This is a genomic window from Pseudomonas sp. RC4D1 (assembly GCF_018390395.1).
Classification (GTDB): domain Bacteria; phylum Pseudomonadota; class Gammaproteobacteria; order Pseudomonadales; family Pseudomonadaceae; genus Aquipseudomonas; species Aquipseudomonas danubii.
This window is the reverse complement of sequence record NZ_JAHBAW010000001.1, coordinates 1,901,869-2,017,211: the sequence shown is the minus strand read 5'-3', so window position 1 is coordinate 2,017,211 and position 115,343 is coordinate 1,901,869. Positions and strand designations below refer to the sequence as shown.

At 61.8% G+C, this 115,343-nt stretch carries 95 protein-coding genes and 1 pseudogene (2 of these 96 only partly in view); 44 read left to right on the top strand and 52 right to left on the bottom strand.

Annotated elements, in window-relative coordinates:
* The 11 genes from KHO49_RS09195 to KHO49_RS09145 form a co-directional block, all read right to left on the bottom strand.
* Positions 1-129 carry the beginning of a dTDP-4-dehydrorhamnose 3,5-epimerase family protein gene (locus KHO49_RS09195; RefSeq protein ID WP_102864045.1) on the bottom strand. The gene continues 432 nt to the left of window position 1, outside the view, so the window shows 129 of its 561 coding nt (coding positions 1-129); its start codon is at positions 127-129; the stop codon falls past the left edge of the window.
* Positions 126-1,208: a CDP-glucose 4,6-dehydratase gene (rfbG, locus tag KHO49_RS09190; RefSeq protein WP_102864046.1), complete on the bottom strand. Its 1,083-nt coding sequence runs from the start codon at positions 1,206-1,208 to the stop codon at positions 126-128. The genes KHO49_RS09195 and rfbG overlap by 4 nt, the downstream gene beginning before the upstream one ends.
* Positions 1,190-1,963: a glucose-1-phosphate cytidylyltransferase gene (rfbF, locus tag KHO49_RS09185; RefSeq protein ID WP_102864047.1), complete on the bottom strand. Its 774-nt coding sequence runs from the start codon at positions 1,961-1,963 to the stop codon at positions 1,190-1,192. The genes rfbG and rfbF overlap by 19 nt, the downstream gene beginning before the upstream one ends.
* A 270-nt stretch (positions 1,964-2,233) precedes the next feature.
* A complete protein-coding gene (locus KHO49_RS09180) occupies positions 2,234-5,806 on the bottom strand; it encodes a glycosyltransferase (protein WP_213664924.1) in 3,573 nt (1,190 codons plus the stop codon).
* Between the two features lie 121 nt (positions 5,807-5,927).
* A complete protein-coding gene (locus KHO49_RS09175) occupies positions 5,928-7,496 on the bottom strand; it encodes a flagellar hook-associated protein 3 (protein WP_102878842.1) in 1,569 nt (522 codons plus the stop codon).
* 13 nt (positions 7,497-7,509) lie between these two features.
* Positions 7,510-9,561: a flagellar hook-associated protein FlgK gene (gene flgK / locus KHO49_RS09170; protein ID WP_110595145.1), complete on the bottom strand. Its 2,052-nt coding sequence runs from the start codon at positions 9,559-9,561 to the stop codon at positions 7,510-7,512.
* Positions 9,562-9,571: 10 nt separating this feature from the next.
* The gene (flgJ, locus tag KHO49_RS09165) at positions 9,572-10,837 is read right to left on the bottom strand and encodes a flagellar assembly peptidoglycan hydrolase FlgJ (protein WP_102878840.1); all 1,266 of its coding nucleotides are present in this window, start codon (positions 10,835-10,837) and stop codon (positions 9,572-9,574) included.
* A 10-nt stretch (positions 10,838-10,847) separates the two neighbouring features.
* Complete coding sequence (locus KHO49_RS09160) at positions 10,848-11,957, bottom strand: flagellar basal body P-ring protein FlgI (RefSeq protein WP_016963126.1); 1,110 nt, start codon at positions 11,955-11,957, stop codon at positions 10,848-10,850.
* Between the two features lie 15 nt (positions 11,958-11,972).
* Positions 11,973-12,668 (bottom strand): flagellar basal body L-ring protein FlgH, encoded by a 696-nt coding sequence (flgH, locus tag KHO49_RS09155; RefSeq protein WP_102864052.1) that lies wholly within the window; start codon positions 12,666-12,668, stop codon positions 11,973-11,975.
* A gap of 61 nt (positions 12,669-12,729) precedes the next feature.
* Entirely contained in the window at positions 12,730-13,515 is a 786-nt protein-coding gene (gene flgG, locus KHO49_RS09150; RefSeq protein WP_102864053.1) for a flagellar basal-body rod protein FlgG, read from the bottom strand.
* Between the two features lie 45 nt (positions 13,516-13,560).
* Positions 13,561-14,301 (bottom strand): flagellar basal body rod protein FlgF, encoded by a 741-nt coding sequence (locus KHO49_RS09145; protein WP_102864054.1) that lies wholly within the window; start codon positions 14,299-14,301, stop codon positions 13,561-13,563.
* 332 nt (positions 14,302-14,633) lie between these two features.
* Here KHO49_RS09145 and KHO49_RS09140 point away from each other — a divergent pair, with 332 nt between their 5' ends.
* Both KHO49_RS09140 and KHO49_RS09135 read left to right on the top strand, forming a co-directional pair.
* Entirely contained in the window at positions 14,634-15,500 is an 867-nt protein-coding gene (locus KHO49_RS09140; RefSeq protein ID WP_102878839.1) for a phytanoyl-CoA dioxygenase family protein, read from the top strand.
* On the top strand, positions 15,497-16,219 hold the full coding sequence (locus tag KHO49_RS09135; protein WP_047302638.1) for a TylF/MycF/NovP-related O-methyltransferase: 723 nt from the start codon (positions 15,497-15,499) through the stop codon (positions 16,217-16,219). The genes KHO49_RS09140 and KHO49_RS09135 overlap by 4 nt, the downstream gene beginning before the upstream one ends.
* A gap of 54 nt (positions 16,220-16,273) precedes the next feature.
* On the opposite strand, the gene KHO49_RS09130 is transcribed toward KHO49_RS09135, so the two are convergent.
* Complete coding sequence (locus KHO49_RS09130; RefSeq protein ID WP_060838115.1) at positions 16,274-17,836, bottom strand: sigma-54-dependent transcriptional regulator; 1,563 nt, start codon at positions 17,834-17,836, stop codon at positions 16,274-16,276.
* On the opposite strand from KHO49_RS09130, the gene KHO49_RS09125 reads away from it, so the two are divergent.
* The 7 genes from KHO49_RS09125 (at position 17,819) to KHO49_RS09100 (ending at position 22,470) form a co-directional block, all read left to right on the top strand.
* Positions 17,819-18,145 (top strand): hypothetical protein, encoded by a 327-nt coding sequence (locus KHO49_RS09125; RefSeq protein WP_170001284.1) that lies wholly within the window; start codon positions 17,819-17,821, stop codon positions 18,143-18,145. The two genes, KHO49_RS09130 and KHO49_RS09125, sit on opposite strands and share 18 nt — an antisense overlap.
* Positions 18,142-18,933 carry a phenylalanine 4-monooxygenase gene (gene phhA, locus KHO49_RS09120; protein WP_102864057.1) on the top strand — a complete coding sequence of 264 codons (792 nt, stop codon included), beginning with the start codon at positions 18,142-18,144 and terminating at the stop codon, positions 18,931-18,933. The genes KHO49_RS09125 and phhA overlap by 4 nt, the downstream gene beginning before the upstream one ends.
* Positions 18,934-19,002: 69 nt before the next feature.
* Positions 19,003-19,359 carry a 4a-hydroxytetrahydrobiopterin dehydratase gene (locus KHO49_RS09115; protein ID WP_007930096.1) on the top strand — a complete coding sequence of 119 codons (357 nt, stop codon included), beginning with the start codon at positions 19,003-19,005 and terminating at the stop codon, positions 19,357-19,359.
* The gene (locus KHO49_RS09110) at positions 19,359-20,549 is read left to right on the top strand and encodes an amino acid aminotransferase (protein ID WP_102878837.1); all 1,191 of its coding nucleotides are present in this window, start codon (positions 19,359-19,361) and stop codon (positions 20,547-20,549) included. The genes KHO49_RS09115 and KHO49_RS09110 overlap by 1 nt, the downstream gene beginning before the upstream one ends.
* A gap of 202 nt (positions 20,550-20,751) precedes the next feature.
* A complete protein-coding gene (locus KHO49_RS31285; RefSeq protein WP_258009278.1) occupies positions 20,752-20,883 on the top strand; it encodes a hypothetical protein in 132 nt (43 codons plus the stop codon).
* Between the two features lie 87 nt (positions 20,884-20,970).
* Complete coding sequence (locus KHO49_RS09105; RefSeq protein WP_102878836.1) at positions 20,971-21,153, top strand: hypothetical protein; 183 nt, start codon at positions 20,971-20,973, stop codon at positions 21,151-21,153.
* Between the two features lie 117 nt (positions 21,154-21,270).
* Positions 21,271-22,470 carry an MFS transporter gene (locus KHO49_RS09100; RefSeq protein WP_102878835.1) on the top strand — a complete coding sequence of 400 codons (1,200 nt, stop codon included), beginning with the start codon at positions 21,271-21,273 and terminating at the stop codon, positions 22,468-22,470.
* Here KHO49_RS09100 and arfB read toward each other — a convergent pair.
* Both arfB and KHO49_RS09090 read right to left on the bottom strand, forming a co-directional pair.
* On the bottom strand, positions 22,467-22,880 hold the full coding sequence (gene arfB, locus KHO49_RS09095) for an alternative ribosome rescue aminoacyl-tRNA hydrolase ArfB (RefSeq protein WP_170001285.1): 414 nt from the start codon (positions 22,878-22,880) through the stop codon (positions 22,467-22,469). The two genes, KHO49_RS09100 and arfB, sit on opposite strands and share 4 nt — an antisense overlap.
* A gap of 201 nt (positions 22,881-23,081) precedes the next feature.
* The gene (locus KHO49_RS09090) at positions 23,082-24,503 is read right to left on the bottom strand and encodes an amino acid permease (RefSeq protein WP_110595144.1); all 1,422 of its coding nucleotides are present in this window, start codon (positions 24,501-24,503) and stop codon (positions 23,082-23,084) included.
* 1,027 nt (positions 24,504-25,530) lie between these two features.
* On the opposite strand from KHO49_RS09090, the gene KHO49_RS09085 reads away from it, so the two are divergent.
* Together KHO49_RS09085 and KHO49_RS09080 are read left to right on the top strand one after the other, a co-directional pair.
* On the top strand, positions 25,531-25,668 hold the full coding sequence (locus KHO49_RS09085; RefSeq protein WP_162884115.1) for a hypothetical protein: 138 nt from the start codon (positions 25,531-25,533) through the stop codon (positions 25,666-25,668).
* Between the two features lie 63 nt (positions 25,669-25,731).
* The gene (locus tag KHO49_RS09080) at positions 25,732-26,697 is read left to right on the top strand and encodes a CgnE/CgnB domain-containing protein (RefSeq protein ID WP_102878834.1); all 966 of its coding nucleotides are present in this window, start codon (positions 25,732-25,734) and stop codon (positions 26,695-26,697) included.
* A 156-nt stretch (positions 26,698-26,853) separates the two neighbouring features.
* On the opposite strand, the gene rluB is transcribed toward KHO49_RS09080, so the two are convergent.
* The 5 genes from rluB to KHO49_RS09055 all read right to left on the bottom strand — a co-directional run bounded on the left by rluB (position 26,854) and on the right by KHO49_RS09055 (position 31,646).
* Positions 26,854-28,044, bottom strand: coding sequence for a 23S rRNA pseudouridine(2605) synthase RluB (gene rluB, locus KHO49_RS09075; protein WP_102878833.1), 1,191 nt, complete (start codon positions 28,042-28,044; stop codon positions 26,854-26,856).
* A gap of 259 nt (positions 28,045-28,303) precedes the next feature.
* Positions 28,304-29,311, bottom strand: a complete 1,008-nt coding sequence (scpB, locus tag KHO49_RS09070; RefSeq protein WP_102878832.1) for an SMC-Scp complex subunit ScpB — start codon at positions 29,309-29,311, stop codon at positions 28,304-28,306.
* A 12-nt stretch (positions 29,312-29,323) separates the two neighbouring features.
* Entirely contained in the window at positions 29,324-30,142 is an 819-nt protein-coding gene (locus KHO49_RS09065) for a segregation and condensation protein A (protein ID WP_102864066.1), read from the bottom strand.
* Entirely contained in the window at positions 30,143-30,772 is a 630-nt protein-coding gene (locus tag KHO49_RS09060; protein WP_102864113.1) for an L-threonylcarbamoyladenylate synthase, read from the bottom strand. It lies immediately after the preceding gene.
* Between the two features lie 13 nt (positions 30,773-30,785).
* Positions 30,786-31,646 (bottom strand): PHP domain-containing protein, encoded by an 861-nt coding sequence (locus tag KHO49_RS09055; RefSeq protein ID WP_102864067.1) that lies wholly within the window; start codon positions 31,644-31,646, stop codon positions 30,786-30,788.
* A gap of 87 nt (positions 31,647-31,733) precedes the next feature.
* Here KHO49_RS09055 and KHO49_RS09050 point away from each other — a divergent pair, with 87 nt between their 5' ends.
* From KHO49_RS09050 to KHO49_RS09025, 6 genes are all read left to right on the top strand, one after another.
* Positions 31,734-32,330 (top strand): septation protein A, encoded by a 597-nt coding sequence (locus KHO49_RS09050; RefSeq protein ID WP_102864068.1) that lies wholly within the window; start codon positions 31,734-31,736, stop codon positions 32,328-32,330.
* Between the two features lies 1 nt (position 32,331).
* On the top strand, positions 32,332-32,631 hold the full coding sequence (locus tag KHO49_RS09045) for a YciI family protein (RefSeq protein ID WP_102864069.1): 300 nt from the start codon (positions 32,332-32,334) through the stop codon (positions 32,629-32,631).
* Positions 32,632-32,741: 110 nt separating this feature from the next.
* Positions 32,742-33,152, top strand: coding sequence for an SH3 domain-containing protein (locus KHO49_RS09040; protein WP_213664923.1), 411 nt, complete (start codon positions 32,742-32,744; stop codon positions 33,150-33,152).
* Between the two features lie 7 nt (positions 33,153-33,159).
* Complete coding sequence (locus KHO49_RS09035; protein ID WP_213664922.1) at positions 33,160-33,837, top strand: response regulator transcription factor; 678 nt, start codon at positions 33,160-33,162, stop codon at positions 33,835-33,837.
* Positions 33,838-33,980: 143 nt separating this feature from the next.
* Entirely contained in the window at positions 33,981-34,418 is a 438-nt protein-coding gene (locus tag KHO49_RS09030; protein WP_102864072.1) for a Spy/CpxP family protein refolding chaperone, read from the top strand.
* Between the two features lie 67 nt (positions 34,419-34,485).
* Positions 34,486-35,826 (top strand): sensor histidine kinase, encoded by a 1,341-nt coding sequence (locus KHO49_RS09025; protein ID WP_213664921.1) that lies wholly within the window; start codon positions 34,486-34,488, stop codon positions 35,824-35,826.
* Positions 35,827-35,907: 81 nt separating this feature from the next.
* Here the strand turns inward: KHO49_RS09025 and KHO49_RS09020 are convergent, their stop codons facing one another.
* Positions 35,908-36,474, bottom strand: a complete 567-nt coding sequence (locus KHO49_RS09020) for a nitroreductase family protein (protein ID WP_102864074.1) — start codon at positions 36,472-36,474, stop codon at positions 35,908-35,910.
* A 122-nt stretch (positions 36,475-36,596) separates the two neighbouring features.
* Here KHO49_RS09020 and KHO49_RS09015 point away from each other — a divergent pair, with 122 nt between their 5' ends.
* Positions 36,597-38,051 (top strand): TrkH family potassium uptake protein, encoded by a 1,455-nt coding sequence (locus tag KHO49_RS09015; protein WP_102864075.1) that lies wholly within the window; start codon positions 36,597-36,599, stop codon positions 38,049-38,051.
* On the opposite strand, the gene KHO49_RS09010 is transcribed toward KHO49_RS09015, so the two are convergent.
* The gene (locus KHO49_RS09010) at positions 38,008-39,069 is read right to left on the bottom strand and encodes an AraC family transcriptional regulator (RefSeq protein ID WP_102864076.1); all 1,062 of its coding nucleotides are present in this window, start codon (positions 39,067-39,069) and stop codon (positions 38,008-38,010) included. The two genes, KHO49_RS09015 and KHO49_RS09010, sit on opposite strands and share 44 nt — an antisense overlap.
* 158 nt (positions 39,070-39,227) lie before the next feature.
* Here KHO49_RS09010 and KHO49_RS09005 point away from each other — a divergent pair, with 158 nt between their 5' ends.
* Positions 39,228-39,539 (top strand): Mpo1-like protein, encoded by a 312-nt coding sequence (locus KHO49_RS09005; protein ID WP_110595140.1) that lies wholly within the window; start codon positions 39,228-39,230, stop codon positions 39,537-39,539.
* A gap of 140 nt (positions 39,540-39,679) precedes the next feature.
* Here the strand turns inward: KHO49_RS09005 and KHO49_RS09000 are convergent, their stop codons facing one another.
* On the bottom strand, positions 39,680-40,501 hold the full coding sequence (locus KHO49_RS09000) for a UDP-2,3-diacylglucosamine diphosphatase (protein ID WP_102878827.1): 822 nt from the start codon (positions 40,499-40,501) through the stop codon (positions 39,680-39,682).
* A gap of 132 nt (positions 40,502-40,633) precedes the next feature.
* On the opposite strand from KHO49_RS09000, the gene KHO49_RS08995 reads away from it, so the two are divergent.
* Positions 40,634-41,443 (top strand): helix-turn-helix transcriptional regulator, encoded by an 810-nt coding sequence (locus KHO49_RS08995; RefSeq protein WP_213664920.1) that lies wholly within the window; start codon positions 40,634-40,636, stop codon positions 41,441-41,443.
* A gap of 229 nt (positions 41,444-41,672) precedes the next feature.
* On the top strand, positions 41,673-42,566 hold the full coding sequence (locus tag KHO49_RS08990; protein WP_213664919.1) for a DMT family transporter: 894 nt from the start codon (positions 41,673-41,675) through the stop codon (positions 42,564-42,566).
* Here the strand turns inward: KHO49_RS08990 and KHO49_RS08985 are convergent.
* Positions 42,560-42,847 (bottom strand): Rdx family protein, encoded by a 288-nt coding sequence (locus tag KHO49_RS08985; protein ID WP_102864080.1) that lies wholly within the window; start codon positions 42,845-42,847, stop codon positions 42,560-42,562. The two genes, KHO49_RS08990 and KHO49_RS08985, sit on opposite strands and share 7 nt — an antisense overlap.
* A 72-nt stretch (positions 42,848-42,919) precedes the next feature.
* On the opposite strand from KHO49_RS08985, the gene KHO49_RS08980 reads away from it, so the two are divergent.
* Positions 42,920-45,109 (top strand): patatin-like phospholipase family protein, encoded by a 2,190-nt coding sequence (locus KHO49_RS08980; RefSeq protein WP_102864081.1) that lies wholly within the window; start codon positions 42,920-42,922, stop codon positions 45,107-45,109.
* A gap of 96 nt (positions 45,110-45,205) precedes the next feature.
* On the opposite strand, the gene KHO49_RS08975 is transcribed toward KHO49_RS08980, so the two are convergent.
* Together KHO49_RS08975 and recQ are read right to left on the bottom strand one after the other, a co-directional pair.
* Positions 45,206-45,640, bottom strand: coding sequence for a MarR family transcriptional regulator (locus tag KHO49_RS08975; protein ID WP_102864082.1), 435 nt, complete (start codon positions 45,638-45,640; stop codon positions 45,206-45,208).
* A gap of 119 nt (positions 45,641-45,759) precedes the next feature.
* Positions 45,760-47,886: a DNA helicase RecQ gene (gene recQ / locus KHO49_RS08970; RefSeq protein ID WP_102878823.1), complete on the bottom strand. Its 2,127-nt coding sequence runs from the start codon at positions 47,884-47,886 to the stop codon at positions 45,760-45,762.
* A 274-nt stretch (positions 47,887-48,160) separates the two neighbouring features.
* Here recQ and KHO49_RS08965 point away from each other — a divergent pair, with 274 nt between their 5' ends.
* Both KHO49_RS08965 and KHO49_RS08960 read left to right on the top strand, forming a co-directional pair.
* Positions 48,161-48,748, top strand: a complete 588-nt coding sequence (locus tag KHO49_RS08965) for a UPF0149 family protein (protein WP_102864084.1) — start codon at positions 48,161-48,163, stop codon at positions 48,746-48,748.
* Positions 48,749-48,758: 10 nt separating this feature from the next.
* Positions 48,759-49,154: a YbaN family protein gene (locus tag KHO49_RS08960; protein WP_102864085.1), complete on the top strand. Its 396-nt coding sequence runs from the start codon at positions 48,759-48,761 to the stop codon at positions 49,152-49,154.
* Between the two features lie 52 nt (positions 49,155-49,206).
* Here the strand turns inward: KHO49_RS08960 and KHO49_RS08955 are convergent, their stop codons facing one another.
* Positions 49,207-60,012 (bottom strand): retention module-containing protein, encoded by a 10,806-nt coding sequence (locus KHO49_RS08955; RefSeq protein ID WP_213664918.1) that lies wholly within the window; start codon positions 60,010-60,012, stop codon positions 49,207-49,209.
* A 578-nt stretch (positions 60,013-60,590) separates the two neighbouring features.
* Here KHO49_RS08955 and KHO49_RS08950 point away from each other — a divergent pair.
* The 3 genes from KHO49_RS08950 to KHO49_RS08940 are packed head-to-tail and all read left to right on the top strand — an operon-like array spanning position 60,591 to position 65,512.
* The gene (locus KHO49_RS08950; protein WP_102861704.1) at positions 60,591-61,967 is read left to right on the top strand and encodes a TolC family outer membrane protein; all 1,377 of its coding nucleotides are present in this window, start codon (positions 60,591-60,593) and stop codon (positions 61,965-61,967) included.
* Positions 61,968-61,985: 18 nt separating this feature from the next.
* Positions 61,986-64,145 carry a type I secretion system permease/ATPase gene (locus tag KHO49_RS08945; protein ID WP_102878820.1) on the top strand — a complete coding sequence of 720 codons (2,160 nt, stop codon included), beginning with the start codon at positions 61,986-61,988 and terminating at the stop codon, positions 64,143-64,145.
* 11 nt (positions 64,146-64,156) lie between these two features.
* Positions 64,157-65,512, top strand: a complete 1,356-nt coding sequence (locus KHO49_RS08940) for an HlyD family type I secretion periplasmic adaptor subunit (protein WP_213664917.1) — start codon at positions 64,157-64,159, stop codon at positions 65,510-65,512.
* Between the two features lie 103 nt (positions 65,513-65,615).
* Here the strand turns inward: KHO49_RS08940 and KHO49_RS08935 are convergent, their stop codons facing one another.
* Entirely contained in the window at positions 65,616-66,215 is a 600-nt protein-coding gene (locus KHO49_RS08935) for a tRNA-uridine aminocarboxypropyltransferase (RefSeq protein ID WP_102861701.1), read from the bottom strand.
* Positions 66,216-66,224: 9 nt separating this feature from the next.
* Positions 66,225-67,118, bottom strand: a complete 894-nt coding sequence (locus tag KHO49_RS08930; protein WP_102878817.1) for a LysR family transcriptional regulator — start codon at positions 67,116-67,118, stop codon at positions 66,225-66,227.
* A gap of 358 nt (positions 67,119-67,476) precedes the next feature.
* On the opposite strand from KHO49_RS08930, the gene speB reads away from it, so the two are divergent.
* From speB to KHO49_RS08910, 4 genes are all read left to right on the top strand, one after another.
* Positions 67,477-68,427 carry an agmatinase gene (gene speB / locus KHO49_RS08925; RefSeq protein WP_011059912.1) on the top strand — a complete coding sequence of 317 codons (951 nt, stop codon included), beginning with the start codon at positions 67,477-67,479 and terminating at the stop codon, positions 68,425-68,427.
* A 335-nt stretch (positions 68,428-68,762) separates the two neighbouring features.
* Positions 68,763-70,151 carry a sodium:solute symporter family protein gene (locus tag KHO49_RS08920; protein WP_213664916.1) on the top strand — a complete coding sequence of 463 codons (1,389 nt, stop codon included), beginning with the start codon at positions 68,763-68,765 and terminating at the stop codon, positions 70,149-70,151.
* Between the two features lie 298 nt (positions 70,152-70,449).
* The gene (locus tag KHO49_RS31280; protein WP_283776951.1) at positions 70,450-70,581 is read left to right on the top strand and encodes a hypothetical protein; all 132 of its coding nucleotides are present in this window, start codon (positions 70,450-70,452) and stop codon (positions 70,579-70,581) included.
* Between the two features lie 26 nt (positions 70,582-70,607).
* Positions 70,608-70,868, top strand: coding sequence for an acyl carrier protein (locus tag KHO49_RS08910; protein ID WP_213664915.1), 261 nt, complete (start codon positions 70,608-70,610; stop codon positions 70,866-70,868).
* 88 nt (positions 70,869-70,956) lie between these two features.
* Here KHO49_RS08910 and KHO49_RS31275 read toward each other — a convergent pair whose 3' ends face one another.
* From KHO49_RS31275 to KHO49_RS08900, 3 genes are all read right to left on the bottom strand, one after another.
* Positions 70,957-71,085 (bottom strand): PA1414 family protein, encoded by a 129-nt coding sequence (locus KHO49_RS31275; RefSeq protein WP_011059908.1) that lies wholly within the window; start codon positions 71,083-71,085, stop codon positions 70,957-70,959.
* 190 nt (positions 71,086-71,275) lie between these two features.
* Positions 71,276-72,199 (bottom strand): DMT family transporter, encoded by a 924-nt coding sequence (locus KHO49_RS08905; RefSeq protein WP_102878814.1) that lies wholly within the window; start codon positions 72,197-72,199, stop codon positions 71,276-71,278.
* A gap of 176 nt (positions 72,200-72,375) precedes the next feature.
* On the bottom strand, positions 72,376-73,212 hold the full coding sequence (locus KHO49_RS08900; protein ID WP_060838083.1) for a CvfB family protein: 837 nt from the start codon (positions 73,210-73,212) through the stop codon (positions 72,376-72,378).
* A gap of 353 nt (positions 73,213-73,565) precedes the next feature.
* On the opposite strand from KHO49_RS08900, the gene KHO49_RS08895 reads away from it, so the two are divergent.
* The gene (locus KHO49_RS08895; RefSeq protein ID WP_016962619.1) at positions 73,566-73,754 is read left to right on the top strand and encodes a PFL_1563 family small protein; all 189 of its coding nucleotides are present in this window, start codon (positions 73,566-73,568) and stop codon (positions 73,752-73,754) included.
* A gap of 256 nt (positions 73,755-74,010) precedes the next feature.
* Positions 74,011-74,880, top strand: a complete 870-nt coding sequence (locus KHO49_RS08890) for a DUF6279 family lipoprotein (RefSeq protein WP_213664914.1) — start codon at positions 74,011-74,013, stop codon at positions 74,878-74,880.
* 10 nt (positions 74,881-74,890) lie between these two features.
* On the opposite strand, the gene KHO49_RS08885 is transcribed toward KHO49_RS08890, so the two are convergent.
* The gene (locus tag KHO49_RS08885; RefSeq protein ID WP_102861695.1) at positions 74,891-75,283 is read right to left on the bottom strand and encodes a transcriptional regulator; all 393 of its coding nucleotides are present in this window, start codon (positions 75,281-75,283) and stop codon (positions 74,891-74,893) included.
* A 195-nt stretch (positions 75,284-75,478) separates the two neighbouring features.
* Between KHO49_RS08885 and KHO49_RS08880 the strand changes: the two genes are divergently transcribed.
* Together KHO49_RS08880 and KHO49_RS08875 are read left to right on the top strand one after the other, a co-directional pair.
* Positions 75,479-76,225, top strand: coding sequence for a DUF899 domain-containing protein (locus KHO49_RS08880; RefSeq protein WP_110651992.1), 747 nt, complete (start codon positions 75,479-75,481; stop codon positions 76,223-76,225).
* Between the two features lie 145 nt (positions 76,226-76,370).
* Positions 76,371-77,318 (top strand): AraC family transcriptional regulator, encoded by a 948-nt coding sequence (locus KHO49_RS08875; RefSeq protein ID WP_213664913.1) that lies wholly within the window; start codon positions 76,371-76,373, stop codon positions 77,316-77,318.
* Positions 77,319-77,453: 135 nt separating this feature from the next.
* Here the strand turns inward: KHO49_RS08875 and KHO49_RS08870 are convergent, their stop codons facing one another.
* On the bottom strand, positions 77,454-78,035 hold the full coding sequence (locus tag KHO49_RS08870; RefSeq protein ID WP_102861692.1) for a hypothetical protein: 582 nt from the start codon (positions 78,033-78,035) through the stop codon (positions 77,454-77,456).
* Positions 78,036-78,323: 288 nt separating this feature from the next.
* On the opposite strand from KHO49_RS08870, the gene KHO49_RS08865 reads away from it, so the two are divergent.
* Positions 78,324-78,596 (top strand): hypothetical protein, encoded by a 273-nt coding sequence (locus KHO49_RS08865; protein WP_115581839.1) that lies wholly within the window; start codon positions 78,324-78,326, stop codon positions 78,594-78,596.
* A gap of 30 nt (positions 78,597-78,626) precedes the next feature.
* Here KHO49_RS08865 and KHO49_RS08860 read toward each other — a convergent pair whose 3' ends face one another.
* From KHO49_RS08860 to KHO49_RS08835, 6 genes and pseudogenes are all read right to left on the bottom strand, one after another.
* Positions 78,627-79,232 carry a hypothetical protein gene (locus tag KHO49_RS08860; RefSeq protein ID WP_210482492.1) on the bottom strand — a complete coding sequence of 202 codons (606 nt, stop codon included), beginning with the start codon at positions 79,230-79,232 and terminating at the stop codon, positions 78,627-78,629.
* Positions 79,233-79,503: 271 nt separating this feature from the next.
* Positions 79,504-79,773: pseudogene (locus tag KHO49_RS31015) on the bottom strand (transposase); the annotation flags it as partial.
* A 120-nt stretch (positions 79,774-79,893) separates the two neighbouring features.
* Complete coding sequence (locus KHO49_RS08850) at positions 79,894-80,328, bottom strand: hypothetical protein (RefSeq protein WP_213664911.1); 435 nt, start codon at positions 80,326-80,328, stop codon at positions 79,894-79,896.
* Positions 80,328-90,266 (bottom strand): hemagglutinin repeat-containing protein, encoded by a 9,939-nt coding sequence (locus tag KHO49_RS08845; protein WP_213664910.1) that lies wholly within the window; start codon positions 90,264-90,266, stop codon positions 80,328-80,330. Before KHO49_RS08845 ends, KHO49_RS08850 begins: the two co-directional genes overlap by 1 nt.
* Before the next feature lie 27 nt (positions 90,267-90,293).
* Complete coding sequence (locus tag KHO49_RS08840) at positions 90,294-92,036, bottom strand: ShlB/FhaC/HecB family hemolysin secretion/activation protein (RefSeq protein WP_213664909.1); 1,743 nt, start codon at positions 92,034-92,036, stop codon at positions 90,294-90,296.
* A 411-nt stretch (positions 92,037-92,447) separates the two neighbouring features.
* Positions 92,448-93,788, bottom strand: a complete 1,341-nt coding sequence (locus KHO49_RS08835) for a DEAD/DEAH box helicase (protein WP_042941946.1) — start codon at positions 93,786-93,788, stop codon at positions 92,448-92,450.
* Between the two features lie 193 nt (positions 93,789-93,981).
* On the opposite strand from KHO49_RS08835, the gene KHO49_RS08830 reads away from it, so the two are divergent.
* On the top strand, positions 93,982-95,280 hold the full coding sequence (locus tag KHO49_RS08830; protein ID WP_115581831.1) for a mechanosensitive ion channel family protein: 1,299 nt from the start codon (positions 93,982-93,984) through the stop codon (positions 95,278-95,280).
* A 193-nt stretch (positions 95,281-95,473) separates the two neighbouring features.
* Here KHO49_RS08830 and KHO49_RS08825 read toward each other — a convergent pair whose 3' ends face one another.
* The 3 genes from KHO49_RS08825 to KHO49_RS08815 form a co-directional block, all read right to left on the bottom strand.
* Positions 95,474-96,337, bottom strand: coding sequence for a carboxylate/amino acid/amine transporter (locus tag KHO49_RS08825; RefSeq protein ID WP_102878801.1), 864 nt, complete (start codon positions 96,335-96,337; stop codon positions 95,474-95,476).
* Between the two features lie 245 nt (positions 96,338-96,582).
* Positions 96,583-97,182, bottom strand: coding sequence for an FMN-dependent NADH-azoreductase (locus tag KHO49_RS08820; protein WP_102861686.1), 600 nt, complete (start codon positions 97,180-97,182; stop codon positions 96,583-96,585).
* A 158-nt stretch (positions 97,183-97,340) separates the two neighbouring features.
* Positions 97,341-97,655: a 3-phosphoglycerate kinase gene (locus KHO49_RS08815; protein ID WP_213664908.1), complete on the bottom strand. Its 315-nt coding sequence runs from the start codon at positions 97,653-97,655 to the stop codon at positions 97,341-97,343.
* A 49-nt stretch (positions 97,656-97,704) separates the two neighbouring features.
* Here KHO49_RS08815 and KHO49_RS08810 point away from each other — a divergent pair, with 49 nt between their 5' ends.
* From KHO49_RS08810 to aqpZ, 5 genes are all read left to right on the top strand, one after another.
* Positions 97,705-98,628 carry a PA3225 family LysR-type transcriptional regulator gene (locus tag KHO49_RS08810; RefSeq protein ID WP_102878799.1) on the top strand — a complete coding sequence of 308 codons (924 nt, stop codon included), beginning with the start codon at positions 97,705-97,707 and terminating at the stop codon, positions 98,626-98,628.
* A gap of 30 nt (positions 98,629-98,658) precedes the next feature.
* Positions 98,659-99,462 carry an alpha/beta fold hydrolase gene (locus KHO49_RS08805; protein ID WP_102878798.1) on the top strand — a complete coding sequence of 268 codons (804 nt, stop codon included), beginning with the start codon at positions 98,659-98,661 and terminating at the stop codon, positions 99,460-99,462.
* Between the two features lie 3 nt (positions 99,463-99,465).
* On the top strand, positions 99,466-100,029 hold the full coding sequence (locus tag KHO49_RS08800; RefSeq protein ID WP_102861682.1) for a peptidylprolyl isomerase: 564 nt from the start codon (positions 99,466-99,468) through the stop codon (positions 100,027-100,029).
* A gap of 91 nt (positions 100,030-100,120) precedes the next feature.
* Positions 100,121-101,953, top strand: a complete 1,833-nt coding sequence (locus KHO49_RS08795; RefSeq protein ID WP_213664907.1) for an ABC transporter ATP-binding protein — start codon at positions 100,121-100,123, stop codon at positions 101,951-101,953.
* Positions 101,954-102,299: 346 nt separating this feature from the next.
* The gene (gene aqpZ / locus KHO49_RS08790) at positions 102,300-102,998 is read left to right on the top strand and encodes an aquaporin Z (RefSeq protein ID WP_102861680.1); all 699 of its coding nucleotides are present in this window, start codon (positions 102,300-102,302) and stop codon (positions 102,996-102,998) included.
* 16 nt (positions 102,999-103,014) lie between these two features.
* Here the strand turns inward: aqpZ and KHO49_RS08785 are convergent, their stop codons facing one another.
* Both KHO49_RS08785 and KHO49_RS08780 read right to left on the bottom strand, forming a co-directional pair.
* Positions 103,015-104,139, bottom strand: coding sequence for a GNAT family N-acetyltransferase (locus KHO49_RS08785; protein ID WP_110595123.1), 1,125 nt, complete (start codon positions 104,137-104,139; stop codon positions 103,015-103,017).
* Positions 104,140-104,225: 86 nt separating this feature from the next.
* Positions 104,226-105,131 (bottom strand): LysR family transcriptional regulator, encoded by a 906-nt coding sequence (locus KHO49_RS08780; protein WP_102878796.1) that lies wholly within the window; start codon positions 105,129-105,131, stop codon positions 104,226-104,228.
* An 83-nt stretch (positions 105,132-105,214) separates the two neighbouring features.
* Here KHO49_RS08780 and KHO49_RS08775 point away from each other — a divergent pair, with 83 nt between their 5' ends.
* A complete protein-coding gene (locus KHO49_RS08775; protein WP_213664906.1) occupies positions 105,215-106,582 on the top strand; it encodes an MFS transporter in 1,368 nt (455 codons plus the stop codon).
* Positions 106,563-106,964, top strand: coding sequence for a hypothetical protein (locus KHO49_RS08770; RefSeq protein WP_115581824.1), 402 nt, complete (start codon positions 106,563-106,565; stop codon positions 106,962-106,964). Before KHO49_RS08775 ends, KHO49_RS08770 begins: the two co-directional genes overlap by 20 nt.
* 49 nt (positions 106,965-107,013) lie before the next feature.
* On the opposite strand, the gene argS is transcribed toward KHO49_RS08770, so the two are convergent.
* The 8 genes in view from argS to KHO49_RS08730 are tightly spaced (at most 54 nt apart) and all read right to left on the bottom strand, a layout consistent with a single transcriptional unit that may run on beyond the window.
* On the bottom strand, positions 107,014-108,726 hold the full coding sequence (gene argS, locus KHO49_RS08765) for an arginine--tRNA ligase (protein WP_102878793.1): 1,713 nt from the start codon (positions 108,724-108,726) through the stop codon (positions 107,014-107,016).
* A 54-nt stretch (positions 108,727-108,780) separates the two neighbouring features.
* Complete coding sequence (locus KHO49_RS08760) at positions 108,781-109,983, bottom strand: MDR family MFS transporter (RefSeq protein WP_110595120.1); 1,203 nt, start codon at positions 109,981-109,983, stop codon at positions 108,781-108,783.
* Positions 109,984-110,034: 51 nt separating this feature from the next.
* On the bottom strand, positions 110,035-111,348 hold the full coding sequence (locus tag KHO49_RS08755) for a hypothetical protein (protein ID WP_213664905.1): 1,314 nt from the start codon (positions 111,346-111,348) through the stop codon (positions 110,035-110,037).
* Positions 111,349-111,399: 51 nt separating this feature from the next.
* A complete protein-coding gene (locus tag KHO49_RS08750; RefSeq protein WP_102878790.1) occupies positions 111,400-112,167 on the bottom strand; it encodes an SDR family NAD(P)-dependent oxidoreductase in 768 nt (255 codons plus the stop codon).
* A 41-nt stretch (positions 112,168-112,208) separates the two neighbouring features.
* Positions 112,209-113,198, bottom strand: a complete 990-nt coding sequence (locus KHO49_RS08745; protein ID WP_123393367.1) for an ornithine cyclodeaminase family protein — start codon at positions 113,196-113,198, stop codon at positions 112,209-112,211.
* Positions 113,195-113,722 (bottom strand): MaoC family dehydratase, encoded by a 528-nt coding sequence (locus tag KHO49_RS08740; protein WP_213664904.1) that lies wholly within the window; start codon positions 113,720-113,722, stop codon positions 113,195-113,197. The genes KHO49_RS08745 and KHO49_RS08740 overlap by 4 nt, the downstream gene beginning before the upstream one ends.
* Positions 113,719-114,582, bottom strand: a complete 864-nt coding sequence (locus KHO49_RS08735; RefSeq protein ID WP_123393369.1) for an HpcH/HpaI aldolase/citrate lyase family protein — start codon at positions 114,580-114,582, stop codon at positions 113,719-113,721. The genes KHO49_RS08740 and KHO49_RS08735 overlap by 4 nt, the downstream gene beginning before the upstream one ends.
* Positions 114,583-114,610: 28 nt before the next feature.
* On the bottom strand, positions 114,611-115,343 hold the 3' portion of the coding sequence (locus KHO49_RS08730; protein ID WP_102878786.1) for an 8-amino-7-oxononanoate synthase family protein. Its footprint extends 491 nt past the window's final position; the window shows 733 of its 1,224 coding nt (coding positions 492-1,224); the start codon falls outside the window, past its right edge; its stop codon occupies positions 114,611-114,613.

Genomic DNA, 115,343 nt, shown 5'->3' with positions numbered 1-115,343 from the left:
CTGGCCAAAGGCGCTCAGACTGCCTTCGCAGAACAGCCGGGAGAAATGCCCGCGCTGATCTTCGAAGCGTTTGTGGCGCACCTCGAACAACCCGGCCATTGGCAGAGCCAGGACCTGGAACTCGCTCACAGCGCCCCCCGGTACAGGTTCAACTGCCCAAGGGTCACGGCACGCATGTCCGCGCCGCTCTTCCAGGCCAGGTGCCAGTCCAGGGTCTGCGCCAGGCACTGTTGCAGCGTCCAGCGAGGTTTCCAGCCCAACAGCTGGCGCGCACGACTGCTGTCCAGACGCAGCAGGCCGGCTTCGTGCAGCTCACTGGGTTCGATTCGCAGGCCCGGGGCCTCGGGCCATTGCCGGGCCAGCAACTCCACCACTTCACCGACGCTGCACATGTCCTGTTCACCGGGCCCGAAGTTCCAGGCACCGGCGTATTGCGGGCCGTTCACGTACAGGCCGGCTGCCAGTTGCAGGTAACCGGCCAGGGGCTCCAGGGCGTGCTGCCAGGGGCGTACCGCCTGGGGATAACGCAAGGTCACCGGCTCGTCGGCCGACCAGGCCTTGAGCACGTCGGGAATCAACCGCTCGGGGGCGAAATCGCCACCGCCCAGCACGTTGCCGGCCCGGGCCGTGGCCAGGGCCAGGCCGTGCTCGGCATAACGCTCGGCAGCAAAGAAGGATGAGGCATAGGACTGGGCCAGCAACTCGCAACAAGCCTTGCTGCTGCTGTAGGGATCATGGCCGCCCAGGGCTTCGTTTTCCCGATAGGGCCACAGCCATTCCTGATTGGCGTAGACCTTGTCAGTGGTCACCAGGACGCAGGCACGGACCCCACCGACCTGACGGATCGCTTCCAACAGGTTGAGGGTGCCCATGACGTTGCTTGAGTAGGTCCCCAGCGGATCACGGTAAGCCTCGCGCACCAGGGGCTGGGCCGCCAGGTGCAGGACGATTTCCGGCTGCACCTGGGCGATCAGCTCCAGCAGGCTGCCCAGGTCTCGCAGGTCGCCACGATGATCGTCGACACCTTCGGCCACCCGGGCCAGTTCGAACAGGCTCGGCTCGGTCCCCGGGTCCAGGGCGAATCCGCTGACCTGGGCCCCCAGGCTTTGCAGCCACAGGCTCAGCCAACTGCCCTTGAAGCCGGTATGGCCGGTCAGCAGGACCCGCTTGCCACGCCAGAACTCCTGGCTCAGTCCCATTGCTTCCACGGGGCCTCCCCGCTTTGCCAGAGCTGCTCCAGATGATTCTTGTCCCGCAGGGTATCCATGGACTGCCAGAATCCCGAATGCTCGTAGGCGCTCAGTTGCTGATCCTTGGCCAACTGGATCAGCGGCTCGGCCTCCCAGGTGGTGCTGTCGCCATCGATGTAGGACAGCACCTTGGGCGACAACACGAAGAACCCGCCGTTGATCCAGCCACCGTCGCCACGAGGTTTCTCGGTGAAGCCCAGGACCTGGTCGCCATCGCGATCCAGGGCGCCATAGCGGCCCGGAGGCTGCACGGCCGTGACCGTGGCCAGCTTGCCGTGGGACCTGTGGAAATCCACCAATGCACCGATATCCAGATCGGATACGCCATCGCCATAGGTGAAGCAGAAAGCCTCGTCTTCCTGCAGATAACGTCCGGCCCGGCGCAAGCGTCCGCCGGTCATGGTTTCCTCTCCAGTGTCGATCAGCGTCACGCTCCACGGCTCGCTGTAATTCTGATGCACGTCCATGCGGTTGTTGCGCATGTCGAAGGTCACATCCGAAGTGTGCAGGAAGTAGTTGGCGAAGAAGTCCTTGATCGCGTAGCCCTTGTAGCCCAGGCAAATCACGAAGTCATGAATCCCGTGGGCGGAATACTGCTTCATGATGTGCCAAAGAATTGGCTTGCCACCGATCTCGATCATGGGCTTGGGCTTGAGGTGGGACTCTTCGCTGATTCGCGTACCCAGTCCACCTGCCAGAATTACTGCCTTCATCGCTGTCCTCTTGCTCTTCGTGGGCCAGCCCAGCCCTTTCAGGACTGGCACGGCGCCAGATGCAGATCATTCATCGCAACCAAAGGGGGCCTTGCACTGCGCCGCAGTGAAGGATTTATGGCGATTTGCCGAGGACTTGCAGGAAGTGCGCCAATTGCGTGCGCGGCGCCCGCAGGCGCCGCAGAAGACAGCGAGAGCAACCACCCGAACGGAGGATTGCCCCACATCCCGGCTAACGACGATGGCAATCGCCGGCCCGGGGGAGGACGATCAGTCCGCCAACCATCCCCACAGCCAGTGCCGCAGGTTGTCGTCGCGCAGCATGAAGTCGCGATGCACCGCTTCTCGCAGCTCATCCCCCATGCGGTAACTGGCTGCCGGGTCGGACAGGTGCATGCGGATCGCCTGCAACCATTCCTCGGTACTGTTGCTGCGGACCTTGGTGCAAGGCAGGAAACCGCGATAGGCCTCGGTGTCGGTGCAGATCACCGGGTAACCGCAGGCACCGTATTCCAGGAGCCGCAGGTTGCTCTTGCAGTCGTTGAAGATATGAAACTCCAGCGGCGCCAGCGCCAGATCCAGGTTCAGGCTGGCCAGCTTGAACGGATAGCTCTGCAGGCTGGTGAGCGAGTGAAATTCGTGTACGTAAGGACGCAGGTCGTCAGGGCACATGCCAAAGAATACCCACTCGACCTCGTTCGCCAGCTCGCGCACCACCTCGGCGATGATCTCCAGGTCGCCGGTATGGCTGGTGCCACCGCCCCAACCCACCCGCGGCTTGCTGGAGGTACCACGACGACTGGTCAAACTGGCCCAGGGGTCCAGCGCCAGCATGTTGGGCACCACGCGAATGTCGCTGTGCATGCTCGACAGGGCATCGGCCAGGGGCTGGGTGGTCACCACCACGCGATCACACAAGCCGATGCCTTCGCGCAGCATCTGCTCGGTGTTCACCGGCTTGTTCCGAGCGTGGGTGTTCTTCTTCGGCGCACTGACGATGTAGTCGTCGAGCTCGAAGACCCGCAGGGCGCTGGAGTATTTTTTCATCCGCAGAATGTCACTGGCCGCCCCTTCGCTGTAGCGGCACTGCAGGATGATGGTATCCGGCGACAGGCGCTCGATGTCCGCCGTGGACGGCGACTCGTAGGCCACCCGGGCAATCACCCGCCCCGCTTCTTCCAACGCCGTCAGGGGACCGGTCACCCGGTAATGCCCGACCGCGGAACTGTTGACCGGCAAGCCGAGGATCAAGGGCAAGGCGCGACTGCAGAACGGATTCCAGTTGTTGCGCAAGGAAGGCTCCAGACTGAAGCTGGAGTAGCCCAGGCTCAGGGCCGGGTTATAGGCCGGATCGCGAGCGATCTTCGCCATCCACTGCTGGTAGAAGCGCTCCTGCTCGGCCTCGCGGGCCAGCTGCCGCTCGCTGTCATCACCGGCAGGCGACGCTGGCCGCAGCATCAGGGTAGCGTGAGGCGTCCAGACCACCAGATAGCCGTTGCGGTCGACCCGCAGGCACAGGTCGGTCGCACCCAATTCGTCGGCGAACGCCTGCGCATCCAAGCCGCCCAGGCTGTCGAAGACCTCCTTGCGTACCATCAGGCAATCGCCACTGACCGCACTCCAGTTCTGTACCACTTGCAGCCGTTGCATGTAGCCCCGGGCGTCCATGGCTTCGCCGACAAAGGGCGAACTCGCAGGCCCGGCCATGCCCAGCACCTGGCCGGCATGGAGAATGGAGCCATCGGTGGCCAGAATCCGCGCCCCCACCACGCCCACCTCCGGACGCTGGGCCTGATTGAGCAACTCATCCAGCCAGTCGCCGCTGCAGATCAGCGCCCCCGGATTGAGCAGCAACAGGTAGTCGCCACGCGCCAGGCTCGCCGCACTGTTGATCAGCGCAGCCTGGCTGTGCGGACCGACATAAGGCAGAACCCGCAGCATCGCACCACCCAGCTGGGCCATGGCCGCCAGCCAGTCGGCCATGGCCGGGTCGCGACTGCCGGCATCCACCAGCACAATTTCGTAGTGGTTGTAGGCCGTCTGCTCGATCAGGCTTTCAACGCAGCGCTGCAGGGTCGCCAGGGAGTCACCGCACGGCAGGATGATCGACACCAGCGGCCGGCTGCCATGCAGGTAATCGATGCGATTGAGCAGGGGCAGGTCATCGTGAACAATCCGGTGTTCCACACCGATCCGCTGCAGATGCGCGGCCACCAGCCCTTCACTGGCCTCGATCACCTGGGGGCGGGACAACCACTGGGCGAAGCTGAACTCGGACTCCAGCTGGATATCGGCAATGTGCTCGATGGTCCGGGGCCCCGCCGCCTCCACCATCCGCCATAGAAGATCATGGGGCGCCAGTTCGCCATGGCGCGGATCGAACCCGCCTTCGGCCATGAAGCGCTCGCGGGAAAAAGCCAGGGCACGACCGACATAGGGATAGGAGCGCATCAGGTCGAGGTTGAAGTCAGGCTTGAACACCGGCTCCGACGACTCACCCTCTACCAGCGCGCCTTCATCACTGTAGGCGCAGAGCATGGCCGGGGTATTGGCGATGCGCTCGGCAAGGATCAACAGTGCCGACTCCTGCAGGCGATCACCGGCCTGCAGCAGATAGAACCAGTCGCAACCTTCCAACTGCGGCACCAGCTCATTGAGCTGCTGCACCCAGTCGCCTCGCAGAGGCTGGTGCAGAACCCGGTCACGCACCTGCTCCTCGCCCACCGACAACACCAGCACCGCGGCAGGCGCGAACAGCTGGCCGTCAATGCTGTCCAGAGTCCGGGCAAGCGCTTCGCCATCGCCCTCGAAGTCAAGGACCACCGGCACCAACTGCACCCGCCGCGGCCAGCTGTCGATGCGCTGAGGCATCAGCCGCTGCTCCACCGCCGAGAACTTGCGTACCGACAGCCACTCTCGATAGAAATCCTCGTAACTGATGCTCTCGCCACCCACCCGGCCATCGACCACGGTACTGCGGTTGCCCAGCACCCGGGTCACGCACAGCTCCTGCCAGTTGCGCGGCTGCTCGGCCTCCTGAGCCATATCGACATACCGCACCCAGCCTGCCGCCGGCGCCAACTCGCCACTGCGGGCGGCCAGCATCTGCACCAGCCACTCCCACTCACTGCGTGCCTGCTTGAGCATTTCCGGGGTAGCGCTCAGGCGCCCCGGGTACAGGCGTTCGCAACTGAGCACCGTCACCAGCGCCGCGAGATTGCCACGGCGCATCAGGCAGATGAACAGGGCGAAATCCAGCAGCGCGACAAAACCCGCGCCCTCCTGGATCAATGCCGGCAGCAGCTCCAGCACATCGGCACGACGCATCAGCGCCGAGCTGAAGTTGCCGAGAAAATTGCGCGGCGTGCTCTCGAAGATCGCCAGCATATCCTCGCCCTTGAGCACGGCATCGTTGTAGGTAAAGCGGCAGTTGTCGACTCGCGGCGGCAGGATGAAATTCCCAGCGTCACTGAATACCCGTAGCGCACACACCAGATTGACATCCGGATTGTCGATCAGCACCGGCGCCTGCAGTGCGATGCTGGGTGCAAACAGCCGATCGTCGTCACACAACACCTTGATCAGCTCGCCACGCGCCTCTTCAACACAGCGCAGAACGTTCTTCTGCAGCCCAAGGCGTTGCGGGTTGCGCAGGTACCGCACAGGGTGCGCAGGCTCGGCCACGGCTTCAACGATACGCTGGATCTGATCGTCGGCACTGTCGTCGCAAATGACGATTTCCAGGGGCTGGTAGGTTTGGGCCAAGGCACTGTCGAGGGCCTGGCTGAAGAAGCGCGGGTTGAAGGCGGGGATAACGATACTGACTAGAGGGGCTTGGTTCACGGTTGCAAACTCTCGAGCGGCGAGCCCTGGCCAGAAAGACCAAGGCTGCAGAACCGCTTAAAAAAGACGGCTGACGACTCGACGGTCATGGCGTTCGAGCCGCAGCTCGAACGCCATGTTCTCAGACCTTGTTGAACAGGCCGAGCTGAGTGATCTTGCTGAAGGCCAACTGCGAGGCCTGCAACATGGTCTGCTGCAGGGTCAGGCGGGTCATGACTTCGGCCGGATCGGAATCACTGATGGCAGAACGGGTGGTGACGTTGGCTGCCGCCAGACTTTCGTTGATTTCGTTCTGGGTGGCCAAAGCCGAACCACGACCACCGATGGAGCTGATGCCGATGGACAGCTGATCGACACCACTGGCCAGGTTGGCCATGCCCGACGCGAGGTCGGCCAACTGCTTCTGGGTTGCCAGGACGTCACCGTCAGTGGGTGTGCTCAACGCGTTTTTCAACTGACTCACGGTGTCCAGGATGTTCTGGGTTTCGTGGGTGTTAACCGCCACGCTGAACTGATCGTTGGCGGCCGGCGAAGGAGCGCCAGTCAGGGTGAAGCTCACGCCTGCCGCAGTGGCGATATTGCCCGGCCCTACCACACCCGAAGACACCGGTTTGCTGTCTGCCGTCAGCGGCGCGGCATACAGATCGAAGTTGGTGGCGCTGGTGAACTTGAGCACGGCAGAGCCACTCGGGAACGTCGAGTTGTAGGCCACCGGATCAGTCACGCTGGCGGCCGAGACCTGAGTCATGCTCGGGTTGCCCGGAGAACGTGCAACGTTGAAGGTGTCCGGCTTCGACGCCAATGTAAAACTGTGCCCCGGCAACACCGCGCCAGCGACATCGCCGGACTTGAGATTGATGTTCAGGTTCAGATCGACACCACGGAAACTCACGGTCTGATTCGGCGAAGTACCGATCACGCCACCCTTGCTGGCCTCGGCCGTCACATCGTTGCCGCTGCCATCGAGGATCTGCAACTGGGTACCGCTGACGAACGACACGGTATAAGGCTCGCCACCGCGGAACTGGCTGTTGTAGGTGCCGCTGTTGGTCATCTGGCCATTGGACAGGGAAACCCGCCCATCATCCACCACCGGCGAGGTCATGGTGACCTGGCTACGACTGGTGTTGAGCGCCTGCTGGAACACATCCCAACCGGTGCTGTTGGCAGCCATCATCATGGTGTCGCCCACCGGCAGCTTCAGGCTGCTCTGGTCACCGTTGTAGCTGTAGGTGCCATCGGAGTTGCGGCTGAACGGCGGAACGTCGTCCTTGGAGCCGCCAAAGAGATACTTGCCGTTTTCGTCCTGAGAGTTCATCAGGCTCAGCAGCTGCTCTTCGATCTGCCCCAGCTCGGCAGCATTGGCCTGCCGGTCGGCATTGGTGTAACCGGCGCTGCCGGCGCCGACGGCCAGTTGCTTGGCCCGGTCCAGAACGTTGTTGATGCTGGTCATCACCGACTCGGCCTGGCCCAGGGAAGCCTTGATCGAGTTGCTGTTGGCCTTGTACTGATCAAGCAGGGAAGCCTGCTGACCCAGCTGCAGCAAACGGGCAGCGCCCACCGGATCGTCGGCGGCGGTCTTGACCCGGACCAGGCTGCTGGCCTCTTCGCCGCTCTTGATCGCGTTGGAGAAGTTCTTCTGATAGTTGGCAGCCGAAGTCTCGTAATACTGGGCGGTGGAAATGCGCATGGGCTACGACTCCTTAAAGGCTGTTGATCAGCGTGCTGAAGGTTTCCTGCGCAGCCTTGATGATCTGCGAAGACGCGGTGTAGTACTGCTGGAACTTGACCAGGTTGCCGGTCTCATCGTCCAGGTTGACCCCGGACAGCGAGTCACGGGCACCCTTGGCGTTGGCCAGGATGGAACCGTTGGCAGCACTGTCGAGCTTGGCCTGGCTGGCCTTGGCGCCGACGTTCTCGATCAGCTTGCCGTAGGCATCCACCAGGGTGATGCCCTTGCTCGCCGAACCGGTGTCCACGGTCTGCTTGGTCTGCAGACCCGACAGCGCCAGGCCGTTGCGGTTATCCGAAGAACCGGCGCCATTCACCGAAATGTTCATGTTGTCGCCAGCATTGGGCGAACCGGCAACGGTCATCTGCACCGTGAAGGTCTTGGTCACAGGTGGCGCGCCGCCGTCAGTGATCGGGTTGCCGCTGGCATCGAGCATCTTGATCTGCAGGTTCAGGACATTGCTCTGCCCTGGCACGATGGAGCCGCTGCCCATCTTGACGCCCTTGGCGTCAAAGTAATCGTAGGTCTGGCTGCCGCCGGACGCCGCATTGAACACCACCTTGACCGGGCCGGAGTTCTTCAGGGCGGTCTGCATTTCCAGCTTGCTGGCTGCATCGTAGTTGTTGATCGGCACCGCCAGGGACGGCTGCGCAGAGATGCTCAGGGAGCTCTTGACCCCGGCACCGATCTCGGCCTTCAGCGGCGCAGCCAGAGCCAGGCGCTTGGCGTCGGTCATTTCCGTCTGGATGGTGGCTGCGGCATTGCGGGTCGGGGTGATCTTGAAGCTGTCACCGGCGGCCACCGTACCATTGAGGTTCAGCGAAAAGCCGTCGATCACGGGTGCCGGGCTGGTCGTGGTGCTGAAGGTGCCCATGTCCTTGCCGTCGGAACGCTTGACGCTGTAATTCGTGGCGCTGCTGAAGGTCACGGTGTAGTCGCCGGTGCTCAGCTTGCCGGTGTCCTTGATGGTCACATCGAAGTTGCCCGAGCCCGCGCTGTTGGCGGCGCTGGCCATACTGCGCTGACTGATCATCCGCAGGCTGTTGATGTCGTTGAACAGGTTGCCGCCGAACTCACCGTTCTTGTCGATACCCTGGGCCATCTGGCTGTTCATCTGGTCGGCAACCACCAGGGCCACGCGCCCCAGTTCATTCATTGCTGGGTCCAGCACTTCACTGCGATAGCGCAACAGGCCACCAATCTCGCCACCGGTGGTGACGTTGGTGATGTCCACGGTGCTGGTGCCGCGATTGAGCTGCAGCATGGAGCGCGTCGGGTCGTTCTTGCCCTGCACCACTTCCAGAGTGTTGGCGGAGTTGCCCATCACCAGCGGCTGGCCACTGCCCAGGTACAAGTCGAGGCTGGAACCACGCTCCGACACCTGGACGCCGATAAAGGTCGAAAGCTGGCGCACGGTTTCGTTACGGGCATCCAACAGGTCGTTGGGCATGCCGTTGCCGTTGGTCGACAGTTCGGAAATCTTCTGGTTGAGCTGGGCGACGGTATTGGCCAGCTTGTTGACCTGGTCGGCCATGCTCGCCATGTTGCCGTTGATGTTGCTGTTCTGTTCGTTGAGCTGGCTGGACACCGAGTTGAAACGGTTGCTCAAGGCCTGGGTGTCGCTGAGCAGCAACTGCCGGGAAGCCTCATCGGTAGGCTTGGCGTTGAGGTTCTGCAGCGAGGCGAAGAATTTGGTCAGCGCGCCATTCATGCCAGTGCCGTTGTCCGACAGCAACTGGTCGACCGGGCTGATCTGGCCCTGGTAGGCCGCGACGTCACTGTTCAAGGACGTGGCGGTGCGCAACTGGGCATCGAGGAAGCTGTTGTACACCCGGCGTACGTCCGCCAGGGTGGTACCGGTGCCGATGAAGACATTGCCGAATTGAGCGGAGGCCTTGGTGCCCTGCACGGTCTGCTGGCGCGAGTACCCGGCGGTGTCGGCGTTGGCAATGTTGTTACCTGTAGTCACCAACGACGTTTGGCTGGCGGCCAGCCCCGACATCCCAATATTGAGCAAACTCATGATTCAGACCTTATAAATTCGTGGAAACGCCCGCCGCAGCGTAGCTCTCGTAGTTCTTCATCTGCTTGGCTATCTGCGAAATCTTGCTAGCGTAATCCGGGTCCGTTGCATACCCGGCTTTTTGCAACTCGCGAACAAACTGTTCTGGTTTATCGGCAACCTTCAGCACTTCTTGATAGCGATTATTGCTCTGCAACAAGGTCACCAGATCGTGGAAGCTGTCCTGGTAGGAATCATAGGAACGGAACGCCGCCGTCTCCTTGACCATCTGCCCATCGCGGAACTCGCTGGTGATCGCTCGGGCCTGAGCGCCCTGCCAACTTTTGTTGGCCTTGATGCCGAACAGGTTGTGACTGCTGCTGCCATCCTGCTGACGCATGACCGATTTACCCCAGCCGGTTTCCAGCGCGGCCTGGGCTACCAGATAACGCGGATCGATACCGATGCGCTGGGCCGCCTGCTGCGCCATCGGCAACATGGTGGCGACAAAATCATCTGCGGAACTGAAGGCGCGCTTGGCCGGCGCCAGCGGCGGCTGAGCCATGGCCCGGCCATACACGCGCATCTTGCCCTGGGACTCGGCGTAGCCCTGGTTGACCCGCCACTCGCCACGCAGCACCGCATCGGCGGCTGCGCTATTGCGGGTAGGCGCAACGTTCTGGGTAGAGGCGTCAGCAGTCGCACCGGCCGAAGGCACGATACCGGTCAACAGGCGATCGGTAAGCTTGCTCGGCAACGACAGGCGCCGTTGATTGAGCAACGCCATATCGTTATGCGACACCGTGCTGCGCAACGGGTCCTGGGCACGCGAGGCCCACATTGGACGCTGACCATTGACCCGGCTCAACGGACCATCCTGGGCGGTGGTACCGGCGGCAATCGGGGTCGGAGTCGCCACCGGCGCCGCGGCTGTCAAGGCCGTATGGGTCGCGCCCGGGTTGGCCGGTTTGTTCTTCATCATCTGGCGCATCAGCACATTGGCCAGGCCGATACCGCCACCCTCACGAGACAGGGATACCGCCAGCTGCTGGTCGTACATGTCCTGGTACTGCTTGGCGGCCGGGGTGTTGAGCGGGTTGTCCTGGGCAATGACATCGGTGGCCTTGCGCATGGACTTGAGCATTTCATTGAGGAACAGCGACTCGAACTCCTGCGCCACCTTGCGCACGTTGGCTTCGCCGTTCTTGTCGCCGACCTTGAGTTGCTGCAGGCGATTGAGGTCGGAGTAAGACCCGGAATCGCCGCTGCCAATCAGTCCGCTCTTACGAATATCCATGGCGCTCACCTCAAATCACGATCAGGTCGGCCTGCAAGGCGCCGGCCTGTTTCAAGGCTTCGAGGATCGCCATCAAGTCACCTGGCGCAGCCCCGACCTGATTCACCGCACGGACGATCTCATCCAGGGTGGTGCCCGGGCCGAACTTGAACATCGGCTTGGCTTCCTGCTGGGCGTTGACCCGCGAACGCGGCACCACAGCGGTCTGGCCATTGGACAGAGGGCCAGGCTGGCTGACGATCGGGTCTTCGGTAATGGTCACGGTCAGGCTGCCGTGGGTCACCGCCGCCGGCGACACCTTGACGTTCTGGCCAATGACGATGGTGCCGGTACGGGAGTTGATGATGACCTTCGCCACCGCCTGCCCCGGATCGACTTCCAGATTCTCCAGGATCGACAGGTAGTCCACGCGCTGGCTTGGGTCCAGAGGCGCGGTGACCCGGATCGAACCGCCATCAATGGCCTGGGCCACGCCCGGGCCGAGCATGTCGTTGATCTTGTCGACAATGCGCTTGGCGGTGGTGAAGTCCGAACGATTGAGGTTCAGGGTCAGGCTGTTGCCCTGATTGAAACCGCTGGGCACGGCGCGCTCCACCGAGGCACCACCAGGAATCCGTCCGGCAGATGGCACGTTGACGGTGATCTTCGAACCGTCACGCCCCTCGGCATCGAAACCGCCCACCACCAGGTTGCCCTGGGCAATGGCGTAGACGTTGCCGTCGATCCCCTTGAGCGGGGTCAGCAGCAAGGTGCCGCCACGCAGGCTCTTGGAGTTACCGATGGAGGACACGGTGATATCCACCTGCTGACCCGGCTTGGCGAATGCCGGCAGATCGGCGCTGACCGACACCGCCGCGACGTTCTTCAACTGCACGTTGCCGGAGCCGGCCGGCACCTTGATGCCAAACTGCGACAGCATGTTGTTGAACGTCTGCAGAGTGAACGGGGTCTGGGTCGTCTGGTCGCCGGTGCCGTTAAGCCCGACCACCAGGCCGTAACCGATCAATTGGTTGGAACGCACGCCGGAAATACTGGCAATGTCCTTCAACCGCTCGGCCTGGACACCAAGGGAAGTGGACAGCAACAACGCCGCCGCCATCAGGTGCTTGAAGTTGAACATGAGGCTTCTCATCACCTAGAAAGGGAACAGCGGACTGAGGAAGAAACGATCGAACCAGCCAGGCTGGTTAGCATCGGCAAACGAGCCGGTACCCGAATAGGTAATGCGGGCATCTGCCACCCGGGTCGAAGACACCGTGTTATCCGTGGCGATATCGTCCGCACGCACCAGGCCGGCAATGCGCACCAGCTCATCACCGGTATTGAGGGTCATCCACTTCTCGCCGCGCACCGCGATGATGCCGTTGGGCAGCACATCGGCCACGGTGACCGTGATCGAACCGGTCAGGCTGTTGCTCTGCGCGGCCTTGCTGTCGCCCTTGGTGGCGCGATTACCGCTGTAGCCGGCATTCAACGTCAGGTCGCCATCGCTCAACGGGTTGTTGACATTGGGCACAGCGCCAAACAGCGAGGTCAGGCCGATGCTGTTGGAGCTGGTCTTGTTCAGGGCCGAGTTGGCGCCCTTGCTGGCGCTGGTCCGCTCGTTCAGGGTGATGGTAATGATGTCACCCACCCGGAACGCCTTGCGGTCGCTGTACAGGTTCTGCTCAAAACCAGCCTGGTAGATCGAGCCATTGTTGGACGCCGAAGGCAGTGGCGTGCGCGGCAACACCGGGGCGTAATAAGGGTCATTGGGCTTGGGCGGCGGAGCAACACAGCCCGCGAGCACGGCACTCCCACTCAGCGCTAGAACACACATAAACCGATTCATGACCCTTCCTCACGATGTTGCCGGCGCGCCACTTCAGACCCGTGGCGACCTCAAGACTTGATTACAGCTTCTGCGTAATGAACGAGAGCATCTGGTCCGCAGTGGAGATCACCTTGGAGTTCATCTCGTAGGCCCGCTGGGTGGTGATCATGTTGACCATTTCCTCAACGGTGCTGACGTTGGACGCTTCCAGGGTGTTCTGCAGCGTGGTGCCGAAGCCGTTGAGGCCCGGAGTACCGATTTGCGGCGCGCCGCTGGCGGCGGTTTCCAGGAACAGGTTGTTGCCCTGGGACTGCAGGCCAGCCGGGTTGATGAAGTCGGCGGTTTGCAGGTTGCCAATCACCTGGGAAGCCGGGTTGCCGGCGATGGTGATGGATACGGTACCGTCCTGACCCACGGTGAAGGTCTGTGCGTCGTTGGGCACAACCACCGCAGGCTCCAGGGCAAAACCGCTGGCAGTGACGATCTGGCCATCGGAATTGAGGTGGAACGTACCGTCACGGGTATAGGCCGTAGTGCCGTCGGGCTGCAGGATCTGGAAGAAACCACGGCCATTGATGGCCAGGTCCAGAGGCTGCTCGGTGGTCTGCAGGCTGCCGGCAGTGAAGTTCTTCTGAGTCCCGACAATGCGCACACCGGTACCGACCTGCAGGCCGGTTGGCAGTTCGCTGTCCTGGGTCGACTGGGCACCGGGCTGGCGCTTGATCTGATACAGCAGGTCCTGGAACTCGGCGCGATCACGCTTGAAACCCGTGGTCGAGACGTTCGCCAGGTTGTTGGAAATAACACTCAGGTTGGTGTCCTGGGCGGACAGACCGGTTTTGGCAACCCATAGAGCCGGAAGCATTCGATTCTCCTCTCGCGCCTGTTTTACGGCGCTAGATACTGGTAATTAGCTGATCTGCAAGACCCGAGCCATGGCCTGGTCGTCTTCTTTGGCGCTGTTCATCATCTTGACGTGCAATTCGAACTGGCGGGACAAGGCCAGCACCGCGGTCATTTCTTCCACGGCATTGACGTTGCTCGACTCCAGGAAACCCGAGACCAACTGCACATTGGCATCGGCAGGCGCCGGCTGGCCGTCCTTGGTCTTGATCGACCCATCCAGGCCCTTGGTCAGGTTCTTGATATCCGGATTGACCAGCTTGATGCGATCGACCTCGGCCATGACCCGCGGACCTTCACCCATGGCACGAATGCTGATGGTGCCGTCCTGGCCGACTTCGATCTTCTGCTCTGGCGGCACGGCGATAGGACCGCCATTGCCCATGACCGGCATGCCATTGCCTGCACGCAGCACGCCCAGAGCGTCGACATTCAAACTGCCGGTGCGCACATAGCTTTCGCTGCCATCGGGGCTCTGCACGGCGATCCAGCCCTTGCCGCTGACGGCTACGTCCAGGTCACGACCGGTTTCCACCATGGAGCCGGGAGTAAAATCCGTTGCCGGCCGCTCCCCCATGGCAAAGGCCCGCGCCGGAAAACTGTCACCAAACACCGGCATCGCGCGCGCCTGCTCCAGGTCGCGCTGAAAACCGTTGGTGGAGATGTTCGCCAGATTGTTGGCATGAGCCTTTTGCGCCAGAGCATTCTGGCTGGCGCCGGTCATTGCCACATAAAGGTACTTGTCCACAATCGTTCCTCATCTGCCGGACGTTTGCCGCCCCACACTGTACTGAGCATGGCGTAAGCAATTTCTACACCAACTTTAACTTCCAACAGCGCCCCCCATGCAGGCCGGGGCTTTGCCGCGAGCAACGAGTTTTTCAGGGCGGAATGAGAGACGAAAAAACGGCGGACTTATGCCGCTAACGGCAAGTCTCGGTCGCACGCCCTGGGTTCGTTCCGCACTCGAGCTGGACACTTTGTGAACGGATCTTGCTAGGCACAGTGACTGGCTATCGCAACTTCAGTTTGCGCAGGGGTGGCCGACACCTAAGCCAGTGACTGCCAAGGAGAACCACTTTGAACCTGTACCTCAATCAGCTGCGCAAGACAGCTGACTTCAAGGAAGCCATCTATTCCGGGGATATCTTCCTGGACACTGACCTGGCCACCGCAAAAGAACTCTGCGGGTACGCCAAGGAAAGCATCACCGCGGCATTCGATGGCGAAACCAACCACCAGGCTCTGCACACGATGATGCCGGTAGAAGAGTTCGTCAGCCGGGTTACCCGACTCAAGGGCCAGTTCACCAACAGCCAGCGCGTCAAGGATCTGATCCTTGGCTTCATTCACGAGATCGGCATCGATCCTCGGGACTACATTTTCGACGTACCGCGCCTGCGGGTCGTGCCCAACTACGACTACCTGCACGCTGGCGTCAGCTACGCCTACAAGCCTCATCGCGACAGCTGGTACGGCAGCGTGGATTGCCAGATCAACACCTGGATGCCGGTCTACACCATCACCCCGGACCAGACCATGATGATCAACCCCAGCTACTTCGAGAAGCCGGTGGCCAACACCTCGAAGGACTGGAGCCTGAAGGACTGGATCAGCAACCAGCGACACAAGGCCAAGGACAACCTGACCGAAGAAGTACGGGTCCACCCGGTGCCCCTGGGGGAGATCGACGACAGCTCTGAACTGCGCATCGCCGGCAACTCAGGCGAGATGCTGGTGTTCTCCGGCTCGCACCTGCACGGCACTGTCCCCAACCGTACCGACCGCACCCGCTTCAGCGTGGACTTCCGCCTGATGCACCTCGAAGACCTGAAACACAACCGCGGAGCCCCCAACGTAGACAGCGCCTGCCCCGACGTCGGCTCCGGCTTCAAAGACTACTTCCACGCCCACGACTTCTCGAATTTCCAAGGATTCAAGCCATGACCAAACGTCGCCTTACCCCCGCCGAAGCCCAATACAACGAAACCCGCGCCGGCGTACTCAAGCGGGTCGACGCCGAGTACGTAGCCGACGCGCCCTTCGTCTTCGCCAACCGCATCAACGTCACCGCCGCGCTGTCGCGCATGGAGCTGTTCAAGAAGGTCATGGATGTGCCCGGGGCGATCATCGAGTGCGGCGTGTACAAGGGCAACTCGCTGATGCTCTACATGCACCTGTCGATGATCCTCGAGCCTTATGCCATCAACCGCTCCATCGTCGGCTTCGACACCTTCGAAGGCTTCACCAGCATCAACAAGGACGAGGACCCGGCCGACATCAACGAAAGCATGTTCTCCGACACCGACCAGTCGCTGATCCAGGACATGATCGATGCCAACGACCTGCTGCGTCCGGTGAACCGCATCCCGCGCTGCGAGCTGGTCAAGGGCGACATCTGCAAGACCGTGCCGGAATTCGTCAAGTCGCGTCCGGACCTGGTAGTGGCCATGCTGATCCTCGACACCGACCTGTACGAGCCCACCAAGGTCGCCCTGGAAACCTTCCTGCCGTACATGCCCAAGGGCGCTATCGTGGTTCTCGACGAAGTCGCCTACCGCAACTTCCCGGGCGAAACCAAGGCCCTGCGCGAAGTGTTCGACATGAACAAGATCGAACTCAAGCGCCTGCCTTTTGACTCCTGTGTCGGCTACTTCCATATCTGAAGACAGCCAGCCCCGAGCCAAACGAAAAGCCCCGCTTCATAAGCGGGGCTTTTTTCATTCCGGCGACTCCTTGCCGACCTCGTACTGGCGCAACTTGTTGGCGATGGTGGTATGGGAAACCCCCAGGCGCTTGCCCAGTTGCCGACTGCTGGGATGCTCGGCATAGAGACTTTCCAGCACCGCCTTTTCAAAGCGACCGACAATCTGCTCAAGGCCGCCTTCCAGGGAAAAGTCCCCCAGGGGCTGGCGCGCGCCATAGTCCGGCAGACGGATATGCTCGGCCTTGACCATGCCGCCATCACACAGCGAGACCGCCTGGAACAGCACGTTCTCCAACTGCCGGACATTGCCCGGCCAGTGATAGTGACTGAGGCGCTCCATGGCCGCCGGAGCCAACCGTGGCAGCGGACAGCCGATCTGGCGACTGGCCTGATCGAGGAAGTGCTCCACCAGGGGCGTCAAACCATCGAGGCATTCGCGCAGCGGCGGAATATGCAGGGACAGCACGTTGAGTCGGTGGTACAGGTCCTGGCGAAACTCGCCCCGGGCACAGAGTTCGGACAGATCCACCTGAGTCGCACAGATCACCCGCACATCCAGGTACACCTCCTCGTCACTGCCGACACGACGGAAGCAGCCATCCTGGAGGAAACGCAGCAACTTGACCTGCAGGCGCGGGCTCATTTCCCCCACACCATCGAGAAACAGCGTGCCGCCGGCCGTCAGCTCCAGCAGCCCGAGCTTGCCCTCGGCCCGAGCCCCTTCGAAGGCCCCGGGGCCATAGCCGAACAGCTCGGTCTCGGCCATGGATTCCGGCAGCCCGGCGCAGTTCAGAGCCATCAGCGGCGACTGGCCCCGAGGGCTGGCCAGGTGGCAGGCGCGGGCCAGCAACTCCTTGCCGGTGCCGGTCTCGCCTTCAATCAACAGAGGCGCATCCAGGGGCGCCATGCGCCGGGCTTCCCGCACCACCGCTGCCATGACTTTCGAGCTCTGGAAAATACTGTCAAAGCCCCGCAGCTCCTGCTTGCGCACATTGTAGATACGCTCACCAACCCGATCCGCCCGATGCAGGGTCAATACCGCACCGGCCATAGCCTCGCTGTCATCGTGCTCGGATTGCAGCGGGGCGATGTCCGCCAGAAACACGTCGCCCTTGACCTTGACCCGCAGCCCGTTGATCCGCGACTGGTTGGCCCGCACCAACTCCGGCAAATCGAAGTCCTCGGCGTAGCGTGACAGCGGAATCCCCGGCACTTCATCCACCCGCACGCCCAGCAACTGCGCTGCCGCTCGGTTGGCGGCCACGATGGAGCCGCCCATGTCGATGGACAGCACCGGGAACTCCAGGGCACCCAGCAGCGCATTGAGCTCCATATGCCGACGCTCGCTGGGCATCAGCCCGACCCTTTTGACGCCAAACACTCCGGCGATGGATTCGAACTTGGGGCGCAATGCCTGGAACTGCAGGTTGATCAGGTTCGGACAGTGCAGATAGATGGCGTTGCCATGCTCGCCCCCCACCTCGCCCCGGGCCACGTTGATCCCGTATTCCACCAGCAGATTGAGGATGTCCCGCAGGATGCCGATGCGGTTCTGGCAGTGAACTTTGATACGCATGAAGAAAGGCCCGAAGCGGATAATGGAGGGCATAAACGCCGAAAACCGACGCTTTTGACGTCGGCATTTGCAAACTTTCTGCTGGATGGCGCAGATAATCGTCAAGATTATGTGACAGCAAAGGGCTTTTTCAAACCTGAAAACCCACAATACTTGGGAGCCCTGGGCAAAACCGTAACGATTAGTTTACAAATTGACGTCCTAACCCCCTCCGTCAGCGCCAGTCAGCTGCTGCAAAGCGTCGCACCCTGGGGTATCACTGGGGTCACACATAACAAGAACGCATCCCCTGGCAGGAGAGCAGCATGAAGCAGACGCAGTACGTGGCCCGCGAGCCCGACGCGCAAGGTTTTATCGACTATCCACCCGAAGAACACGCGGTGTGGAACACCCTGATCACGCGCCAGTTGAAAGTGATCGAGGGGCGCGCGTGCCAGGAGTACCTGGACGGCATCGACAAACTCGGACTGCCCCACGACCGCATCCCGCAGCTGAGTGAAATCAACAAGGTCCTCGGCGAAACCACGGGCTGGCAAGTGGCCCGGGTGCCGGCACTGATTCCTTTCCAGACCTTTTTCGAACTGCTGGCCAGCAAGCGCTTTCCGGTGGCGACCTTCATTCGTACTCCTGAAGAGTTGGACTACCTGCAGGAACCGGACATCTTCCACGAGATTTTCGGCCACTGCCCGCTGCTGACCAACCCCTGGTTCGCCGAATTCACCCACACCTACGGCAAGCTCGGCCTGCAAGCCACCAAGGAAGAGCGCGTTTACCTGGCGCGTCTGTACTGGATGACTATCGAGTTCGGCCTGGTGGACACCCCCGACGGACGACGCATCTACGGCGGCGGCATCCTCTCCTCGCCCAAGGAAACCGTCTACAGCCTGTCCGAAGAGCCGGAGCACCAGGCCTTCGATCCGCTGGAAGCCATGCGCACGCCTTATCGCATCGACATCCTGCAACCCATCTACTTTGCCCTGCCCAACCTCAAGCGCCTGTTCGACCTGGCCCATGAAGACATCATGGCCCTGGTCCACCAAGGCATGCAGCTGGGCCTGCACGCCCCCAAGTTCCCGCCAAAACCCAAGGCGGCCTGAGCAGCCCGCCCTCGCGGGCGGCTGCGAAAGATAGTAACTTACAACAAGAATCGAACTCAGGAATACACCATGACCGCTCTGAACCAAGCCCATTGCGAAGCCTGCCGCGCCGATGCCCCTCAGGTCAGCGACGAAGAACTGCCGGTACTGATCAAGCAGATCCCCGACTGGAACATCGAAGTGCGTGACGGCGTGATGCAGCTGGAAAAAGTCTTCCTGTTCAAGAATTTCAAATTCGCCCTGGCCTTCACCAATGCCATGGGCGAGATCTCCGAGGCCGAAGGCCACCACCCGGGCCTGCTCACCGAATGGGGCAAAGTCACCGTGACCTGGTGGAGCCACTCGATCAAGGGCCTGCACCGCAACGACTTCATCATGGCCGCCCGCACCGACGAAGTGGCCAAGACCGCAGAAGGACGCAAGTAATGCATTTCGATGCCATCGGTCGCGTACCCGGCGATCCGATTCTCGGCCTGATGGAGGCCTACGCCAACGATCCCAATCCGCGCAAATTCGACCTCGGCGTGGGGGTCTACAAGGATGCTCAGGGCCTGACGCCGATCCCGCAATCGGTGAAGCTGGCGGAGCAGCGCCTGGTGGATCGCCAGACCACCAAGACCTACATCGGAGGCCACGGTGACGCGGCCTTCGGCAAGGTAATCAATGAACTGGTACTGGGCAGTGATTCGCCACTCATCGCCGCGCAGCGCGCCGGTGCTACCCAGACCCCGGGCGGCACCGGCGCCCTGCGCCTGAGCGCCGACTTCATCGCCCAGTGCCTGCCGGGCCGCGGCGTTTGGTTGAGCAACCCGACCTGGCCGATCCACGAAACCATCTTCGCCGCAGCCGGGGTCAAGGTCAGTCACTACCCCTACGTGGGCAGCGACAACCGCCTGGACGTCGAGGCCATGCTGGACACCCTGAACCGGGTGCCCGAAGGCGACGTGGTGCTGGTGCACGCCTGCTGCCACAACCCCACCGGCTTCGACCTGAGCCAGGCCGACTGGCAACGGGTGCTGGAGGTGGTGCGCAAGCGCAACCTGCTGCCGCTGATCGACTTCGCCTACCAGGGCTTTGGCGACGGCCTGGAACAGGATGCCTGGGCGGTGCGGTTGTTCGCCGCCGAAGTGCCGGAAGTACTGATCACCAGTTCCTGCTCGAAGAACTTCGGCCTGTACCGCGATCGCACCGGGGCCCTGATCGTCTGCACCCGGGACGCCGAAAAGCTCCTCGACGTGCGCAGTCAACTGGCCCATATCGCCCGTAACCTGTGGTCCACACCACCGGATCATGGGGCCGCAGTAGTCGCCACCATCCTCGGCGACCCGGAGCTGAAAAGCCTCTGGGCCGACGAAGTGGAAGCCATGCGCCAGCGCATCGCCCAATTGCGCGCCGGCCTGCTGGAAGCCTTGCAGCCCTATGGACTGGCCGAGCGCTTCGCCCACATCGGCGTGCAACGCGGCATGTTCTCCTACACCGGCCTGAGCCCGTCTCAGGTCAAGGAACTGCGTGAACACCACAGCGTGTACATGGTCAGTTCCGGCCGGGCCAATGTGGCCGGAATCGACGCTTCGCGCCTGAACCTGCTGGCTGAGGCGATCGCTCGGGTCGTCTAAAAGCAGAGCGCGTGCTTGCCGGCGCGGGAGGCCCTGAGGGTGCCTTCGCTGGCAAGCCGGTTCCTGCCGCCGCTTTGTCCTTTCATCCCGAAATCGCGATAAAAATCTTTTTGTCATTTCCAGTGCTGTATCCTGCCCAGGCTTTTTAAAAGCGCGGACCTACCCAGCGATTTAAAAAACAGACTTTGCGAGGAGCAACGACATGCATGAGATCCCGAATCTCCCCTTCCCAAGCCTGCACGAAACTGAGCAGACAACCACGCCACAAGCCAGTGCCGAAAAGCCTGTAGTGCAAGAAGCCGCCGACAGCCGCAAGGCCGACAGCGAAGACTGAAAAGAGCTGTAACCAGACCGTGTGGAAAGCGCTACTCAAGCGCTTTCCACACCGCCTGAATCTTTCCCCCCGAGCCCCTGCCGAACCATGACCGACTCCTTCAGCGAAACCCAAGCCAGCGTACTGCTGGGTACTGCGGAAAAAATGATCGAGATCTGGAATCGCCTCAGCCCGGAAAAACAGGCCGCCCTGCTGGCCCGTTTCGGCACCCAGGAAAATGCCCTGGCCGCTCTGGTCACCACTCAGCTGCTGAGCGCCAAAAACGCCTGACTCAATCCCTCAACCAGGGACGTTCTGAACAACGCGTCGATTTCTGCCCCTGCATCCCCGTCCACATCGGTATCATAAGCAGCCTATCTATTGAGCTGTCGCAGTGGACCCATTCCCATGCCAGATACCCAGCGCCCCTTGACGGTCACGCTGCAAGTCGTCTCCATCGTCCTGTTCACCTTTATTGGCTACCTGAATATCGGCATTCCCCTGGCGGTACTGCCAGGCTACGTCCATAGCGACCTGGGGTTTGGCGCGGTGATCGCCGGCCTGGTGATCAGCGTGCAATACCTGGCCACCCTCCTCAGCCGTCCCTACGCCGGACGCATCATCGACAACCTGGGCTGCAAGCGCGCTGTCATGTACGGCCTGGCCGGCTGCGGCCTGAGCGGCGTGTTCATGCTGCTTTCCGCCTGGCTGCAGGGTCAGCCGACCCTGAGTTTGATCAGCCTGCTGATCGGCCGCCTGGTACTGGGCAGCGCGGAAAGCCTGGTGGGCTCGGGGTCGATTGGTTGGGGCATCGGTCGGGTCGGCGCACAGAACACCGCCAAGGTGATTTCCTGGAACGGCATCGCCAGTTATGGCGCCCTGGCCATCGGCGCGCCCCTGGGGGTTTGGCTGGTCAACCGCCTGGGCCTGTGGAGCATGGGGGTAAGCATCATTCTGCTGGCGGTGCTCGGCCTGCTACTGGCCTGGCCAAAACTCGCCGCGCCGATAGTCGCCGGGGAACGCCTGCCGTTCATCCATGTGCTGGGCAAAGTCTTCCCTCACGGTTGCGGCCTGGCCCTGGGCTCCATCGGCTTTGGCACCATCGCCACCTTCATCACCCTGTACTACACGACCCAGCACTGGTCCAACGCGGTGCTGTGCCTGAGCCTGTTCGGCGCCAGTTTCATTGGTGCACGCCTGCTGTTCGGCAACCTGATCAACCGCCTCGGCGGCTTTCGCGTGGCCATTGCCTGCCTGTCGGTGGAAACCCTCGGCCTGCTCCTGCTGTGGCTGGCCCCCGATGCCAACTGGGCCCTGGCCGGCGCGGCCTTGAGCGGCTTTGGCTTCTCCCTGGTGTTCCCGGCACTGGGCGTGGAAGCGGTCAATCTGGTGCCGGCCTCCAGCCGTGGCGCGGCGGTGGGCGCCTACTCGCTGTTCATCGACCTGTCATTGGGCATCACCGGACCACTGGCCGGGGCGATTGCCGGCGGTTTCGGCTTTGCCTCGATCTTCCTGTTTGCCGCCATCGCCGCGTGCTGCGGCCTGCTGCTAAGCCTGTACCTGTATCACCAGGCCCCCAAGCAGCGTAAGGAACGTTCGAACCGCTAGAAGTCCACTTTGCCGCGGCCAGCCTTGATGCTGCCGCGCTTGGCCTTGCTCTCCAGGCGGCGCTTCTTCGAGCCCAGGGTCGGCTTGGTGGGGCGGCGCTTCTTTTCCACCTTGACGGCGCTGAGGATCAGCTCGGTGAGACGCTCCAGGGCATCGGCGCGATTCTGCTCCTGGGTGCGGTACTGCTGGGCCTTGAGAATGATCACGCCGTCACTGGTGATGCGACTGTCGCGCAGCGCCAGCAGGCGCTCCTTGTAGAAAGGTGGCAGGGACGAGGCCGGAATATCGAAGCGCAGATGCACTGCGCTGGACACCTTGTTGACGTTCTGACCACCGGCGCCCTGGGCGCGGATGGCGGTCAGCTCGATCTCGGCATCCGGCAGATGCACGTTGTTGGAAATCACCAGCATGGAACAGGAATCCGTCTTCAGGGCGCACAGGATACCCCCATTCCCCACGCTCTTGCGGACCTGTTCGCTGGCAAGCCAGCGCCTGCAACGGTCAGCTCCCATGCAGGAGCCGACTGGCCGACGAAAGCGATCTCGCTCCCACAAAGATCACAGGCATGAAAAACCCGGCCGGAGCCGGGTCTGTCATGGCCGAGGCCGCGCTTACTTCAGCGCAGTGCTGGCTGCTTGCAGCGAGTGCTGAGCACTGCGCTTGTTCTTGATCAGGTAGCAGCCCCACATGAACACCACCCACACCGGGATCGCGTACACCGAGATCTGAATGCCTGGAATCATCAGCATGATGCCGAGGATGAACACCACGAACGCCAGGCAGACATAGTTGCCGTAGGGGTACCACAGCGCCTTGAACAGCGAGGTCTGACCGGTACGGTTCATGTGCTGGCGGAACTTGAAGTGCGAGTAGCTGATCATGGCCCAGTTGATCACCAGGGTTGCCACCACCAGGGACATCAGCAGCTCAAGGGCGTGCTGGGGAATCAGGTAGTTGAGCACCACGGCAACGAAGGTCACCACCGCCGAGGCGAGGATCGACAGCACCGGCACGCCGCGCTTGTCGATCTTGGCCAGGACTTTCGGCGCATCGCCCTGCTCGGCCATGCCCAGCAGCATGCGGCTGTTGCAGTAGGTGCCGCTGTTGTACACCGACAACGCTGCAGTCAGGACCACGAAGTTGAGGATGTGCGCTGCCGTGTTGCTGCCCAGCATCGAGAACACCTGGACGAACGGACTGCCGCTATAGGCATCGCCGGAGGCATTCAGGGTCACCAGCAGGGTGTCCCACGGGGTCAGCGACAGCAGCACCACCAGGGCGCCGATGTAGAAAATCAGGATGCGGTAGATCACCTGATTGATAGCCTTGGGGATCACGGTTTTCGGCTTGTCGGCCTCTGCTGCAGTGAAGCCGAGCATTTCCAGGCCGCCGAAGGAGAACATGATGATCGCCATGGCCATCACCAGTCCGCTGACGCCGTTGGGGAAGAAGCCGCCATGGGACCAGAGGTTGCTCACCGATGCCTGCGGGCCGCCGTTACCGCTGACCAGCAGGTAGCTGCCCAGGGCGATCATGCCGACGATGGCCACCACCTTGATGATGGCGAACCAGAACTCGGCCTCGCCGAACACCTTGACGTTGGCCAGGTTGATGACGTTGATCATCACGAAGAACACCGCCGCCGAGGCCCAGGTCGGCACCTCCGGCCACCAGTAATGCACATACTTGCCGACCGCGGTCAGTTCCGACATGCCCACCAGGATGTAGAGAATCCAGCAGTTCCAGCCGGAAAGGAAACCGGCAAAGCCGCCCCAGTACTTATGGGCGAAGTGACTGAAAGAACCGGCCACCGGCTCTTCAACGATCATCTCGCCCAGCTGGCGCATGATCATGAAGGCGATGAAACCGCAGATGGCGTAACCGAGGATCATCGACGGACCGGCGGATTTGAGCACCCCGGCCGACCCCAGGAACAAACCGGTACCGATCGCGCCACCCAGGGCGATCAGTTGAATATGGCGATTTTTCAGGCCGCGTTTCAGCTCGCCCGAATGCGAGTTTTGTCCACTCATGAAAAGGTTCTCACGCAAGGTTTGATGATGTTTGCAAGACGTTGCCGCCCGGTGAAGGCTTAAGCGGCGCGGAGCAAACCCCAGCGCAGGCACCCGAAGTTCAGCGTTTTTCTAACGGTCATGCGTCACCTGTTTGTTTTTATCTGTGACGAAATCGAACCCACCACGCTCGTGACGCGGCGGAGTGAACAAGGTGGATAACCTTGAGTTTATTGGCCCGGCAGCAGTGTCTTCAGCGCCCTGGTAGCAGGCTGAAACACGCGGCGCAGACGCAAAGTGCGCGGGTACGCAGTTGGGTCACAGTTAAAACGCCGCGCATTGTACACCCCTGACCCCCTGCCGCCAGACACCGCTGTATCAGCGTGCCGGTAACCGGGATCCTGAGGGGCCTGCTCGATGCTCGGCATCGGCGGCGCAAAGTTGGACGGACCGAGTGGGGTCGTCGATGAAGGTGCGATGACCATCGCCCTTCGAAGGGTGTCGGTGAAAGTCGGTTACGGCGTTCATTGCGCCTCCTTCTTGTTATGCACCTGTACGCAGGCAGGTGTGCATCTCACCTGCCTTGGCGCCCTGGAACAAGCGGGCCAGAGCTCTGGCGAGCGGATTAACCGATGCCCGACGGCAGCTTTTCCTTACAGCGTCCGAGCCTTGGCCGATTCAGGGCGAAACACGGAGGATTTCGTAATACTTTCTTTACAGTGCGTAACGTTAATTTGCCAAACCAGATCGACCAGCGCGGCGACTGCAAATTGACGCGCACGCCATCCCACATCGGAAAAAGCCTTAGCTTTTTGTTTTCAGGTGATAAATTTCCGCCCTTAAAATAGAAAATAAAGTTCAGTAGAAAATAATCTAATTATTTTTTTGCACTTCAAAATCCCCTGAACTAGGTTTCCAGCCACTTGCCGGATGCCTCATCCGACAAGTACGAGGAGTGGATGAGCAGCCCTCGCAACCATCCCGTTCGCCGCTGTTGATCCGTTCCGCCAATGGACTGCTGTGCCCTATGTCATCTAGGAGAGTCACCATGCAAACACTGGAACAAGACCTGGAAACCGAACTGCAACTGGACGATTGGTTCGAAGCGGCAACCCACGATGCGGCCGTGGAAATGATGCAGGCCGAGGCGGTGGTGCCGTTCGGCACGGCGATGTGGCCGATGTAAGGCGCCCGGACCGGAGCAGGCCTCGCGCCTGCCCCGGTCACCTTTGTCCTCCAGGGAGGTTTTATGGACCAGACCCGCGCCATCCGCCATTTCCTGTACTACCTCGAACGCCATCCGGCCTTGAGCGGTGCCCAGGCATCGAATGTGGTGATCGGTCATACCGCCGACTACCAGGCCATGGCCAACGCCATCATCGAACAATCGCGCCAGGCCACACCCCTGACTGTCAGCGCCCTGCGCCTGGACCTGGAGCCGGCCGAACGCCTCGCCCAGGCGATCATCGACTGTGACCTGTACATCTTCTTCTACGACTCCTCGACCCTGCCCCAGCCACGCCCCGATGGCCCGGAATTCCTCCGCCCCCTGCATGGCCTGATGGCCGAACACTGGAAGAAGTCCCTGCTGTTCAAGGATTACGGCGACTATTTCTACGACACCTTCAGCGTCGAGCCACAACGTATCGCCGACCTCAACGCCACCTTGATCCGGCGCCTGTCCCACGCCAGCACCCTGAGCTTCAGCGATCCCCAGGGCTCGTATTTCGAGGCGCCCCTGAACAGCGTGAAGAAGTGGACCGACATCAACGGCGTGGGCAATTACGACCTGGCACCGGGTGAGATCGCCACCCACAGCGATGCAATCAATGGCCATGTGAAATTCCTCGGCACCTTCCTCAGCACCATCCCCTTTGCTCGCAAGTACGGGGTGCTGCAGACTCCGCTGGAGCTGTGGATCGAGAACTCCAGCATCCGCCAGGTCGCCACCCAGGTGCCCGGGCTGGCCAATGACTTCAACAAGTACCTGGACGCCAACCCGTCGAACCGACGCATCGAGGAGCTGGGGATCGGCACCAACGAAGGCATCAAGTCCTTGTACGGACGCAACTCCGGCTTTGAAGAGCGTCATTGCGGCCTGCATCTGGGGCTGGGAGGCGGAGCCAAGGGCAGCCACCACCTGGACCTGATCTTCAGCGCCGGCGTGCTGGCGGTGGACAACAAACCAGTGTTCGACGGCCAGTTCGCCTTTTAACCCTCCTTGATGCAGGAACCGACTTGCCGGCGAAGGCGATCATGAGCCTTGCCCAAGGCTTGAGAGTCTATTCGCCGGCAAGCCGGCTCCTACGAAACACCGGGCAAAAAAAACGCCAACCCGAAGGTTGGCGTTTTTTTGTCTGCGGGCCGGAGCTTATTCCGGCTTGCGACGACCGAAGCCTGGACGCTGGCCGCTACCGGCCGGGGCACCACGGCGCTTGCCGGACGGTGCGTCCTTGTCCAGCACCAGGCTTGGGCGCTTGGACTTCGGTGCCGGCTTGGCTGGACGCTTGGTGTCCGCCGGACGCTCGGCTACTGGAGTACCACGGCCGCTTGCCGGACGCGGTGCACGTGGCGCGCGCTCGCCATCCTGACGGGCCGCCGGCTTGCGCCCTGGACGCTCGCCTTCGATCTGCGGCTCGCGGGACACCCGCGGATTGGCCGGTGCGCCATTGGCCGGACGCAGGGTGCGTACACGCTCGCTTTTGCCCACCGGACGCGAGGATTTGCGCTGCATGCGCTCCAGCTTGTCCTTGGACTTGGCGTTGAGCTGTGGCAGCGCCACCGGCGTCAGGCCGACTTCGGCGCTGAGCACGTCGACTTCGTACTGGCTCATTTCGCGCCAGCGCCCCATGGGCAGGTCGGAGTTGAGGAACACCGGGCCGAAACGCACGCGCTTCAGTCGGCTCACCACCAGGCCCTGGGACTCCCACAGGCGACGCACTTCACGGTTGCGGCCTTCCATCACCACGCAGTGGTACCAGTGGTTGAAACCTTCGCCGCCAGGCGCCTGCTGGATATCGGTGAACTTGGCCGGGCCGTCTTCGAGCATGACGCCCGCCTTCAGGCGCTCGATCATCTCGTCGTCGACTTCACCACGCACACGCACTGCGTACTCGCGGTCCATTTCGTAGGACGGGTGCATCAGGCGGTTGGCCAGCTCACCGTCGGTGGTGAACATCAGCAAGCCGGTGGTGTTGATGTCCAGGCGGCCGATGTTGATCCAGCGGCCCTCCCGCGGACGCGGCAGCTTGTCGAACACGGTCGGACGGCCTTCCGGGTCGTCACGGGTGCAGATCTCGCCGTCGGGCTTGTTGTACATGATCACGCGGCGCACCGATTCGGCGGCCTCTTCGCGCTTGATCACCTTGCCATCGATGGAAATGGCGTCATGCAGGTCGACGCGCAGGCCCAGGGTGGCCTCTTTGCCGTTGACCTTGATCCGGCCCTGGCTGATCCAGGACTCGACGTCGCGGCGCGAGCCGACGCCAATGCGGGCGAGGACTTTCTGCAGCTTCTCGCCGGCTGGACGGATTTCCTGGTCGTTCTGATCGTTATCGCTCATCTGGGCACCTCCCGGTGTATCGCTTCAGGCTAGAGCGGCCTGAAGACGTGAAAACAGGTTCTCTGGCGAAGGGATCGCCAAAGGGTCGCGAATCATACGCTCATGGCGGCGGTTGCGCATCACAGACTAGTTGATAAGTCGCCGCCCAGGCTTTTTTCCGCCCACCGGCGCCCCTTCTGCACAAGCCGGCTTGCCGGCGAAGAGGCCCACACGCCTTGCACCCAACCGGTCGACACCTTCACTGGCCAGCCAGCTACGGTCAGTCGTCCAGCAGACGGCGTTCGTTTTCGATCGCTTCGGCCAGGGCCAGGGCTTCGGCCTCTTCTTCACTCAAGTCCGGCGCCGAAGGCTCCAGGGCCGCAACGGCAGCCAGCAACTTGGCTCGGGCCTCGGCAACGCCCAGCACATCGTCCTCGGCGTCAAGCAGCGGCTCCTCTTCGGGCTCGACCGCAAGTTCATCGGTGTCATCAGAGTTGTCATCAGGGACGGCAGCCTCGGTTTGCCCCTCAGGCTGATCGAACAGCGGCTCCGGGTTCTCTGACTCAACCGCGCCATCACGATGCAGGTCGTCGAAGTCGGTCTTGATTCCCTCCTCCATGGAGTCCAGCTCCAGCAGCAGGCTATGGAAGCTGGTTTCTTCCTTGGGTTCCTCAGGCTCGGCGCTGGCATCGGCCAACTGCTGCAGGTGCTCGGGCACCGGCGCATCGTCGAACTCCAGCACCGGCTCGGCCTCGATCTCCCGCAACTCGGCCAGGGGCGGCAGGTCATCGAGGTTCTTCAGGTTGAAATGGTCGAGAAACGCCTTGGTGGTGGCGAACATCGCCGGTTTGCCCGGCACATCGCGGTAACCCACCACCCGAATCCACTCGCGTTCGAGCAGGGTCTTGACGATGTTGCTGTTGACCGCAACGCCGCGCACATCCTCGATCTCGCCCCGGGTAATCGGCTGACGGTAGGCAATCAGGGCCATGGTTTCCAGCAGGGCACGGGAGTAGCGCTGCGGGCGCTCTTCCCACAAGCGGCCGACCCAGGGCGCGAACTTTTCACGGATCTGCAGGCGATAGCCGGAAGCCACTTCCTTGAGCTCGAAAGCCCGCCCTTCGCAGGATTTGCCCAGCAGGGTCAGGGCCTTCTTGAAGACGGCCGGGTCCGGTCGCTCGGCTTCTTCGAAGAGTTCGAACAGGCGCTCCAGGGACTGGGGTTTTCCCGAGGCCAACAGAAAGGCTTCGAGCAGGGGCGCCAGCTCGCGGGGTTCATTCAAATTCATGATTTAAGCTCGTTATTCGGCTCGCGCCCGTACGTGGATGGCCGCAAAGGGCTCATTCTGCACCAGCTCGACCAGGGATTCCTTGACCAGTTCGAGGATCGCCATAAAGGTCACCACCACTCCCAGGCGCCCCTCTTCTGCGGTGAACAGCTCGACAAAGGGCACGAAGCCACCGCCTTTGAGCCGCTCCAGCACATCACTCATGCGTTCGCGGGTGGACAAGGCCTCGCGGCTGACCTGATGGCTTTCGAACATGTCGCCACGGCGCAGCACCTCGGCCATGGACATCAGCAACTCTTCCAGGGCCACATCCGGCAGCAGCTTGCGCGCCCGGGCCTCCGGGGCATCAAGCTTGGGCACCACCACGTCGCGGCCGACCCGGCTCAGGCCGTCGATGCCTTCGGCGGCCGCCTTGAAGCGTTCGTACTCCTGCAGGCGGCGAATCAGTTCGGCCCGGGGATCGTCCTCTTCTTCCTCGATCTCAGCGGAGCGCGGCAGCAGCATCCGCGATTTGATCTCGGCCAGCATCGCCGCCATCACCAGGTACTCGGCGGCCAGCTCCAGGCGCACCGACTGCATCAGCTCCACATAGCCCATGTACTGACGGGTGATTTCCGCCACCGGGATGTCGAGGATGTTGATGTTCTGTTTGCGAATCAGGTACAGCAGCAGGTCCAACGGGCCTTCAAAGGCTTCGAGGAAGACCTCCAAGGCATCCGGGGGGATGTACAGGTCCAGGGGCATTTCCATGACCGCCTGGCCGTAGACCATGGCGAATGGCAGCTCCTGTTGGGCGCCGGCCTGCTCGTCGACGGTTTCCAGTACGGACATCTAGGCCTCGGCCATGAACGGCGCAGGGTCGCCGCAACCGACGCGAATCACTTCCGGTTCACCATCGGCCAGGCTGATCACCGTGGAGGACTCGGTGCTGCCAAAGCCGCCGTCGATGATCAGGTCCACCTGATGCTCCAGTAGCTGGCGCATTTCATAGGGGTCGCTCAGAGCCTCGGTATCGCCGGGCATGATCAGGCTGACGCTCATCAGGGGCTCACCCAGCTCGGCCAGCAGCGCCAGGGCAATAGGATTGCTCGGCACCCGCAGGCCGATGGTGCGGCGCTTGGGGTGCAGCAGCAGACGCGGGACTTCCCGGGTGGCATTGAGAATGAAGGTGTAAGGCCCCGGCACATGGGCCTTGAGCAGGCGGAAAGTGCCGGTATCGATCTTGGCGAACAGCCCCAACTGCGACAGGTCACTGCAGATCAGCGCAAAGTTGTGCTTGTCGTCCAGTTGACGCAAGCGCCGCACTCGTTCGATCGCGCCCTTGTCACCCATCTGGCAGGCAACGGCGTAGGACGAATCCGTGGGATAAATCACCACGCCACCGCCGCGAATGATCTCGACGGCCTGTTTGATCAGACGTGGCTGTGGGTTTTCCGGGTGGATCTGGAAAAATTGACTCACTGTCTCTACCTGTTCAGGCGGCAATAATTGGCTCATGTTTGAACCGACACCAAAGTGGCGGCAGGTCCTCCGGAACCGGACGATACTCGCCGATCTCGGACCAGCCTCCTGGGCCATGAAAGTCACTGCCAGCGCTGACCAGCAGTCCGAATTCACGAGCAAGGATAGCCAAACTGCCCACTTGCTCTGCAGGTTGGTGGCCATTGACTACTTCGATTGCATGGCCGCCGGCTTGAATATAGTCGGCAATCAAGCGGCGGCGCTTGCTGCGGGTGAAATCGTAATGCCAGGGATGGGCCAGACTGACCCAGGCCCCCGCCTCGCGAAGGGTGCCGACGGTGTCTTCCAGTGTCGGCCAATGCTGTTTGACGTCCCCCAGCTTTCCCGCCCCCAGCCATTTGCGAAAAGCTTCGGCACGATCCTTCACAAAACCGGCACGTACCAGATAGTCGGCAAAGTGCGGCCGCGCCGGGGCATTGCCACTGTCCCCCAACTCCTGCTGGATCGCCCTGGCGCCTTCCAGCGCCCCGGGCATGCCCTTGAGGGCCAGCTTGCGGCTGATCTCCTCGGAGCGCAGCCAGCGCCCCTCGTGCAGTTTGTCGATGGCCGCCACCAAGGCCGGGGCCTGGGTATCGAATCCGTAGCCCAGCACATGAATAGTGGCGCCGCCCCAGGTGCAGGACAGCTCGACGCCGTTGACCAACTGCATGCCCAGTTGCGCCGCTGCCTGACGGGCCTCCGCCAGGCCTTCGAGGGTGTCGTGGTCGGTCAAGGACAGGATTCGCACGCCTCTCTCGTACGCACGCGCAACCAGGACCGCAGGCGCCAGGGCGCCGTCGGAGGCCGTGCTATGGCAGTGCAAATCAACATTCACAGGACGATAAAACCTCAAGTCAGCTGGCGCTTTCGCTACCAAGGATGTTTGTTATTATGCCGCCACATCCTGCTTCTGGCTGCCACTGTGAAACAATTCATCGACTTCATCCCGCTGTTCCTGTTTTTCATCGTCTACAAAATCGATCCCCGGATCGTCGACCTTGCCGGTCACGAAGTCAGCGTGGGCGGTATCTACAGCGCCACCGCAGTACTGATCATCAGCTCCCTGGTGGTTTACGGCGCACTGTTCATTTCCCAGCGCAAACTGGAAAAAAGCCAATGGCTGACCCTGATCGCCTGCCTGGTCTTTGGCAGCCTGACCCTGGCCTTCCATAGCGAAACCTTCCTTAAATGGAAGGCGCCGGTGGTCAACTGGCTATTCGCCCTGGCCTTTGCCGGCAGCCACTTCATCGGCGATCGCCTGTTGATCAAGCGCATCATGGGCCATGCCCTGACCCTGCCGGACCCGGTGTGGACCCGCCTGAACATCGCCTGGATCGCCTTCTTCCTGTTCTGCGGCGCCGCCAACCTGTTCGTCGCCTTCACCTTCCAGAGCATCTGGGTCGACTTCAAGGTCTTCGGCAGCCTGGGCATGACTGTATTGTTCCTGGTGGGCCAGGGCGTCTACCTGTCGCGCCACCTGCATGACGCTGATCCCACTACCCCGAAAACCGAGGACTGACATGCTTTACGCAATCATTGCCACAGACGTCGCCAACTCCCTGGAAAAACGTCTGGCCAACCGGCCGGCGCACTTGGAACGGCTGCAAGTGCTCAAGGACCAAGGGCGTGTGGTGCTGGCCGGCCCACACCCGGCGATCGACAGCAATGATCCTGGCGCCGCCGGCTTCACTGGCAGCCTGATCGTCGCCGAGTTCGACTCCCTGAGCGCCGCCCAAGCCTGGGCCGACGCCGACCCCTTCGTGACCTCCGGCGTCTATGCCCATGTGCAGGTCAAGCCGTTCAGGCAATCGATGCCGTAAATCCTCCCTGACGCGATGAACCTTCACGGTTCATCGCGTTCTCAATCGCTCATTATTCTCGTTTGACGGCCGACAACCTGCCCAACACTCGATTGGAATCAGGAGTTTCGATGCGCCAAGGTCCGCTGTGCCTGCTGTTGGTCATGTTGTCGATCGGGGCTCCGGCCCTTGCCGAGGAAACCCAGGAAACCGGCCATTCCACGCCGCTGTCCCTGAGCGCCGGCAGTCAGATCACCGAGTTGCAGCAACGCTTGAAAGAAAGCGAACGCCTGCGTGAAGAGCTGAGCAAACAACTGCAGAGTGCCGATGCCGAACGGGAAAGCCCGCAGCTGACCCGCTTGCGCCAGGAGAACCAGCGCCTCAAGCTGCAACTCAAAGAGGCCCAGGCCAACCCGGCGCCACACCTGCTGACCGACCAGCAGCAATGGTTCGTCACCGGCGGCGGCGTGGCCCTCATCGCCCTGCTCTGCGGTATCTTTGCCAGTGGCGGACATCGCAAGCGTCGACAATGGCTAAATTGAGTGATTCATGAGCGACCTGTTACTGATTGATGACGACCAGGAGCTGTGCGAGCTACTGAGCAGCTGGCTCGGCCAGGAAGGCTTTCAAGTGCGGGCCTGCCACGATGGCCTGAGTGCACGCCGGGCCTTGTCGGAAATGGCCCCGGCTGCCGTAGTCCTGGACGTGATGCTGCCCGACGGCAGCGGCCTGGAGCTGCTCAAGCAACTGCGCAACGACCACCCCGACCTGCCGGTACTGATGCTCTCGGCCCGTGGCGAGCCCCTGGACCGTATCCTCGGCCTGGAACTGGGCGCCGACGACTACCTGGCCAAGCCTTGCGACCCTCGCGAACTCACCGCCCGCTTGCGCGCCGTGCTGCGCCGCAGCCACCCGGTGGCAGCCTCCAGCCAGATGGAGCTGGGCGATCTGTGCTTCAGCCCAGTGCGCGGCGTGGTCAACATCGACGAACAGGACATCACCCTGACCGTTTCCGAAAGCCGCCTGCTGGAAGCCCTGCTCAAGCAGCCTGGCGAGCCCCTGGACAAGCAGGAGCTGGCGCAGATCGCCCTGGGCCGAAAACTGACCCTGTATGACCGCAGCCTGGACATGCACGTCAGCAACCTGCGCAAGAAGATCGGCCCCCACCCCGACGGCCGCCCACGAATCGTCGCCCTGCGCAGCCGCGGTTATTACTACAGCCTGTGATTGCAATGTGCCCTGGCGCATTTGTCAGGGCCCGGAAATACCTTCTTTACCCAAGCTTTACCCTCCGCTGACTGCCGCTGACCTTGATCTGGGTAACCTGAACTCATCCGGAACTTACCGGGAATGAGACAAGGAGAGACACCATGCGCAAGACCCTGATCGCCCTGATGTTCGCCGCCGCCCTGCCAACCGTGGCCATGGCCATGCCTGAAGGCAACGGCCCGATGGGCCCGATGGACGGCCCTCGGCACAGCGAACACATGCGCGGCAAAGGCCCCTTCAGCGAACTGGACCTGAGCCGTGAACAGCGTCAGCAGATCGGCAAACTGATGGGCGAGCAAATGCACGACCGCAAGGCCGTGGTGGAAAAGTACCTGGAGAAACTCTCGCCGGCCGACCAGAAAGCCATGAAGGATGAACTGGCCGCCAAACAGCAGAAAACCCAGGCCGACATCCGCGCCCTGCTCAAGCCCGAACAACAGAAAGAGTTCGACGCCATCGTCAAGAAACAAGAGGAACGTCGCGCCGAATGGGCCCAGTTCAAGGCCTGGAAAGCGCAACAACCGCAAAAAGCACAATAATGCGTTAGCGTTCACCCTAATAGCCCAGTGGCCTCCCCCACTGGGCTTTCGCGCTCGAGGAGTTCCTGTGCGTTCATTGTTCTGGCGCATCCTGGCCAGTTTCTGGCTGGCCATCACCCTGGTTGCAGGACTGTCGATCCTGCTTGGGCACATGCTCAACCAGGACGCCTGGATTCTCAGCCGCCATCCGGGGCTCAACAGCCTCACCGCACAGTGGACGCAAACCTACGAGACCCAGGGCGAAGACGCCGCCCAGGACATCCTCCAGCAGCGCAAGCGCCAGTACCACATCGATGTTCAGGTACTCAACGAGAGCGGCGACCCGGTGGTACGCGGGACTTTCCCGCGCCGCGCGGCTGCCTTCGAAGCCCGGCAGAACAACGATGACCGCCACCTGCCCTGGCGCCGCCTGACAGCGGAATACACCAGCCCGACCACCGGCGACACCTACCTGTTCATCTACCGCATCCCCCATCCGGAACTGGATGCCTGGCATCGCGACAGCCTGACCTGGCCCCTCAGCGCCCTGGCCATTGCCCTGGTGGTGCTGACCCTGTTCAGCCTGCTGGTGACCCTGTCCATCACCCGCCCCTTGAGCCGCCTGCGCGGCGCGGTTCACGACCTTGGCCAGGCCACCTATCAGCAGAACAGCCTGGCGCGCCTGGCCAATCGCCGTGACGAGTTCGGCGTGCTGGCCCGAGACTTCAACCGCATGGGTTCACGCCTGCAGAGCCTGATCGGCAGCCAGCGCCAACTGCTCAGGGATGTCTCCCACGAACTGCGTTCGCCCCTGGCGCGCCTGCGTATTGCCCTGGCACTGGCGGAGCGCGCCGCCCCCGAAGAACGGGAGAGACTCTGGCCACGCCTGACACGGGAATGTGATCGTCTGGAGGCGCTGATCAGCGAGATCCTGGTGCTGGCTCGGGTCGATGCGGACAACGCCAGCGCCGAAGAGGTCGACCTCAACGCCTTGCTGCAGGCCCTGCAAAAAGACGCGCAACTGGCCTGTCCCGAGCAGCAGGTCCAGATCACTGCCCAAGCGCAACTAAGCCTGCGGGGCTGGCCGACCATGCTTGAACGGGCGGTGGACAACCTGCTGCGCAACGCCCAGCGCTTCAATCCTGCCGGGCAACCGATCGAAGTCACGGCCCTGCGCCAGGGCGAGAAGATCCAGATCAGCGTGCGCGACCATGGTCCTGGCGTGGATGCCGAGCACTTGCGACAACTGGGAGAGCCGTTCTTCCGCGCCCCAGGGCAGAGTGCTCCAGGCCATGGCCTGGGGCTGGCCATCGCCCGCCGCGCAGCGGAACGCCACGGCGGCAGCCTGATACTGGGCAACCATCCCCTGGGCGGATTCATCGCCACGCTGGAGCTGCCCCTGGTCCCGGGAGCCGTGGTGCAGGCCTGAATGCAACGCGGGCAAGCCGCTGCTGCGAGGTTCGACAGCAGCGGGCTTGCCCGCAAGGTACTCAGCTTTCGAAGGGGATAATCAGGCCCTGGCGGTCCAGGCGCTGACGAACTCGGCGGTGTCGACTTTCGGTGCGACCCGCGGTTCGTTCAGCGGCGTGCCCAGGTAAAGGAAGGCGATGATCTCTTCGCCGTCCGCCAGGCCCAGCCCCTTGGCCACATGGGGCGAATAGGACAACTCGCCCGTGCGCCATACCGCGCCGATACCCTGGGCATAGGCTGCCAGCAAAATACCGTGGGCTGCACAGCCCGCCGCCAGCAATTGCTCGGACTTGGGCACCTTGAAATGCTCCTGCAGCCGTGCCACGACCACAACCACCAGCGGTGCACGCAGCGGCATGGCCCGAGCCTTGTCCAACGCGGCCTGAGTCACTTCGCCGCCTTGCAGTTGTACCGCTTCGACCAGCAGTTCGCCCAACTGGTCACGGGCTTCACCTTCAACGGTGAGAAAGCGCCAAGGGCGCAGTTGCCCGTGATCCGGCGCCCGCAAGGCGGCAGCGAACAGTGCTTCGCGTTGCTGCGCCGTGGGGGCTGGCTCCACCAGGCGCGGCACGGAAACACGGTTGAGCAAAGCGTCGAGAGCCTCCATCGGCCACCTCCTGAAAAAAATGTCCGGCTATTCTAGCGGTATCTGCCGGCCGGGTGCCGGTTTACATGCCCTGCACCGCAGGTAGAATGGGCGCCCTTCTCATACCAGCCCGAGCGGAACACATGGCGTTGCCGACCTTAAGGATCATTGGTTTCATTATCGGCATCTTCCTCATCACCCTGGCCATCGCCATGGTGGTGCCGATGGCGACACTGGTGATCTTCGAACGCACCGGCGACCTGCCGTCCTTCCTCTGGGCCAGCATGATCACCTTCATCGCCGGCCTGGCTCTGGTGATTCCTGGCCGTCCCGAGCATATTCACCTGCGCCCCCGGGACATGTACCTGCTGACGGTCTCCAGCTGGGTGGTGGTGTGTATCTTTGCCGCCCTGCCGTTCCTGCTGACCCAGCACATCAGTTACACCGACTCGTTCTTTGAAAGCATGTCCGGCATCACCGCCACCGGCGCCACCGTGCTCAGCGGCCTGGACAGCATGTCCCCGGGCATCCTGATCTGGCGCTCGATGCTGCACTGGCTGGGAGGCATCGGCTTTATCGGCATGGCGGTGGCGATCCTGCCGTTGCTGCGCATCGGTGGCATGCGCCTGTTCCAGACCGAATCTTCGGACCGCTCGGAAAAGGTCATGCCGCGCTCGCACATGGTGGCGCGCCTGATTGTCGCCACCTACGTGGGCATCACCATCTTCGGCAGCCTGGCCTTCTGGTGGGCCGGGATGAACATCTTCGATGCCATCAACCACGCCATGTCGGCGATCTCCACTGGGGGCTTCTCTACCTCTGACCAATCCCTGGCCAACTGGCAGCAACCGGCGGTGCACTGGGTGGCGGTGGTGGTGATGATCCTCGGCAGCCTGCCCTTCGCCCTCTATGTGGCAACCCTGCGGGGCAACCGCAAAGCGTTGATCAAGGATCAGCAGGTCCAGGGCTTGCTGGGCATGCTCCTGGTGACCTGGCTGGTGCTCGGCACCTGGTACTGGTGGACCACCAACCTGCACTGGCTGGAGGCCTTGCGTCACGTAGCACTGAACGTGACCTCGGTGGTCACCACCACCGGGTTTGCCTTGGGTGACTACAGCCTGTGGGGCAATTTCTCACTGATGCTGTTCTTTTACCTGGGGTTCGTCGGCGGGTGTTCGGGGTCAACGGCGGGCGGGATCAAGATCTTCCGCTTCCAGGTCGCCTACATCCTGCTCAAGGCCAACCTCAATCAGCTGATCCACCCCCGGGCAGTGATCAAGCAGAAGTACAACGGCCATCGCCTGGACGAGGAAATCGTCCGCTCGATCCTGACCTTCTCGTTCTTCTTCGCGATCACCATCTGCATGATCGCCCTCGCCCTGTCGCTGCTGGGCCTGGACTGGATGACCGCCCTGACCGGCGCCGCCAGCACCGTATCCGGGGTGGGCCCGGGCCTGGGAGAAACCATTGGCCCGGCGGGCAACTTCTCCACCCTGCCCGACGCTGCCAAGTGGATCCTGTCCCTGGGCATGCTCCTGGGCCGGCTGGAAATCATCACGGTGTTCGTGCTGTGCATTCCGGCGTTCTGGCGTCATTGATCGAGCCCGGCAGCGCCAGCAACCGCGCCCGGTACTCTCCGGGCGTGACATCGAACCAGCGACGGAACGCCCGGAAAAAATTGCTCGGATCGGCAAACCCCAACAGGTAGGCAATTTCCAGCAAGGTCATGCGCGGCTGTGCCAGGTACTGTTCGGCCAGTTCGCGGCGGGTGTCATCGAGCAGGGTCTGGAAGCTGGTGCCCTCCTCCTGCAAGCGGCGTTGCAACGTACGCTGGGACAAGTGCAGGGTCTGCGCCACCATCTCGCGCTTGGGCTCGCCCTGCGGCAGCAGACGGCACAGCACTTGCCGCGCCTTGTGGGTCACCCGGCTCTCGGAGAAACGCGCCAGGTATTCGCCGGCGAAACGATCGTGCAACAAGGCCATGGCCTCGTTGGCAGTTGGCAGTGGTGCTTCCATGTCGGCCCGCTCGAAAATCAGCGCATCAAAAGGCGCAGCGAACACCAGCGGCGCATGAAACATGTCCTTGTAAGGCTGCACATCCTGCGGTTGCGGTCCTTGCAACAGCACTTTGCGCGGCTGCAGGGCGCGCCCCGTCAACCAGCCACACAAGGCCAGGGCGCAAGCCAGCGAGGCTTCGGAGCTTTGCCGGGTAGGGGGCAGATGATCGCCATGCACCGTCAGAATCAGCGCATAACCCTCAGGTAAAAGACGGAAACTCAGGTCAGCACTTTCAGCAATGATCCGTTGATAACGCACCAGGCGCTGAAAGCCCTCTACCAGGGTGCGGCTCGACATCAGTGCATAACCGGCCACATGGAAGGACGCCGGGCGAACCAACTTGCCCATGTTCAAGCCAATCGCCGGGTTGCCGGACAACTCGACCGCACGCTGCCAGAGCCGTGTCATCGAGTCCTGGGTGAAACGCGCGTCGGGGTCGTCGAGGGCGCCATAGTCGAGCCCTAACTGCAGGAACAAAGCGCGGCAATCCAGGCCGTCCATCTCCAGGGCCTTGACTATTCCCAAGGCCCAGCTTGCAGAAGTCGTTCGTTCGCTCATGAGGGTTTCTTACATGATGAGCCGCATGCTACGGCCAATTTCACAAGGATACTAAAGTGGCGCCTATTGTCACTGGCCAGCGCTGCCAAGGACTCTAGACTCAAATAAGCTCCCCGCAGAACATCCGCTCACGAACAACAAGCACAGAGATCGCGGCCATGGAAAATATCCGACAGTTCAACAGCTTCGCCGAGTTCTACCCCTATTACCTGAGTGAGCACAGCAACAGCACCTGCCGTCGCCTGCACTTCATCGGCACCAGCCTGGTGATCTTCCTCCTGGCCTTTGCCATCGGCAAAGGCGCCTGGCTGCTACTGCTGGCCTTGCCGGTTGCCGGCTATGGCTTTGCTTGGGTCGGGCATTTCTTCTTCGAGAAAAATCGCCCGGCCACCTTCCAGCATCCGCTGTACAGCCTGCTGGGGGACTTCGTCATGTACCGCGACATGATTCTCGGCAAGGTCCCCTTCTAGGCCCGGCCGGACAGCAAGCCGCCCCCTACAGCCACTGTGGTGACGGGACGCAGGCATAGACTCCAGCCCCGAGCGTCGCTGTACAAGGCGGCGATGGAAACAGGCCAGCCCCACCTGAAGCCTGATCGATAACCCATCGCTCAGGCCGGCTCCGCCATCTTCATGCGCTCGGCCTTGAGCTGGGCTTCCCGGGCCTGGGCCTCGGCCAGGCGATAGAGTTCGATGCTGCCGTCCCAGTGCTCGATCAGGGCTGTGCAGGACTCCACCCAATCGCCGCAATTGAGGTAATCCACCTCGCCCACCTTACGGATCTCGGCATGGTGAATGTGGCCACAGACCACCCCGTGCAACTCACGCTTGACGCACTCGTGGGCAATGGCCTCCTCGAAGTCGCTGATGAAGCTCACCGCAGTCTTGACCTTGTGCTTGAGGTAGGCCGACAGCGACCAGTAACCGTAGCCATAGCGCGCCCGCCAATGATTGAGCCAACGATTGAGGGTCAGGGTGAACTCGTAGGCCGAGTCGCCGAGAAAGGCCAGCCAGCGGTGATATCGCGTAATGACGTCGAACTGGTCACCGTGGATCACCAGCAGATGGCGGCCGTCAGCCGTGACGTGCACGGCTTCGTCCACCAGTTGGATGTTGCCCAGAATCAGCTTGGAGTAACGGCGCAGGAACTCATCGTGATTGCCGGTGACGTAGATCACCTCGGTGCCGCGCTTGCTCATGGTCAGCAAGCGGCGGATCACGTTGGTATGGGCCTGGGGCCAGTACATGCCGCCCCGCAGTTTCCAGCCATCGATGATGTCGCCAACCAGATAGATACGGTCGGCCTGATACCCCTTGAGAAACTGCGCCAGGTGTTGCGCCTGACAATCCCGGGTGCCCAGATGCACATCGGAAATCCATAAGGTCCGTACCCGTTGCTTGCGGCTGGGCTTGGCGAGTTCGGCATGGGTCATGGACGCTCTCCGGGATTTTTTGCGAGCTTGCGCCGCAGCGATTAATAGCCCATGACAAAAATGCGGCAGTGCGATGACAACGCGAGCCCTCCGACCGCCGGTGTACACTGGCCGCCTGCCAAGGAGACCGTGATGGGATCTATTCTCACCCTGCGCCACTACACCCATGACCTGATCGCCCATAGCCACGAGCATGCGCAACTGGTGTTCGGCCTGCGTGGCCAGCTCCAGTTCGAAGTCGAAGGCCAGGGCAGCCAAGTGCAGCAGCAGAGCTTCGTGGTGGTGCCGGCCGGCGCCCGGCATGTCTGCGGCAGCCCCAGCGGAAGCCATTGCCTGGTGTTGGACATACCCGGTGAACGCTGGGTGCAACAGTCTTTGGGCGAACATGCCGAGGCCAGCCGACGTTTGCTCGATGCGCCCCGGCATCGGGTCTTGGGGCCGAGCCAGAGCCGCTTGGTCAACTGGCTGGCGGACAGCCCGGTGGACGACCCCTTGATTGCCCAGCAAGGCGCAGTCCTACTGCTGGCCAGCCTCAACCATTGCGCCGACAGCCAGCCTGGCGAGCGCCGCCTGCCCTATGCCGCCCTGAATGCCCATATCGATCGTCACGCCGCCCACCCCTTACAGGTGGCCGACCTGGCCCGCATCGCCGGGCTGTCCGCTGCCCGTCTGCACGCACGGTTCATCGCCGAGTGCGGGGCCAGCCCCATGGAATACGTGCGACGCCGGCGCCTGCACATGGCCCTGGAACTGTTGCGCGGATCAGCCTTGCCCATGGGCGAAATCGCCAGCCGCGTGGGTTATAGCTCCCAGAGTGCCTTTGCCGCAGCAATACTGCGGCAGTACGGCCACTCGCCGCGCCAACTGCGCCAAGGAGCAGACGCTAGTCCCTCGACAAAAAACGCCAGGATCGCGACAGACCAACAGATCGCCCGCCCCTAGACTGAGCCCATTGCCGCCTAGGCTCTGTACGAAAAGTGTTGAGACGAAGGTCAGGCAAGGCGAAAACGGTCGAGGAACGGCCGGGGTCGCGTTCGACTTTACGGGGTGTAAATGAGCATTCCGATCAGACTCGCGCACGAGACCGTTTTCGACGCAGCATCACCGAGTATCAAGGCTTTTTGTACAAAGCCTAAGGCCATTACTGCCCGTCTTGTGGCTAAGGATAGAGATGACTCCGCGTACCGCCCTTGGCGCCCTGCATATCGGCGCCCTGATGTTCGGCCTGACCGGTGTATTCGGTAAGCTCGCCGCCGCTTCGCCCGCGGTCATCGTCTTCGGCCGCGCCGCCTTTGCCGTACTCGCCCTGGGCGTCTTTGCCCGGCTGGCCAGCAATACCCCCTGGCAGAAACTGGCCGCCACCGATGGGCGGCGCCTGCTGGTCAGCGGCCTGCTGCTGGCCGGCCACTGGGTGAGTTTCTTCGTCGCGGTAAAAGTTGCCGGGGTGGCCATTGCCACCCTGGGCTTTGCCAGCTTCCCGGCCTTTACGGTGATTCTCGAAGGCCTGATCTTCCGCGAGCGAATCCGCTTTAACGAGATTCTGCTGGTGATCCTCGTGAGCATCGGCCTGGTGCTGGTGACCCCGGACTTCGATCTGGCCAGCCAGGCCACCACCGGCCTGCTCTGGGCCGTGGGGTCGGGCCTGCTGTTTGCCCTGCTGTCCTTGAACAACCGCGCCAGCTCCGGACGTATTCCTGCGGTGCAGGCGGCCCTCTGCCAGAACGTGGTGGTAGCCCTATGCCTGTTACCGGTGGCGGCACCGGAGCTTGGCCAGGTTCGGGCCATGGACTGGCTGTGGATCAGTCTGCTGGGAATCTTCTGCACCGGCCTGGCCCACAGCCTGTTTGTCGCCAGCCTGGCAGTGATCAAGGCACGCACCGCGGCGGTGGTCTTCGCCCTGGAGCCGGTCTACGGGATTACCGTGGCCTGGCTGCTGTTCGGCGAGAATCCGACGCTGCGCATGCTGATGGGGGGGGCCTTGATCATCGTTGCCATCGTGGTTTCAAGTCGCCTGTCGATGGGCTCAGGCAGCAAGGCTGCCACGGCTGAAGCCGGCTCTCACTGAGTACGATCGTTGTGGCCCAGGTTGCGCTCCGGATCGATCTGGTCGCGCACCCGTTGCTTGAGTACCTTGGCCTCGGGAAAACCGCCATCGGCCTTGCGCTCCCAGATCTGCACGCCATCGCAGGAAATGCGGAACGTGCCACCGGTAGCAGGCTCCAGAGACACTTTGCCCAAGTCATCGCTGAACGTGCTCAGCAACTCCTGGGCCAGCCAGGCGGCTCGCAACAGCCACTGGCATTGGGTGCAATAGGTGATGACCACTTCGGGTTTACGTTCAGTCATGGTACGGCCGACTCCTGAGTTCAAGGGCGTCGCTATAATAGCCGGCTTTATCGTCCGTCCCCGAGAACCACGATGCGCCGCCTGCTGTCCTGCCTGTTCCTCTGCCTGCTGCCCCTGCTCGCTCAATCCAGTGAAGCGCCGCGACCGAAAATCGGTCTGGTGCTGTCCGGAGGCGCTGCCCGTGGCATGGCGCATATCGGCGTACTCAAGGCTCTGGAAGAGCAAGGCATCCGCATCGACGCGATTGCCGGCACCAGCATGGGCGCGGTGATCGGCGGGCTCTATGCCTCGGGCTACAAGATCGACGAGCTGGAAAAACTCGCCCTGAACATCGACTGGAGGCAAGCGCTGTCCGACGCTCCGCCCCGGGAAGACGTGCCCTTCCGGCGCAAGCAGGACGATCGGGATTTCCTGGTCAAGCAGAAACTCAGCTTCCGTGACGACGGTAGCCTGGGCCTGCCACTGGGGGTGATCCAGGGCCAGAACCTGGCGTTACTGCTAGAGAGCAAGCTGGCGCACGCCAGCGACACCCGGGATTTCGACAAGCTGCCCATACCCTTCCGGGCCGTGGCCACCGACATCGCCAGCGGCGAAAAGGTGGTGTTCCGCAAGGGCCACCTGCCCCAGGTGATCCGCGCCAGCATGTCGATTCCGGCAGTGTTTGCGCCGGTGGAGCTCGATGGCCGGCTACTGGTGGACGGCGGCATGACCGACAACATTCCCCTGGACGTCGCCCGAGACATGGGAGTCGACATTGCCATTGTGGTGGACATCGGCACGCCGCTGCGCTCGCGCAAGCAACTCAACACCGTGGTCGACGTGCTCAACCAGTCCATTACCCTGATGACCCGGCGCAATTCCGAGGAACAATTGGCGACGCTGCACAAGGACGACGTGCTGATCCAGCCGTCGTTGTCGAGCTTCGGCGTCACCGACTTCGGTCGAGCCCAGGAGGTGATCGACGCCGGTTATCGCGCCACCCGCATCCTCGACGCCCGCCTGGCGCGCTTGCGTGCGACCCAACCACAGGATGCGCAACTGGCCGCCGCGCGCCTGCCCAGCCAGCGCACGCCGATCATCAGCGCAATCAAGGTGGAGAACGACTCCAAGGTCAGCGATGAGGTCATTCGCTACTACATCCGCCAACACATCGGCGAACCCCTGGACCTGGGCCGCCTGGAAACCGACATGGGCACCCTGTACGGCCTGGACTTCTTCGAACAGGTGCAATACCGAGTGGTGCACAAAGGCCAGGACAACACCCTGGTGATCAGCGCGCGGGGCAAGCGCAGCGGCACTGACTACTTGCGCCTGGGCCTGAACCTGTCCGATGACATGCGCGGCGACAGCGCCTTCAACATCGGCGCCAGCTATCGCATGAACGGTATCAACAGCCTCGGTGCAGAATGGCTGACCCGGGTGCAGATCGGCGACCGGCAGGAAATCTACAGCGAGTTCTATCAACCCTTGGATGCCGGTTCACGCTATTTCATTGCGCCGTTTATCGCTGCCCAAGCGCAGAATGTCGAGGCGGTGCTGGATAACGATCCGATCGCCGAATACCGCCTGGAACGCTACGGCCTGGGCCTGAATCTGGGGCGGCAGATCGGCAACAGCGGCGAAGTGCGTTTCGGTGTGGGCGAGGCCTGGGGCAAGGCCGATGTGCGGATCGGCGATCACGACCTGCCCAGCGAGAACTTCAATGAGGGTTATTACCAGCTGCAGTACTCCTTCGACTCCCTGGACAACGTCTACTTCCCCCACTCCGGTGAAGACATCGGCCTGACCCTGCGCCAGTTCGAACCGAGCCTGGGTTCGGACAATCGCTACCGCCAGTGGGAGTTCAAGCTCGACAAGGCCTTGAGCAGCGGCCCCAATACCTTCGTACTGGGAGGGCGCTATGGCCGAACCCTGGACAATGCCGATGTCGTGACCTCCAGCTTCCTCCTGGGGGGCGCACGACAGTTGTCCGGCTTCCGTCAGGATGCCCTGTCCGGGCAGAACATCACCCTGGCCCGCGCCGTGTACTTTCGCCGACTCACACCACGCTCCTACCTGCCACTGGATTTCCCGCTCTACCTGGGCGGCTCACTGGAACGCGGGCGGGTGTGGAACAACGACAACGCCTTCGACAGCGGCTATATCAATGCCGCGAGCATCTTCCTGGGCTTCGACACCCCGCTGGGCCCATTGAACTTCAGCTACGGCTTCAACGACGACAACCAGAAGGCCCTGTCGCTGAACCTTGGCCAAACCTTCTGACAGGCGCACAAATGCCGCACCGGACGGCGCAATCAGCAGGATTCAAGGGAAGCGAAAATAGGACGAACCGGGGTCAGGCAACCCCGGCTGAAGGCATCAGGATTTTTCCAGATTAGCCAGGATGCGCCCATGAACGCGCATGCAGACCCGCAGGTCTTCGTCGTCGACGCCAATGAACAATTCATGGCGCAAGGCAGTGGCGATGGTCTCGATCTGCTCGATCAAGGGCCGCGCGGAAGGACAGAGGACGATCTTCTTCGCCCGGCGATCTTCCACCACCGATTGGCGCTGGACCAGGCCCTGGGTTTCCAGGCTATCCAACAACCGAGCCAGGGTTGGCCCTTCTACGCCAACGCTTTGCGCCAGCTCACGCTGGGTTGGCGCGTCTTCAAAACGGGCCAGGTGCAGCAGCACCAGCCAGCGGGCCTGGGACAGGCCAAGCCCGGCCAGGCGGCGGTCCAGTTCGGCACGCCAGCCGCGAGACATATGCGCCAGCTGCATACCAAAACGGTGTTCATCGGTTAACGGCATAAAACACTCATGATCAGACTGAAAATAAAGAAAAACTAATTATTAGTCAGCTAAGCATGACACTTGCCAGGAGGCAAGGCCTCTAAGGGACTGAATCGTTACAACATTGACGCACCCCTTCACATTTCAAACTCCGACTGCAGCGCGGCACGCACGCAGTACAAAACACCTTCGGGGACTCGTCCGGCAAACACTTGGCTGATCTCGACCACGGGCGGTAGTTCGCCCTCACCGTCGAGGAAAGCGTCCTGGATTTCCCCCAGCAAGTCTTCTGGAAGATCCAGCGCCTGCTCCAGGGACAGTTGCTGCTTGCCAATGGCTTCGGCCAGCAAGGTGTAGACGTTCTTTTCCGTGCACTGCAGTTGCCCGGCGATCTGCACCGGGGTCATCCCGGCACGGGCCAGGGTAATCAGCTCGTGGCGGATATCGGCGACCACCTTCGGCGCCTCGACACCGCCCCCCAGCACTTCGAGGAACGCCGCGCCATAACGCTCCAGCTTGCGCGCACCGACACCACTGACCTCGGCCATTTCCGCCATGGAGCCGGGCTGGCTGCGAAGCATCTCCAACAAGGTTGAGTCGGGGAAAATGACATAGGGCGGCACCCCATGTTCTTCCGCCAGCTTGCGCCGCAGGGCTCGCAGCGCCTCCCATTGCTCGCGCTCCTCGCCACGTACCAGTTGGCTGGCCTGGCTGGTGCTGCTCTTGGGAGTGCTTTGCGGCTTGAGATCGCGTCGCAGCTCCAGGGTTACCTCGCCCTTGAGCAAGGGCCGGCACGTGTCGCTCAGACGCAGACCGCCATAACCTTCAAGGTCGATGTCCGCCAGCCCGCGAGCCACCAGTTGGCGAAACAGAGAGCGCCATTCGCCTTCGCTACGGGCCTTGCCGACCCCGAACACCGACAAGTGCTGATGACCGAAGCTGCGGACCTTTTCGGTGTCCTTGCCCAGCAACACGTCTACCAAGTGCCCGACACCATAACGCTGACCAGTGCGATAAATGGCCGACAGTGCCTGGCGCGCCGGCTCGGTGGCGTCCCAGGTTTGCACGCCATCGACGCAATTGTCGCAATGGCCACAAGGCTGGGGCATGTCCTCATCGAAATAGGCCAGCAATGTCTGGCGCCGGCAACGGGTTTCCTCGCACAGGGCCAGCATCGCATCGAGCTTGTGCTGTTCAAGACGCTTGTGGCGTTCGTCGCCTTCGGAGTTCTGCAGCATCTGCTTGAGCATCAGCACATCTTGCAGTCCGTAGGCCATCCAGGCGTCCGCCGGCAGGCCGTCACGGCCGGCACGACCGGTCTCCTGGTAGTACGCCTCCAGGGACTTGGGCAGGTCCATGTGGGCCACAAACCGCACGTTGGGTTTGTCGATGCCCATGCCGAAGGCAATGGTCGCCACCATGATCAGGCCTTCCTCGTTGAGGAAGCGTTTCTGGTGATAGGCGCGCAACTCGTTGGGCAGGCCAGCGTGATACGGCAGCGCGGTAAAGCCCTGTTCACAGAGGAAGGCCGCCACTTCGTCAACCTTCTTGCGCGACAGGCAATAGACGATCCCGGCATCGCTGCGCCGCTCGTTGAGGAAGGCCTGCAACTGCTTGCGCGGCTGTTCCTTGGGCACGATGCGATAGAAGATGTTCGGTCGGTCGAAGCTGGAAAGAAAACGCTCGGCGTCCTGCAAGTGCAGGCGATTGACGATCTCTTCCCGGGTACGCTTGTCGGCGGTGGCGGTCAGGGCAATGCGCGGCACGTTCGGGAACATTTCCGCCAACTGCCCCAGCTGCAGGTATTCAGGACGGAAGTCATGCCCCCACTGGGACACGCAGTGAGCTTCGTCGATGGCGAACAGAGCAATATCGAGGTTCTGCAGGAACGCCAGCATACGTGGCTGAACCAGGCGCTCCGGTGCCAGGTAGAGCATTTTCACCTCGCCGCGACGAATACGCGCCGCCAGGTCACGCTGCTGCTCGGCGCTCAAGGTCGAGTTCAAGGCGGCGGCCGCAACACCGAGTTCCTCAAGGGTGGCCACCTGATCGTCCATCAACGCGATCAAAGGCGAGACCACCACCGCCAGGCCTTCGCGAAGCAGGGCCGGAACCTGGAAGCACAACGACTTGCCACCGCCGGTGGGCATCAGTACCAAGGCATCGCCGCCGCTGGCAACGCGCTCAATGATCGCACCTTGGCGACCACGGAAACTGTCGTAGCCGAAGATGTCCTTGAGGACGCGTTGAGCCTGTTCGAGCATGAAAAACTCCAAAAATCGCCGATTTCCCTGGATGCAGACTGGCCGAAAAGTCGGCGTGGTTCACCGACAAATGCGTTAGCGGACTTGTCCGCACTTGCCGTCGGGCCTGCAGGGCATCACAAAACGCGCGAGTATACCCGAGCCCTTCCCGGCAGAGGGCGCCGACAATGGACCGCTGGTAACCTTTAGAACCGCTCAAATCTGCCCCGTGGCTGGCTTGAGCGCTCAAGAAAGCCTAGAATTCAGCATCGTTTATTCCCCAAGGTAGCCGTCAATGTCCTTCGCTGAGCAACTAACCCGCCTGCAAGTCTTCCTCGACGCAGATGATCTGCACGACGAGGCGCTGGACTACGTGGCCGCTCACGGCTACCTGACCGCGCTGTCGATCTGCTCGGAAAGCGTTCCCGACCGTGAATGGATCGACGCCCTGTTCGCCGAAGAGCCGCATTACAGCGACGACGCCGAACGCGAAGCCATCGAATCCACGCTGCTGGCCCTCAAGGCGCACATCGCGCGCCAACTGGCTTCCGATGAAGAGTTCGAGCTACCTTGCGAACTCGATCTGGGCGACGACCCGGACGACTCCGACCTGCGCGGCTGGTGCATCGGTTTCATGGAAGGCGTGTTCCTGCGTGAAGCAGCCTGGTTCGAAACCGCAGAGGAAGAAGTCAGCGAGATGCTGCTGCCGATCATGGTGGGTTCCGGCCTGTTCGACGAGCAGCCGGAATTCTCCGACATCGCCAGCGATGCCAACCTGATGGACGACATGATCGTGCAGATCCCCGAAGCACTGACCGCGCTGTACCTGCTGTGCAACGCACCCGACGAAAAACCGGCGCTGCTCAAGCCTCGCCACCACTGAGTCGGCGCCTATGGCCAAGCCCATAGGCCAACGCCCCCTGGTGTTGCGTTACGTTCTGCTGGCCATCGGCTGGCTGAGCGTAGCGCTGGGGGTACTCGGCATCTTCCTTCCGGTATTGCCCACCACCCCTTTCCTACTGCTGGCGGCCGCCTGTTTCGCCCGTAGCTCTCCACGCTTCTACCAATGGCTGGTGCAACACCCGCGCCTGGGTCCGTGGATCCGCGACTACCTGGATGGCAATGGCATTCCGCTCAAGGGCAAGGTGTATGCGATCGGCCTGATGTGGCTGAGCATTGGGCTCTCGTGCTACCTGGTGCCACTGCCCTGGGCACGAGGTTTCATGCTGACCAGCGCGGTGCTGGTCAGCATTTACATCCTGCGCCAGAAAACCTTGCGGCGCCCTTGAGCAGCCCCAGCAGCCGCTGCCTGGGCAGCGGCCTCAAGGACCGTGACAACCATCAGACGGTATCCACCTTCAACGAGTGATCGTTGAGCATGCCGTTGATGATGGTGGCCGTGTCCGCCCCTCCGGCAATCACCCCGCCCGCCCCTGGCGTGACTCCGTAATGGCTGGCCAGGTCGACCCCCGCCAAGTCAATGGTCTGGGTCGGCGTCGCCCCTGCCACCGCGCTGACATCAATGCTGGTGACCAGGGTCGCGCCACTGCCAGTGACCTTGAAGTGCAGGTAGTCATCCAGGGAAGCGGAAGTCGCATTCTCCCCCTGTAACAGCTGCGACAGGTCCAGCTTGTCGGTGCCCGGCGTAAAGTCGGTCACCACATCGTGCCCATTGTTGCCCTGCAGCCACTGGAAGGTATCGCTGCCGCCGCCTCCGGTCAGGGTGTTGTTGCCCATCCCGCCGATCAGCAGGTCATCGCCACCACCGCCATTGAGCACATCGTTCCCTAGCCCGCCGGTAATGACGTTGGCGTTGCCATCGCCGGTCAAGGTGTCGTTGTAGTTGGAGCCCACCAGGTTCTCGATGCCGGTCAGGGTGTCAGTGCCCGCGCCCAGGGTGTTCTGCGCCCCCGCCAGGCCGAGGTTGACCGTCACCGCCGCCGTGGCATGGGCGTAACTGGCGGTATCGATACCCGCACCGCCATCCAGCAGATCATTGCCCGGCCCGCTGAACAGCAGGTCATTGCCGCTGCCACCATTCAGGGTGTTGTTGCCCGAGCCTGCGGTGAGCACATCGTTGCCATCGCCGCCATTGAGGATGTTGTTACCACTGCCCGCCACCAGCACATCGTCACCGGAAGTGCCGGTCAGGGTGTTGCCATCCTGATAGGAGATGCTCACCGCCGCCACATCGCTGCCACCGTGACCATCGCTGGCGGTGTAGGTGCCGTGGTAATCCGGGGTGACGTCCTGCGCCCCGGAGTAATTCACGGTCATGGTCAGCTGATAGTTTTCCGCTGCCGTGGTGTTGCTGCCGCTGGTGTTGGTGATGTTGACGATATGGATCTGGTAAGGCCCATCCGCCGCCGCCGTGAAGGTGCCGCCATCGGCGATCGCCGTGTAGCCTCCACCGTTAAAGGCGTATTCCATGGAGACGCGGCCGGCGGCCAGATTGTGATTCAGATTCAGGGTTTCCCCCTGTTTGAGATTGACGGTGATCACGTCCTCATCGTTGGCATTGGCGTTAGTGACGGCTCCCAGGTAACCGCTGACCAGCACCACCGCGGTCATGGTCGCGGCGTTGGCATTGAACGAGGCGCGATCGATGGTGATGGCCTGGTTGGCGCCATTGTTGCCATTCCCGGCAAAGCCGATGGTCTGCTGACTCGCCGCCGTGAACGCCGCGCCCTTGGCCGCCCAGCCGGTGTTGAAAGTGGTGGGCGCCGCATTCAGAGGATCACCATTGACGTCACTGTCGTTGGCCAGCAGTGCATCCTCGGGAATCGCCACACTGCTGGACAATACGTTGGTGATGATGTGGTCATCCCCGGCGACCGGAGACGCATTGGGATTGACCTTGACCACCAGAGTCGAGCTCGCCAGGTCACCGTCGTTGTCGCTCACCGTATAGCCAAAGGTTTCGGTGATTACTGAGTTTGTGACTTTTTGCGAGCTGTAGCTGAAGTCCCCGGTATCGAGGTTCACCACCAGGGTACCGCCATTGCTGGTGGCAATGCTGATGCTGTTGTTGACGGTATTGAAGGTACCGTTGTTGGTGGTGCCGCTGAAGGTCAGCGAGCCCTGGTTGCTGTTGCCTTTGGGGTCGTAGGTGTAGGTTCCGCCATCCACCACGATCGACTTGATGAACCCGCCGTCGGCACCAAAGCTGCCGCCATCCCCCAGCAAGCTGCCGGTGACCGGAGAGCCTTGCACCGTACCGGCCAGCACCGAATTGAGCTGGTTCAGGTCGGTGACCACCACCGCATTGGTGTTGACGTGAGTACTGCCGTCATAGGCCAGCGGATCGAGGTTGCCATTGCTGACCCCGCTGCCCAGGCCGATCGCATAGTTCTTGATGCCATTGGCATCGAGGAAGGCTTTCCAGGCCGTCTCGTCCGCGGTGCCGATTTCCTGACCCGAGGTCGGTGCGCCGTCGGAGAAGAAGTAGCCGACATTCTGCGCGCCACTGAGCTGGCCACTGGTGACAAAGGCCAGCTTCGCCGCCGCCACCGCCGCGTCGTAGTTGGTCCCGCCTCCTGCCACCAGCGTGGCGACAATTGCCTTGGCCGTGGCCACGTCTACCCACACCGAAGTCTGGGCGGTAGCGGAGCTGCTGAAAGTGACGAGCTGGACTTTGACATCGCCCATGTTGTCGTACTTGTCGAGCAAGGCGCTGATGGCCTGCTTGGCCAGGCCCAGCCGCGTCAGCCCGGAAACACCTGAAGGATCAGCCATGCTGCCCGACACGTCGATCACCAGCAGCAGGTTGGAGTCCACCTCCACCGCCGTGACCGAACGCTCGCTGGCCACTGCCTTGGGCACATCATCGACAATGCTCACCAGGATGCTGCCGGTGGTGCTGTTGCCCAGGGCATCGGTGGCCTTGTAGGTGAAGCTCTCACTCAAGGTATTGGCGCCATCGTTGGCATTGGGGGTGGTTTTCGGCGCCGAGGTCAGGGTGTAAGTGTAGGTGCCATTGGGGTTGAGCAGAATCTGCCCGTAGCTGCCCGTGGCACTGCCCACCAGACTGAAGGTGATACCTCCAGAGCCGCCGGTGACCGAGCCCACCAAGGTACCGATGGCGGTTTCCGCGGTGGAGCCCGGATCGCTACCAGCCACGGTGCCAGCAGCCAGGTCCTGACCATCCTTATTCAGGTCCAGGGCCTTTTCATAGACAGTGACGTCCTGATCGGTCACTGCCTTGAGGCCGCTGTCAGTGACATTGATGGTCAGGGTGGTGGTGCTCTCATCACCATCTCTGTCGCGGATGGTGTAGGTGAAGACATCACTGGCCCCGGGCGGGCTCACCGAGTTCGGATTGCTGTGGTACACCGCGTTGCCGGCGGCATCCAGGGTCAGGGTGCCGTAGGTGCCGGCGATGCTGCTGCCCAGCCCGCCGATGGCCGAGGTGGCGGTATTGCTGCCGGCGCGCACGCCGACCACCGCGCCACCAACGGCTGCACCATCGGCGCCCAGCACATCATTGCCCAGCACACTGACATTGATGGTGGCGCCTTCCGTGCCGCTGGCCGTATCCGCCACGGCGCCGGGCAGGTCATCGACGATGTTGACGTCTATCACCCCGGACGCGGTACTGCCGTCGCCATCGGTGGCCACCACATTGAATTGTTCAGCAATGCTATTGGCGCCCAGCGCCGTTGGATGGGCTTCGTTGTCCAGCAAGGTGTAGCTGTAGCTGATGACTCCGGTGCCGGCGTTGTAGCCAGTGATGGTCAGGGTGTTGCCCAAGGCGGTGGTGACGCTTTGCGGGAAACCCGCAGCCACACCGCCGCTGACCACATTGATGCCGCCCACAGTCAGGGTTTGCAGGCCGTCCAGGGCCGTCACGGTAAACGTGCCGCTCTGGGTCAACGCTGGGGTATTCGGGCTGCTGCCATCGCTGAGGTTTTTCTCATAGACCGTCAACTCGCCACCGTTGACGTTAAGGCCGTTCAAGGTCACCGGGTCGTCGTTGTTATGGATCTGCAGCACCAGGTTCGCTGTGCTGGGGTCGCCATCGGAGTCAGTGACGGTGTAGGCGAAGGTTTCTGTGCCGTTGCCATTGCCGCGCAGGGCTTTGAAGTCGGCATCCGCAGTGTTCAGCGTGTAGGTGTAGGAACCGTTGGCATTGAGCACCAGGGTGCCGTAGGTGCCGGTGAACGTACCGGCAGTGACGGGTCCGGAAACCACCCGATCCGCGCCTTGTACATCGTTGGTCAACACGTTGCCGGTCAGGGTCAGTTGGCTCTCCGAGGCAGTGGTCGGATTGCTGTCGTTGACCGCAGTAGGCAGGTCATCCACCACGTTCACATCCAGAGTTCCGGTGGCACTGCTGCCATCCACATCCGTAGCCACTACATTGAACTGTTCGCTGAGGCCGTTGGCACCGTTGGCGCTCGGGTGGGCCTCGTTGTCCAGCAGGGTGTAGCTGTAGCTGATGACTCCGGTGCCGGCGTTGTAGCCGGTGATGGTCAGGGTGTTGCCCAAGGCGGTGGTGACGCTTTGCGGAAAGCCCGCAGCCACACCGCCGCTGACCACATTGATGCCGCCCACGGTCAGGGTTTGCAGGCCATCCAGCGCGGTCACGGTAAACGTGCCGCTCTGGGTCAACGCAGGGGTATCCGGGCTGCTGCCGTCGCTGAGGTTTTTCTCATAGACCGTCAACTCGCCACCGTTGACGTTAAGGCCGTTCAAGGTCACCGGGTCGTCGTTGTTATGGATCTGCAGCACCAGGTTCGCTGTGCTCGGGTCGCCATCGGAGTCGGTGACGGTGTAGGCGAAGGTTTCTGTGCCGTTGCCATTGCCGCGCAGGGCTTTGAAGTCGGCATCCGCAGTGTTCAGCGTGTAGGTGTAGGAACCGTTGGCATTGAGCACCAGGGTGCCGTAGGTGCCGGTGAACGTACCGGCAGTGACGGGTCCGGAAACCACCCGATCCGCGCCTTGTACATCGTTGGTCAACACGTTGCCGGTCAGGGTCAGTTGGCTCTCCGAGGCAGTGGTCGGATTGCTGTCGTTGACCGCAGTAGGCAGGTCATCCACCACGTTCACATCCAGAGTTCCGGTGGCACTGCTGCCATCCACATCCGTAGCCACTACATTGAACTGTTCGCTGAGGCCGTTGGCACCGTTGGCGCTCGGGTGGGCCTCGTTGTCCAGCAGGGTGTAGCTGTAGCTGATGACTCCGGTGCCGGCGTTGTAGCCGGTGATGGTCAGGGTGTTGCCCAAGGCGGTGGTGACGCTTTGCGGAAAGCCCGCAGCCACACCGCCGCTGACCACATTGATGCCGCCCACGGTCAGGGTTTGCAGGCCATCCAGCGCGGTCACGGTAAACGTGCCGCTCTGGGTCAACGCAGGGGTATCCGGGCTGCTGCCGTCGCTGAGGTTTTTCTCATAGACCGTCAACTCGCCACCGTTGACGTTAAGGCCGTTCAAGGTCACCGGGTCGTCGTTGTTATGGATCTGCAGCACCAGGTTCGCTGTGCTCGGGTCGCCATCGGAGTCGGTGACGGTGTAGGCGAAGGTTTCTGTGCCGTTGCCATTGCCGCGCAGGGCTTTGAAGTCAGCATCCGCAGTGTTCAGCGTGTAGGTGTAGGAACCGTTGGCATTGAGCACCAGGGTGCCGTAGGTGCCAGTAAAGGTTCCGGCTGTCACCGGCCCGCTGGGCACTCGGTCTGCCCCTTGAGTGTCGTTGGTTAGCACGTTGCCCGTCAGGGTCAGTTGGCTCTCCGAGGCAGTGGTCGGATTGCTGTCGTTGACCGCAGTCGGCAGGTCATCCACCACATTCACATCCAGAGTTCCGGTGGCACTGCTGCCATCCACATCCGTAGCCACCACATTGAACTGTTCGCTGAGGCCGTTGGCACCGTTGGCGCTCGGGTGGGCCTCGTTGTCCAGCAGGGTGTAGCTGTAGCTGATGACTCCGGTACCGGCGTTATAGCCGGTGATGGTCAGGGTGTTGCCCAAGGCGGTGGTGACGCTTTGCGGGAAACCCGCGGCCACACCACCGCTGACCACATTGATGCCGCCCACGGTCAGGGTTTGCAGGCCGTCCAGCGCGGTCACGGTAAACGTGCCGCTCTGGGTCAACGCAGGGGTATCCGGGCTGCTGCCGTCGCTGAGGTTTTTCTCATAGACCGTCAACTCGCCACCGTTGACGTTAAGGCCGTTCAAGGTCACCGGGTCGTCGTTGTTATGGATCTGCAGCACCAGGTTCGCTGTGCTCGGGTCGCCATCGGAGTCGGTGACGGTGTAGGCGAAGGTTTCTGTGCCGTTGCCATTGCCGCGCAGGGCTTTGAAGTCAGCATCCGCAGTGTTCAGCGTGTAGGTGTAGGAACCGTTGGCATTGAGCACCAGGGTGCCGTAGGTGCCAGTAAAGGTTCCGGCTGTCACCGGCCCGCTGGGCACTCGGTCTGCCCCTTGAGTGTCGTTGGTTAGCACGTTGCCCGTCAGGGTCAGTTGGCTCTCCGAGGCAGTGGTCGGATTGCTGTCGTTGACCGCAGTCGGCAGGTCATCCACCACATTCACATCCAGAGTTCCGGTGGCACTGCTGCCATCCACATCCGTAGCCACCACATTGAACTGTTCGCTGAGGCCGTTGGCACCGTTGGCGCTCGGGTGGGCCTCGTTGTCCAGCAGGGTGTAGCTGTAGCTGATGACTCCGGTACCGGCGTTATAGCCGGTGATGGTCAGGGTGTTGCCCAAGGCGGTGGTGACGCTTTGCGGGAAACCCGCGGCCACACCACCGCTGACCACATTGATGCCGCCCACGGTCAGGGTTTGCAGGCCGTCCAGCGCGGTCACGGTAAACGTGCCGCTCTGGGTCAACGCAGGGGTATCCGGGCTGCTGCCGTCGCTGAGGTTTTTCTCATAGACCGTCAACTCGCCACCGTTGACGTTAAGGCCGTTCAAGGTCACCGGGTCGTCGTTGTTATGGATCTGCAGCACCAGGTTCGCTGTGCTCGGGTCGCCATCGGAGTCGGTGACGGTGTAGGCGAAGGTTTCTGTGCCGTTGCCATTGCCGCGCAGGGCTTTGAAGTCAGCATCCGCAGTGTTCAGCGTGTAGGTGTAGGAACCGTTGGCATTGAGCACCAGGGTGCCGTAGGTGCCAGTAAAGGTTCCGGCTGTCACCGGCCCGCTGGGCACTCGGTCTGCCCCTTGAGTGTCGTTGGTTAGCACGTTGCCCGTCAGGGTCAGTTGGCTCTCCGAGGCAGTGGTCGGATTGCTGTCGTTGACCGCAGTCGGCAGGTCATCCACCACATTCACATCCAGAGTTCCGGTGGCACTGCTGCCATCCACATCCGTAGCCACCACATTGAACTGTTCGCTGAGGCCGTTGGCACCGTTGGCGCTCGGGTGGGCCTCGTTGTCCAGCAGGGTGTAGCTGTAGCTGATGACTCCGGTGCCGGCGTTGTAGCCAGTGATGGTCAGGGTGTTGCCCAAGGCGGTGGTGACGCTTTGCGGGAAGCCCGCAGCCACACCGCCGCTGACCACATTGATGCCGCCCACGGTCAGGGTTTGCAGGCCGTCCAGCGCGGTCACGGTAAACGTGCCGCTCTGGGTCAGGGACGGGGTATCCGGGCTGCTGCCGTCGCTGAGGTTTTTCTCATAGACCGTCAACTCGCCACCGTTGACGTTAAGGCCGTTCAAGGTCACCGGGTCGTCATTGTTATGGATCTGCAGCACCAGGTTCGCCGTGCTCGGGTCGCCATCGGAGTCGGTGACGGTGTAGGCGAAGGTTTCTGTGCCGTTGCCATTGCCGCGCAGGGCTTTGAAGTCAGCATCCGCAGTGTTCAGCGTGTAGGTGTAGGAACCGTTGGCATTGAGCACCAGGGTGCCGTAGGTGCCAGTAAAGGTTCCGGCAGTCACCGGCCCGCTGGGCACTCGGTCAGAGCCTTGAGTGTCGTTGGTTAGCACGTTGCCCGTCAGGGTCAGCTGGCTCTCCGAGGCAGTGGTCGGATTGCTGTCGTTGACCGCAGTAGGCAGGTCGTCCACCACGTTCACATCCAGAGTTCCGGTGGCACTGCTGCCATCCACATCCGTAGCCACCACATTGAACTGTTCCCTGAGGCCGTTGGCACCGTTGGCGCTCGGGTGGGCCTCGTTATCCAGCAAGGTGTAGCTGTAGCTGATGACTCCGGTACCGGCGTTATAGCCGGTGATGGTCAGGGTGTTGCCCAAGGCGGTGGTGACGCTTTGCGGGAAACCCGCCGCGACGCCGCCGCTGACCACATTGATGCCGCCCACGGTCAGGGTTTGCAGGCCGTCCAGTGCGGTCACGGTAAACGTGCCGCTCTGGGTCAGGGACGGTGTATCCGGGCTGCTGCCGTCGCTGAGGTTTTTCTCATAGACCGTCAACTCGCCACCGTTGACGTTAAGGCCGTTCAAGGTCACCGGATCGTCGTTGTTATGGATCTGCAGCACCAGGTTCGCCGTGCTCGGGTCGCCATCGGAGTCGGTGACGGTGTAGGCGAAGGTTTCTGTGCCGTTGCCATTGCCGCGCAGGGCTTTGAAGTCAGCATCCGCAGTGTTCAGCGTGTAGGTGTAGGAACCGTTAGCGTTGAGTACCAGGGTGCCGTAGGTGCCAGTAAAGGTTCCGGCAGTCACTGGCCCGCTGGGCACTCGGTCTGCCCCTTGAGTGTCGTTGGTCAACACGTTGCCCGTCAGGGTCAGTTGGCTCTCCGAGGCAGTGGTCGGATTGCTATCGTTGACCGCAGTCGGCAGGTCGTCCACCACGTTGACGTCCAGAGAGCCGCTGGCGGTGCTGCCGTCCACATCAGTGGCCAGCACACTGAAATGCTCGCTGAGGCTATTGACGCCATTGGCCGTCGGATGGGCATCGTTGCCATTGAGGGTATAGCTGTAGCTGACTACCCCGGTGCCTGCGTCATAACCGGTGACGGTCAAGGTGTTGCCCAGGCCGGTGGCGATGGATTGCGGAAAACCCGCCACCACCCCGCCGCTGATCACGCTGATGCCGCCCACGTTCAGGCTCTGCAGACCATCAAGGGCCGTTACAGTAAAAGTGCCGCTCTGGGTCAACGCCGGAGTATCCGGGCCGCTGCCAGTGGTCAGGTTCTTCTCGTAAACGGTGAGTTCGCCACCATTGACCTCCAGGCCGTTCAAGGTCACCGGGTCGTCATTGTTGTGCACCTGCAGCACCAGATTGGCCGTACTGGGGTCGCCATCGGCGTCGGTCAGGGTGTAGGTGAAGGTGTCGGTAGCATTGCCGCCCCCGCCCAGCGCGAGGAACGCAGGGTCGGTGGGATGCAAGGTATAGGTGTACGAACCATCCGCTGCCAGCACCAGGGTGCCGTAGGTTCCGGTGAAGGTACCGGCCGTGATCGGCCCGGAAGCGACCCGGTCGGCGCCCTGTACGTCGTTGCCCAGCACATTGCCAGTCAGGCTCAACAGGCTTTCCGAAGCGGTCCCGGGATTGCTGTCGTTGACCGCCGTGGGCAGGTCGTCCACCACGTTCACATCTAGTGAGGCGCTGGCACTGCTGCCATCCACGTCAGTGGCCACTACATTGAACTGCTCGCCAAGGCTATTGGCACCATTGGCATTCGGATGGGCATCGTTGCCATAGAGGGTGTAGCTGTAGCTGACCTCGCCGCTGGCCAGGTTGAAACCGGTGATGGTCAGGGTATTGCCCAGGCCAGTGGTGACGCTTTGCGGAAAGCCCGCCGGTACGCCGCCGCTGACCACGGTGATACCGCCGACAGTCAAGGTTTGCAGGCCGTCCAGGGCGGTCACCGTGAAGGTGCCGCTCTGGGTCAGGGCCGGGGTATCCGGGCCGCTGCCGGTGGTCAGGTTCTTCTCATAGACAGTGAGCTCGCCTCCCTCGACCTCCAAGCCTCGCAGCAGCACCGGATCGTCATTGTTGTTCACCTGCAGCACCAGGTTGGCGGTGCTGGCGTCGCCATCGGAATCAGTCAGGGTATAGGCGAAGGTTTCAGTGCCGCTGCCGCCGCCCTTGAGCGCCAGGAAGGCCGGATCGCTGGTGTTCACGCTATAGGTGTAACTACCGTCCGCCGCCAGCACCAGGGTGCCGAAGGTGCCATTGAAGGTGCCGGCGGTAACAGGTCCGGCCGCCACCCGATCAGCGCCCTGCACATCATTGGTCAGCACATTGCCGCTCAGGGTCAGTTGGCTTTCCGAGGCGGTGCCTGCGTTGTTGTCATTGACTGCCGTCGGCACATCGTCGGTGATATTGACGTCAAGGGTGTTGCTGGCCGAGTCGCCATTGCTGTCGATGGCAACCACGCTGAACTGCTCGCTCAGACTGTTGGTGCCATCCGCCGCGGAGTGCAGATCATTGCCATTGAGGGTGTAGCTGTAGCTGACCACCCCGGTGGCCGCGTTGAAGCCGGTGATGGTCAGGGTATTGCCCAGGCCGGTGGCGATGGATTGTGGAAAAGCCGCTGCCACGCCGCCGCTGACCACATTGATGCCACCGACATTCAGACTGAACAGCCCATCCGGGGCCGAGACTGTGAAAGTGCCACTCTGGGTCAGGGCCGCCGGATTGCTTGCCGAGCCCTGCTCCAGGTTGGCTTCATTGACCGTGAGTTCACCGCCCTCCACCGCAAGCCCACTCAGGCTCACCGGGTTGTTGGGGGTTGCACCATTGATCGGAAGCAGGCCATCGATGCGCTCAGGGACAAATTCGGGGATGCCATTGAAGCCCGCTGTCGGAAAGCCGATCACCGGCTCGACCCGGCCCCCGACTTCTTCCAGCAGAACAAAGCTGTGACCGCCGCCCTCGGCACCCGGCGCGCCACCGGTACCGGTGGGGCCCGCCGCAGTGGCTTCAGCGGTTTGGGTTGGGTCATCACCGGCGGCAATGGCTTGTTGCAGTTGTTCGACATCGCTCAGTTGCGCATCGCTGGGTGCCAGCACTTGCGGGGTATCGACCTGAGTGGCCTGCTGGTCAAGCAACTGCGCCGTCAGTTGCTGGCTGCTGTCACGGCCCAGGGTCAGATCCTGGCCATTTTGCAGATGCACTGCCACCGCACCTTCGGCTCCAGTGACCAACTGCTCACCGACAAACAGCCGGTCCCCTTCCACCAGGAGACGACGGGCGCCATCCGCGCCTACCGCGTAAACCTGCCCGATCACCTTGGTCACAATGCCGATTAACGTTGCCATGTGCACTCCTCCGATGCCGAGAACAATCGGCATCCGCTTGCTAGCGGCAGCACAGACAGCGTTAACCCGTGGTTGAACAGACCCTGTGTCTGGCCGCTCCGCCCCCATGGCGAAGCGCGCCAGTCTTGATGTCCCGCCCTCCCTTGCTACCAGTCGGACGGCTGATACCGCAGGGCGCCGGACAAAACAGCCTCATCCGTGCCTTCGGATCGCTCACCAACTACATTGTGCGAAACAGGTCAAAAGGCGAAATCGCCAAAAAAATGCCGCCATATCCTGTTCCGTACCTTCTTCCTTGTAACCACTTCCCCGCCCTGAACTACCTGAAATTTGAACGTCCCCAGAAATTTCAGAAAATGCCTCAACGCCTGAAAATTCCGGGCCTGCGATTGGAACAATGTCTTGCTTTGACAAACATGCATAAGTTTTTTTTGGCATAAAACTTATGAATTTTTTTTCTTAGCTATCCTTCTGGATGTTCTTAGCTCTGTTGTAAACAAGATGAGACGGTTAAGTCTCAATTTTTTAGTCATATTTTTGACGAAAACACTGTTTCACTGGATCAGGGAGAGACACCCATGCGCGTTTTCACCCCCCTCAGCGGTGCAATTCTTTTGGCCTCAATCTGCGTCAGCCCGGCTCAGGCCATGTCTTTGACTGAAGCGATCCAGAGCACTCTGGACAACCACCCTGAACTTCGCGCCAGCCAGAACAACCGGCTGTCTGCCGACGAGGATGTGAAGGTGGCCAAGGGTGGCTTCTATCCCAGCCTGGACCTCAATGCCGGCTATGGCCGCGGCTACAGCGACAACAGCACCACCCGCGGCTACGGGGTGGCACGCGGCACCGGCAACCACAACACCGAGACCCTGAATTACACCCAGTCGGAACTGCGCCTGCGGCAGATGCTCTTCGACGGCTTCAACACGGCCAATGAAGTGGGCCGCACCCAGTCGGTGGTCAACTCCCGGGCCTACTTCACCCGCGGCACCGCCGAAAGCCTCGCCCTGCGCACCATCGAGGTGTACCTGGAGGTGCTCAAGCGCCGTGAACTCTTGACCCTGGCCAAGAACAACCTGCAGGCCCACCTGCGAGTCAACGACCAGATCGGCCTGCGCAGCCAGCAAGGCGTGGGCAGTACCGCCGACCTCGACCAGTCCAAAGCCCGGCGTGCCCTGGCGGAGAACAACTACGACACCGCTCAGGTCGACCTGGCCGATGCCGAGGCCAACTTCTACAGCGCAGTCGGACGCTTGCCCGACGAGCTGGAAAGCCTGCCGTCGATCCGCGGCGAAATCCCGCAGAACCTCAACGACGCCAAGCAGAGCATGCTGCTGAACAACCCCTACCTGAAGTCCGCCCAGGCTGACATCCAGGCGGCGGAGAGTCAGTACGAAGTGGCCAAGTCGCCCTTCTATCCACGCTTCGACGCCGAGGCCGCAGTCAACGCCAACGACAATGTGCAGGGCGACCTGGGCCACGATAACGAATGGCGGGTCGGGGTGATCATGAACTACAACCTGTTCCGCGGCGGCAGTGACAAGGCCCGCCTGCAGTCCAACGCGCACAAGATCAACCAGGCCATGGACATCCGCAACAACGCCCTGCGCATGCTCAACGAAAACATCACCCTGGCCTGGAACGCCATGCTCAACGCCAAGAAACAGACCCCCACCGCCCGGGAATATGCGGAAACCACCACCCGAGTGCGGGCCGCTTATCAGGACCAGTTCGGCCTCGGCCAACGCACCCTGCTCGACGTTCTGGACAGTGAAAACGAGCTGTACAACGCCAACCGCCGCTACACCGAAGTGCGCTACACCGAAGAGTTCTCCATGTACCGGGTACTGGCCAACATGGGCGAACTGCTGAGCAAGGAAAAAGTCGTGGTACCGGCCGAAGCCATCGCCCAAAGCGAAGTGAAAAGCGAGGCGCGCCTGCCGGAAATGAAGTAGTCCCGTGGAGGACTCGATTTGACCAGCCTCGAACCCGGGAGCCCGCACGCCGATCCGCGTGCCAGCTTCGATGACCCGCTGTTGGACGGATTACTGATCCTGTGCCGACTCCACGGCTGCAACGTCAGCCGGGGCAGCCTCAGCGCAGGCCTGCCCCTGGACAAGCAACGCCTGAGCCTCGACCTGCTGCCCCGGGCCGCGGCCCGGGCCAGCCTTCAGGCTCGCCTGCTGCGCCGGGAACTGGGGGCGATATCCGCTCTCAACCTGCCGGTGCTGCTGATCCTCCAAGGCGGTCGTTGCGCAGTGCTCAGGCGCTGGGGCGAGGATGGCCAGGCCCTGATCCTGCCCAGCGAGGCCGAAGGTGGCGAGCAGTGGGTGAGCCGCGAGGAACTGGCCCGGGAATACAGCGGTCAGGCCCTGTTCGCCCGCCCCCGCCATGAACTCGAAGACCTGCGCAGCCCCCTGGTGCCCAGGGTCGACGCCTGGTTTCGCGACACCCTGAAGCTCTCGCGCTGGCTCTACAGCGACGCCATTCTCGCCAGCCTCCTGATCAACCTGCTGGGCCTGATGGTGCCGCTGTTCGTGATGCAGACCTACGATCGGGTGGTGCCCAACCAGGCCACCTCGACCCTCTGGGTGCTGACCCTGGGCCTGCTGCTGGGCACCGGGTTCGAGCTGGTGTTACGGGTGGTACGGGCCCACCTGCTGGACCAGGCCGGGAAAAAGACCGACGTGATCCTCTCCGCCACCCTGTTCGAACGCATCACCGGCATGAACATGAAGGCCCGACCAGCCACCATCGGCGGCTTTGCCCAAAGCATCCACGACTTCCAGGGCCTGCGGGAGTTTCTGACGGCCGTGACCCTGACCAGCCTGATCGACCTGCCCTTCGCCCTGCTGATGCTGGTGGTGATCGGCCTGCTCGGGGGCTGGCTGGTGGTGATCCCGATACTCGCGTTCCCCATCACTATCGTCTTCGCCATGCTGATCCAGGTGCGCCTGCGGGACACCGTGCAAAAAAGCCTGGCCCTGGGCGCCGAACGTCAGGCGCTGTTGATCGAGACCCTCGGCGGCCTGGAAACCCTCAAGGCCTGCAGCGCCGAAAGCGAACGCCAGCACAAGTGGGAAAGCACCCACGGCGCCCTGACCCGCCTCGACAGCCACGCCCGCAACCTCTCGGCCCTGGCCACCAACGGCACCCTGTTCATTCAGCAGTTGTCCGGCATGGCCACCATCGTCGCCGGGGTCTACAGCATCATCGCCGGCAACCTCAGCGTCGGCGCCCTGGTGGCCACCTATATGCTCGGAAGTCGAGTCCTGGCGCCATTGGGACAGATCGCCGGGCTGATCACCCGCTACCAACAGGCGCAGTTGACCATGCGCAGCACCGACGCCTTGATGGCCCTGCCCCAGGAACGCGATGCCCGTCAGCGGCCTCTGGAGCGCACTCAGTTGCACGGCGCCCTGGAAGTCAGCCGAGTGAGCTTTCGCTACCCCGGGCAAAGCACCCCGGCGCTGAACAACATCAGTTTCAGCCTCAAGCCCGGAGAGCGGGTCGGCATCATCGGCCGCAGCGGCTCGGGGAAAAGTACCCTGGCCCGGTTGCTGATGGGCTTTCTCGCCCCGGAGGAAGGCCAACTGCTGCTGGACGGCCTGGATCTGCGACAACTGGACGTGGCCGACCTGCGTCAACAGATCGGCTACGTCGCCCATGACCTGCCGCTGCTGGCCGGCAGCCTGCGGGACAACCTGACCCTGGGCGCGCGCTACATCAGCGATGCCCGAATGCTCGAAGTCGCCGAGCTCACCGGGGTCACCGAACTGGCCCGCGCCCACCCCCAAGGCTTCGACCGACCGGTGGGTGAACGTGGGCAACTGCTGTCCGGCGGCCAGCGCCAAGCCGTGCTGCTGGCCCGTGCCCTGCTGCTGGACCCGCCGATCCTGCTGCTGGACGAACCCACCAGCGCCATGGACAACAGCAGCGAAGACGCTCTGCGTCAGCGTCTGCACGCCAAGGTCCAAGGCAAGACTCTGCTGCTGGTGACCCACCGCACTTCGATGCTCAGCCTGGTGGACCGCCTGGTGGTTCTGGACGAAGGACGGATTGTCGCCGACGGACCGAAAGACGCGGTTATCGATGCACTGCGCAAGGGCCGTGTTGGCTCTGCAGCCGTCTAGGAGTGCCGAGCATGTCGACACCATCGTCACCCCGCAGTTACCTGGGCAGTTTTCGCCGAAGCGCGGAAAGCGAATTCATGCCGGAAACCGCAGAAGCCTCGTTGCAAGACTCGCCCCGCAGATCACGGTTGACGGTCTGGATCGCCGCCGCGCTGATCCTCTGCGCGCTGGTATGGGCCAGGTTCGCGGTGCTCCAGGAAGTCACCACGGGCGAAGGCAAGGCCATTCCTTCGAGCAAGATCCAGGTGATCCAGAACCTGGAAGGTGGCATTGTCACCGAGATTTTCGTCCGCGAGGGGCAGATGGTGGACAAGGGCCAGACCCTGCTGCGCCTGGATGACACGCGCTTTCGCTCGAACAAGGGCGAGAGCGAGGCGGATCGCTTCGCCTTGATGGCCCAGGTCGAGCGTCTGTCCGCCGAAGCCGAAGGCAAGCCCTTCACCCCATCCGCCGAAGTGCTGAGCAAGGCGCCGCAAGTGGCAGAAGACGAACGCTCGCTGTACGACCAGCGCCAACGGCGCCTGGCCAGCGAGCAGCGCACCCTCAGCGAACAGTTGCGGCAGAAGACCCAGGAACTGGCGGAATTTCGCTCCAAGCAGGGGCAATACAGCTCCAGCCTGGCCCTGCTCAATCAAGAGATGAACATGTCGGCCCCCCTGGTGGGCACTGGCGCCGTGTCACCGGTGGAAATCCTGCGGCTCAAGCGCAGCGCGGTAGAGATTCGCGGCTCCCTGGACGCCACCACCCTGGCCATTCCACGGGCCGAATCGGCCATCAACGAGATCAAGAGCAAGATCGATGAATCGGTGCAGACCTTCCGCTCCGATGCCGCCAAGGAACTCAACGAGAAACGCACCGACCTGTCGAAGATCACCGCGTCGGGGATCGCCATCGATGACCGGGTCAACCGCACCACGGTGTTATCGCCCGTGCACGGCGTGATCAAGCTGCTCAAGGTCAACACCATCGGCGGCGTAGTCCAGCCCGGCAGCGACCTGGTGGAAATCGTGCCCATGGAAGACAACCTGCTGATTGAGGCCAAGGTCCGGCCTCAGGACGTGGCTTTCCTGCACCCCGGACAGAAAGCCATGGTCAAGTTCAGCGCCTATGACTACACCATCTACGGCGGCCTGAGCGCCAAGCTGGAGTTGATCGGCGCCGACACCATCACCGACGACAAGGGCAACAGCTTCTATCTGATCCAGGTACGCACCGACAAGAACCACCTGGGGGGCGACGCCAATCCACTGCTGATCATCCCCGGCATGGTGGCCACGGTGGACATCATCACCGGCGAGAAAAGCGTGCTGGACTACCTGCTCAAGCCCGTGCTCAAGGCCCGCACCGAAGCCATGCGCGAACGCTGACTGCCGGCTACGTAGGAGCCGGCTGGCCGGCGAAGAGGCCCTCTGACTTTGCCGCAGACTTGAGAGTGCTTTCGCGGGCAAGCCCGCACCTACAGGCAAGACGTCAGGGTTTGGCGCCGTGGTTGCGTTGGTAGGTGTCTTCGCCCATCGCCGCGATCTGCCCTTCGATCAGGGCCTCGAAGGGGCGCAGCAAGGGCTCGAAGGAGGCCGGCGCCTCCAGTACCTGCAACGCCTGGACAATGGCTTCCAGGGTCGACAGCGCACCCGGTCCCGGGGCTTTGCGCAGGCGATAGCGCGAGGGCGTCGCGGCGGCCAGGGTCACTCGCGGCAAGGCCGCCAGCAGCGGATTGAGGTGCAACAGCTTGCGGGCCTTGCGCCAGGTGCCGTCGGGCACCACCAGCAGCAGCGGTTCATCGGTCTCGGCATAGGCCTGCAGCGGCTGGGCATCGTCCGCCGGGAACAACAGGCAGGCCCGGTATCCGGGTTGAGCGAGCAGCGTCGGCAGATCCTCGAACACCTCGCCCACCCGCAACTGCGCATTGTGCAGCCCCAGGGCCGCCAGCCGCGCCGTGTTCAAGGCGTGGTTGACCTCACTGGGATGCTGCAGCAGCAACACCCGGGTGCGGCTGGGCAAATCCGGGATCAGCGGGCACAGACAATGGCCTGTGGGACGCAGGCAACGCTCGCAGCGTGCTCTGGACATGGGAATTCCTTATGACTGGTTGAGCTGGGCCTTGAGCAGATCGCGAAAGGTCTGGATCAGGGGTTCACGGCCCCGGCCACGACGCATGATCATGGAGAACGGCGCCTGGTAGCCGAAGGTTGCCGGCAGCAGCACCCGCAGGTCGCCCTTGTCGGCCCAGGCCTGGGCATAGTGTTCCGGCAGGTAGCCGATGTAGGCGCCGGACAGCACCAGGATCAACTGCGCCTCCATGCTCTCCACGGTCGCCGCGCTGTGCTTGAAACCGTGCCGAGCCAGTTCCGCCTGGCTCCAGTAGCCACGGCCGACCATGCGCTGCTGGGTGATGACCTGCTCCGGAATGCGCCGCTCGCTGTACAGCGGATGCCGGTTGCTGCAATACAACCAGTGCTGCTCGCGGTACAGCGGCATGTACACCAGGCCGCTCATGCGCGTGGAAAAGGCGCCGATGGCCAGGTCCAGGCGGTTGTCCTGGACCCCCAGTTGCAGTTCGTGGGGGCTCATCACCGACAGGTGCAAATGCACCGCCGGATGCTCCTGGCTATAGGCGCCGATGGCCTCGGCGAACGGCAGGGCCTTGTCGCTGACGGTGGAGTCGATCACCCCCAGGTTCAGGGTGCCGCGCAACTCGCCCTTGAGGGCCGCGGCGTACTGTTCGAAGCCCTCCAGCTCCCCCAGCAGACGCAAGGTCTCCTGGTGGAACAGCTCCCCCTTGCTGGTCAGGCTGAACCCGCCACGGCCACGGTGGCAGAGCACCAGCCCGAGGGCGCCTTCGAGCTGGCTCATGTAGGTGCTGATGGCCGACGTCGAGAGATTGAGTTCGTGCTGGGCATTGGCGAACCCCTGATGTCGCACCACGCTGACGAAGATGCGCAATAGTTTCAGATCAGGTAAAGCGTTGGCCATGACAGGCTCCGATAACAGGCAAAACAACCACTTCCCTGTGCCAAGAGAGCGTACTGACGCCGGGCGACCAAGCAGCCCCGATGACCTCCATGCGCACTTTCAACCAGACCCTGCAACCCGGATAACGGTGGCTACGCCACCGAGCGGATGCTCGCTCACTCACCACGCAGGGCCCTGGAAGCCGTGCGGGAGTCTAGCGCGACCCCGGCCATTAGTTTAGAAAAATCTGAACTAAGTATTTGTTCGTAGCGATTCTTTCCCCTCACTACATTTCGCAGAATCGGCCCAATCGGTTGAACGGGCGATACCTGCTGTGCCCTCAGCCCCATAAATATAAAACAACGATGAGGCCTATCCCGTGGACAAGATTCTCCACCAACCACTGGGCGGCAACGAAATGCCGCGCTTCGGCGGCATCGCCACCATGATGCGTCTTCCCCATCTGCAATCCGCCGCCGGCCTGGACGCTGCGTTCGTCGGCGTGCCTCTGGACATTGGCACCTCGCTGCGCGCCGGCACCCGTTTCGGCCCGCGGGAAATCCGCGCCGAGTCGGTGATGATTCGCCCTTACAACATGGCCACCGGTGCCGCTCCGTTCGACTCGCTGTCGGTGGCCGACATCGGCGACGTGGCGATCAACACCTTCAACCTGCTGGACGCGGTGCGCATCATCGAAGAAGCCTATGACGGCATCCTCGAACACAACGTGATTCCCCTGACCCTGGGCGGCGACCACACCATCACCCTGCCGATCCTGCGGGCCATCCACAAGAAACACGGCAAGGTCGGGCTGGTGCACATCGATGCCCACGCGGACGTCAACGACCACATGTTCGGCGAGAAGATCGCCCACGGCACCACCTTCCGCCGCGCAGTGGAAGAAGGCCTGCTGGACTGCGACCGCGTGGTGCAGATCGGCCTGCGCGCACAGGGCTATACCGCCGAAGACTTCAACTGGAGCCGCAAGCAGGGCTTCCGTGTGGTCCAGGCCGAAGAGTGCTGGCACAAATCCCTGGAACCGCTGATGGCCGAAGTCCGTGAAAAGGTCGGCAACGGTCCGGTGTACCTGAGCTTCGACATCGACGGCATCGACCCGGCCTGGGCTCCAGGCACCGGCACCCCGGAAATCGGCGGCCTGACCACCATCCAGGCCATCGAGATCGTCCGTGGCTGCCAGGGCCTGGACCTGGTGGGCTGCGACCTGGTGGAGGTTTCGCCGCCTTACGACACCACCGGCAACACCTCGCTGCTGGGTGCCAACCTGCTGTACGAAATGCTCTGCGTACTGCCCGGCGTGGCCCACCGCTGAGTCTCGGCCCTGGGAGGGCTGGTGCCGCGCTCAAGCACGAGCGCGGCCATGGAACCGTCATGCAAAGGAGCGCAACACCTTAGCCAACGTGGTCGGAGCAGATCATGAATAACAATAAAGAAAACAGCCTTAACGACATGAACAACGGGGACGCCCAGATTCCCGCCCCTCGACGCAGCACCCTGTACGACCTCTCTCGAAACAGGCCCCCCTTGGCCTGAACTGCCCCAGCAACCGCAGCTCTTCCGGAAGACCGGCCTCCACTGGTCAACGGGGTGACCGTCCGCATCGGCGGGTGGCAACAACAATAACAACTTGCTTGTGAGGACCCGAACATGGGCTTGGATATTCTCGTAGTACTGATTTATGCCGCCGGCATGATCACCCTGGGCTGGTACGGCATGCGCCGGGCCAAGACCCGTGATGACTATCTGGTAGCCGGCCGCAACCTCGGGCCGGGCTTCTACCTGGGTACCATGGCGGCCACCGTACTGGGCGGCGCCTCGACCATCGGCACCGTACGCCTGGGCTACGTCCACGGCATTTCCGGCTTCTGGCTTTGCGGCGCCATCGGCCTGGGCATCGTCGGACTCAGCCTGTTTCTGGCCAAACCCTTGCTGAAACTGAAGATCTACACCGTCACCCAAGTGCTGGAGCGCCGCTACAACCCCGCGGCACGCCACGCCAGCGGACTGATCATGCTGGTCTACGCACTGATGATCGGCGCCACCTCCACCATTGCCATTGGGACAGTGATGCAAGTGCTGTTCGGCTTGCCGTTCTGGGTATCGATCCTGGTGGGCGGCGGTGTGGTGGTGCTCTACTCGACCATCGGCGGCATGTGGTCGCTGACCCTAACCGACATCGTGCAGTTCCTGATCATGACCATCGGCCTGGTGTTCCTGCTGATGCCGCTGTCCATCGTCGATGCCGGCGGCTGGGATACCCTGGTGGCCAAACTGCCCGCCAGCTACTTCGACTTCACCGCCATCGGCTGGGACACCATCCTCACCTACTTCCTGATCTACTTCTTCGGCATCTTCATCGGCCAGGACATCTGGCAACGAGTGTTCACCGCCCGCAGCGAAGGGGTAGCCAAGATTGCCGGGACCGCGGCCGGCATCTATTGCGTGCTCTACGGCCTGGCCGGCGCGCTGATCGGCATGGCCGCCAAGGTGGTCCTGCCGGATCTGGATAACGTCAACAATGCCTTCGCCAGCATCGTCCAGACCAGCCTGCCCAACGGCGTTCGCGGCCTGGTGATTGCCGCGGCTCTGGCAGCCCTGATGTCCACCGCCAGCGCCGGCCTGCTGGCGGCCTCCACCACCGTGACCCAGGACCTGTTGCCGCGGCTGCGCGGTGGCCGTGAAAGCGGCAATGGCGACGTGCATGAAAACCGCATCGCGACGTTGCTGCTGGGGGTTGTGGTGCTGGGTATCGCCCTGGTAGTGAGCGACGTGATCAGTGCCCTGACCCTGGCCTACAACCTTTTGGTGGGCGGCATGCTGATTCCGCTGATCGGCGCCATCTACTGGAAACGCGCCACCACGGCCGGGGCCATCACCAGTATGTCTCTGGGCTTCATGACCGCGCTGTTCTTCATGTTCAAGGACGGCCTGGACGCCAACACACCGATTTACTACAGCCTGGCCGTGGGCCTGGTGAGTTTCGTGGTGGTGAGCCTGGTCTCCCGGCGCTCGGTGCCTCTGGCCAACGCGATCTGACCTGAAGTCAGACGCCTGAAGCTTTCTTCGACGGGTGCGGCGTCGGTGGCCGCACCCGTTTTTTTCGTCCACGAAAAAGTGCCACAACGCCGGATGACGCTCGCTTCAGCCCGACCCAGGAAGCCGCCCACTGGACGAGCGGTCACCACCGCCGGAAAAAACCTCTGCTGTAATCTGATTCAGCGACGACTGTTACTGAACAGTACAAGGATCGCTGGCAGCCTCAGGGCACGCTATCGCTTCACCCTTGGACGGGGTCAAAAAACAATCAGAACCTCTCCCCTGCCCCGAGGTGTTTATGGACCGTTTCGACATCCAGCCAAGCATCCGCCTTGATCCGGACCTTGATCTGTACCGGATCAACTCCATCAGCGAACTCAGCCAGGTCATCCTGGAAAAGACCCGCACCGACGCTGCCCGTCCCGCCTGACCTGCTCGCTCCTCGGGAGTAACGCGATGAAACGGGCCGAAGCACGCGTGGCCGTACACCTGCTCATCCGTCGGGGGCTGGATGAACTCACCGACTTCGATGACCAAAGCGCTCTGCAAGCACTCGGACTCGACCGGGAGGATATCGAAGCGCTGCTCTGGCGCCTGGAGGACAGGTTCGATCTCTGCATCTCCCCCCGGGAAGAGCAGCGAGCGCTCTGGCGCCTGGAAAAGGTCGACGACCTGGTGCGATGGTTGCTGGAAAAGTCCCGGCAAAATCAGGATTGACCCGATTGCCTCGGGTGGATGGCCGAGCGACTGCCGGCCAGAAAACCCTGGCGAGAGCCGGAGTCTGCACTCCGCTCTCGCCCTGAGCTCAACGACGACGTTGCTGACGGCGCCGCAGTTCTTCGTCGGTAGGAATCGGCACCGGTTGCAGCGGTGGCTCGATCAGGCCCAGTGCGACACCAAGGTCGTGCAGCCAGCTTTGCAGTTTGTCTTTCATAGTGCCCCCTCAGGGTCGTGCCGAGCGGCGATACTGCGCCGCCTCAAGCAGATAATAGTCCTAACTTTTCCCGCGCGCTGCCTCGCAATAGCAATGAACTGTTACTGGATTGAAGCGAATCGGCCAAGGCTATTCAGCCATTGGCCCGCAGCGCCTGTGGCGCCTGCCCGGCAGTCTCCTGGGCAGCGGCTTATAGAAAGCGCTTGATCCGCCGACGCAGCCATTGCTCGGCGCTGACAAAGGTGATGCCCAACAACACCAGCAGCGCCCCCAGCACAAAGTTGAGGCTCAAGGGTTCACCCAGCAACAGCACGCCGAAGGTCACGCCAAACATCGGTGTCATGAACGAAAACACCGCCAGGTTCGCCGCCAGATAGCGACGCAACAGCCAGAACCAGGTCAGGTAGCTGAAGAACGACACCACCAGCCCCTGGAACAACACACTGGCCACGGCCACCGGGGTCAGGCTGACCTGGGTCACCTGGCCGCTGAGCACCGCAATCAGCAGCAGGCCGACGAACCCGACGATCAACTGATAGAACAGGGTCAGTGTGGCTGGCGCTTCCGACAATCGCGAGGCGCGTACCACCACCGTGGTCGCGCCCCAGGCCAGCCCCGCCAGTAATCCCAATACATCGCCCAGGAGCATGCGCCGATCCAGATTGTCTAGGGAGATTCCACCGGCAAAGGCGATGCTGATGCCAATGAAAGCAAGGATGATCCCCAACCATTGCAACGGCCGCAGCCGCTCACTGGGCAGCAACCAATTGACCCCAAGGGCAGTGAAGATCGGGGCGGTGTAGAGGAACACCGACATATGCGCGGCGCTCGTCAGCTTCAGCCCCTCGGCAATGAACAGGAACTCCAGACCGAACAGGGCGCCGGCCAGTAAACCGCCGCGCCAGGTACTGGAGACCTGGGACCAGCCCCCTTTCCAGCACATCAGCAGGGCCACCAGCAGCGCCGAAATCCCGGAACGAGCAGCCGCCTGCATCACCGGGGCAATATCCGCCGCCGCCCATTTGATCATCACCTGCTGCACGCCCCAGATCAGGCACAACCCCAGCATCACCTGCAGGGCAAAACCATCGGCGTTGCGCCGCTCGATGCTCACCGCAGTCCCTCAGATTGATTCATCGACATGACAGCTACCCGCTGTGGAAAAGACAACGCCCCCAGGCGCGCGCCCAGCCGTCGTGCTGCAAGGCCGGCCGCACCAGGAAAGACAAGCAACACGAGACATAGAAGAGGTGGGGCTTTAAGCACATCCACCCCAGAGCGAAACAAGAATCAGCTTAGCTCGATACGATCTGCGTGAATGACAATCTGGCCCTGTTTATAGAGCGCGCCGATGGCCTTCTTGAAGTTGCCTTTGCTGACCCCGAACAAACTGCTGATCAAGGCCGGATCGCTCTTGTCGCTGACCGCCAGAGAGCCATTGTTTTCGCGCAACTTGGCGAGGATCTTCGAGTTCAGGCTGGTGGCCGCTTCTTCACCCACCGGTTGCAGGCTCAGGCTGATCTTGCCATCGGCCCGCACTTCCTTGATGAACCCCTTCTCTTGCATGCCGGAGCGCAGGAACTTGAACACTTCGTTCTTGTGAATCAGGCCCCAGTGCTTGTTGTTGATGATCGCCTTGAAGCCCATGTCGGTGGACTCGGCCACCAGCAGGTCGACTTCCTGACCAACCTTGTAGTTGGCCGGAGTCTTGTCCAGGTAGCGGTCCAGGCGAGCCGTGGCCGTGATACGACGGGTGTGCTTGTCCAGATAGACATGCACCACGCAGTACTCGCCGGCATTCATCTGGCGCTTCTCTTCCGAGTAGGGCAGCAGCAGGTCCTTGGGCAATCCCCAATCCAGGAATACCCCGATACTGTTAACTTCGACGACTTTAAGGCTGGCAAACTCGCCAACTTGAACTTTCGGCTTTTCGGTAGTTGCGATTAACTTGTCGGCACTGTCCAGATAAACAAAAACATTCAACCAGTCTTCATCTTCACTGGGAATGTCCTTGGGAATATAACGATTGGGCAGCAATATTTCGCCGTCCGCCCCTCCGTCCAGATACAAACCAAAGTTAGTGTGTTTAACCACTTGCAAACTGTTGTAGCGCCCGACTAAAGCCATTTCCAATACCCTCATTGCGTGGGCAGCATTCTACCTGTTTTCCACGCCCAGGTTGGCGCTCCTGAGTCCCGGACCGGAAAATTCCGTGAAGAGCCTTGGTTTTTCTAGCATCACTGGCGCTCAAGCGGCCATTCGTCAGGCCAACAGCGACCTGCCGGCTAAGGGCAAACAGCCACCAGGCCGCATTTTCAGTAACGGGTCTTTATTTAAAACAGCCACTTAGGAAGATGTCAGCAAGATCAACTTAAGGAAAAAGCCCAAAAAACGACCCTTTGTTTCAGAGGATATTTACCAAGCAATTGTCAAGTATTTCTGATAAGATGCCTGGCCAAATTAATTTTCCAAAAGGTTAAATGGCCGCCATGCGAGTAAAAGCCTCCAACAGCAAAGCAAAACCAGCTCCCGCCGTTGAAACCAGCGAATCGATCAACGAACAAATCGCGGCCTTCCTGAAATCGGGCGGCGAAATCCAGCAAATTGCCAAAGGCGTCAGCGGCCAGACTTTCGGCCCATCCAAGCAGATCAGCCTCGGCAAAAAGTAATTCCCCCGCATTATCCTGGTCCCTTAGCGCTTTGCCCTCAAAGCGCTAGGACTAGCACCCCTTCTCTCCTCCCCCTAGCACTAAAAGTCGACCAACGGCCCTTATCCGCTGTTCCTGGCCGCTATCCTTTCAGCTCTCTGGATCAATAGTTTCAGCCAACTCCCAGTTCATCACTGCCGGCCTTCCGCCCTGCGACTGAACGGCTGGCAGCCTTCCGGGTTCAGATGCAGGAACCCGAACTCGCAAGGACTCGAACATGGCGCGCCAGTGGCCCCTGCTTATCTCGTTGCTGATCCTCAGCCTGCTGCTCGGCGCCTGCAGCCGAGTCGGCCTGGCCTATCGCAACCTGGATGTAATCATCCCCTGGACCCTCAACGACTACCTGGACATGAACAGCGAGCAGAAAAGCTGGTTCAACCAGCGTCTGCAGCAGCACCTGAGCTGGCATTGCAGCACCCAGTTGCCCGGCTATCTGGACTGGCTCGATCGCCTGCAACTGATGGTGCAGAGCAATCAGGTCAGTGATCAGGACCTGCAAGCACGAACCCGGGAAGCCAAGCAGGCCATCGCCGAGACTGTAAGACAGATCACCCCTTCCGCTGTAGAACTGCTCCAGGGCCTGGACGACGGGCAAGTCAAAGAGATGAACAACGCCTTCGCCAAGGACCAGCAAGAACACCGCGAGCAGTACCTCACGCCATCACTGGCGCAACAGATCCAGCAGCGCAGTCAGCGCATGAGCAAGCGCCTGAATGCCTGGCTCGGCCCCCTGACCCCCAGCCAGCAACAACGAATCGAGCAATGGTCTGCCTCCCTGGGAGAGCAGAACCAGCAGTGGATCGCCAATCGCGTCCATTGGCAGACGCAATTCAGCGCCGCGGTGGCGCAACGCCGAGACAGCGATTTCCCACAGCGCATCGAGCAGTTGCTGATCAACCGCGAGAGTTTATGGACAGACGACTACCGCCAGGCCTACGCCCACACCGAACAGGCCTCACGCAGCCTGTTGGTTGACTTGATGGCCGCCAGCAGCGTGGACCAACGCCAGCACCTGCTGAAGAAAATCGACGGTGTACGCAAGGACTTCGCCGCCCTGAAATGCCTGCACAACGCAAGCCAGGGCTAGCATCGCGAAACTAGGCGATCTGCGCCTTGGAGGCCACCTCGTCAAAGGTATCCGCAGCCAGGGCATCAGCCTGTTCATCCAGCACCTGACGCGGGTGATCGTTGCCCGGAATACTGCTGTCGATCAGACACAACAGGCTTGAGCCGCGAGGCGTCAGTACAAAGTTCTCGCCGTTGCCGCCTTCTTCCTCGGGCCTGGTTTCAATAAAACCCCGGTCCAGCAGCAACTTTTCGTACTGGGTGGCGGTGACTTTCAGTTCATCCAGATTGCCGGTGGGCTCACCCTCCGCCTCCTTGGCCGCCGCATGCTGCTCGGCGTAGGGGCGAGGCGTGAAACTGTGGCCGGCGCCGTTCTGCACTTCGTGCAGCAGTCGTTCAATCAGATCCCAGTTATATGTGGTCATTGCGGTTCAACCTCCAGACATGAGAATGAAATGCCGTTCATAGGTTGTGACCGACCGGGTTTTCAGCCGTTCAGGAAATACGCCGCGCCAGTCTGACCCCTGATCGGAAAACCGCTGGGCAGCTTGTCGATCCAGCCCTGCGCCAAACGACTAGCGTGTGTAAGACCCATGCCCCCTGCCTTGAGGAGAAACGCCATGAGCACTACCGATCACCCCGTGGTCTCCCGGGAACAATGGCTGCTCGCACGCAAGCAGCACCTGATCCATGAAAAGGCCTTTACCCGCCAGCGCGACCAGCTCAGTGCCGAGCGACGGGCGTTGCCCTGGGTCAAGATCGACAAGCCCTACCGCTTTCAAGGCCCCGACGGAGCACTGAGCCTGGCGCAACTGTTCGGCGAGCGTAGCCAGTTGCTGGTCTACCACTTCATGTTCGGCGCCGGCTGGGAAGAAGGCTGCAAGGGCTGCTCCTTTCTTGCGGACCACTTCGACGGCGCCAACCTGCACCTGGCCCATCACGACGTAACGCTGGTGGCTGTCTCCCACGCGCCCTATGCCCAATTCCAGAGCTTCCGTCGACGCATGGGCTGGCGCTTCGACTGGTATTCCAGTGCCGGTGACGACTTCAACCAGGACTTCGGTGTCAGCCTCAGCGCCCAGCAGCTAGCCGCGGGCACCGCGACCTACAACTATGAACAGGCCAGTGGCGATGAAGCCGAGTTGCCCGGCCTGAGCCTGTTCTATCGCAACGACCAGGGTGAGATTTTTCACACTTACTCCACCTATGCCCGCGGACTGGACCTGCTGGTGGGAGCCTATAACTTCCTCGATCTGACGCCCAAAGGGCGCAATGAAGAGCAGATCATGGACTGGGTCCGTCTCCATGACCGCTACGAACAGACACCCGAAGGCAAGGGAAGCCACCCTTGCTGTGGTGACGCTTAAGATCGTGTTCACCGGCAAGCCGGCTACGGGGCGTTTGTAGGAGCCGGCTGCCGGCGAATCGTACCGACAGGCGATTCGCTCTCACAAACGGCACAAATCTGCGGCAGACTGCAACGTCCGCCCCACAGCCAACTAATCTGCAAACATGAGCGCCGCCTACCACAGCCTCCACGAATACACCCTGCGCATGAGCCGGGTGCTGGAGCATATCGACCAACACCTGGACCAGCCCCTGGAGCTGGCTGATCTGGCGCGGGTGGCGCATTTCTCGCCCTACCACTTCCACCGCCTGTTCAGCGCCTGGGTCGGAGAGCCCCTCGGGGCCTACCTGCGGCGTCGGCGCCTGGCCTGTGGGGCTTATCTGATGGCCAGCCGCCCCGAAGCCTCAATCCTGGAAATCGCCATGGATGTCGGCTTCGGCTCCGGCGAAGCCTTCTCCCGGGCCTTCAAGCAACACTTCTCGGTCTCACCCAGCACCTGGCGCGACACCGAACCCAAACGCTGGCACCGCCGCCTCGACGACATCCGCGAACGCCGCCTGCGTGAATTGAGCAATCCTGATCAGACCCACATCCCGGCCTTCGACGATCCTGACGCCTTCATTCACCTGAAGGAAACAACGATGAACGTCACCCTGCAGCAACTGCCCGCCACCCGCGTAGCCTACCTACGCTACATCGGCGCCTACGGGCCCGGCATTGGCGTTTTCTGGCGCGAGACCGCCATGCCCTGGATGCTCGAACACCAGCTGTTCAACCACGTGCGCTACGGCATCGGCCACGACGACCCGGACCTCACCCCTGCCGACAAATGCCGCTACGACGCCTGCGTCGAAGTGTCCAAGGACTTCAAGGCCAGCGCCCCCGCCGTCATCACCACCCTGCCCGGCGGCCTCTACGCCGTGGCCCACTACCGCGGCCTGGGCCCAGCTATCGCCGACGCCTGGATCGAACTGTGCCGCGACTGGCTACCCAAGAGCGGCCTGCAGTTCGACCCACGCCCGGCCTTCGAGCGCTACCCGGCGGATGCGTATTACAACCTCAAGACGGGAGAGCTGGAGTGTGAGATCTGCATTCCGGTGAAGAAGCTGTAACCCAAAAAGCACGTTGATCCCCATGTAGGAGCGAGCTCGCGAAGAACGCCAACGATAACGCGCTGTTACTGACAGAGCGCGGCGCCATCGGGTTCATCGCGAGCAAGCTCGCTTCTACAATCCCGACACACCCACTCAACGAGAAGGAATGGCCGTGATATCACGAACGATGAACTTCGGCAGAGCGCGAATGTAGAAGTTCTCCACATCCGAATTACCGCTGTTGGTGATCGCCCCCAACATGGTCTTCATATTGCGCAACTGACCCATGGCCCCGGCAGGCTGCAAACCATTGCGCTCCTGAGCGAAATGCAGCACCTCGGCGCCGTCGCGCTTGACCTGAACCTTGTAGCCGAAATCGACACTGGCAAGGATCGTATTGTCATCGACAACCATCGACACCAGCCCACCCTTGGAATCACTGAGGCGGCGCTTGTACACCGCATTCACATCCAGCAGGTAGTCGGCGCTGTCCTTGGTGGCGGCGTAGCGATTGGCATTGCCCAATTGCCGGATCAACTCCATGCCCAGTTGTTGGCGCAGCTTGTCCTCGGGCAGAAAGCGCTCGCTCTCGCCGACCAGTTGCAGGTTGAAGGTGTCGATCCAGTAAGTGGCGGTAGCGGGAATCTGTACCGGTTTGGGCGAGATGTAATAGTCCGGGGTGGAGGCACAACCGGCGAGCAAAGCGAGGGTGAAGAGCAAAGACAACAGACGCATGACGGATCTTCCTTGAGAAGGTTTTCAACAACGCACCGCCACCTGAAAACCAACTGTGGCATGGCGATGAGCGGCGGCATTGTAAGCCAGGAAAATCGTGGCGGACCGGCTTGAAAAGATACTCTCGGCAAATTAGGAATTGCCTTACGGCAGAAGCAGACGATCCAGTAGGAATGGGGCTTTAAGGACAGGGTGAGCACTGGATATAGTCGAGGGGTCGTTGAAAGGACGACCGGGTTTGGCGACCTGATTTACAGAGTCCTCAGTCAAACTAAAGAGGCTCAATAAATGACGCGTTATCAAGCTATAACCGGTCACGACTGCAACATTCCATCCCTGCTGATCGATACCCAAGCTCCCATAGACGTCCTGCACGATGCAGCGGCGTATCGCATTCGCGCCGTGACTCAACTGCTGGAGAACTTCGCGATTTGTGATGACGCGCCCAAAGGTGCAGTGGTGCTGCAGGAACTGTCGCTGGTGTGCAGCATTTTGCTGCGTGATGGATGTGATTTGATGGATGTGGCAGGGCGACGGATGCAAGGTCAGCTATCGGCATAAACAGGTAGGGGCGGTACAAAGCCGCCCCCTTTAGCCTGAGTACAGAGTGGGGAAATATTCATTGATACGTTCGTTGTGCAGTAATCGATCAACTGTAAAGTCCAACTGATCCGAAACAGCGATGTCTCTGCGCAATGGTTCAGGAAAATCCTCGATCGATGCGAAAACTGTCGGGAGCAGATATCTGAAGTAGTCACCCATCACCGTGTTGCCATCGTACCCTACTGGATAATCCTCACCTTCGTAGCTGCCTTCAATAGCGTGATAGACAAAAAGGCCCTTATTGACTGGCAAATTCGTTTCACTGTAATGACCAATTTTCGCCAGCTCACTTTCAAGACCATCTACAATAGACTTCTTGCATAAGTAACTTCGGTGACGACAAGCGGAATACAGGTCCAAATCAAAGCCGCCATTTTTCGGCACTGGATAATCACAAAACTCTTTTGACTCCTCCCATATATATTCATTCATTCGATCGAGCGGTGACTCAACCGCAGCAATCCTGAGCAACGCCTTGGGCAAATCACCGAAGCAGTTATTCACCATCACAGCAATCCGCCCAAATTTATCCATTGCAAACCAAGTGAATATTGAGCCAAATCCAGGCTGCCAATTGACATCTAGAACAGACATATCTCCTTTACCTATAGAAATTTAAAAATCGATATATATCCACTAACACTTATTGCGAGAGATTGAATTTCTTCCAACTCTGCAAGGCGCCTGCAAATTCCTCAGTAGAACGTCGCCATCCGGTTTGATCGTGACAACAGAAAAGCCCTCCCAAAAAGGAAGGAAAGTATTAATATCGCGCATAAGAACGCCGGTTTGTTAGATGTGTTTGCTCGCACGAACATCATCAATCAAATCGGCGTTCTTGTTTCTGTGTTTCCCGGGATTCCGTGAAGAACCTTTTTAATACATCGTTATCCATCTTGAGCTGGCGGTTTTCCTGCTCCAACTGCAGGACACGTTGCTGCTCGGATGTCAGCGGTTTGCCCATACCTGCTTGCCCCAGCTGCTCAGCTTCGTACTGCTGTATCCAGCGTCGAACGGCCGTATCAGCGATATTAAGATCACGACAAACCTGTGGAACGCTCAGGCCCTGATCTTTGATCATCTTCACGACTTCCAACTTGAAGCTGTCATCGAATGTTCTGCGTTTGTTAGTTATGAAAAACTCCTCGACAGATGCATTTTCCACCTATCGAGGTGTCCGGGGAAATTAGACCACTACAAACACAGCACCCGTCCAGCTCAAAAAAACACCTTCCGCCAACCTCAGCAAACACTTTCACAATCTAACAGAAAGATACTCCTCACTCTCCAAAAGAGTATAAACGTCTTTCTTACAATCAAAATACACCTGGGCATCATCATATATCACTCGCCCTCCGAACGCTTTTCCTATCGCACAAGCAACAGCCACTGAAAACAACATATTATGCTTCGAACTCCTTGTAACTTGAGCAACAATAGGCAAATCCACTTCTGAGATCTCTCTCAAATCCTCAGCCACTTCCATAAAGCTAATCCAACAAAGAGCCTTCTGCTCTTGATCATGCACAAAGACAAAACTATCAATTAGCTCCCCCCCTCCGCCAAGATTCACACCAACCCTTAGCTGCCCTGCCGATATAAAAAAACCGGAAAGAAAGGTAAACAGTCCGCCTAAGAGACTCTTAAAATCAGGAACCACCCTGATCGGAACAAACAAACCAGCCGACATCATTCCCACCCTTTATATTGAGCAACTCGACCAGAAGATATATTCATCCAGCCATCCTGAGTTTTTATATAAATATTGCTCACCGTCCCTTCACCAACAACATTTGAGACTGGGGACCCCGACTTAAAGTGACTTAACATCTTTTCCATGGACACTCCTGTACTAGCTGCATCAATATACAAATCCCCCTTATACCCAGCTTTAGCCATATCCTCAGCACCACTAAGGATATTTCTTCTAACCGAGTTTATACTAGTCCCTTTGACTGTCTTAAGTTGAACAGGAACACCATCAAGCCAGCCATCAATGCCCGCAAAACTAGGTGTATCGGCCCCCTTAAATTCACCACCTCTAAAGGAAACGATATCAGATGCCTGTTTAAACTCGTGATCCTCTAAAGCCCCCCTAACTACAGTCCCTTTCTTTCCTGAAGGTAATGTCAACGTAAAATTAGCATCGTTAGCCGCTGGCTTATCAATACCTACAACCTTAGTTTCCCCAGAGACTAGATTTTTCGCGGTCTCTTTTGTAGCTGGCAGCTCCAAAGGCTTCGATGTCACCTTCGCGTAAGAAACTAGCTCACTCGTTCCATCAGGGTAGACGATCTTCATCGCATCATCACTGACCGTGACAACGCTGCCCTTTGGAACAACCGTGCCATTCGCAAGGGTTACTCTCTCAGAGAGTTTCACCGTAGTGTTGGCTTGAATGGTCGCGCTTTCAACGTACTTCGCACCATCAACGAGTACAAAATTAGGTGGCTCAATCGGTTTGGGTACAGCCACCGGCATCTGCGGCACATCCGGATCAGGCCCAACCCTCTCCAACTTGGCCAGCTTAGTCTCAATGCCACCGGTTGCCTTAACGGTGGTCGCGATGTCTTTCATTCCGCTGCTGGAGACTTCGACCCCCGCCTTGGAAAGCGTGGACGCTCCCTTAGCCGCACCTGTACCGCCAGAAGCGATTACCTGTGCATAGAGGGCCAGTGCTTGACCTAGCTGCTTGCCTAGATTCTCAGCATTCTCATCACCGCCAATGACTAGAGCATCACGCATTTGAGTAATTTGAGAACGGAAAGTATCTGCTGCTGCACCAAAGAGCTTTTGGCCATCAACAGACAAAATAAACTCATTCATGGCATCGATGCTGGCGATAGGGTCTTTCAGAACACCCGCGGCACCGTTAAGGGTATCGATTCCCGCGCTAGCCATGCTATCGCTGAAGCTCTTGAATAATGCACTGCCAGCAATGAAATCCTGATTACCAGAGACGCTTAACCACTTACCATAAACCGCAAGTTTTTCGCGAAAACTTGGGGCCGCCGCCAGCTCTTTGGTCATTTGAACCATCTGCTGAGTGGCCAGCCAGTTGTTGTCAACATTGGCAATTGCCGCATTAGTCGCCGTGGCCGCGCCGTTCGGGTTGTTCATCGCAGCGATGCCGGTCACTACCGAGGCAATGATGTTGCGTTTTGCTTCGCGCTCTTCGTTGGTTTCGTTCGGGCTGGTCTCGTTGAACAGGCCCGCCAGTACGCTGCTGGCGGAACCACCCAGGGCGCCGGCCGAACAGCTTTGGTTGCTTGCGGCAGCCCCCGCACATCCAAGGATCGCGTGCAAACCTGCATGTTCCGGGCTGCCTTCTTTCAGGCCGTTGAGCACCAGTTTGCCAATGTAGTCCGAGCCTTGTTGCTGGACATAATTGACAAACATGTTCTGCGCGAACTGCGAGGTGCTGCCGCTGACATTGCCACTGACCCCAGCGACCAAAGCTGTAGCAATTTGCCGATAAGTACCGCCTGCCCCCCAATCTTTGGCAACGGTGTCAGCCCGCTCCTTCAGAGCAAAATAGTTATTGCGGTGGAGCTGACGCTCTTCATCACTCAATTCCTGATTGTGTGCAGCGGCATACTCTTTATCAGCCTGCCTACGCGTCTCATCCACCTCCCGTGCACGGGACTCCAGGTACATGGAGGCGTTCTGGATAAACTTGCCGGTAATCTCGAAGCCGACCTGAATTTCCTTGGCATCGAAGATTGGCTTGAGCTTGTTACTGCCATCCCGGTCGCTGGACACATCAGTGTTGATGGCCGCTATAGCCTGCTCGGCTGTCTGGCCAGTCAATGCCTGTTGTTTTGCGCTATCGGTGATAGAGACCGTTGCTCCGCTGATACCACTCAGAGTCTTGCTACTTGAGCTATCGCCAGCAAACAACGCGATAGGAGCACTGACACTGACACCTTCTTTGCTCGCAATGACTGGGCCGTTCTTGTTGGCTGTCGCGCTAGCATTGCCATCCTTGTCACGCCCTACCTTGCCACCAAAGCCACCGCTCAGGTTGATACTGCTCGCATCGTATTCGGCCTTGTTCTTGATATCCGAACTGGTCAACGAGCCAGTGCTCAGGCTGTTCTTGCCGTCAGCCACAGCCTTATCTGTACTTGCAATGATTGCTCCCTTGAGGTCGGTATTGCCCCTGACCTCAACCTGGAAGCCACCATCGCCAGCCTTGATACCAGACTGTTCACTGACACTGGCATAGTCACTGTGCATCTTCTGCTGAGCAATGCCGCCACTGGCGCTGCTCATGCCATAGCAGAATGGTGGAATACAGAGACTGACCCCCACATTGGCACTCAGTTGCTCCGAGCGATAAGTACTGGTGTCCTGCAAGCTCTCGACATTGAGATTGCCACCCACATTGGCTTTGACCTGCTGACCGGAAACCACCGCACCTTTGAGAGAGGTATCACCACCGCTGTCGAGCCGCACCGTCTGCCCGGCTTTGATATAGGTGTTGGATTGCGTGACATCGTCACCGTCCGACTTACCACGCCCTTTGTTCGCGGCCAGCTCAAAGGTAATGCCGTTACTCTCGCCAAAGCCAAAACCGACACCCGCGCTCCAGCCGCTGTTGCCATTGCTGCTTTGTTGATGAGCAGTATTCTGTGCCGCCAGCAGATTGACTTGGCCATCTGCTTTGAGATTGGCATCACCACCGGCTTCGATACGACTCCCCACAACATTCAAGTTGCTCGCTGCACCGGCGCCCTTGGCAACAATATTGACGTCTCCGCCTGCAACAACGCTGCTGCCCACCACGTTACTACCACTCTGGCTACCCTCTTTGTCGCTGCGGCTGTTGCTCAAATTGATGCTGATCTTCACGCCTGCACGAGGATCTACCATCAACGCCTGACCGGCCTCTACCGCCTGGTTGGCATTCATCGCGACATTGACTGCGGCCAATGCCAACATCCGACCATCGCTGGTTTCCTGGGCGGCCTTGCCCATTTGCTGAATCCCCTGCAGCGCATTCAACAATGGAACACTGACCGTGCCGCCAATGGCCGTTCGACTGGTACTGGCCGTGTTGTTGGTTTTGAGGGTGTCGAAACCGGCCTGGATATCCACCTGCTTAGCGTTGATATCAATATCGCCTTTAGGCGCAACGAGCTGGCTGGCTATCTGGTTGTAATGCTCTCCCGCTTTCAGGGAAACATTGCCCTCTAGCGAGGCGATCTGACTGCCCGACTGGCGGATGGTGTCGCTTTGATCGGTGCCCTTCTGTTTGACTACTCCGGTCGCTCCCTGCCACCAGGAGCCCACCTCACCGACTTTTTTACTGCTGGATTTGGAGTTCGCACTGCTAGTGTTTTCAGCACTGACCACCTCCAGATTGCGCCCAGCTTCGACCTGCAAATTCCGATCTGTAACCAATGTGCTTCCACGCACGCTGGTATCGCGGCCGCTGGTGATTTGCAGACTGTCGGCACTGATATCACTACCGATGCTTTGCGAAGCACTTTGTTCGGTTTGCTGGGCTTTCTTAGTTGCTGAAACCCAACCAGTGACGGTCATGCCAACCTTGCCGGACTGCTTGGACTGACTAGACGTTTGATGCACTTCGGCCGTACCGATTTCGACGTCGTTGCCGGCATTCAGTTTTACCGCTCCGTCTGCCCGCAGAGCCGTCGCCTTGAGAGAGATATCGTTATCCGCTCGCAGATCGATGCTCTGCGCAACCAACTCAGTAGTAGTCAGCGTCGTTTGGCTGGTCGAGCTGCTACTGGACTTACTCGAAAACAGACCTTTTTTGGATGAGGCATTGGCCTGACTTGCATAGTTCTCAGCAGCCTCGAGATTGATATCGCGCCCTGCAGTCGCCAGCAATGCCCCGGCGCTAGAGACCTTGGCGCCTTCGGCATTGATATCCTGAGCAGCTGAAATAACGACTTTCTTTCCAGCCTCGATAGACGAGCTGACAGCGACATCGTTTTCGCTCTCGCTCATCTTCGAACTCTTCTTGCCCCACGCCCCTTTCTTGGCCTTGGAGTAATAGGAGTAATCGGTATTTTCAGCGGTCTCCAGATTCAGGTCATTGCCTGCGTAAAGATAAGCCTCATCCCCCGCACTCACCCGACTGGCAATCAGTTCCAGATCCTTACCGGCACTGAGTGCCACGCTGCCACCTGCAGTGACCGCAGTAGAAACCTGCTGACCATGATCCTCCTGCCCCTTGAAGCTCTTGGTCTGGCTGAACCAGTGCTGCTCATTCGCAGCAGAAGCCAATGTCAGGTTTTCTTTAGCCGACATCGACACATCACGCTTGGCCTCAATCTGGCTGGCAATCGCCGTGATATCGCGACCAGCACTGATGGACAGGTCGCGACCTGCCTCAAGCGTCGAACCATGCTGGGTGACACTTTTGTCACGGTAGTTGGCGTTCAGCTGATTGCCGACCACCTGCTCCACAGCCGTCAGGCTGACATCACGGCCAGCGGTGATGCGGGTATCTGCGGCGCTCTTTAGGACTCCCGCGCTGTTATTGAAATCGCGTCCCGCATTGATGGTGAGGTTATTCGCGGCCTCAATCCGTGCAGCACTGTCGACAAAATCCCGTTGCTGCGCGAACGAATCCTTACTGCTTTGGTGCGAGGTCAAAGTACGCTCGTTAACCACGTCCCCATCAGTTGCCGTCAAGGCCACATCGCGCCCAGCGATAACACCACCGGCCTTGTTCAGCAGATCCTTGCCCGCCGTCAGATTCAGGCCCTTGCCCGCCTCCGCCAACCCACTATTGACCAGGTTCTCCCCCGCCACCGCCGACAGGTCATTGGCCGCGCGCAGGGTGCCGACGTTGTTCAAGTCCTTGCCGGCAATCAGGCTCACGTCCTTGCCGGCGATCAGGGAGCCGTTGGGCGCCAGGCGGTTGTTGGCCTGGGCCAGGTACAGCACTGGCACCAGCACTTGTTCGCCGTTCACTTCATGGCTTTCCAGCCAGACGATGTCGTGGGTCAGGGCAGCGATTTGTTCGGAGGTCAGGGTCACGCCCACCGACAGGTCAAGCTGTTGCTTGCTCTGGAGGGCGTTGTCCATCAGGTGCTTGAAGAGCTTTTCGTTGCTGTCCTGGCCGTTGATAAAGCGCTGGCCGGTGCGGGCCACCATGGCTTGCTGGATGAGTTTCTGTTCGTAGAAACCGTCCCCCAGGCGTTTGGCGCTTTCATCGGGGTTGTAGCCGAGGTTGGACAACAGGTAGTCCGAGCTCATGAACTGCTTGAGGTTGGTCAGCGCCGGGTTGGTTTCGATCAGGTACTTGTGCGGCCGGGACAGGCTCGCGGCGTCCGGCAGGCCGGCGATCTGCGCAGGCGTCGGGGCCTGGGCCAAGGTGCTGCCCTGGCCGCTGAGGCGGAACAGGCCGTTGCCGCTGGTGGGCAGGGTGAAGCCCGGCAGTACCAGGGGGTTGACCTGTTGCTGGGCCAGTTCCGGGGGCAGTTGCGGGTTGATCCGGATCGGCGTCGAGTAGCCGTTGCCAACGCCGGTGTCGGTCAGGGTCTTGCCGGCGCCGACGTACTCGTAGAAGGAGCGGATCACGCTGTTGTCGAGGGTTTTGTCAGCCTTGAGGTTGACCTTGCCGCCAGCCTGGATGGTGGCGGCGAAGGATTGGTCGCCATCCACCACTTTGCTGCTGGAAGACCGCAATACCCCGGTCCAGGCGATAAAGGCGCTGAGGTCGGAAGCAAAGCTGGCAGACGGAGTCGGGTTGTTGCGGGCGTTGAACGCGGCGGCATGGGCAGCGGCGTTACCAGTCTCGTTGACGAAGCTCTGATACCGCCGCAGGGTGGTGATTTCCTGGGGTTGCAGGCCCTGGTTGTGGACGGTCTCGGCCTTGACGTTGATGTCGCCGGCCGCGGTGATCAGGCTGCTGGTGTTGGTCAATACCTGGGTGTCGATCTGCAAGTCGGCGCCGCTGTTGAGGCTGGCGGCGGCGCTGCTGTTGGTCACTCGCAGGCGATCGGTTTCGGCCACTTCCCAGAAGCCGTTGATGCGGCCGCCTCCGCGGTCGTCGCAACCAATCCACTCACACGGCAAGCGAGTGATGCTGGCCGCGCTCTTTTCGTGCTCGGTGTACTCCAGCACGTCCATGACGTTGTTGACGGTGCTGGCGGCGATGCTCAGCTTGCCGAGGCTTTCGATATCCCCGGAACGGTTGTCCAGCAGGTCGGCGCGGGTTTGCTGGTCGTCCTTGGCGATCAGCGCGGTGCCCAGGCTGTACACCTGGGCGTAGCGGTTGCTGAAGCTCGTGGTCAGCAGCTGCATATTGCCGCCGCTGGAGATCAGGCCGTGGTCATTGACCAGGGTGGCGGCAGTGAGGTTCAGGTCTTCGCCGCTGCCCAGGGTGCCGTGGTTGTTGATGCTGGCGGCCGTGAGGTGCAGGTTCTGCTTGGCGGTGATGCGCCCGGCGCTGTTCAGCGCGCCGTCGATCTTCAGGGTGCTGTTGGCGCCGCCGGCGATGCTGGCGCTGTCCGCCAGATCCAGTTGGGCGGCATGCAGGTCCAGTTGCCCGAGGCTGCTCAGGCGGCCCTTGCCGCTGTAGTTGCCGCTCAGGTCGAGGTTGAGCGCGGCGTCGCTGCCGATCAGGCCGTCATTGCTCCAGTGGCTGCCGCTGCCGGTCAGGCCGTTGCCCGCCAGGAGCTGGCCGTCGGCGGTCTGGGTCAGGTGGTCGACCTTGACCAGCAACTGGTCGGCCTGGATTGCACTGCTGTTGGTCCAGCGCTCGGCCTCCAGGGTCAGTTGCCCCGCGGTCTTCAGGCGGCCGCCGACGTCTTCGAGGTTGGCCATGGAGATGCCGAACACACCGCTGCCGCTGTGCAGCAGGCTGCCGCCGCGGTTGTTGAAGCCGCCGGCGTCGAAGGCCAGGTCGTGGTTGGCGGTTTCCAGGAGGCCGTCGCGGTTGTCGAAGGTGCCGCCGATATCGAAGCGGGTTTTGCTCACCAGGCCCAGGGACCGCAGTTGCCCGCGCTGGTTGTCCAGGCTGGCGGCGGCGGTGGCCAGGGTGCTGCGGCTTTCAATCAGGCCCTGGCGGTTGTCCAGCGCGCCAGCCAGCTCCAGCTCAATCTGCCGGGCGCTGATCTGGCCGGCGCTGTTGTCCAGGTCCTTGGCGCTGATATGCAGGCCCTGCTGGGCGAAGAGCGCGCCGTCGCGGTTGTCGAGGCGGCCACCGGCAGCGGTTTCCAGGGTGGCGCCGCCGTTGAGGGCGGACACCTTGCCGGCCCTGTTGTCGAGGTGGCCCGCCTTGAGCGTCAGGTCGCCCTGCTGGGCAATGATCTGCCCGCCCTGGTTGCCGGCAGCAGCGGCAACCTCAAGGCCCAGGGTGGTCTTGGCCTGCAGCAGGCCCTTGGCGTTATCCAGGCGCTCGGCATTGAGTTGCAGGTCGGCTTCGCGGCTGAGGATCTCGCCGCCATCGCTGTTCTGCACTTCGCCACTGGCGCTGATCAACACCAAGTCATTGGCCGCGACACGGCCTTTCTGACGGTTGTCCAAGTGTTCGGTGAACAGCCGCAGCCACTGCTGGCTGGAGAGTTCGCCGCCCTGGTTCTCAACCCTAGTGCTGCGCTTGAGCAGCAAAGGGCCGGCGGCAGACAGCGTGCCCTGGTTATTGATCAAGTGTCCCAGCAGATCGAGGGTGACGCCCTGCTTGCCGGTGAAGGTGCCGTGGCTGTTGTCCAGGTCACTGCCGATGAATTCCAGGTCGCCGGTGGCGTTGACTGTGCCGCCCTGGTTGCCCAGGGCCATGGCCTGCAGGGTCAGGGTGGCGGCGCTGTCGATGGAGCCGCCCTGGCTGTTGTCCAGCCGGTCGCTGAGTTTGAGGCTCTGTGCACCCGCGCTGGAGATCACGCCCTTGAAGCTGTTGTCGAGGCTCGCGGCCTTAACGTCCAGGGCCTGCTGGCTGACCAGGGCGCCGCCCTGGCTGTTGTTCAAGGCGTCGCTGAGGGTGATGTCGACACCGCCCTTGAGGCTGGAGACGGTGCCTTTGTTGCTGTTGTTCAGGCCGGTGCCCTTGAGGGTCAGGCCCTGCCAGCCCGACAGCAGCCCGCCCTGGTTGTCCAGTTCCGCAGTACCGGTAATCTCCAGGGTCTGTTGCGCCAGCACCACGCCGGTGAGGTTGTCCATGCCGGCCAGCACCAGGGTGCTGCTGCCCTGGCTCGACAGCTCGCCACCGCTGTTGCCCAAGTGGCCCAGGGTGGCGTTGAGGGACTGCTGACTCTTGATCAGGCCGCCCTGGCCGTTGCGCACCTGATCGGCATTGAGTTGCAGGCGCTCGGCGCTCAGCAGCTTGCCCTGATGGCTGTTATCCAGAGTCCCAGCGCTGACCGTTACCTGGCGCTGCCCACTCAGGGTGCCGCCCTGGTTGTTCAGGGTCTGCTTGGTCGTGACCGTCAGATCACGGCTGGCCACCACGCTCTTGCCGCTGTTGTTCAGGTTTTGCGCCGTCAGGGTGACATCGCCGTTCGGGTTGCGGCTGTTGTCGAGGTTGACCCCGGCTTCGATGATGCCGTGGTTGTTCAGTTGCCCGCCGCTGCCCAGATTGATGCTGTTGGCCGCCGCCAGGGTGCTGTGGCTGTTCAGGTCGTCTTGGGTTTGCACCTCGAGATCGGTGCCGGCGTAGACCGCGCCCTGAGCGTTGAGGCTTTGCGCCTTGATCGCCACCGCGCCCTTCTCGGCAGTGGCGTCGGCCATGCGCAACTGGCCATTGGCATCCAGTTGGATATCACCGCCACTGGCGATCAGTTTGCCGTCGAGCTTGACCCCGACCCCAGCCTCAGTACCCACCAGCTTGATGGCTCCGGCGTACATGCCGCCCAGGGCCGATGAGTCGATCGCCAGTTGCGGCGCATCCGCCGGGTTGGTGGTCCGCGCCGTGGCGTTCAAGGTCTTGGCGTCGACATCGTTGGCCCCCGCGATCACCGCCAGGTGCTTGGCCTGGATCTCGGCGTTGATTTTCGCGCTGCGGGTGATGATTTCGAACTGGTCGATATTGCTCGCGTTGAGCCCCGCGCCTTCAATGGCGACGCTGCCTTGATCCACCTGGTAACGCTGGAGCTGGCCGTTCTCGATCACCGGTTTGCCGGTGGTCAGGGTGGCTTTCGGGGTGTTGATGAAGCCGCAGCCGTTGCAGCTGACGCCGTAGGGGTTGGCAACGATGACATGGGCCGACTGTCCAGCCACTTCGGTGTAGCCCTTGAGCTGGCTGGGACTGCCGCCGTTGACCTCGTTGAGGATCACATTGGCCGCGCGGCCACCCAGGTTGGGGTTGCCGAGGATGATCCCGCCGAGTTGGGTTTCCTGGGTGCGGTTGATGGCGTTGTTGAGGATCACGCCCTGCTGGCCGACGTTGTAGTCGCTGAACTGGTTGTGGGACAGCCCGCTGCCGTTGGGCGCGGCAATGTTGACGATGGGCACGCCATTGCCGGCCTGACCCAGTGTGGTGCCGCTGCCGTTGACCACAATGCCGTCGGCCATCGCCACCACGGGCTGCCAGAACATCATGTTGGCGAGGATGAACGCCAGTCCGCGCTTGGACAGCCCCCAGAACGTATCCCGCGCTTGCAGGGTGGCGGAAGGCTGGCGGGCCAGAAAGGCAAACTGACGAGCGTCCATGTCATGTATCTCGGGTAAAGAGCGGAATTAAAGGAACAGGTCCAGACGGAAATAGATCGGGGCTTCGCGTTCACTCAGGGCTTCGGGCCGTTCGAGGGAGTGGGCAAAGGTCACGCTGGCGGCGAGGTTCTTGCCGCGGGCAAAGAACTCGATGGAGTCGCTGGAGACCCGGCCATGCTGCTCGGCGTTGTAGCGGTCGTTGCGGATCGCGCCGAGGTCATAGCCCAGCCCCGTGCCGTACTCGGCGAACACCGGGCGCAGCCAGTCCCAGGTCACCGGGCGACTCCAGCGCAGGTCGTTGCGCCAGTAGTAGCCGCTGTCGCCATTGAGGCTCTGGTCCTTGTAGCCACGGATCGAGGACTGGCTGCCCAGGCTCATGCGTTGCGAGCTGAACAACACATCCTCGCTGCGCTGGCCGGTGACCAGGCTGCTGAACACCAGGGACTCGTCCCACAGCTTGAACGGCTGCAGGTAGCTGGCGGTGGCGGTGTACTTGCGGTAGCGGGCGTTGGCCTGGCGATTGCCGTATTTGTCGCGCTGGTTTTCGCGCTGGGCATCGAAGGCGCCAATACCGTCCTGCAGCCCCAGGTCGAGGTTGAGGAAGGCGCTGCCGATACGCCGACCGTGGTTGATGCCGAACTGGGCTTCGCTGAGGCGGTTGCTGCTGTTACTCAGCTTGCTGTCTTCGATGTAGTTGTTGGTGCGCAGGTAGCTCAGGCCGCTGTTGAGGGAGGTCTTGCTCAGGGCGTCGCGATGAATCACCCGCTCCAGACGCAGTTGATGGTTCTGGCTGTCGCCGGTCTGCTTGAAGTTGAAGCCCACGGCCTGGGCCAGGGAGCGGTATTCGCTCTGGCTGTAGCTGTAGCTGAGGTTCCACCAGCCAAACGGCAGGTTGTAGTAGAGCATGGCGTTGCGCGAGGTTTTCTGGTGGTCGCTGACGGCGTCGTGGCCGCCGCGCAACACCAGTTGGTCGGCCAATCCCAGAGGGCTGTCCCATTCGAAAGAGCTGCCCCACTGCTGCTCGCCGGTGCTCTTCTGGCCCTCGTTGCTGCGCGATAGACCGACGCGCCAGGGCTTTTGCGGGTTGTTCTTGACCAGGACTTCACTGCCGCCCACGGCCTGCCCCGGGGCCAGTTCCATCTGCGCCTGGTTCGACGGCAGGCGGTTGAGCTGGTCCACCATCTGTTCGATCTGCCGCAAGTTGAGCAGCTCACCGCTGCTGCCGGGAAAGGCCATGTTCAGTTCGCGGGCTGTGAGCTTGCTGCCCTCGGCGGCCTTGAGCCCTTCGAGCTTGCCCTCTACCACCAGCACCTGCAGGTGGCCGCTGGACAGGTCCTGTTGCGGCAGGTAGGCGCGGCTGGTGACCAGGCCCTTCTCGATGTAGCGGTTGGTGATGACCTTGAGCAGCTCGTTGAGCTGTGCCACCCCCAGGCACTGGCCGATATAGGGCTTGAGCAGGCTCTCGCGTTCGCTGGCGGACAGCGAATCGGCGCCTTTGAGCTGGATATCCTGAATCGGGAAGCAGCGGCTATCGCTGGGCGCGCTAGGCGCTACAGGCGCGGCGCTCTTGCCGGGCAGGTCCTTGAGTTCTTCGAGACGCCGCTGCTGTTCTTCCAGCAGGCGGTTCTGCCGGTCGCGGATCAGGTCCTGGTCACCGGGGTTGAAGGTCGGTGCGGGCAAGGGAGCGGCAACAGCCATGTGTACGGTGCCGGCCAGCAGCAGGCAAGACAGGGCACAGCACAACCTCATCCCGAGGGTGGGGATAGACATATTCGGTCCTTCGAAAGGGCAGCAAGGGTCAAGACAGGGCGCGCGATGTTAATGTGCCACCATCTTGGCGTCAAATAAGCGCTGAACGCCCCGACAAACTGCGTATCCCCGCATCATCCGGGCACTGGAGCGGGTGCCGATACTAGATAGACCCCGGCAAGCGACACATCAGACGCTTCTGAATCTTCAGGAAAGTTTTCTTGGCAGCGGGCTGTTGATCCGCCAGAAGCGTCTCTTCGAGCTTTGGCCACTTAGCCAAAACTCGGGGGCATGGCCCAGATTGCCCGGGATGCCGGAATGGGCCGGGAAACCCAAGGCCAGTTGAGCCATCGAGGCCCGGAGTAGCTCTGAAAGCCAGCCAAAAAAAACCCGGACCAGGTCCGGGTTTTTCGTTTACCGCTGGCCGCTGGCTTATTCGGCTGCCGGCGCCTGTGGCTTGCGGCGCTTGAGCGGCGCCAGACCGTCCTGGCTGACCAGGCTGTCGCTTTTCGGCCGGTTGGCGGTCTTGCGCTTGGTCGGGGCCTTGGCCACGGACTTTTTCTTGTCGCCCTTGGCGTCGGTCTTTTTCTTCTTCACGCCAACGGCCTTGCCGGACGCCTTGACCTTTTTCGGGCCGCTGTAGGTGCCTTTGACTTCCTTGATGGTGCGGCGCTCGAAGCTCTGCTTGAGGTAGCGCTCGATGCTCGACATCAGGTTCCAGTCACCGTGGCAGATCAGCGAGATGGCCAGGCCATCGTTGCCAGCACGGCCAGTACGACCGATGCGGTGCACGTATTCGTCGCCGCTGCGCGGCATGTCGAAGTTGATGACCAGGTCCAGGCCGTCCACGTCCAGGCCACGGGCGGCGACGTCGGTGGCCACGAGGATCTTGACCCCGCCCTGCTTCAAGCGATCGATGGCCAGCTTGCGGTCCTTCTGGTCCTTCTCGCCGTGCAGGACGAAAGCCTTGTAATCCTGCGCCACCAGGCGGCCGTAGATGCGGTCGGCCATGGCCCGGGTGTTGGTGAAGACGATGGCCTTCTGGTAGGTCTCGTTGGCCAGCAGCCAGTTGACGATCTGTTCTTTGTGCTGGTTGTGGTCGGCGGTGATGATCTGCTGACGGGTGGTTTCGTTCAGCTGGCTGACACTGTTGAGTTGCAGGTGCTCAGGGTTGTTGAGGACCTTGGCGACCATCTCGCGCAGGCCGGAGCCGCCGGTGGTGGCGGAGAACAGCATGGTCTGCTGGCGATTCGGGCATTCGTCCACCAGGCGCTGCACGTCTTCGGCAAAGCCCATGTCGAGCATGCGGTCGGCTTCGTCGAGCACCAGCACTTCGACTTCCTTGAGGTCGAGGTTGCCGGCGTTGAGTTGCTCCAGCATGCGCCCCGGGGTGCCGATGAGGATGTCCGGCACCTTGCGCAGCATGGCGGCCTGGACCTTGAAGTCTTCACCGCCGGTGATCAGGCCGGACTTGATGAAGGTGAACTGGGAGAAACGCTCGACTTCCTTGAGGGTCTGCTGGGCCAGTTCCCGGGTCGGCAACAGGATCAGGGTCTTGATGCTGACGCGGATCTTCGCCGGGCCGATCAGACGATTAAGGATTGGCAGGACAAAGGCCGCGGTCTTGCCGCTGCCGGTCTGTGCCGTCACCCGCAGGTCACGCCCTTGCAGCGCGAGCGGAATAGCCGCTGCTTGCACCGGCGTCGGCTCGACAAATTTAAGCTCGGCCACGGCTTTGAGCAGGCGTTCGTGCAGGGCGAATTGGGAAAACACGGGTGCTACCTCGAAGATATGCAAAAAAACAGCTGCATAGGGTAACGGTTTCGAGCGCGCAGGCCGAGTTTCTTTGTGCAAACGGTGGCAAAGAGTTGGTTTTTTGTTAGCCGATTTGTCCTTAACCGTAACTTTCCCAGGGTTAAATGCTCTAATCCTGCCCTTGTGCCTCATAGAAGAATCGTTTTAGCCCATGGATTTCAAACAGCTCTGGCTCAATACCCAGGACCTCTGGGGAGCCCTCGATCAACACCCTCTCCTGCACGCAGGCATCGGCCTGGCCCTGTTACTGGTGATCGCCCTGGTGCTCGGACGAGTGGCCCGCTACCTGGTCCTGCACGCCGTCAGGCTGCTGGGCCGCCAGCCGTCCCTGCACTGGCTCAATGATCTGCGCCACAACAAGGTGTTCCACCGCCTGGCGCAAATGACCCCGTCCCTGGTGATCCAGTTCGGCCTGCACCTGGTGCCGGAGCTGAGCAAGACCAGCCTGCTGTTCCTCGGCAACTTGGCCATGGCCTTCACCATCCTGTTCCAGCTCCTGGCCTTGAGCGCCCTGCTCAATGCCCTGCTGGACATCTACGCGCGCACCGAACACGCCCGCACTCGCTCGATCAAGGGCTACGTGCAACTGGCGAAGATGGTGCTGTATGTGTTTGGCGCGATCATCATCGTCGCCACCCTGATCGACCGCTCGCCGCTGTTGCTGCTGTCCGGTCTGGGCGCCATGTCGGCGGTGATCCTGTTGGTCTACAAGGACACCCTGCTGTCCTTCGTCGCCAGCGTGCAGTTGACCAGCAACGACATGCTGCGGGTCGGCGACTGGATCGAGATGCCCCAGGTGGGCGCCGACGGCGATGTGGTGGACATCACCCTGCACACGGTCAAGGTGCAGAACTTCGACAAGACCATCGTCTCCATCCCGACCTGGCGCTTGATGAGCGAGTCGTTCAAGAACTGGCGCGGCATGCAGCAATCCGGCGGTCGGCGGATCAAGCGCAGCCTGTACATCGATGCCAGCGGCGTGCGCTTTCTGCATGACGACGAAGAACAGCGACTGAGCAAGGTGCGTCTGCTCACCGACTACATCGGGCGCAAGCAGGCCGAGCTCAAGAGTTGGAACGAAGCCCAGGGCAACGTCGCCGCGCTATCGGCCAACCGCCGGCGCATGACCAATATCGGCACCTTCCGCGCCTATGCCCTGGCGTACCTCAAGAGCCACCCGGAGATCCAGCCGAACATGACCTGCATGGTGCGCCAGATGCAGACCACGGCCCAGGGCATTCCGCTGGAGATCTACTGCTTCACCCGCACCACGGCCTGGGTGGATTACGAGCGCATCCAGGGGGATATCTTCGATTACCTGCTGGCGGTGATGCCGGAATTTGGCCTGAACCTCTACCAGCAGCCCAGCGGCACCGATCTGCGGGCCGGTTTGCTGCCGGCGATAGCGGGCGCCAGCCATGTTCCACAACCAGAAAAGCACGCGCTTTAACCTGTAGCCGCTGCCGAAGGTTCGGGCCGCGTTCGGACGATCGGCCCCACAGGGGCCGTGAAACCTGTGTTGGCGGTTCGCCTGGTCATACGCGGCGGCGGCCTTGCGAGTCCTGCGGACTCGGTCGCAGCCTGCGGCAGCGGCTACAACCAGCCCGGCAGCGCCGCCAGCATCCAGCCCCTGGATCGCTGCCTCAGCGAGTCGCCAGCACCGCAGAGCCGCGGCGGCTGATCCACACCGCCCCAAGGATCACCAACCCGCCCAGCAACAAGCGCCCCAGGTCTTCATGCTGGTTCCAGATCAGCAGGTTGACCAGCAGCCCCACCGGCACATGCAGGTTGTTCATCACCGCCAGGGTGGCGCCGGTCACCAGGCATGCGCCCTTGTTCCACCAGTACATCCCCAATGCCGTGGACACCAGGCCGAGAAACAGCAGCACCGCCCATTGCAGCGGCGCATCAGGCAGGTAATGGGCCTTGCCGAACAGCAGGAACGCCGGCAGTACCACCAGCAACGCCCCCAGGTAGAAGTAGCCGAAGCGCCGGTAATGCGGCAGGTCGCTGGGGTAGCGCGCCACCAGGTGCTTGTACAGCACTTGCCCGGCGGCATAGGTGAAGTTGGCCAGTTGCAGCAGCAAGAAGCCGATGAAGAAGTCCGGATTGACGCTGTCGTAGCGAATCACCACCGCGCCCGCCACCGCCACCAGCGCCGCCAGCAGCCCCCAGGGGTTGAAGCGCCGGTTCAGGGCGTCTTCGATCAGGGTCACGTGCAGGGGCGTGAGGATGGTGAACAGCAGCACCTCCGGCACCGTCAGCACCCGAAAGCTCAGGTACAGGCACACGTAGGTGATGCCGAACTGCAGGGCCCCGATCAGCAGCATGCCGCGCATGAAGGCCGGTTCCACCCGGCGCCAGCGGGTCAGCGGGAGAAACACCAGCCCCGCCAGCAGCACCCGCACCAGCACCGCGAAGTAACTGTCGACATGCCCGGCCAGGTATTCGCCGATCAGGCTGAAGGAAAATGCCTGGATCAGAGTGACAAAAAGTAGATAGCCCATGTTCGCCTCATCTTGAATGGCGGCGACGATAGCGGTTTTGCCGGTACAGATGAAATCCCGGGCAAAAAAAAGCCCGATCTCGCTAGGCGTGCAATCGGGCGTCGGCACTGAAGAAACAACCAGTGCAAAGGGAGGTTCGATGCGCGAACCGGCTTGAAGGGGATCCGCAGGCGCTACTTGAACACCGGCGGATTATCTGCGGATTAACGGCGCCCATCTTGCAGCGCCGCTTCGCCCAACGGGGCTCAGGCCACCTGGGCCAGCTTGGCGTTAGCCTGGTTCAAGCCCTTTTCGTGGAAGTCGCCGCCCAGGTTCAAACCTTCGGCGTGGATGAATTCGACGTCGTGGATACCGATAAAGCCCATGACCTGACGCAGGTAGGGTTCCTGGTGATCGGCGCTGCTGCCGGCGTAGATACCGCCACGAGCAGTGAGCACGTAGGCACGCTTGCCGGTGAGCAGTCCCTGGGGCCCGGTGTCGGTGTACTTGAAGGTCACCCCGGCACGCAGCACATGATCGAGCCAGGCTTTCAGGGTGCTGGGAATGGCGAAGTTGTACATCGGCGCGGCCATCACCAACACGTCGGCGGCCAGCAGCTCCTCGGTCAGCTCATTGGAGCGCTGCAGGGACTCCTGCTCGGCGGCACTGCGCTGCTCGGCAGGTTTCATCCAGCCTCCCAACAGGTTGGCGTCCAAATGCGGCACCGGGTTGCGGGCCAGGTCACGCACCGTGATCGAGTCGCCGGGGTGAGCGGCCTGCCATTGCTGGATAAAGGTCTGGGTCAATTGCCGGGATACGGAATCCTGCTGGCGGGCGCTGCTTTCAATGATCAGGACACGGGACATGGCTGAAGCCTCCATCGGGGTATGCGTAAGTCGATGGAGCGCAGATTAAACAGAGTGATATCGATGAAAAAGCGCAAATAACTGCTATAACCAATCAACAAATTCGTTTATAAGCGGAGCCAGCCCCAACGCAGCACGCCGGGCCGGCCCAGAGTCCATCATTTGGCCTGGCAGTTCAGGTCCAGGCGCAGCTTGATGATCTTGCGATTGAACTTGGCGGTCACGTTCTTGCTCTTGCCGGCCGCCACTTCCACCTTGCGGGTGCGGGGCGCCTCGGGGCCATTGCGAAACACCACCGAACACACGGCGTCGTTCTTGCCGTAGTTGTTCAACTGGATGGAGCCGATGTCTTCATCGGTAGCAAAGGTGGTGTAGTCGATGCTCTGGCCGTTCAACTGCTTCTCGACATCGATGGGATAGGCCCAGGCGCCGAGGGGCAACAGCGCCAGCAACACACAACAGAATTTTCTCATTCGGCAGTCTCCAATAAGGAGCGCCAGCTTAGGACAAGAGGAGTCCCTCATGAAAGCGCCCCGCGTGACCCTGGATCAATGGCGCACCCTGCAGGCGGTGGTCGATCACGGCGGCTTCGCCCAGGCCGCCGAAGCCCTGCACCGCTCGCAGTCCTCGGTCAGCTACACCGTGGCGCGCATGCAGGACCAGCTCGGCGTGCCGCTGCTGCGCATCGATGGCCGCAAGGCGGTACTCACCGAGGCCGGCGGCGTGTTGCTGCGCCGCTCACGACAACTGGTCAAGCAGGCCAGCCAGCTGGAAGACCTGGCCCACCATATGGAACAGGGCTGGGAAGCCGAAGTGCGACTGGTGGTGGACGCCGCCTACCCCAACGCGCGCCTGGTGCGCGCCCTGACCGCCTTCATGCCGCAAAGCCGTGGCTGCCGCGTACGCCTGCGCGAAGAAGTACTGTCCGGGGTCGAGGAAGTGCTGCTCGAAGGCGTGGCCGACCTGGCCATCAGTGGCTTCAACATTCCCGGTTACCTGGGCACCGAGATGAGTTCGGTGGAATTTGTCGCCGTGGCCCACCCGGAACACGCCCTGCACCGCCTGCAACGCGAACTGCATTTCCAGGACCTGGAAAGCCAGTTGCAAGTGGTGATCCGCGACTCCGGCCGCCAGCAACCGCGGGATGTGGGCTGGCTCGGCGCCGAACAACGCTGGACCGTGGGCAGCCTGGCCACCGCCGCGACCTTCGTCAGCAGCGGCCTGGGGTTTGCCTGGCTGCCCCGGCACCTGATCGAACGGGAGCTGCGCGAAGGCCTGCTCAAGGTCCTGCCCCTGGACCAGGGCGGCAGCCGCCATCCGACCTTCTTCCTCTATTCCAACAAGGACAAACCCCTGGGCCCGGCCACGCAGATCCTCGTGGAACTGCTGCGCACCTTCGACACCGCGCCCCTGGATGCGCCCTTTGCCGCCCCCGAGCAAGCCTGACGTCCCACCCACCAGAACAGGAGTTCTGCCATGGCGTATTTCGAGCATGAAGGTTGCACCCTGCACTACGAGGAATACGGCCGGGGCGAACCCCTGCTGCTGGTTCACGGCCTGGGCTCCAGCGCCCTGGACTGGGAAAAGCAGATCCCCGAGCTCTCGGCCCGCTACCGGCTGATCATCCCGGACATTCGCGGTCACGGGCGTTCCGACAAACCTCGGGAGCGCTACAGCATCCCGGGCTTCAGCGCCGACATCGTGGCGCTGATCGAGCACCTGAACCTGGGTCCCGCGCACTACGTCGGGCTGTCCATGGGCGGCATGATCGGCTTCCAGCTGGCGGTGGATCAGCCGCAATTGCTCAAGAGCCTGTGCATCGTCAACAGCGCCCCCGAGGTCAAGCTACGCAGCGCCAATGACTACTGGCAGTGGTTCAAGCGCTGGAGCCTGGCCCGGGTGTTGAGCCCGGCCGCCATCGGCAAGGCCCTGGGGCCGCGCCTGTTTCCCAAGCCGGAGCAGGGTGAGCTGCGGCAAAAGATGGCCGAGCGCTGGGCAAAAAACGACAAACGTGCTTATCTCGCCAGCTTCGACGCCATCGTCGGCTGGGGAGTGCAGGAACGTCTGGGGCGGATCACCTGTCCAACCCTGGTCGTCAGCGCCGACCGCGACTACACCCCGGTGGCGGTCAAAGAGGCTTATGTCAAACTGCTGCCGGATGCACGGCTGGTGGTGATCGAGGACTCCCGACACGCCACGCCGCTGGACCAGCCGCAGCGCTTCAACCACACCCTGCTGGACTTCATAACCACAGTCGACACCACCACTCAGGATCACTGAACCATGCTGAAAAAAATCGCCCTCGTCGCCGGCTCCGTGCTGTTCGCTGCCAACCTGATGGCCGCCCAACCGGCCAAGGCGCCTCACGTCCTGCTGGACACCAGCTTCGGCAAGATCGAAGTCGAACTGGACCCGGTCAAGGCACCGATCTCCAGCAAGAACTTCCTCGACTACGTCGACAGCGGCTTCTACAACAACACCATCTTCCACCGGGTAATCCCGGGGTTCATGGCCCAAGGCGGTGGTTTCACCGCGCAGATGGTGCAGAAAGACACCCGCGACCCGATCAAGAACGAAGCCTCCAACGGCCTGCATAACGTCCGCGGCACCCTGTCCATGGCCCGCACCTCCAACCCCAACTCGGCCACCAGCCAGTTCTTCATCAACGTCGCCGACAACGCCTTCCTCGACCCGGGCCGCGATGCCGGCTACGCGGTGTTCGCCAAGGTGGTGAGCGGCATGGACGTGGTGGACCAGATCGTCAATTCCCAGACCACCACCAAGCAAGGCATGCAAAACGTGCCTGTGGACCCGGTGCTGATCAAGTCGGCCAAGCGCATCGACTGAATTCCGCAGCCTGTCCCGACGGCGGCGCCCTACCCGGCGCCCCGTCCGCTTTCAGAACAGGAGAGCCCGTACCCCGGGCTTCAAGACCCCCATGCTCTTTCGTCGTTTTGAACAACTGATCGATATCTTCCGCGACGCCCCCAGCGCCACCCCGCCCAATCGGGTCCTGCCCTTCTACTTCCACTACATCAAGCAAGTCTGGCCCAGCTTCGTCGCCCTGCTGGTGGTGGGCCTGTTCGTGGCCCTGATCGAGGTGTCGCTGTTCAGCTACCTGAGCACCATCATCGACCTGGCCCAGGGCACGCCCAGCGTCCAGGTATTCACCGACCACGGCCTGGAGCTGGCCTGGATGGCGGTGGTGGCCCTGCTGTTCCGGCCGCTGATGGTGGGCCTGCACGACCTGTTGATGCACCAGACCATCAACCCCGGCATGACCAGCCTGATCCGCTGGCAGAACCACAGCTACGTGCTGCGCCAGAGCCTGAATTTCTTCCAGAACGACTTCGCCGGGCGCATCGCCCAGCGCATCATGCAGACCGGCTATTCGCTGCAGGACTCCTCGGTGCAGGTGATCGACGCCCTGTGGCACGTGACCATCTACGCCATCGGCTCCCTGGTGCTGTTCGCCGACGCCGACTGGCGCCTGATGATCCCCCTGCTGCTGTGGATCGCCGGTTTCATCGGTGCCATGCGCTACTTCGTGCCACGCATCCAGAAGCGCTCGGTGGACGCCTCCGACGCCCGCTCCAAACTCATGGGGCGGATCGTCGACGGCTACACCAACATCACCACCCTCAAGCTCTTCGCCCACACCCATTTCGAACAGAGCTACGCCCGCGAAGCCATCGCCGAACAGACCGAGAAAAGCCAATTGGCCGGCCGCGTGGTCACCGCCATGGACGTGACCATCACCAGCCTCAACGGCCTGCTGATCGTCAGCACCACGGGCCTGGCCCTGTGGCTGTGGAGCCAGTCGCTGATCAGCGCCGGGGCCATCGCCCTGGCCACCGGCCTGGTGATCCGCATCGTCAACATGTCCGGCTGGATCATGTGGGTGATCAACGGCATCTTCGAGAACATCGGCATGGTCGAGGACGGCCTCAAGACCATCGCCCAACCGCTGCAACTCACCGACCGCGAACAGGCGCCGAAGTTGGCGGTGGCCAAGGGCGGCGTGCGCTTCGAGCATGTGGAGTTCCATTACGGCAAGGCCAACAAGGTCATCAGCGACCTCAACCTGGACATCCGTCCCGGGGAGAAGATCGGCCTGATCGGCCCGTCCGGGGCCGGCAAATCGACCCTGGTCAACCTGCTGCTGCGCCTCTACGACCTGCAGGGCGGGCAGATCCTCATCGACGGCCAGAACATCGCCGAGGTGACCCAGGAAAGCCTGCGCGAGCGCATCGGCATGATCACCCAGGACACCTCGCTGCTGCACCGCTCGATCCGTGACAACCTGCTCTACGGCCGCCCCGATGCCACCGACGATGAGCTCTGGGAAGCGGTGCGCAAGGCCCGGGCCGACGAGTTCATCCCGCAGTTGTCCGACGCCCAGGGCCGCACCGGCTTCGATGCCCACGTTGGCGAACGCGGGGTCAAGCTGTCCGGCGGCCAGCGCCAGCGCATCGCCATTGCCCGGGTGCTGCTCAAGGACGCGCCGATCCTGATCATGGACGAAGCCACCTCGGCCCTGGACTCGGAAGTGGAAGCGGCGATCCAGGAAAGCCTGGAGACCCTGATGCAGGGCAAGACCGTAATCGCCATCGCCCACCGTCTCTCCACCATCGCCCGCATGGACCGCCTGATCGTCCTGGAACAGGGGCGCATTGCCGAAGCCGGCACCCACGCCGAACTGCTGGCCCATGGTGGTTTGTACGCACGCCTGTGGCAGCACCAGACTGGAGGATTCGTCGGCATCGACTGACCGGCGGCGGCGACTGATCTGTAGCCGCTGCCGCAGGCTGCGATCGGCACCGCAGGGGCCGCAGGACCTGCATCCGCGGTTTGCCTGGTCAATCGCGGTGGTCGCCTTGCGAGTCCTGCAGACTCGGTCGCAGCCTGCGGCAGCGGCTACAGCAATCAGGTGCAGAAGGTTGTGCCTCGCAACGCCAGGGCCCCGTTTCCAGGGGCCCTGGCGTTTTTTTGTGGGCTGGAATTGCGCCAAAAGCCTGCTGTACTGAGCCTAGGTTCCGGGACAGAACCTGCAGTTAACCCGCGGGATGCATAACAGTTGTATCGCGTTGATAGGTTGGCCTATCAAGGAATCACTCATGTCTTTGTTCAAACGTTCCATGACTGAATTGCTCGGGACCTTCTGGCTGGTTCTCGGCGGCTGCGGCAGCGCCGTGCTGGCGGCGGCGTTTCCCAATGTCGGCATCGGTCTGCTGGGCGTCGCCCTGGCCTTCGGCCTGACGGTGCTGACCATGGCCTTCGCCATCGGCCATATTTCCGGCTGCCACCTCAATCCCGCCGTGTCCGTGGGCCTGGTGGTGGGCGGACGCTTTCCAGCCAGGGAGCTACCGGCCTATATCGTGGCGCAGGTCATCGGCGGGGCCATCGCCGCAGCGCTGCTGTATTTCATTGCCAGCGGCAAGCCCGGCTTCGAGCTGGCCTCGGGGCTGGCCTCCAATGGCTATGGCGAGCACTCCCCCGGCGGCTATTCAATGGCAGCGGGATTTGTCTGTGAACTGGTGATGACCGGGATGTTCGTGGTGATCATTCTGGGCGCCACCGACAAACGCGCCCCGGCGGGGCTGGCGCCCATTGCCATCGGCCTGGCCCTGACGCTGATCCACCTGATCTCGATCCCGGTCACCAACACCTCGGTCAACCCGGCCCGCAGCACCGGCCCGGCGCTGATCGTCGGCGGCTGGGCCCTGCAGCAACTGTGGCTGTTCTGGCTGGCACCGATCCTCGGCGCGGTGATCGGCGCCGTGCTCTACCGCTGGCTGGGCAAGGAAGACGGCTGAGCAACGGCGGCGAGGATCACGCCTGCCGATAGGGCAAGGCGTCCCTCGCCTCCTCGGCATAAGCGCGAATCCCGACCCGCTCCCGATGCAGAAAATCCTGCACCGCGGCATTCAGCCCGGGGTGACGCAGGTAATGCCAGGAGCGGGTGATCACCGGTTCGAAGCCCCGAATCAGTTTATGCTCGCCCTGGGCCCCGGCGTCGAAGCGCTGCAGCCCCTGGGCGATGGCGTAGTCCATGCCCTGATAGAAACAGGTCTCGAAATGCAGGCGGTCAAACTCCGCCAGGCAGCCCCAGTAGCGGCCGTAGAAACTGTCGCCCCCCACCAGGCTGAAGGCCATGGCCACCGGGCGCCCGCCCTGCTTGGCCAGGACCACGCGAATCGCCTCGGGCATGCGCTCGGCCAGCAGGCTGAAGAAGGCCCGGGTCAGGTACGGCGACTGGCGCCGCACCGCATAGGTATTGGCGTAGCAGGCATAGACGAAATCCCACAGTGCCTCGTCCAGTTCATGGCCTTCGAACCACTGGAAATCAAAGCCCTGCCCCGCCACCTGTTCGCGCTCCTTGCGCATCTGCTTGCGCTTGCGCGAGCTCAAGGCGTCGAGAAAATCCTGAAAATCCCGGTAGCCGCGATTCTGCCAGTGGAACTGACAGCCCAGGCGCTGCAACCAGCCCGGTTGCTGTTCCAGGGCCTGATCGCTGAAGTCGTCGGTGAAGTTAATGTGAGCGCTGGAAAGCCCTTCGATCTCCAGGTAACCGGGCAGGCTTTTCAGCAGTTCGAAGGCGTCCGCCTGGGTCGCCGCCAACACCCGGGCGCCGCTCACCGGGCTGAACGGCACCGCGGTCAGCAGCTTGGGGTAGTAGTCGATCCCGGCCCGCGCGCAGGCATCCGCCCAGCCATGATCGAACACGTATTCACCGTAGGAGTGCCATTTGCGATAGCTGGGCAGGGCCGCCAGTAGCCGGCCGTCTTCTACATGCAGCAGGTGCTCGGCCTGCCAACCGGAGCCCGGGCCCAGGCTGCCACTGTCTTCCAGGGCACTGAGAAAGGCGTGACGGACAAAGGGTTGCCCGTCCTTGAGCAGGCCATCCCATTGCACAGGATCGACGGCTGACAGACTGTTCAAGGATTGCAGCGGCATGGGGGTCCCCGGAATTCAGATCGAACGACCCGGCGAGTATCCTCCATCCCCGGACTCACCGAAACCGCCAGCACCCTGCCCCCCTCTCAATGCCCCAGGTGTTCGGCGAGAAAATCGATGAACACCCGGGATTTGCGCGGCAAGTGGGCGCTGTTGGGAAACAGCACATGCACCGGCTGCGGCGCCAGGCTGTACGGCGGCAGCACCCGCACCAGGCGCCCGTTGGCCAGGTCGTCGAGCACCAGCCATTCGGGCAGCACCGCCAGCCCCAGGCCGGCCAGGGCCAGGGCGCGAATCGCCGTCGCCGAATTGGACTCGTGCCCGGGGTTGACCCGCACCTCCACCTCGCCCCGACGCGGATGATTGAAGGTCCAGCTGGGCGGCCCCGCCAGATTGCTGTTGCCGATCCACGGCAAGCGGCAGAGATCCTCGGCCTGCGCCAGTTCCACGCCCTTGAGCAGATCCGGGCTGGCCACCAGGGCGATGCCGTAGTCCGCCAGCTTGCGACCCTTGAAACCCGAGTCCGCCAGGTGGCCGAGGCGAATCACCAGATCGAGCTTTTCCGCCACCAGGTCATTCAACGACGAATTGAAGTGATAACTCAGGCGCACCTCGGGGTAGCGCGCGGTGAACAACGGCAGGATCGGCAGCACGAAAGTCTCGGCGTACTCCGCCGTGGAGCTGATGCGCAACTTGCCGCTGACCCGGTTACGTCCGTGCAGCACGTTGTCAAAGGCGGTATCGATATTGGCGACAATCCCCTTGAATTCGTCATACAGGTCCTGGCCGCTTTCCGTCAGGGCGATATGCCGCGTGGTGCGGATCAGCAAGGTACTGGCCAGGGCCTGCTCCAGCGCCTTGATATGCAGGCTGGCCATGGCCTTGCTGATGCCCAGGTACTGCGCGGCGCGGGTGTAGGAGCCAAAGTCCACCACCGCGAGAAAGGTCTGCACCCGGTGCAGTTGGCCGTGAAAGGTCTCGCTCACTGTCAAATCCTGTTAAACAATGCGTCAAGTATAGGTACCTCGACAGTCTCCGCCCAGCCTCCCTAAGCTGCGGGCAAAACGGAGGCGGCATGACCTACAGATACAAAGTGGCGGTGGTATTTCTTCTCGGATTCTTTATCGACTGCGTGAACATCTTCATGTCGGCGGTGGCCCTGCCGAGCATCGCCGCGCACTGGCAGGTCTCCAGCGCCAGCGTGGCCTGGGTCGCCAACGCCTACATTCTCGGCCTGACCCTGGTGATTCCCATCAGCACCTGGCTGGCAGGACGCTTCGGCAGCCGGGAGATCCTCAGCGCCTCGATGCTGCTGTTCAGTGGCGCGGCCCTGCTCTGCGGGCTGGCCGACGACTTCAGGTGGCTGGTGTTCTGGCGACTGGTGCAGGGCATGGCCGGCGGCCTGCTGATTCCCCTGGGGCAAGCCCTGACCTTCAACCTGTTCCAGGGCCCGCAACGGGCGCGCATCTCGACCCTGATCATGGCCGTGGCACTCCTGGCCCCGGCACTCTCACCGACCCTGGGCGGCGCGATCGTCGACCACAGTTCCTGGCGCTGGGTGTTCTTCGCCAGCCTGCCGTTGTCATTGCTGGCGGCGCTGCTGTCCTGGCGCTGGGTCCGCAGCGAACGCACGGCGCATCCGGCCCGACCGGACCTGCGCGGCCTGCTGCTGGTGAGCGCCAGCCTGGGCAGCCTGCTGCTGGGCATGTCGCTGTACGGCAGCGGCTACCCGGCCCATCAGGCCCTGCTCTGCCTCGCGGCCGGCCTGCTGTTGGCCGCGCTGTACCGCAGGCACTGCCAGGCTTGCCCCCAGCCCATCGTCGATCTGCACCTGCTGAAAAATCCCCGCCTCGGCCTGTCGGTGGGCATCTACCACGCGATTCCCGGGATCTTCACCGGCGTCAACCTGCTGAGCCTGTTCTTCCTGCAGGACAGCCTGCACCTGAGCGCGCAACACAGCGGCATGTTCATGCTGCTGTATGCCGCCGGTGCCCTGCTGGCGATGCTGGCCTGCGGGCGTTACTACCACCGCATCGGCGCCCCGCGACTGTTCGCCATCGCCCTGGTGCTGCACAGCGCCGGCATCGCCACCTTGTGTTGGGTCAACGCGACATCCGACCTGCCGCTGATCATGCTGGCCTACCTGCTGATGGGCCTTGGTGGCGGCGCCGGCGCCAACACCGCCCAGACCACCGCACTGCTGGACTTCAGTGGCAGCGACACGCACAAGGCCAGCGTGATCTGGAACATCAACCGGCAGCTGGCCTTCAGCCTTGGCGCCGCCTTGCTGCTGATGCTCTACAACCTCCTGCTCAGGTACCTGGACGCTCTCGCGGCCTATCACCTGAGCCTGCTGCTGGCCGCCCTGGCCGGCCTGCTTCCCTTGCCGGCCCTCGGCAGACTCACTCCACAAAAGGCCTCCCATGCCCAACTCGATCGTTAAACAGGCACAGCACAGCGTGCACTGGATTCATCAACTGATTCACCGTGTCTTCACCGATCAACGGGGGGATGGCGCGGCCTGCATCGAGCAACTGCTGCCGCTGTTCGCCGAGGATTTCCAGATGGTGACCACCAGTGGCGCCCTGGTTGGCCGGGCACAGGTGGAGCAGCTGTTTCGCGGTGCCCTGGGCACCCGCGCCGGGCTGGAGATCATCGTCAGCGATCTGCACTGCCTGTGGCAGGAAGGCCACAGCGCGGCGATCCGCTACAAGGAAACCCATTGCCTGAACCAGAGCCAGACCTCGCGCCTGTCACTGGCGATCATCCGGGTCCAGGACGATGCGGTGCAGTGGCTGTACCTGCACGAAACCGCCTGCCCCTGAGCCCTTTGCCCGAGGCGCGGCACGCGCCCCGCCTCGGCCAAGCACGGCATCACATGGTGTCGACCACCTCGATCCCCAGCAGCCCCAGGCCCTCCTTCAGGGTGCGGGCGGTCAGTTCACAGAGTTTCAGCCGCGAACCATCGACACGCTCGTCAGCAATCACCGGGCAGGACTCGTAGAAACGCGAAAACGCCGTGGCCAGCCCGTACAGATAGGCACACAGCACGTGGGGCAGGCTTTCGCGCAGCACTTGCAACATCACATCCTCGAAACGCAGCAGCTCGATGGCCAGGCTGTGCTCATGGGGCTCGATGATCTGCAGGCCTTGCTCCTTGACGCTCCCGGCCCGGGTCAGCACGCGGTTGGCCCGGGTGTAGGCATATTGCAGGTAAGGCGCGGTATTGCCCTCGAAGGACAGCATCGCGTCCCAGTCGAACACGTAATCGGTGTTGCGATGACGGGACAGGTCGGCGTACTTCAGCGCGCCGATGCCCACCACCCGGGCCACGTGTCGACGGGCCTCGGGGTCCAGCCCGTTGTTCTTCGCGGCGATCAGCACCTCGGCCCGCTCCACCGCCTCGGTCAGCAACGCATCGAGCTTGACCGACTCGCCGGACTTGGTCTTCAACGGCTTGCCATCGGCGCCCTTGATCGTGCCATGGCTGACATGCTCAAAATCCGCCTGGGGCGGCAGGAAGCCGGCCTTGCGCGCCACCAGGAACAACTGCTGGAAATGCAGGGACTGACGCACATCCACCACATACAGGCAGCGGTCGAGCTTGAGCTGGCGAATGCGAAAACGGATCGCCGCCAGGTCCGTGGTGGCATAGAGAAAGCCACCGCCCTGCTTCTGTACGATAAAGGCCGCCTCCTGGCCCTCCTTGTTGGCGTACTCCGCCAGCATCACCACCCTGGCGCCCTGGCTTTCGGTCAGCAGGCCCTTGTCCTGCAGGGCCTGGACCAGGGGCTGCAGGTCATCGTTGTAGAAACTCTCGCCACGGATGTCCGACTGTTTGAGCAACAGGCCCAGGCGCTGGAAGATATCCAGGGAGTGGGACAGCGACACCTCGACGAAGGTGTGCCACATGCGCAGCACCTCGGCGTCTCCCTGTTGCAACCGGACCACATAATCCCGGGCACGGCGGGCAAAATCCTCCGATTCATCGAAGCGCAGCTTGGCCTGTTGGTAGAAGCGGTTCAGGTCCCGCAGTTCGTAGTCCTGCCGGCAGGTATCGGTGGCCTCTTTCATATAGGCCAGGAGCATGCCGAACTGAGTGCCCCAGTCGCCGACGTGACTCTGCAGGATCACGTCCTGGCCCATGAACAGATTGATCCGCGCCAGAGCGTCGCCAATGATGCTGCCGCGCAGGTGCCCGACGTGCATTTCCTTGGCCAGGTTGACCGAGGCGTACTCCACCATCACCCGCTTGGCCGGCTGCGGTTCGACTCCCAGGTTGCGGGTCAGCAGCGCATGCTCCAGGCGTTCGCGCAGGAAGTCTTTGCTGAGGGAAATGTTGATAAAGCCCGGCCCGGCGATCTGCAGGTGCTCGGCGATGCCCCGCAGGTCCACCCGCTCCACCAGTTGCAAGGCCAACTCGCGCGGCGCCAGGCCCAGCTTCTTGGCCGCGGCCATGACTCCACTCATCTGGAAATCGCCAAACTCGGGACGGCTGGCCAGTTGAATCACCGGCGGACTGTCAGTGGCGCCCAGGCCGTTGAGGGCGGCCGCGAAACGTTGGTCCAGAATGCGCATTACAGACATGTCGGATACACCTCATCCTTGAAGATTTCGAACCTCAGGCGGCAACCCTGCCCTTTACCTGACGGCGTAGTTTTGTACCACCATGACCAGCCCGCACAGTGCGGCCAGTCCTATGAACATCCATTGCCCCCCCACCAGGTCGAGCATGCCGCCACCGTAGATCGGCGACAGCGCAATGCCCACCCGATAAAGGCTGGAGACCCCGAAATAGGTGCCGCGCAGACTCTCCTGAGCCAGCCGGTCGACCTCTATGCTGAAGATCGGGAACACAATCAACTCGCCCACGCTCAACAGCAGCGTGGCCAGCGCCAGCCCCCAGAACAGCGTCACCGGCGAGCCGGCGAACACCAGCTGCGACGCTAACATCAGGGCCATGCCCCAGAACAGCCGGCAACGAGTGGAATAAACCTCCAGCAAGCGCAACAGAGGAAACTGAGTAAAGACCACAATCAGCGAGTTGAGGGTGATCAGGATCACCAGCAGGGTCACCGGGTCCTGCACTTCGCTACGCGCCAGGTACTGCGGCAGGGTCGAGTCGAACGAGGCATAGACGAAGGCCGCCACGGTGTTGCACAGCATCAGCAGGGTAAATCGCCGATGCTTGAGCACCGCACCGAAGGCCACCAGGAAGTTGGGGGTCGGGGCGCTGGCATGCCGCTGCACCCGGGCCTCCTTGTCCCGCAGCAGACGCCACAGCAGCAGGCCGAACACCGTGTACACCAGGGCGCAGACGGCGAACACCAGGGAGCGCACGCTGGACAGCAGCAACATGCCGATCAACGGCCCGATGGAGCCGCCGACGTTCACCAGAAAATAGTTGGCATACAGTGCCAGCTCCCGGGACTGCAGGTCCTCCACGTAATCGCCGATCAGCACTTTGCAGGTCGACTCCAGCAGCGAGCAGCCGATGCTCACGCCGGCCACTGCCACGCCGAACCAGAACACCGAGCCGGCCTCGATGAACAGCAAGAACGACAGCGCGCTCAACAAGGCGCCCGCCAGGATCAGGCGCCGGCGCCCGAAGCGGTCCGACAGCCAGCCGGTGTAGATACTGCTCAGTGCGCCGCCGACCATGGCCACCGCCAGCAGGGTGCCGATCAAGGTCGCCCCCAGGTGATAGTCCTGGTACAGGAAGATCGCCAGGAACGGCCAGATCATGAAGAACGCGCTGCGGGTCAGCAGGGTGCCGAACAGCACCACATGGATCTCCCTGGGCAGGGTGGCGTAGCGCGCCCAGCTGAAGGTTCTTTCAATCATGGGCCGGCCCACTTCTCCCGCCAGGGGGAGCCTGTCCTCCCCGGCCCTGGTTCATTGCGCTAGAGGGCACGGTTCAGGCTCCTGGGTCTTGAGTTGCGCCAGCAGCCGCTGGTGCTCCTGGTCGGTGATCGGCAGCGCCCAGCCCGGCATGCCGCCGGACAACACATTGACCGCCCTAGAGCGACCGTTGCAGCGCAAATACAGGCCCGACATCTGCTGATTGATGTAGTACAGGCCAAACACCACGAACTGCTCCACCGGCTGGTTCCAGAAGGCCTGGGGCAAAGCATAGGAGCGCTGGCGGATGGTGGCCTGGGCAATCCATTCACCGTGACTTGGACCGATGCAGGCGCGGATCAGTTCGTCAGTGGCTTCCTCACCGAGGATCACCCCCTTGCCACCGGTGGAGTTGCAGGGCTTGAACACCAGCTCTTGGCGCCGCTGCAGCAAACCCTCAAGGTTTTGCGCACTGACCCGCACCGTCATGGGTATCCGGCGATCGATGGCGGCGCGCTGTTCAGCGTCCAGCACCGCCCGCAGCGCCGGCTCATGAAACAGCGAGAACCATGACTTGCAGCTGCTCACGTAGTTTTCAAAGGTGTTGAGCAGCAAGGCGCCCGAACCGCAGATACGCCGCACCAGATCGCCGCCATCGACGATTTCCTCCTCCAGGAACAGGCGATAGACCAGGGTGCGCGCGCCCTCTTCGGCGCTCAGCCACTGCGCCTGGTACTGGTGCTCCTTGATCAGTACCACTTCCAGATCCGCACAGGCCTGACGCACATGGCGCAACAACGGCTGGTAGGCCGAAGCGCCTGCCCAGTGGTCATAGGCTTCAAGATCCAGGAGCACCACACGACTGCGCCGCTGCTCCTTGCACAGGCGCTGGATCAACCGCGCCAGATCGACATAGGGCGATTGCCCGTGTTCGAAGCCACTGAGTTGCACCCCTCGCGACTCCAGGAAACGGGCGCAGAATTCGTGCAACTGCGGGCCTTCGATGGCCGGCCCGATGTTCAGTTCGCACAGCTGGTACTGGCCATCCTCGCTCAGCAGAACGTCCGCACGGCCAATCAGCCGACCGCCCTTTTCCAGCAGCGACCAATCCACCAGGTCCCGGACCTGAACCGGCACATTGAACAATTCGAGGATGTGCTCACGGCTGTGCAGGGTCAGCAAATGGGCAAGCATCCGCGACTGCGCCGCCAGGATCAGACGCAGGTCGGCGGCCACCGCCTGAAAGGCAGCGGCGGGAAACAGGGCCAGGGGAAAGGGGGTCGCCTTGTATCCCTGGGGCTTGATCAACTGCGGATTGCGCTGGCCAAACACATCGAACAACGGGCGATTGAGCTCTTCAAAATTCATGGATCGCGCTTCCTGATGCAAATGAGGGGGCAAGCCCTCGGTGGGAATGGATCAGAGGGTCGCTTCGCCGCCATCGATCACGATGTCGGCACCGGTCACCCAGGCGGCTTCATCACTGGCCAGAAACACCGCCGCGCCGGCGTGATCCTGGGGCGTGCCGGCGCGGCCCAGGGGAATGTCCTTGCCCCGTTCGCGCCACAGCTGCGGATCGTTGTGCCACTGGTTGCGGTTGCCCTGGGTGGCGGTCAGTCCGGGTGACAGGGTATTGACCCGGATGCCCTGGGCAGCGAACTCGTAGGCCAGGCTCTTGGACAGCATCGACAGCCCGGCCTTGGATGACTGGTAGTGGGCCATCTGGCTGATGGCCTTGAAGGCACTGATGGAAGACACGTTGATCACACTGCCGGCGATCCGCCGTTCGAGCATGTGGGCGATCACCGCCTGGGTCAGAAAGAACGGAAACCGCAGGTTGGCATTCATCACCTTGTGGTAGTCCTCGACGCTGGTTTCGAGAAACCCCGTGCGTGTGGTGATGCCGACATTGTTGACCAGCACATGCAGCTCATCGAACCCGGCAAGGACTCGACCGGCCAGTTGCGGCGCGGCACTGGCCTCCCCCGCATCCACCTGGAAGGCCTGGCATTTCACCCCCAACTCTTGCAGTTGACCCAGCACCTGGGCCGCGGCGGCCTCATCGCGCTGATAGGTAAACGCCACATTGGCCCCTTCTCGCGCCATGGCCAGGGCGATGGCCTGGCCAATGCCATGACTGGCGCCGGTGATCAGCGCGTTCTTGCCGGACAATCGTTGTTCTGCCATGTATTCATCCTTGTCATGCCTGGGCCCCAGGCACTGTGGTTTCAGAGGCTGACGCGTGTGCCCAGCCCCTTGGTCCGTGCCGAGCGCAGCAGGGCTGCCGCCACCGCCACATCCTGAATCGCCGTGCCCACTGACTTGAACAGGCTGCTGGCGGTGCCTCGCGGGACGACGGAGCCGCCCAGCAGGCTGGCGATTTCCTGCACATCCCCGGGCATCAGAACCCCCAGGCGCAGGCTTTGAATCAGCTCGCCGGCCTCACGCAGAGCGGCATCGCGCTCCTCGACGTACACCGCCGCCTGTCCCAGCAGCAGCGGATCGATCTCGCAGGCGATTTCATCGACCCCGCCGATGGCATTGATGTGGGTCCCGGGGCGCACATCCGCCGCCCGCACCAGCGGCTCGGCACTGGCGGTGGAAGTGGCCGTGCAGATCACGTCCGCCATGCGCACCGCCCGGGCCACGCTGTCGGTCACCATGACCTGGGGGCACAACCCACGATCGCTGACCCAGGCCGCCAGGGCCCGGGCCTTGTCCAGGCTTCTGGAATGCAGCAACAGCTGTTCGATGGGGCGCACCGCACAGACCGCCTCGATCTGGCTGCGGGCCTGGACCCCGGCACCGATCACCGCCAGCACTCGGGATGCGGGCCGCGCCAGCAGGTCGGTGGCCAGCCCGGCCATGGCCCCGGTACGCAGGGCCGTCAGATGGGCGCCTTCCATCAGCGCCAGGATTTCCCCGGTCTGGCTGCTGAGCAGGATCACCAGGGCATGGATCAGCGGCCGACCGTGGCGGGGGTTGTCCGGGGTGATGGTCGAAACCTTGACCGCCACCGCCTGGGCCAAGGGCAGGGCCGCCGGCATCACCAGCACTTGGTTGCTCTCGGCACTGTCGCCCAGGGTCATGATGGTTCGCGGCGGCACTTGCACGCCGTCCGCCATGGCTGGTGCCAGGGCCTGGCGCAGGGCCTCGATGGCCTCGCCCATGGACAGTGCCCGAGCCATGGCCTGGCGATCGAGGCTGAGAAAATTCATGGCACCTCCTGTTCGGCCGCGGGCAAGGCCAGGGGCTCGCGCCGGGGCACCAGGAATGAACGCTGGTAACTGAGCACCACACTGCCATCGGCCTTGAAGCCTTCGGTCTCGATGGTGGCGATCCCCTGCCCCGGCCGTGAACGGCTGGGGCGGATGGCCAGGACCTTCGACTTGGCGTAGAGGGTGTCGCCGATGAACACCGGGGCCGAGAGCCGCACCTGATCCCAGCCCAGGTTGGCCAGGGTGCGAAAGCTCATGGTCTGCACCGACATGCCATTGATGATGGCGAAGGTCACCACGCTGTTGACCAGCACCTTGCCGAACTCCGTGTCCTTGGCGTACTCGTGGTCGAAGTGCAGCGGGTGATGGTTCATCGACAACAGGGTCAGCCAGGTGTTGTCGGTTTCCAGCACGGTGCGCCCGGGCCAGTGACGAATCACGTCGCCGGGCTTGAAGTCCTCGAAGAACATCCCCGGCGACTCCAGGTACTCACCGTTGTCCAGCCGTTGCAGGGTCGAGATCATGGATGTGGCTCCTGGGTAAAATTGTTCAGCAGCTTGCGGGCCTTCTTGATGAATGGAGGACCGATCATGTCGCCATCCAGGGTGAAGATTTCGCCCTGGCTGTGCTCCGCCCGACGCAGGATCTCCCGGGCCCGTTCCAGCTCGCCGGGGCTGGGGCTGAACACCTCCATGACCGTGGCCAGCTGGCGCGGGTGGACGATGGCCTTGCCATGGAATCCCAGGGCCTTGACCGCCCGGCTTTCCTGCAGCAACAGCTGCGGGTCGTCCAGGTGATAGCAGGCGGTGTCGATGGCGGCGATGTCGTAGCGCGCCGCTGCGTTGGCGATGCGCTGGCGGGCGTAGAGCATGTTTTCCCAACCGATTTCCACCCCCAGCTCGGCCGCAAAGTCCGCCGAGCCGAACACCAGCCCCGAGCACTGGCTGGCAATCGGGTCGATGGCGTCGATGGCCTCCAGGGTCTCCACGGTGACGTACAGCTCCACCGGGTGCTGCAGCTCGCTGAGCTGGGCACGCACGATCTCCAGTTCGCAGGCATCGCGGACCATGGTCAGCATCACGATGTCCGGCGCCAGGCCATGGCGGATGAAGGCCTCAAGGTCCAGCAGGCCTTGGGGCGAGCGCAGTTCGTTGATCCGCACCGCCACCCGGGACGCCGACGCCGGAGCCTTGAGCAATTGCAGGCAATGCTCCCGGGCCAGGGCTTTCCTGGCTGGGGGCACCGAGTCTTCCAGGTCGATCAGGCAGACATCGGCCCCCGCCTCCCGAGCGCCTTGCAGCCGCTCCAGGTTGAAGGCCGGGGTGTAGAGGATCGAACGGGGCAACCGGGGAATGGGGGCAACTGAATAACCACGGGTTTGCATAACCGGACACTCGCAGCAATGGATGGGTTCAGGACTCGATGCAGCCACGCAGCAGTTCGCACATGGACAGCACCTGCTCCTCGCTGATGGTGGAGCGCAACATGACCCGCAGCCCGGCGTTGTCCTTGGCCACGATGGGGAAGAACACCGGCGACACATAGAAGCCGTTTTCGAACAGCAGCCGGCCGCTGCGGATCACCTTGTCGTTGGGCAACTGCACCAGGCGGATCGGAAAGGCATTGCCGGCCTGCTCGGTGCGGATGAACTCGTCGAACAGCTGGATGTTGCGCGACAGGGCGTTCTGCCGCAGCGCCAGCTCCGGGCCGCGATGCAGCTCGGCAGACGCCAGGGAGGCGCCGATGGCCGCGGTGTTCATCGGCTGCGACCAGGCCATCGGCCCGCCGAAACGGGTCAGGATGTCCTCCACCTGCTTGCCCTTGGGGCCGAACATGATGGCTGCGCCACTGGTGCCGAACGCCTTGTTCAGGGTGGCGACGATGATGGTGTTTTCATTGACCTGATCGATGTGCGAGCGCACATAGCCCTCGCCGTGGCGACCGACGATGGACAGCGAGTGTGAATCGTCCAGGTAGAGGAACAGGCCGTACTTTTCCTGCAGGGTCAGCAAGTCCCCGAGGGCCGCGTGGCCGCCCATGCTGTAGGTGCCGTCGGCGACATAGGCGACCTTGCGATACTTGCGGCACAGGTCTTCCAGGGCATTCATGTCGTTGTGGCCGATGGTGAACACCTCGGTCTCATCG

Coding starts and splice junctions, on each gene's coding strand:
- KHO49_RS08850 (WP_213664911.1), bottom strand. CDS start 80,328: ATGTCGGCTGGTTTGTTTGTTCCGATCAGGGTGGTTCCTGATTTTAAG.
- KHO49_RS08930 (WP_102878817.1), bottom strand. CDS start 67,118: ATGGCCAACGCTTTACCTGATCTGAAACTATTGCGCATCTTCGTCAGC.
- KHO49_RS08895 (WP_016962619.1), top strand. CDS start 73,566: ATGGCCGCCATGCGAGTAAAAGCCTCCAACAGCAAAGCAAAACCAGCT.
- KHO49_RS08820 (WP_102861686.1), bottom strand. CDS start 97,182: ATGTCCCGTGTCCTGATCATTGAAAGCAGCGCCCGCCAGCAGGATTCC.
- KHO49_RS08810 (WP_102878799.1), top strand. CDS start 97,705: ATGAAAGCGCCCCGCGTGACCCTGGATCAATGGCGCACCCTGCAGGCG.
- KHO49_RS09005 (WP_110595140.1), top strand. CDS start 39,228: ATGGAAAATATCCGACAGTTCAACAGCTTCGCCGAGTTCTACCCCTAT.
- KHO49_RS09160 (WP_016963126.1), bottom strand. CDS start 11,957: ATGTTCAACTTCAAGCACCTGATGGCGGCGGCGTTGTTGCTGTCCACT.
- KHO49_RS09135 (WP_047302638.1), top strand. CDS start 15,497: ATGACCAAACGTCGCCTTACCCCCGCCGAAGCCCAATACAACGAAACC.
- KHO49_RS08775 (WP_213664906.1), top strand. CDS start 105,215: ATGACCTACAGATACAAAGTGGCGGTGGTATTTCTTCTCGGATTCTTT.
- KHO49_RS09040 (WP_213664923.1), top strand. CDS start 32,742: ATGCGCCAAGGTCCGCTGTGCCTGCTGTTGGTCATGTTGTCGATCGGG.
- KHO49_RS08860 (WP_210482492.1), bottom strand. CDS start 79,232: ATGTCTGTTCTAGATGTCAATTGGCAGCCTGGATTTGGCTCAATATTC.
- KHO49_RS08960 (WP_102864085.1), top strand. CDS start 48,759: ATGGCCAAGCCCATAGGCCAACGCCCCCTGGTGTTGCGTTACGTTCTG.
- KHO49_RS08865 (WP_115581839.1), top strand. CDS start 78,324: ATGACGCGTTATCAAGCTATAACCGGTCACGACTGCAACATTCCATCC.
- KHO49_RS31280 (WP_283776951.1), top strand. CDS start 70,450: ATGGACCGTTTCGACATCCAGCCAAGCATCCGCCTTGATCCGGACCTT.
- KHO49_RS09015 (WP_102864075.1), top strand. CDS start 36,597: ATGGCGTTGCCGACCTTAAGGATCATTGGTTTCATTATCGGCATCTTC.
- KHO49_RS08910 (WP_213664915.1), top strand. CDS start 70,608: ATGAAACGGGCCGAAGCACGCGTGGCCGTACACCTGCTCATCCGTCGG.
- KHO49_RS08985 (WP_102864080.1), bottom strand. CDS start 42,847: ATGACTGAACGTAAACCCGAAGTGGTCATCACCTATTGCACCCAATGC.
- KHO49_RS08940 (WP_213664917.1), top strand. CDS start 64,157: ATGTCGACACCATCGTCACCCCGCAGTTACCTGGGCAGTTTTCGCCGA.
- KHO49_RS08815 (WP_213664908.1), bottom strand. CDS start 97,655: ATGAGAAAATTCTGTTGTGTGTTGCTGGCGCTGTTGCCCCTCGGCGCC.
- KHO49_RS31285 (WP_258009278.1), top strand. CDS start 20,752: ATGCATGAGATCCCGAATCTCCCCTTCCCAAGCCTGCACGAAACTGAG.
- KHO49_RS08890 (WP_213664914.1), top strand. CDS start 74,011: ATGGCGCGCCAGTGGCCCCTGCTTATCTCGTTGCTGATCCTCAGCCTG.
- KHO49_RS09080 (WP_102878834.1), top strand. CDS start 25,732: ATGGACCAGACCCGCGCCATCCGCCATTTCCTGTACTACCTCGAACGC.
- KHO49_RS09035 (WP_213664922.1), top strand. CDS start 33,160: ATGAGCGACCTGTTACTGATTGATGACGACCAGGAGCTGTGCGAGCTA.
- KHO49_RS08745 (WP_123393367.1), bottom strand. CDS start 113,198: ATGAATTTTCTCAGCCTCGATCGCCAGGCCATGGCTCGGGCACTGTCC.
- KHO49_RS09045 (WP_102864069.1), top strand. CDS start 32,332: ATGCTTTACGCAATCATTGCCACAGACGTCGCCAACTCCCTGGAAAAA.
- KHO49_RS08965 (WP_102864084.1), top strand. CDS start 48,161: ATGTCCTTCGCTGAGCAACTAACCCGCCTGCAAGTCTTCCTCGACGCA.
- flgG (WP_102864053.1), bottom strand. CDS start 13,515: ATGCTTCCGGCTCTATGGGTTGCCAAAACCGGTCTGTCCGCCCAGGAC.
- recQ (WP_102878823.1), bottom strand. CDS start 47,886: ATGCTCGAACAGGCTCAACGCGTCCTCAAGGACATCTTCGGCTACGAC.
- KHO49_RS08935 (WP_102861701.1), bottom strand. CDS start 66,215: ATGTCCAGAGCACGCTGCGAGCGTTGCCTGCGTCCCACAGGCCATTGT.
- KHO49_RS09130 (WP_060838115.1), bottom strand. CDS start 17,836: ATGCGTATCAAAGTTCACTGCCAGAACCGCATCGGCATCCTGCGGGAC.
- KHO49_RS08900 (WP_060838083.1), bottom strand. CDS start 73,212: ATGGCTTTAGTCGGGCGCTACAACAGTTTGCAAGTGGTTAAACACACT.
- KHO49_RS08805 (WP_102878798.1), top strand. CDS start 98,659: ATGGCGTATTTCGAGCATGAAGGTTGCACCCTGCACTACGAGGAATAC.
- KHO49_RS09175 (WP_102878842.1), bottom strand. CDS start 7,496: ATGCGCATTTCCACCGCCCAGTATTACGAGACTTCGGCTGCCAACTAT.
- KHO49_RS08885 (WP_102861695.1), bottom strand. CDS start 75,283: ATGACCACATATAACTGGGATCTGATTGAACGACTGCTGCACGAAGTG.
- KHO49_RS09085 (WP_162884115.1), top strand. CDS start 25,531: ATGCAAACACTGGAACAAGACCTGGAAACCGAACTGCAACTGGACGAT.
- KHO49_RS08830 (WP_115581831.1), top strand. CDS start 93,982: ATGGATTTCAAACAGCTCTGGCTCAATACCCAGGACCTCTGGGGAGCC.
- KHO49_RS08880 (WP_110651992.1), top strand. CDS start 75,479: ATGAGCACTACCGATCACCCCGTGGTCTCCCGGGAACAATGGCTGCTC.
- rfbF (WP_102864047.1), bottom strand. CDS start 1,963: ATGAAGGCAGTAATTCTGGCAGGTGGACTGGGTACGCGAATCAGCGAA.
- KHO49_RS08840 (WP_213664909.1), bottom strand. CDS start 92,036: ATGTCTATCCCCACCCTCGGGATGAGGTTGTGCTGTGCCCTGTCTTGC.
- KHO49_RS08845 (WP_213664910.1), bottom strand. CDS start 90,266: ATGGACGCTCGTCAGTTTGCCTTTCTGGCCCGCCAGCCTTCCGCCACC.
- KHO49_RS08825 (WP_102878801.1), bottom strand. CDS start 96,337: ATGGGCTATCTACTTTTTGTCACTCTGATCCAGGCATTTTCCTTCAGC.
- KHO49_RS09100 (WP_102878835.1), top strand. CDS start 21,271: ATGCCAGATACCCAGCGCCCCTTGACGGTCACGCTGCAAGTCGTCTCC.
- KHO49_RS08980 (WP_102864081.1), top strand. CDS start 42,920: ATGCGCCGCCTGCTGTCCTGCCTGTTCCTCTGCCTGCTGCCCCTGCTC.
- KHO49_RS08995 (WP_213664920.1), top strand. CDS start 40,634: ATGGGATCTATTCTCACCCTGCGCCACTACACCCATGACCTGATCGCC.
- rluB (WP_102878833.1), bottom strand. CDS start 28,044: ATGAGCGATAACGATCAGAACGACCAGGAAATCCGTCCAGCCGGCGAG.
- KHO49_RS08785 (WP_110595123.1), bottom strand. CDS start 104,139: ATGCCGCTGCAATCCTTGAACAGTCTGTCAGCCGTCGATCCTGTGCAA.
- KHO49_RS08875 (WP_213664913.1), top strand. CDS start 76,371: ATGAGCGCCGCCTACCACAGCCTCCACGAATACACCCTGCGCATGAGC.
- KHO49_RS08950 (WP_102861704.1), top strand. CDS start 60,591: ATGCGCGTTTTCACCCCCCTCAGCGGTGCAATTCTTTTGGCCTCAATC.
- KHO49_RS08735 (WP_123393369.1), bottom strand. CDS start 114,582: ATGCAAACCCGTGGTTATTCAGTTGCCCCCATTCCCCGGTTGCCCCGT.
- KHO49_RS09110 (WP_102878837.1), top strand. CDS start 19,359: ATGCATTTCGATGCCATCGGTCGCGTACCCGGCGATCCGATTCTCGGC.
- KHO49_RS08740 (WP_213664904.1), bottom strand. CDS start 113,722: ATGATCTCGACCCTGCAACGGCTGGACAACGGTGAGTACCTGGAGTCG.
- KHO49_RS09000 (WP_102878827.1), bottom strand. CDS start 40,501: ATGACCCATGCCGAACTCGCCAAGCCCAGCCGCAAGCAACGGGTACGG.
- KHO49_RS08770 (WP_115581824.1), top strand. CDS start 106,563: ATGCCCAACTCGATCGTTAAACAGGCACAGCACAGCGTGCACTGGATT.
- KHO49_RS08870 (WP_102861692.1), bottom strand. CDS start 78,035: ATGCGTCTGTTGTCTTTGCTCTTCACCCTCGCTTTGCTCGCCGGTTGT.
- KHO49_RS09115 (WP_007930096.1), top strand. CDS start 19,003: ATGACCGCTCTGAACCAAGCCCATTGCGAAGCCTGCCGCGCCGATGCC.
- KHO49_RS08975 (WP_102864082.1), bottom strand. CDS start 45,640: ATGCCGTTAACCGATGAACACCGTTTTGGTATGCAGCTGGCGCATATG.
- KHO49_RS09030 (WP_102864072.1), top strand. CDS start 33,981: ATGCGCAAGACCCTGATCGCCCTGATGTTCGCCGCCGCCCTGCCAACC.
- KHO49_RS08920 (WP_213664916.1), top strand. CDS start 68,763: ATGGGCTTGGATATTCTCGTAGTACTGATTTATGCCGCCGGCATGATC.
- KHO49_RS08755 (WP_213664905.1), bottom strand. CDS start 111,348: ATGAATTTTGAAGAGCTCAATCGCCCGTTGTTCGATGTGTTTGGCCAG.
- KHO49_RS09090 (WP_110595144.1), bottom strand. CDS start 24,503: ATGAGTGGACAAAACTCGCATTCGGGCGAGCTGAAACGCGGCCTGAAA.
- scpB (WP_102878832.1), bottom strand. CDS start 29,311: ATGAATTTGAATGAACCCCGCGAGCTGGCGCCCCTGCTCGAAGCCTTT.
- KHO49_RS08800 (WP_102861682.1), top strand. CDS start 99,466: ATGCTGAAAAAAATCGCCCTCGTCGCCGGCTCCGTGCTGTTCGCTGCC.
- KHO49_RS09010 (WP_102864076.1), bottom strand. CDS start 39,069: ATGAGCGAACGAACGACTTCTGCAAGCTGGGCCTTGGGAATAGTCAAG.
- KHO49_RS09065 (WP_102864066.1), bottom strand. CDS start 30,142: ATGTCCGTACTGGAAACCGTCGACGAGCAGGCCGGCGCCCAACAGGAG.
- KHO49_RS09105 (WP_102878836.1), top strand. CDS start 20,971: ATGACCGACTCCTTCAGCGAAACCCAAGCCAGCGTACTGCTGGGTACT.
- KHO49_RS09020 (WP_102864074.1), bottom strand. CDS start 36,474: ATGGAGGCTCTCGACGCTTTGCTCAACCGTGTTTCCGTGCCGCGCCTG.
- flgH (WP_102864052.1), bottom strand. CDS start 12,668: ATGAATCGGTTTATGTGTGTTCTAGCGCTGAGTGGGAGTGCCGTGCTC.
- KHO49_RS08760 (WP_110595120.1), bottom strand. CDS start 109,983: ATGATTGAAAGAACCTTCAGCTGGGCGCGCTACGCCACCCTGCCCAGG.
- aqpZ (WP_102861680.1), top strand. CDS start 102,300: ATGTCTTTGTTCAAACGTTCCATGACTGAATTGCTCGGGACCTTCTGG.
- flgK (WP_110595145.1), bottom strand. CDS start 9,561: ATGAGTTTGCTCAATATTGGGATGTCGGGGCTGGCCGCCAGCCAAACG.
- KHO49_RS31275 (WP_011059908.1), bottom strand. CDS start 71,085: ATGAAAGACAAACTGCAAAGCTGGCTGCACGACCTTGGTGTCGCACTG.
- KHO49_RS08955 (WP_213664918.1), bottom strand. CDS start 60,012: ATGGCAACGTTAATCGGCATTGTGACCAAGGTGATCGGGCAGGTTTAC.
- KHO49_RS08750 (WP_102878790.1), bottom strand. CDS start 112,167: ATGGCAGAACAACGATTGTCCGGCAAGAACGCGCTGATCACCGGCGCC.
- phhA (WP_102864057.1), top strand. CDS start 18,142: ATGAAGCAGACGCAGTACGTGGCCCGCGAGCCCGACGCGCAAGGTTTT.
- flgJ (WP_102878840.1), bottom strand. CDS start 10,837: ATGGATATTCGTAAGAGCGGACTGATTGGCAGCGGCGATTCCGGGTCT.
- arfB (WP_170001285.1), bottom strand. CDS start 22,880: ATGCTGGTGATTTCCAACAACGTGCATCTGCCGGATGCCGAGATCGAG.
- KHO49_RS08990 (WP_213664919.1), top strand. CDS start 41,673: ATGACTCCGCGTACCGCCCTTGGCGCCCTGCATATCGGCGCCCTGATG.
- KHO49_RS08795 (WP_213664907.1), top strand. CDS start 100,121: ATGCTCTTTCGTCGTTTTGAACAACTGATCGATATCTTCCGCGACGCC.
- argS (WP_102878793.1), bottom strand. CDS start 108,726: ATGTCTGTAATGCGCATTCTGGACCAACGTTTCGCGGCCGCCCTCAAC.